Origin of the sequence: Streptomyces sp. NPDC050546, assembly GCF_044457425.1 — a bacterium.
Taxonomy (GTDB): Bacteria; Actinomycetota; Actinomycetes; order Streptomycetales; family Streptomycetaceae; genus Streptomyces.
In genome coordinates this window covers 337,974-450,160 of the sequence record NZ_JBITGX010000008.1, presented here as the reverse complement: position 1 = coordinate 450,160, position 112,187 = coordinate 337,974, and the positions used below count along the sequence as shown (strand labels likewise).

Sequence of the window (112,187 nt, the reverse complement as noted above, 5' to 3'; positions counted from 1 at the left end):
CGGACAGCAGTCGTTCCGCCTCCTCGGCGACCGTACGGCCGAGGCGGGCCAGCTCGTTGCCCTGGGAACCCGCGAGATGCGGGGTGACGAAGGCGCCGGGCAGGTCGTAGAGGGGCGAGTCGGCGGGGAGCGGCTCGGGGTCGGTGACGTCGAGGATGGCGGTGAGGCGCTCGGCGCGCAGTTCCGTCACGAGGGCGTCGTGGTCGACCAGCGCGCCGCGCGCGGTGTTGACGAGCACCGCGCCGTCCGGCATCAGGGCCAGCTCGCGGCGGCCGATCAGATGGTGGGTCTCGGGTGTCTCGGGGGCGTGGACGGTGACGATGTCGGAGGTGCGCAGGAGATCGTCCAGCGGCAGCAGGGGGACGCCCAGCGCGGCGGCCTCCGCCTCGTCGACGTACGGGTCGGTGAGGGCGGGCCGCAGATCGAAGGGGCGGAGCAGTTCGAGGACGCGGCGGCCGATGCGGGAGGCGCCGATCACGCCGACGCGACGGCCGTAGTTGCCGATGCCGGGGACGACGCCCCAGCCGGCGGAGGTGCGGGACGTGCGCATCCGGTCGCGCGCGGCGAGGACGTCCTTCCCGGCGAGCAGGATCATGGCGAGGGTGTACTCGGCGACCGGCAGCGCGTTGGCGACGGCGGCGGAGGAGACGGCGATGCCGCGCCCCCAGATCCCGGGGGTGGCGAAGGACTTCACCGAGCCGGCCGAGTGCAGTACGGCGCGCAGCCGGGGAGCCGCGTCGAGGACCGTCTCGTCGAGCCGGGGGCAGCCCCAGCCGGTCACCAGGATCTCGGTCCGGGCCAGTGCACCGAGCACGCGCGGGTCGGTGAAGTCCTGCGCCACCAGGGCGGGATCGATGTCCACGGACTCCCGCAGCCGCGCCAGCACCTCGGGCGGGAAGACCAGCGGCACGTTCTCCGCGGCCATGGCGAACAGTGCCTGGGGGCGCTGGCTCAAGGAGGTGACCTTCCGGCTCGGTGGCACACGGAGAGACGGAGCATGCAGAAACCGCTCTCTACAACCTCTCCACGGTAGGCCGAGCCGGGTGGCGGCGGCAACGGACACCGGGCCGGGGTAGGTTCCGGCAGGGGCTTGCCGTCCCCACAGCCTCGGGGAAGGACGACGTGGATGACCGGCACCGTGACCAACTGGGCGGGCAACATCACCTACGCGGCCAAGGAGCTGCACCGGCCGGGCTCGCTCACCGCGCTGCGCGCGCTGGTCGCGGACGGCGACCGGGTGCGGGTGCTGGGCAGCGGGCACTCGTTCAACGGGATCGCCGAGCCGGGCGCCGAGGGCGTCCTGCTGTCGCTGGCCGGTCTGCCACCCGAGGTGGACGTCGACACGGCGGCCCGTACGGTCCGCGTCGGCGGCGGGGTGCGCTACGCGGAGCTGGCCCGCCGGCTGCACGGGCAGGGTCTGGCGCTGCACAACATGGCGTCCCTGCCGCACATCTCGGTGGCCGGGTCGGTCGCGACCGGCACCCACGGCTCGGGGGTGCTCAACGGCCCGCTCTCGACGGTCGTGCGCGAGGTGGAACTGGTCACGGCGGACGGCTCGACGGTGACGATAGGACGGGACGAGGAGCGCTTCGGCGGGGCCGTCACATCGCTCGGCGCGCTCGGTGTCGTCACCGCGCTCACCCTCGACGTGGAGCCGGCCTTCGAGGTCGAGCAGCATGTGTTCACCGAACTGCCGCTGGAGGGGCTGGACTCGGGGACGTTCGAGACGGTGATGGCGACGGGGTACAGCGTCAGCCTGTTCACCGACTGGCGTGCGCCGGGCTTCCGGCAGGTGTGGCTGAAGCGGCGCACCGACCAGGCGCTGCCGGCCTTTCCCTGGGCGGCTCCCGCCACCGAGAAGATGCACCCGGTGCCGGGCATGCCCGCGGTGAACTGCACCGAGCAGTTCGGTACGCCGGGGCCGTGGCACGAGCGGCTGCCGCACTTCCGGGCGGAGTTCGTCCCGAGCAGCGGGGCGGAGCTTCAGTCGGAGTATCTGCTGCCGCGCGGGCACGCCGTGGAGATGCTGCGCGCGCTCGACGCGATCCGGGAGACGGTCGCCCCGGTGCTGCAGACCTGTGAGGTGCGTACGGTCGCCGGTGACGACCAGTGGCTGAGCCCGTCCCACGGCCGGGACACCGTCGCGGCGCACTTCACCTGGATCGAGGACACCGGGGCGGTGCTGCCGGTGGTGCGGCGGGTCGAGGAGGCGCTTGAGCCCTTCGGGGCACGGCCGCACTGGGGCAAGGTGTTCACGGTGCCCGCGTCCGTCCTGGGCGGGCTGTATCCACGGCTGGACGACTTCCGTGCGCTGACGCGGGAGCTGGACCCGGAGGGGAAGTTCGCCAACGCCTTCGTGCGGGACGTGCTCGCGGAGGCATAGACAGGCGGTCGGCGAGTCAGGTCGCGGCGCGCGGCCTGCCGCCCGGGACCGAGGTGCGGTCGGCCTCGGCCTGGACGAGCAGGGAGAGCAGTGACGCCACGGTCAGACCGGCCTCGGCGGGGTGGCGCAGCACCTTGCCCGGGTCGATCCGGTACGTGTTGGTGCGGCCCTCTTTGGTGTGGGAGAGATATCCGTCCTGCTCCAGGTCGGCGATGATCTTCTGCACAGCGCGTTCGGTGAGCCGGCAGTGGGCGGCGATGTCCCGGATACGGGCACTGTGATTGTCGGCGATGGCCGCCAGCACCCGGGCGTGGTTGGTGATGAACGTCCATCCGGTGTGGGGCTCGGGCACTCCATCCATGCCCCAACTCTAGCGACCAGGGGTTCACGCACTCAAAAACACGTACTTCATTTCATGTATCGGTTGACGTGTGTGGGGTAGAGAGGCAACGCTGTAAACACGGAGGCAGGGCGAACGGACAAGGGAGAACAGAGCCATGCCGGAGCCTGCGTACTCTGCGCGGCCTCACACGCGGGAGGGCGCCGCGTCCACGGCTGACGGCAACACGCCGGCGGCGATCCCGCCGTGCATGGCGACCATGGACGTCGCACCGGACGGCGACCGGATGCTGGTGACCCTGTGGGGGGAACTGGACCTGGGAAGCCGACGGCTCCTGCCGGATCTGTACGACATCCTGACGCTGTCGGGCAGCGGCATCGACCTGTGCCTGGACGCGGTCGGCTTCTGCGACTGCTCGGGCCTCAACGTGCTGCTGGATCTGCGCATGCGCGCCCTGGCCCTGGACAAGACGGTCGCCGTGCGCTCCAGTGGCCGCGCGGTCGAGCGGGTCCTCGACCTGACCGGCACCCGGGAGCTGCTGACGAACGCCGTCCCCCCGCCCGCCCGTGCCGTCTCCCCCCGGACCGACGCCGACCAGGACCTGCGGGCCGAAGTCGCCCAGTTGCGACAGGCGATGCAGACCCGGCCGACGATCGATCTGGCCCGCGGCATCCTGATGGCCTCCTTCGGGCTGAGCCCCGAGGCGGCCTGGAGCGTGCTGGTGCGGACCTCCCAGAACACCAACACCAAGCTGCGCCAGCTGGCCGAGGAACTGGTGAGCACCGCCCACGGAACCACCCTGCCGGAGCAGATGCGGCGGCAACTCGCGGCCGCGGTCGCGAGTGCGAGCCCCCCGAGCGCGGCGGCAGCCGGCCCCGCGAGCGGAACCGCCGGGCACGGGGACTGACACAGCCCTACCGCGACCCGTCGCGCCCGCCACCTCAGGCATCATGAACAGGCCATGGCCGGCCACCGCCGGTTCCACCAGGAGCGCACTTTATAAAGCCCCTTTCCAAACCCCTTGTCGAAAGTCCCGCCAGCCCATAGCCTTGCGCCGCGCCGGTGCCGACGTCGACCCCGGCCAGGGCAGGTCTGGGAAGGGATGGGGCACCCCGGTGAAGCGCACATCACGCGACATCCGCACCGCGAACCGCTACGAGGTGCTGCGCCAGATCATCGCGGAGTCACCCACCTCCCGGCAGGAGCTGGCGGCCGCGACCGGCCTCAGCCTCGCCACGGTGGCCACGCTCGTGGGCGAGCTGCTCGACCTCCGCATGATCACGGAGGTCGGCTTCGAGGACTCGGCCGGCGGCCGGCCCCGGGGCCTGGTCGCGGTCAACGCCTCGGGCGGCGCGCTGATCGGCGTCGACATCGCCGAGACCTATGTCCATGTCGAGCTGTTCGACCTGGGACTGAACGTCCTGGCCCGCGCCGAGGAGGACGTCCGGGCGAGTGAGAGCCTGCCCGAGCAGGTGGTCGGCCATGTGGCCACCGCCGTCGGCTCGGTGGTCACCCAGGCCGGCATCGAGGGCGCCCGGGTGCTCGGGGTCGGTGTGAGCGTGCCGGGGCAGGTGGACCGCGCCACCGGCATCTCGGAGTACGCGCCCAACTGGGACTGGCACGACGTACCGCTGCTCGACCTGCTCACGGAGCACATCGCCTACCCGCTCTACCTGGACAACCCGCTGCGCGCCAGCGCGGTCGCCGAGCTGTGGTTCGGGGCCGCGCGCGGGGCCGGGAACGCCGTGGTGGTCAACCTCGGGACCGGCGTGGGCGCCGGGCTCGTCCTGGGCGGCGGACTGCACCGCGGGGTGAGCAACAGCGCCGGCGAGTGGGGCCACACGACGATGGTGCTGGACGGGCGGCTGTGCCGCTGCGGCAACCACGGCTGTGTGGAGACGTACGTCGGCGCGCGCGGCATCATGCTGAACCTGCGGGAGATCGGCCCCGACAGCGCGCTGCTGCACGCGGACGACCAGACGGCGACCATCGACGCGCTGGCCCGCGGGATCGCGGCGGACGACCCGGTGGCACGCCGGGCCGTCCATGAGACCGCCCGCTATCTGGGCGCCGGCGTCGCGGACCTGGTGAACCTGTTCAACCCCGAGATCGTCGTGCTGAGCAGCTGGGTCGCCCGCACCCTGGGCGAACCTCTGCTGCACGAGGTGCGTGAGGCCGTGACCCGGCACGCGCTGCCGCGGCCACTGGCCGCCACCGAGATCGTCCTCTCCCCGATCCCCACCGACCCGGTGTGCCTGGGCGCGGCGACGTTCGCGCTGGAGGGCGCGCTGCAGGCCGTCGGGCAGAAGAACGGCAAACGCACCGCCCCCGTGAGGAGCCGAACCGCCGCCGCGCCACCCTCGTAGCGGCGGAAGCAACTCCTCCGCTCCCCCCGCATGTTCGAAATCGCGAACCGGACACAACGCTTCGAACAGACTTCGTCCAACCCCTTGCCGAAGCCTTAGCCGAAGCTCTAGCGTCCCGCACCGCACCTCTCTTTGAGCCATCTGGCGCGAGCCCCCGGGCCCGTGAGCCATCAGGCAGTGAGCCGAAGAGCCGCAGCCGTACTCGAGACAAGGACGTCAGCATGTCGGCATCGAGCAACATGAACTGGGACCGCCGCAACGTACTGCGGGCCGCGATGGGCCTGGCCGCCGCCGGCGGACTCGCCGCGTGCGGCAGCAACACCGGGCGGGGCGGTGGGTCCGGGTCGGGCACCAACCTGACGCAGATGTTCCACGCGTACGGTGAGGCAGGCACCGAGCAGGCCATCAAGAAGTACGCGAAGGCGTACAAGGACGCCAACGTGACCACGCAGTGGATCACCAGCGCGGACTTCGAGAGCAAGCTCTTCTCGGCCCTGCTCACCAAGAACGCGCCGGACCTCTTCGAGTTCCACCCGCAGATCCAGATGGTCAAGAGCGGCCAGGTGGCGGACCTGACCGACATCGTCGAGCCGGTCAAGGACGACTTCAACCCGGCCGACATCAAGTCGCACACGGTCGACGGGAAGATATACGGCGTCCGGATGATCGACGACCCGCAGTTCTTCTTCTACCGCAAGTCGATGCTGGAGAAGGCCAAGGTCGAGGTGCCGACCACCCTCGACGAACTGATGGAGGCCGCGGCCAAGCTGACCACCGGCAAGGTCAAGGGCCTGTACATGGGCAACGACCTGCACTCGGTCATCAGCCCGATGATCTGGTCGGCGGGAGCCGACACCCTCAACGAGAAGAACGAGATCGCCTACCACACGGACGGCGTCATCGAGGGCATCAAGAAGATGCGCAAGCTGTTCACCAGCGGCGATCTCCTCCTCGGCGCCCCGACCGAGTCCTGGGACCCGTCCTCGTTCAACCAGGGCCTGTGCGCCATCCAGTTCTGCGGCATGTGGGCGATGCCCGCGATCCAGGACGCGCTCGGCGACGACTGGGGCGTCTTCCCCTTCCCGAAGGTCGGGGACTCCGGCAAGCAGTCGGTCTACAACGGCGGCTGGTCGATGTTCGTCAACGCCAAGAGCAAGAACGTCGACGCGGCCAAGGAGTTCGTGAAGTGGCTGTGGATCGACCAGAAGCAGTACCAGGAGGACTGGGCCACCTCCTACGGCTTCCACATCCCGCCGCGCACCTCGCTCGCCAAGACGGCCGACAAGCTCAAGTCGGGCAACGCCGCTGAAGGCGTCAAGCTCTTCAACGAGTTCGGCCACTTCGACAACATCGGCTGGACCCAGGCCATGATCACCGCCCTGGAGGACGTCTTCGCCAACTCCGTCCGCAAGGACATGGACCCGGGGAAGGCTCTCGACAAGGCCGACGCAGCCGTCAACCGCGAGCTCAAGAAGCTGTTCGGATAGGTCGCGGGACGGAAACACGACATGTCGACGACCACCAAGCTCGACCTCGCGAGCCCCGCCCCGGCCAAGGCCTCCCCGGCCAAGCCGCGGCGGGGTCTGCGGGGCAGCCCCACCGTCAACTTCTGGCTCTTCACCGGGCCCTTCCTGATCGGCCTGGCGATCTTCGTCTACGCGCCGATCCTCTGGAGCCTGTGGCTCAGCTTCTTCGAGGCCCGCTTCACCGTCACGCCCGACAAGTTCGTCGGGTTCGACAACTACGTGTACATGCTGACGAACGACGACTTCGTCGGCTCGCTCGGCACCTTCACCGTCTTCGCCGCGTTCATCGTGCCCACCACCTGGGCGCTCTCCCTGAGCCTGGCCCTGCTGGTGAACCGGATGCGCTTCATGCGGGCGTTCTTCCGGTCGGTCTTCTTCCTGCCGACCGCGGTCAGCTATGTCGCCGCGTCGCTCATCTGGAAGATGTCCATCTTCAGCGGGGTCCGCTTCGGCCTGATGAACACGGTCCTCGGCTGGTTCGGCATCGAGAACATCGCCTGGCTGATCGACCCCAATCCGCCCTGGTACTGGCTGGTCATCGTGAGCGCCAGGCTGTGGCTGCAGTCCGGCTTCTACATGATCCTCTTCATCGCGGCCCTGCAGAACATCCCGGACGAGCTGTACGAGGCCGCCGCCATCGACGGCGCCAAGCCGGGCTGGCAGACCTTCTGGCACATCACCCTGCCCCAGCTGCGCGCCACGTCCACCGCGGTGATCCTGCTGCTGCTCGTCGCCGCCTACCAGGCCTTCGACGAGTTCTTCAACCTGCTGTCGAAGACCACCTGGGGCCGCCCGCCCCTCATGGAGCTGTACTACAAGGCCCTGGGCGAGAGCCAGGACTACGGCGCCGGCAGCGCGGGCGCGCTGATCCTGACCGTGCTGATCTGCGCCGTGACCCTGCTCCAGGGCAAGCTCATGGGCTTCGGAAGGGGGGACGAGTCCAAGTGACCACCACCATGCCCAAGGTGCGCAAGTCCGCGCCGGAATCGGACACGACCAGCCGGGCCAGGCGCGGCGGCGGAGTGATGAGCTCCACCGGCCTCTACGTCGCCACGGGTGTCGCCGCGTTCCTCTTCCTGATCCCGTTCTACATCCTCGTCCGCAACGCCCTCTCCACCGACGCCGAGATCACCGGAGAGAACTGGAAGTTCTTCCCCACGGACATCCAGTGGGGCAACATCGGCGAGCTCTTCACCGACGAGACGGTCCCCTTCGCCCAGTCCCTGTGGAACTCGGCGGTCGTGGCCACCCTGCACACCGTCGGTGTCCTGCTGGTGTGCTCCCTCGCGGGCTACGCCCTGGCCCGCATCCCGTACAAGCACGCCAACAAGGTCTTCTACGCCGTCCTGGGAACCCTGATGGTCCCCACCGCGGTCACCTTCGTGCCGAGCTTCGTGCTGGTCTCCTCGCTCGGCTGGGTGGACACCTACCGGGGTCTCATCATCCCGGGCCTGTTCAGCGGTTTCACCTGCTTCCTCTTCCGGCAGTACTTCCTGGGATTCCCCAAGGAGCTGGAGGAGGCGGCGCGCATGGACGGTCTGGGCTACTGGGGCGCCTACTGGCGTGTCGTCGTACCCAACTCGCTGAACTTCTTCGCGGCCATGGCGACCATCACCTTCATCGCGGGCTGGAACGCCTTCCTGTGGCCCCTGGTCATCGGGCAGGATCCGGGAGCGTGGACCGTGCAGGTCGCGCTGTCCAGCTACATGACCAACCAGACCGTCGTGTTCCACATGATCTTCATGGCCACGGCCGTATCCATCCTGCCCCTGGTGTTCGTCTTCCTCTTCCTCCAGCGCTGGCTGGTGCAGGGGATCGCCCAGACCGGCATCAAGGGCTGAGCTAGGAGACCGATGTCTTTCCGCACCACCGCCGACTATGTCGAGGACGTCTCCCCGGGCAGCGGGGCGCTCGCGCCCCGGGCCTGGTACGCGTCCTCGGACGCCGCGTCCCTGTCGCTGAACGGCAGCTGGCGCTTCCGCCTGGCGGCCACCGTCGACGCCGAGGACGACTCGTTCGCCGAGGAGGGCTACGACGCCGAGGGCTGGGCCGAGGTCACGGTCCCCGGGCACTGGGTCCTCCAGGGCGACGGGGCGTTCGGGTCCCCGATCTACACCAACCACCTCTACCCCTTCCCGGTGGACCCGCCGCACGTCCCGACCGAGAACCCGACCGGTGACCATCTGCGCGTCTTCGACCTGCCGTCGGACTGGCCGTCGGACGGCGGGGCGGTGCTGCGGTTCGACGGCGTCGAGTCCTGCGCCCGTCTCTGGCTGAACGGCACGGAGCTCGGCGAGTTCAAGGGCTCCCGGCTGCCGCACGAGTTCGCGGTGGGGCATCTGCTGAAGCCGGGCGGCAACGTCCTGGCGGTGCGGGTGCACCAGTGGTCGGCGGGCTCGTACCTGGAGGACCAGGACCAGTGGTGGCTGCCGGGCATCTTCCGTGACGTGACGTTGCTGCACCGCCCGGCGGGCAGCGTGGGCGACTTCTTCGTGCACGCGTCGTACGACCACACCACCGGCGAGGGCACCCTGCGCGTCGACTCCGACGTCGAAGGGCGGGTGACCGTCCCGGCGCTGGACATCGATGTCGCGACGGGTGACTCGGTGACGGTCGCGGTCGCGCCGTGGACCGCCGAGACGCCGAAGCTGTACGACGGTGTGCTGGCGACGGACGGCGAGCGCGTGCCGTTGCGGATCGGTTTCCGTACGGTCGTCCTGGAGGACGGCCTGATCAAGGTCAACGGGAAGGCCGTCCTCTTCAAGGGCGTCAACCGGCACGAGTGGCACCCGGAGCAGGGCCGCGCCCTCGACCTGGAGACCATGCGCGAGGACGTGCTGCTGATGAAGCGGCACAACCTCAACGCCGTGCGCACCTCGCACTACCCGCCGCACCCGGCCTTCCTGGACCTGTGCGACGAGTACGGCCTGTGGGTCATCGACGAGTGCGACCTGGAGACCCACGGCTTCACCGAGCAGGACTGGCGGGACAACCCGGTCGACGACGACCGCTGGACCCCGGCCCTGCTGGACCGCGCGGAGCGGATGGTCGAGCGGGACAAGAACCACCCGTCCATCGTGTTCTGGTCGCTGGGCAACGAGGCCGGCACCGGCCGCGGGCTCACCGCGATGGCCGAGTGGATCCACGACCGCGACCCCGAGCGCCTCGTGCACTACGAGGGCGACTGGAACTGCCGGGACACGGACGTGTACTCGCGGATGTACGCCTTCCACGACGAGGTCGACAAGATCGGGCAGCGGCTCGACGGCGGTACCGGCAAGCGCCGGGAACTCCCCTTCATCCAGTGCGAGTACGGGCACGCGATGGGCAACGGCCCGGGCGGACTGGCCGACTACCAGGAACTGTTCGAGAAGCACGAGCGGCTCCAGGGCGGGTTCATCTGGGAGTGGATCGACCACGGCGTCAAGCACGCCGAGCTGGGTTACGCGTACGGCGGTGACTTCGGCGAGGAGCTGCACGACGGCAACTTCGTCTGCGACGGGCTGGTCTTCCCGGACCGGACGCCGTCGCCGGGCCTGGTCGAGTACAAGAAGGTCATCGAGCCGGTCCGTATCGAGGGCGACGGCACCGACGGCACCGTGCGCATCACCAACAAGCAGGACTTCGCCGACCTGTCCGCGCTGGCCTTCGAGTGGTCCTGCCAGGTGGACGGCGAGACCGTCGAGTCGGGCCCGCTCGCGGTGCCGGTGCTCGTGCCGGGCGAGAGCGCCGAGGTGAAGCTGCCGGAGCCGCCCGCGGACGGCCGGGGCGGCGAACGCCAGTGGACGGTGCGGGCGCTGCTCGCCGAGGACACGGTCTGGGGTCCGAAGGACCATGTCGTGGCCTGGGGGCAGTTCGCCGTGGGGGCACGGCCGCTGCCGTCCTTCCCGGCGAGCGACCGGCCCGTGGCGGACACGGACCGGATCACCCTCGGCCCGGCCGAGTTCGACCCCCGTACCGGCGCCCTGCGTTCGATCGGCGGGGTGACGGTCGGCGCGGCACCGAAGCTGGACGTGTGGCGGGCGCCGACCGACAACGACGACGGCGCGGAATGGCAGACCGACACCCGCTACGGGATGCTGTGGCGCACGCTCGGCCTGCACCGGATGCGGCACCGTCTGGTCTCGGTCGAGGCCGGCGACGACGCGCTGACGGTCCGGACGCGGGTGGCGCCCGCGGCCCGCGAGGTCGGTCTGGACACGGTGTACCGCTGGACGTCCGACGGTGAGCGGCTGCGGCTGACCGTGTCCGTGACCCCGCAGGGCGACTGGACGGTGCCGCTGCCCCGGCTCGGGGTCCGCTTCGGGCTGCCGGAGGCCGACCGGGTGGAGTGGTTCGGCGGCGGTCCGGGCGAGGCGTACCCGGACACCACGACGGCGTCGATGGTGGGCCGCTGGCAGTCGACGGTGGACGGACTGCAGACGCCGTACGTCCGTCCGCAGGAGAACGGCGCCCGCGCCGACGTCCGCTGGGTGGAGCTCGGGGGGCTGCGGATCGAGGGCGACCCGGAGTTCTGGTTCACCGCCCGGCGCTGGACGACCGAGCAGCTCGAGGCGGCCCGGCACCGCACCGACCTCACGGCCGGCGACACGGTGTGGGTCAACCTCGACCACGGGCAGCACGGCATCGGCTCGCAGTCGTGCGGCCCGGGTCCGCTGCCGCGGTACTTCCTGAAGGCGGAGCCGGCGGAGTTCTCGTTCGTGTTCTCGACCACCGGGTGACTCGACCGCCGGGGCGAGAGGAACTCCAGGTAAGAAATCGTTTAATCGATTGACCAATTGATCGACATTCCGACAGTGTCGGGACGTCATCCGCGGCCGGTCGGCCCTCGAAGCCGACCGGCCGCACCTGTGTTCATCGCATGGAAGCAGGTGGGTCGATTGAGTGTCTCCATCGAGGTCCGCGGACTGTCCCGGACCTTCCACACCACCGTCCGCCGCCCCGGTGTCCTGGGCGCGGTCCGTTCACTGGTCAACCCCGAGCGGGTGGCCAAGCACGCCGTCTCCGACATCACCTTCGACGTGGCCCCGGGCGAACTCCTCGCCCTGCTCGGCCCGAACGGCGCCGGCAAGTCCACCACCATCAAGATGCTGACCGGCATCCTCACGCCCAGCTCCGGCGAGGCCCGGGTCGCGGGCGTCGTGCCGTACCGGGAGCGGGAGCGCAACGCCCGGAACGTCGGCGCGGTGTTCGGGCAGCGCACCCAGCTGTGGTGGGACCTGCCGGTGCGCGAGTCGTTCGCGATCCTGCGGGACATCTACGAGGTGCCGAAGGCCGAGCACGCCGCCCGGCTGGAGGAGTTCGACGAGATCCTGGACCTGTCGTCCTTCTGGGACACCCGGGTCCGCCATCTCTCCCTCGGCCAGCGGGTGCGCAGCGACCTGGCCGCCGCCCTGCTGCACGATCCGCCGGTGGTCTTCCTCGACGAGCCGACCATCGGCATGGACGTGGTGGTCAAGGAGCAGGTGCGGGAGTTCCTGCGCCACCAGGTGGAGCAGCGCGGCCGTACGGTCCTGCTGACCACGCACGACATGACGGAGGTCGAGCGGCTCGCCGAGCGGGTGGTGCTGGTCAACCACGGCCGGCTGGTCCTGGACGGCACCCTCGACGAGATCCGCCGGAAGTTCGGATCCACCTGGCAGGTGCGCGCCACGCTCGCGGACCCGCACGCCGAGGTCCTGCCGCCGCCCGGGATCACACTGCTGCGGCACAGCGGCGCGCAGGTCGTCTTCGGCCCCGACGGCGCGGACGCGCCCACCGTCCACCAGGCGCTCAAGGCGGTGATCGAGCGGTACGAGGTGACCGACATCGCCTTGGACGAGGCGGACTTGGAGGACGTGATGCGGGCCGCGTACGTGCATGCCGGGGAGGTCTGACATGGCCGTGCTGCACGCCTGGCGCGCCGCCCGCGTCACCCCGCTGGGCGAGCTGAACGCCCCGCCCCGGATGACGGCCGTCGCGCTGCGGCTGGCCGTGCAGGTGGTCCTGGTCTGGTCGCTGTGGCGCGGCCTGTACGCGGATTCCGGCACGACCGCCGGCCTGAGCCGCGACCAGGCGGTCACCTACGCCGTACTGGCCGTACTGGCCTCCCGGCTGCGGGAGCTGGACCAGTACGCGGGCCGGGACACGGTCCTCCAGCACATGCACTTCGGCACCATCGTCTACTGGTACCTGCGCCCGCTGCCGCCGCAGCGCTACTACGCCCTGCGGGCCGCGGGCGAGCAGCTGTACGGGCTCGCGTGGGCGCTGACCGGGTACGTGATCTGCCTGGCCGCCGGGCTCGTCGACCCGCCCCGCTCGGCCGCGGTGGCCGGGGTGTTCGTGCTCAGCATGCTGCTGGGCCAGTGGGTCCTGTACTACGTCATGCTCGTGCTCGACCAGTTGTGCTTCTGGACGATCCGCAACACCGCCGCGATGCTCATCCTGCTGTTCGCGCAGAACCTGCTGTCCGGCGTGTACGCGCCGCTGTGGTTCTTCCCTGACTGGTTCGTGACGATGAGCGCCTTCCTGCCCTTCCAGGCCACGCTGAGCGTGCCGCTGTCGCTGTACGTGGGCCGGATCCCGTTGTCCGACGCGGCCTTCCAGCTCTGCGTGCAGGCCGGGTGGGTCGTGGTGCTGGCGTTGTTCACCCGGCTGTTGTGGCGGCGGGCCGCCCGGCGCGTGATCTCGCAGGGAGGCTGAGATGTCGCTGAAGGCTCTGCGGATCGTGTGGCGTGTCACCGCGCTCAACTTCCGCGCGCAGATGGAGTACCGGACCGAGTTCCTGCTGATGATCGCGATCGGGGCAATCTGGCAGGTGTCGGTGATCGTGTTCGCCACGGTGCTGTTGTCCCGGTTCGCCGGGATGGGCGGCTGGGACAGCTCGGACGTGCTACTGATCCCGGCGACGCGCATGCTGGCGCACGGTCTGTTCGTGCTGTTCCTGGGGCGGATGCACTGGGCCGGCCGGCAGGTCCAGGAGGGGCGGATCGACATCTATCTGATGCGCCCGATGCCGGTGCACCGGCAGATCCAGCTGGCGTTCTTCCCCACCAACGCCATCGGGGACCTCACGGTGGCGGCGGGGCTGATGGTGGGCGCGCTGTCCCGCAGCGACCTGGACTGGACGGCGGGGCGGATCACGTATCTGATCGCGGCCGTGCTGGGCGGCATGCTCCTGGAGGCGGCCCTGTTCACGGTCGTGGCCGGCGCGTCCCTGCGCTTCCCGGCCGCCGACATGTGGGGCCGCTGGCTGGAGGAACTCCTCGGCACGTTCGGCAGCTACCCGCTGAACGTGCTGCCCAGGGCGGTGGGCGGCTTCCTGACCTACGGCCTACCGCTCGCGTTCGTCGCCTACTTCCCGGCGGCGGTCCTGACCGGCCACGGGCATACGACCGGTGTGCCCTACTGGCTGGCGGCGGCCTCACCGCTGCTCGGGCTGCTGGCGTATCTGGGGGCGCGGCTGCTGTGGCGGTGGAGTCTGCGGCACTACAGCGGCGTCAACGGCTGACGGTCCGGCCCGCCCCGCGCACGGGGGTGAACAGGGCGGCCGCGGCGAGCAGGACGCAGGTCGCTCCGGCGGCCAGCGCGACCGGCGTCGTGCCCTGTTCCTCGGCCGCCCAGGTCAGCACGGCGGCACCGATCGGTGCCGCCGCGTAGTGCAGGGTCCAGAACGCGGAGGTGACCCGGCCCAGGAGGTGTTCCGGGGTCACCTCCTGGCGGTACGACAGCGAGCAGGTGCCTCCCATGGCGGCACAGCCCAGGAAGGCGGCGCACAGGGCCGCGACCACGGGCACGTCACGGGCCCAGCCGAGACCGGCGAAGGCGAGCCCGCAGCCCGCGACCGAGCCGGTCCAGGTCAGCCCGAAGCCGAGGCGGCGGCGGAGCCTGGCCACGAGCAGGGCGCCGGCGATGGTGCCGAGCGCGCCGGCCGCCATGACGGTGCCGACCGTGCCGTCGTCCTGGCCGAGGTCGTGCTTGAGGTGGTAGATGACCAGGTCGTGGATCCCGAGGGTGAGGAAGCTGAAGACGAACAGCAGGACGGTGAGCGAGCGCAGCACGGGGTGGCCGTAGAGGAAGGCGATGCCGGTGCGCAGGTCCTGCCACAGTCCGGTGCGCTTGCCCGGCTGTTCGTCCGGGGCGCGCCTGCGGAACCGTACGAAGAACAGGAGCGCCGCCGACACCCCGAAGCTGGCCGCGTCCACGCCGACGGCCGCGGCCGGCCCGGACCAGGCGGCGACCAGTCCCGCGCACAGCGGACCGAGAACGCCCGCGGCAGCGGCGGTGGCGTTCAACCGGCCGTTGGCCTCGGTGAGTTGCCCGGTGCCGACCAGGCCGCGCACGACGGTGACGTAGCCGACCGCGAACAGCATGCCGACGGCCTCGCACAGCGGCAGCACCACGTACAGCAGCCAGATCTGCGGGCCGAACAGCCACACCAGGGGGATCACCCCGTACAGCCCCATGCGCACGAGGTCGCAGCCGATGAGCAGCCGGCGCCGGTCCACCCGGTCCACCACCGCTCCGGCGAACACCGCGGCCGCGACCGACGCCGCCCCGCCCACCGCGGTCAGCAGCCCCATCCGTGCGACCGAGCCCGTGGCCTCCAGGACCAGCAGGGGCAGGGCGATCAGGGCGAAGGAGTCGCCGAGGACGGAGAGGGTCTGCGCGGTCCAGAAGATCCCGAAGTCCCGTTGCCGCCACAGCGGCCGGGTGCCGCGTAAGCCGTCGTCGCCGACGTCCGAGGGCGTGCCGCCGCCGGGCTCGTCCTCACGCCGCGCCGCCTCGTGCGTCATGCGCCCTCCCCCGTCGCCGATGCACGGCCACCCTACGGCCGACCGCGACGACCGCGGGGTGCCGCACCCGCGAAACCGGCGTACACCGGGCTGTCCGACGGGACTCGATCCGCAGGCGCAGGAAGAAATCGGTTTCGGTGCGCGGTGCGGGCGCAGTACCGTCCGGACCGTGAGCGACACACTGGCGGCCTTCACCGCACGGGCGGCAGAGGATCCCGGAGTCGTGGGCCTGGTCCTCAGCGGCTCCCAGGTCCACGAGGGCATGCCGACCGGCCACTCCGACCACGACCTGCATGTCGTCGTCGGGGACGAGGCCGCTTCGCCCCTCGTCGAACTGGACGGGTTCCGCTCGGCCCACCTCGACCTCGTCGTCATCCCGCTGGCGGAGTTCCGGACCCGCGGCATGCCCGGCCGTCCCGACCACTTCGCGCGCTACTCCTATGTCCACGCGGAGGTACTGCTCGACCGGCTCGACGGGGACATCGCCCGGATCCTCGACGAGAAGCGGAGGCTGGGCGCCGAAGAGGCCCGGGCCGCGGTCGACGGCTGGCTCGACGCCTACGTCAACCAGACCTACCGCTCCTTGAAGAGCTACCGCGACGGCCACCCGGACATGGGCCATCTGGACGCCGCCGAGTCCGTGCCGTACGCCCTGGAGGTGCTCTTCGCGCTGCACCGCCGTGTCCGGCCCTACAACAAGTACCTGCGGTGGGAGCTGGAGCGGAGCCCGCTGGGCGACCGGCGGTGGGAGGCGGACCGGCTGCTGCCCGTCGTGGAGCGCCTGCTCACCGACGGCGACCCGGACACGCAGCGTGCGCTCTTCACCGGCATCGAGGGGGCGGCGCGGCGGGCCGGGCACGGCGGAGTGCTCGACTCCTGGAGGACGGACCTGGAGCTGCTGCGTCCCTCCTGACGCCGGGGCGTCTCCCACTGTTTTCCCGACTTCCCTTGCGTTCCACGGGTGTTGCCCACGAACCTGAGCACCGTTCATCTTCTTCCCTCCGCCCTCCCCGACCGGAGACACCCCCCATGAAGAGACTGATCGGCACCCTCATGGCCGCCGCCCTCGCGGTCACGGGCCTGGCCGCCACCGCCGCGACACCCGCCGTCGCCGCGGACTCCGGCTCCTTCAACGTCCTCACCTACAACGTCGCGGGCCTCCCCGAGGGCCTGAGCTCCGGTAATCCGGAGAAGAACACCCCGCTGATCTCCCCTCGGCTCGGGGCGTACGACATCGTCAATGTGCAGGAGGACTTCAACTACCACGCCGCCCTGTACGCGGGCGACGACCACGCCCACCGCACCGCCACCAGCGGCGGTGTCCCCTTCGGCGACGGCCTCAACACCCTCTCGGACCATCCCTTCGAGGACTTCCAGCGGGTGAAGTGGAACAAGTGCACCGGCACCAACTGCCTCACTCCCAAGGGCTTCTCGCTGGCCCGGGTCCGGCTCGCCGAGGGCGTCTTCCTGGACCTCTACAACGTGCACACCAACGCCGACGCCACCGAGGACGCGCTCGCCGCCCGCCGGGCCAACATCGAGCAGCTCTCCGACTTCATCCAGGCGAACTCCGCGGGCAACGCGGTGATCGTCATGGGCGACACGAACACCCGGTACACGCGCTCCGGCGACAACATCCGCACCCTGCTGAGCGAGAACGGCCTCACCGACGCGTGGGTCCAGCGGGTGAAGGGCGGTACGCCCCCGGCCCAGGGCAGCGACGCGCTCGTCTGCCCCACGACAGCGCCCACGAACGACTGCGAGGTCGTGGACAAGGTCCTCTACCGCGGCAGCAAGCTGCTCAGCCTGAACGCGACCCGCTACAGCAACGAGTGGGCGTCCTTCCTCGACCCGGCCGGCGCCAACCTCTCCGACCACTTCCCGCACGCGGTCGACTTCACCTACCGGCTCGACTCCGCCCTGCGCGCGAGCGACTTCTTCGGCGGTCCGCACGGCACGGCCTTCAACGACGCGGACGACCTGCCCGCGACCCCGGCTCCCCGCACGCTGACCCTGCGCGGCAGCGCCCGCCTGGACGCGGTGTCCCTGACCCACGACGGCGGTACGACGCTCGCCCACGGCGGCACGGGTGGCACGGCGACGTCCCTGACGCTGGCGGCCGGTGAGCACCTGACCTCGGTGAGGCTCACGCAGGGCCAGAAGGACGGCCGTACACGCCTGTTCTCGGCGGCGTTCACGACCGACAAGGGCCGCACCCTGTCGGCCGGTACGGCCGCCTCCGACGCGAAGACCTTCACGGCCCCCGCCGGACGGCAGATCGTGGGCTTCACGGGCCGCGCGGGAACCGAGGTCGACAAGCTGGGAGTGGTGTACGCGCCGATCCGCTGAGTCAGGCTCCCGGCGGGTTCAGGGCTGTCAGATCGGCGGGCAGCAGCTCCGGGTGGTAGGTCGCCAGGGCCGCGCCGCCGAGCCACCAGCCGCGGTGGACCAGGGCCCGGCACAGGCCCGGGTCCAGGCGGTCGAAGACGGTCGGGACGAGGGCCAGGTGCCGGCCGTCGAAGGCGGGGTGTTCGGCGAAGGCCGCGCGCCAGCGGCGCAGGGCGTCCGGGCCCTCGGCCGGGAAGTCGGTGGAGAGCTGGACGAGGACTCCCCGGCGGGCACCGTGCGGCAGTTCGCCGTCCGGTCCCGCCGCCCTCGCCTTCTCGAAACGGTCCACGACGGCCCGGGTCCGCAGCGTGGTGCTCTGCCGGTACAGCAGTGAGTTCGCCCGGGCCAGATCGCGGACGACGGGGACGCGCCCGTACACACCGGGGCGCAGCAGTCCTCCGGCGTTGAGGACGCACAGGAAGGTGTGGCGGTAGCGGTCCCCGTCGATGGCCTCCAGGCCGGTGTTGTCGTACGTACCGCCGTCGAGCAGCGCGGGCGGGTGGGTGGCGCACGGGAAGGGGCGCCGGTCGAGGACGACGGGTGGGAAGGCGCCGGGCACCGCCGCGGAGGCGGACACGGCCCGGCTCAGCCGCAGCCGTGTGCCGGCCGTGGGAGCCAGGCCGATGGTGTAGTCGCCGTACACGTCGCGTTCGAAGGTGAAGCGGGCGCCGGTGGTCTGGTTGGCCGCGTTGACGATCCAGCGCACCTGCGGATCCAGCCCCTCCAGTTCGGTCCTCTCGAAGAACCAGTCGTCCAGACGCCTGGCCAGCAGGTCCGTGCGGGTCGTGGGGCCGAGGGTCCGCCACAGGCCGCGCAGGAGGGCACGCTTGAGGGAGCGGGAGGAGACCCGGTCGACGAGCGGTGCGATGACGAGTTCGTCCACGGCACGCGCGGTGAAGCCCTCCTGCCGCAGGGCGGGCCAGGCCGTGGCCAGGCAGCCGTTGGCGACCGAACCGCCGGACACGGAGGAGGAGTAGCGCAGCCGGGCCAGCAGCCCGGTGTCGGCCAGCAGCCTGACGAAGCCCAGTGCGGAGAGGGTGGCGCGGAATCCCCCGCCGGACATCGCGAGCGCGACCGGGTGCGCGGTGGCGGGCGGTTCGGCCGGGCGGAGGGTGTCACCGCAGGGGCGGGCCACGAGGCCGGTGCCGAGGGCGGGCGAGTCGACCATCCATCCGGGAGCGGCGGCCGGCACGGTCTCGGCCGGGGGCGCGGGCGGGGCCGGGGCATGCCGGGCGGAGGTCATGGCCGGTCTCCGATCGTGACGACGAGCGCCTGCTCGGCGGGCGCCCGGACGTCCACGCCGAAGGCGCGGCCCTCGCTCAGCCGGGTCAGTTCCTCCTCGGCGAACGGGATGTGGTTGGTCAGGTGGACGACGTACTCGTCGTCCGGTGCCCGGGACTCGACGAGCCAGCGCAGGGTGTCCTCGTTCGGATGGTGGTGGCGGACACCGTCGGCGGAGACGACGTAGTGGTCGGCCCGCACCTGCTCGAAGAAGCCGGCTTCCACGTTGCGGTCGCTGCCGTGGTGCGGCAGTTTCAGCAGATCGACGTGGAGCGGTTCCGAGTCGTCGAGCAGGCCCAGTTCGCGCAGCCCGGTCAGCACGTGGTCGCCGCGGGCGTCGCCGGTGAGCAGCGCGGTGCGGCCGTGGTGGCGCAGCAGCAGGACGATGCTGGAGAGGTTCTGCACCGACGAGTCGGAGTACGCCGCCGTGATGACGTCGGGGTCGCCGCGCTGTTTCGCCTTGCGCCAGCGTTCCTCCAGTTCCTCCAGCGCCGCTTCGTCGGGCGCGACGACCGTGACGTCCAGGTCGCCGAGGGTGGTCTCGGCTCCTTCGGTGAGCGGCCCGCCGAACGGGGTGTTGCCGTCCAGGTGCAGTGCGCTTGCCGCGTTGCGGATGTCGCGGCCCTGCTGGTAGCTGGCGGCGACCGCCGCGTCGGTGGCGGCGCGTTCGACGAGCGGCCGGACGGAGGCGCTCAGCCCGGGTGCGCGCTTGTCGACGAGTTCCTCCACGGAGTTGAACCACAGGGCGTCCACCGCGTACGGCGGGGCGTCCCCGTCCTGCTGGGCCTGCCTCATGTCGCGGAAGAGCCGTACGAGCCCGCCGGCGTGGTCGTCGTCGACGTGGGAGAGGCAGACGACGTCGAGGTGCGGCGGGGCGTCGCCGCCCGTCCCGAGCTGCTGGAGCCGGCCGCGGAGCGAGGCCCGGTAGACACCGCCGGGACCGCCGTCGACGAGCATGACCCGTTCGTCGGGTGTGCCCCAGCGGACGAGGAAGCAGTCGCCGTGCTTGGCGTCGAGGAAATCGAAGGTATACATGTCAACCTGCCTGGCTGGTGGTTCGGCCCGTCAGACGGACTGCACGGCGCGCAGTACGTCGACGAGCCCATGGCCCTGGAAGTGGCGTTCGCGGGCGAGGTCGGTCGCGGTGGCGCAGAGGATCTCCTTCACGCGTTCCGGGCGGCCGAGCAGCTCCCGGTGGCGGGCGAGCAGCATGGCGGCGGCTCCGCTGACATGGGCCGCCGCCTGACTGGTCCCGTGCATGGCGGAGATGCCCTCGCCGGGGATGGGGCCGTCGATGTCCTCCCCGGGCGCCACCAGGTCGGGCTTGAGCCGCCCGTCGCCGGTGGGGCCCCGGCTGGAGAAGTAGCTGACGCCGTGGCGGTGCGGGTTGCTGCGGTGGGTGGAGCCGACGGTGATGACGGAGTCCGCGTTGCCGGGGTCCGAGATGCTGATGTCCCGGTAGTCGGCGCCCAGGGTGTGCGCGGTGCCGCCCGTGAACCCCGCGTTCCCGGCCGCGGTGACGACCACGACACCCGACCGGGTCAGGCGGTCGCACTCGACGCACACGGGTGTCCAGCCGGTGGAGTGGCTGGCGACGTCGTGCGGGACGGACAGGCTGATGTTGACCCCGGCGACGATGAACCGCCCGGCCTGCTCGTTGATGTGACGGATCGCCTGGAGCGCGGTGACGATGGAGAACTCGTCGCCGCCCCCTTCGTCGTCGAGGACCCGGAAGTCGTAGAGCCGGATGCGCGGGCAGATGCCGCGGAAGTCCAGCTCCGGCCACCAGCCGCCGATGATGCCGGCGATGTGGGTGCCGTGCTGGTCGCCGGGCGGTGGCCGGGCGGGCTGTCCCGGGGCCGGGGTGGTCTCGACGGACGGCAGGGCGGCCGCCCAGTTGACGAGGCCGCCCACGAGGACGTCGGCGGAGAGCTTCTCCCGTACGCCGGTGAAGTCGAAGGAGCGGGCGATGCGCGTCTCCAGCGGCTGCGGCGTCGGGCCGGTGGTGTCCCAGTCGTGGAAGGCGGGGTGCCGTGCGTCGATACCGCTGTCGACCACCGCCCATCCGATGGTGGCGGTGTCGACCGAGAAGACCTGCTCCGCCGCGTCGGCCTTGATCGTCCGCCGGGACCGTACGACAGCGCGGGTCGCCGGCCGGTTCGTCGTCACGGAGACGATCGGGTACTTCTGCCTGCGGTCGGCCACGCGCCCGACGGCGGTGTGCGGCCCGCGCACCGGGGTGGTGTCCACGACGACGTCGTCGAGCATGTCGACGAGTACGCCGGTCACCTCCTGTTCGCGGGTGTCGCTCCGGGCCAGGTCCGGCCGCGCGTTCTCCACGACGCGGTGCAGCAGCCGCAGGAGCCAGGTGAGATGGCGGCCGCGTTCCTGGCGGCGCTCCATGCTGTCGTGGATCTCGCTGGTGGCGGGGGTCCTGACGTGTCCGGCGAGGGCAGCCTCGACGCCGTCCGCGCCGCCGGTCCCGGCGAGTTCGTGGGCGACCCGCACCGCGCCGGCGAGGCTGGTCAACGGCAACAGGTCGCTGACGAGTTCCTTCAGGGTCAGCTGTGCGGCCACGAAGCTGCCGGCGGCGATCGGACGGCACTTCTCCATCAGCCCGCGGCTCTGGAAACGTTCCAGCACCCGCTCGACGCCGTACTCCTCACGGATCGCGAGGATCAGGTCCTGGCGTCCCGCCGAGGACGGCCGCGGCGGCTGGGCGAACGCCAGCCACACGTCGAAGTGGACGGGGCAGTAGGTGGCCCAGAGGACAGGTACGGGTCCCTCCCCATAGAACACCGCTGCGAGATCGGCTCGGTCCATGTGGATTCCCGGTGCGCTGTGCGTACGGCCCCGCGCGAGGCGGTGGGAGACGCGAGGGCGGCGCGAGGGCCTGATCTCATTTTCCGCCCTGGTCATGGGCACTGCAACCGCTGGGCGTCAGGCTACGATCACCGAGCGTCTGTGGGACCCGCACACCGACGCGGCATGACCGTCCCGGCCCTCTTCGAGAGGTAACCCCCAGAACCCCCATGCCCAGAGCCGGCCTCACCCCCGACCGCCTCGTCGCGGCCGCAGCCGACCTCGCCGACGAGGCCGGCTTCGAGCGTGTCACCCTGTCCGCCCTGGCGCGGCGCTTCGGCGTGAGGGACGCCAGCCTGTACACCCACGTCCGGAACCTCAAGGACCTCCATACCCGCATGGCGCTCCTCGCGGGCGGCGAGATGATCGACCGGATCGCGGCGGCGGTCGAGGGGCGGGAAGCCGGCCGGGACACCCTCGCCGCCTTCGCCGGTGCCTACCGGGCCTACGCCCTCGAACACCCCGGCCGGTACGCGGCGACCCAGATCCCCGTCGACCAGGAGCTCCTCGCCGACTCCCCCGCGATGCGCCGCACGGCCGACGTCACCTACGGCATGCTCCGCGCCTACGGCCTGGAGGAACCCGACCTCACCGACGCCGTGCGCCTGCTGCGCAGCACCTTCCACGGCTACTGCGCCCTGGAGTCCAACGGCGCCTTCGGGGCGCGCCGTGACGTACAGGCGTCCTGGGACCGGGCCATCGACGCCCTGCACGCCCTGCTTCTGACCTGGCCCCGCGAGGAGAGGACCCCCGATGCGTGACGCCGCCGGCTCGATAGCCGAGACCTACTCGCTCGGCACCGGCCCCTGGACGATGACGCCCGTCACCCGGGGCGCCCTGGGCCAGATCTGGAGACTCTCCGGGAACGGCTCCTCCTGGGCCGTGAAGGAGCTCCTCTTCGGCTGCGACGAAGCCCAGGTACGCCGCGAGGCGGCCTTACGGGACTCCGCGGAGCGCCTCGGCATCGCCTCGCCCCGGCTCCACCCCGACCGGCACGGCGCGCATGTCTCCCGCCTCGACACCCCGGGCGGCAGCTCCTGGGTGAAGCTGTACGACTGGGTCGACGGCACCCGGGCGGACGCCTCCGACCCGGACGTGCTGGACTGGTTCGGCCGGGCCATGGCGCTGCTGCACCAGGCCGGGGAGGGCGCCGTGGACACCCCGAGCGGCTGGTACGAGCGGTGTCCTGACGACGCCGAGTGGGACGACGTGCTCAAGAAGGTGCGGGACGCCCGCCTGCCCTGGTCGGACGAGCTCGGCGGCTTCATCGCCACGTCCGCGCCCCCGCTCGCGCACTGGGTCACCCCGTCCGCACCGCGCGGCCTCGTGACCTCGCACCTCGACCTCCAGCCGCAGAACGTCCTGGTCGGCGCGGACGGGCCGGTCCTCCTCGACTGGGACAACGCGGGGCCGGTCTCGGCGGAACGGGAGTTCGCCCGGGCCCTCTACATCTGGTCGGGCGGCAACGAGGTGGACATCGAATCCGCCCGGCGGCTGGCACGGGCCTACCGCGACGCCGGGGGTCCGGCCGTCATCACCGGCCCGGAGTCGTTCTCGATGCTCTTCGCCACGGCCCTCAACTACGTCCACGTACAGGCCGAGACGGCCGTCGATCCCACCGTGACCGATGCGCAACGCGCGTTCGCGGGCGACCAGGCCCTCGCCTTCCTGCGCGGTGTACCGGACCTGGCCGCCGTCGCCCTGCTGGTCGCCGCGCTCGACGGCTGGAGGGTGTCTCTCTGACCGGTTGGTCAGTTGATCGGATGTGCCTGTTCGGCAGCAGCCGACGACGCTGAGGGGACCGGTCAGGCGAGCCGGCCTGCGGCCGCAGCCAAGGCGGTGAGTACCCGGCGGGTCTTGTTCTCAGGGTGCTCGGAGAGGGGCACCCCGCGTTCCCGTACCGCCTCCTGGAGTTTCCGCTGCTTGCGCTCGGCCCGTGCCGTGAACGTCTCCCGGTCGTCCTCGTCCTTGGGTTTCACCCGGATCGAGACCTCCAGGAACTCCAGGCCGGTCACCGACCACACCTCCAGATCGGCCTTCAGGTCGTCGAGCGGGACGTCCTCGATCTTCGTCGACAGGACCGGCCCCAGCGCGACCAGCCCGTCGAGCGGGACGGAGGGCGCACAGGCATCCAGGAACTGCTTCTGCACCGCGTCCGTCGCCGCGCCGGCATCGGCTCCCCGCTCCACCGCGTCGCCAAGCGTCCCAGGAGGACAGTCGCGTACCAGAGCGGCCGCCAGCACGCGGCCGTTCTTCGACCAGTCCTCCTCGATCCGGTAGGTGAAGGGTCCCGCTTCGAAGGCGTCGGAGAACCGGCCGACCAGCTGCTCTTGCTCGCACGGACGCAGCTTGACCGTCAGATCCTCCGATGCGCCGCCCAGTCTGAAGCGCACGATCACGCCGTTGTCCAACAACGGGACCCGCCCCTCGGCGGCCCCTTGCCGGTCTTCGGCGAACCAGATCCGGCGCGATGTCAGCGCACCCCGCGAACTCCCGAGAGCCGACAGCGCACCGGGCACATCGCCCTCGACATTGACCTTGATCTCGGCTGGAAGCAAGCTCATGACATCGCTCCTGCACATGTTTCAGGGGGGTGCAATCCTCATGTTGTGGCGCCGGGTTTCAGTGTGAGTGCCCCCCTGCTGCCAGCTCGCCTTCCTCGAGGTAGAACTCCCGCCCCGTGACGAGCCGCAGGTCGCTTCCGGCCGGCCCCTCGCCGACGAAGCCCGCCGTGACCTGGTCGCCCTCTCGCAGTCTGCCGTCCGGGCCGTCGGGCCTCGCGGCGATCGCGAGAGCCGGCCCTTTCCGCAGCACTTCGTCGGTGAGCTCGGCACGCGAGGTACCGGGAGCCTGCCGCATCGCAACGACGTGGTCGAAGTCCGGGGGCACGGTGACGAGGTGCGCGAGGAATCGCTCGTCAGCCTTGCCGAAGGCCAGGTAGGTCAGGTCCGTTGGGCGGACGGCGTGGCGGTCGAACCGCCGGAAGTGAACGACGTGCCGTACGTCGACCGTCACCGGGTCCAGGATTTCCGTTCCGCCGCGTTCGAAGTGGCCGCGGAACAGGGTGCCGGTGAACGACGTGCGTGCGGGTTGCCCGTCTTCGCCGACGAGCTCGGTCAGGACGAAACGTTCGGGTCTCAGTGTGTACACGGCTGTCCCGGTCGTCCGCCGGTCGTCGACGTACACCTGCTGCGCGTCGCCCGCGTCGTTGGTGAAGGTGGCCTCGAGCAGGACCTGGAAGTCGTGAGGTCGCATGAACATGGGCAGGTGAGAGAGGTACGCCGTCTCCTCCCCGACCACCAGCATTCCGTGGGTGGCTTTGGGATCAGTGGCCGCCATGTTTCTCACCTCCGTTCGAAGCCCCCGCCTTCGGTCAAGGCAACTGGGCTTCTCGGGAACTGCCTTCAATTTTTTCACACCGTCCGAGAGGCCGCACGCGGCACCACGGGGAGCGGGAGCGGCTCCGTGTAGCCCATCGGGGCGGAATCGCACCGCCGGCAGAGCCAGCCGGACGTGAAGGAAACGCTCCGTACGGTAACCAGGCCTCCGGACACAAGAGGAGAAGGCATGGCGATCTGCATTCATCACATCACGCTGCGCCCCGAGGCGGACGAGAACGCGTTCGCTCGATTCGCCGCCGAAGAACTTCTTCCTGCTGCGCGAACGTTCACGGGCCGCAGGGCGGGGTTGCATGACGATCGCCATGTGATCGTCAAGGACCACACCGAAGAGCGAACCTACTTGTGGATCACCGAGTGGACCTTTCAAGGAAGCGAGAGCCCTAATTCCTTCACCGTGGCCGTCGGGCCACGACTGAAATCGAAGCTCGACGCCTTCGCTGTACATAGCTTCAAGCTCTACGCCGGCTTGGCGCGGTCCAGCCATGAATCCATCGTGACACCGACCCTCGATGTCCCCGACGATCTCACCGACCCCGAAGGCTGGCTCGGCGAAGACAACTGGAACGTCGTGTGAGCATTCCGCCTGACAGGCGCGGACCTGACGGTCGGTCTGGAAAGGAGCGGGGAGCGCGAATTGGCCGTCACTCGAGTTGTGTGAAGGTGCAAATTTGAGGCCGCTCCGCTCCAGCGAAACGCGATGTGGCGTCGACCCCGGAACGTGCAATGATGGGTATGTGAGGCAGCTCACACCATGATCCTGTGATGGGTGAAATGGTCACGGGCCCGTCGGTCCGCAGCGAGGAACAGACTCCCCCTGATTCAAGGAGTATCGCGATGACCAGCGAATTTCGACATCATTGCATAACCCCTCAATGCATAACCCCTCCGTATCTGCTCGAAAGATTGCTGAAAAGTGATGACGGCGAGGTCCGCCAGGCCGCGCTGAACACCATGCTCACCACTGCCCATCTGCGGGGCGAGCGAGCGGTCCGAGCAGCCTTCCCCGGTATCGCCACTCCCGGCAACGCTCGTAGGACGATCTACGACTGCCGGAACACCACGTCTCTGCCCTTCGCGGTTCTGGCGCGGTCCGAGGACGGGCCGGAGTCGATCGATGTCTCCGTCAACCGGGCATTCGACATGCTCGGCAAGACGCGGGACTTCTTCCAGCGGGTGTTCGCGCGGAACTCGATCGACGGTCACGGGATGCGCCTGGACGGATACGTCCACTACGGCTACGAGTTCGCCAACGCGTTCTGGGACGGGCGCCAGATGGTGTTCGGTGACGGGGACGGCCGCGTCTTCTCCGACCTCACGGGCTCCATCTCCGTGATCGCCCATGAACTGGGGCATGGGGTGACCGAGCACATCGCTGGGCTCGAGTATCACAAGCAGTCCGGAGCCCTGAACGAGTCCATGTCGGACGTGTTCGGGGCGATGGTCGAGCAGTGGACGCTGAGTCAGACGGCCGAGCAGGCGGACTGGCTGATCGGCCGTGAGGTCTTCACGCCACAGATCGAGGCCGACGCGCTGCGATCGATGAAGGCTCCCGGGCATGCGTGGAACGTCGAGAAGTTCGGCAAGGACCCCCAGCCGGACCACATGTCCAAGTACGTCAACATGCCGGACACCTACGAGGGAGACTGGGGTGGGGTGCACTACAACTCCGGCATTCCGAACAAGGCGTTCTACTTGGCGGCGGCGACCATCGGCGGACACTCGTGGGAGGCAGCCGGACTCATCTGGTACGAGGCTCTCAAGGCGTCCAACAGCGAGACACGGTTCCAGGAGTTCGCGGACACCACGTACCGGAAGGCCGGAGAGCTGTACGAGGCCGGCAGCGTTGAACAGATGGCCGTGCTCGGGGCGTGGCAGGAGGTCGGCATCTCGATCACCGGGGTCTCGGCCGGGCTCGCGAGGGCGCGCCGTCGCACAGCCGGCCAGAACGGGGAGGCGATCGCGGCGGTCAGGGCGCTGACGACCCAGGTACAGGAGCTGAGCCGGGACGTGGCCGCGCTCAAGGGACGTGTGACGGCCGGCGGTTGACGTCGAGGGGTCGGGCGGCCGACGCCATGTTCCTCTGTGTGAACAGCGCGGGCGGCGGATGGCTGAGAGGTGCCATGAAGGTCACTTTGGCGACGCACGGCGGGCTGGCGGCGCCGGTACTCGCCGGCCTCCCGCCGGACGTGGTGGACACCCACGCCCTGCCCGAGAGTGCTGCGGCCGAGTTGTCCCGGCTGGTGGCCGCGGCCGTTCCGGCGGCGGCTGCGGGAGACCCGGAGCCCCGCAGGCGCGCACCCGATGCCATGAGTTACTCGATCACGGTCGAGGAGGGCGGCCACTCGTCCGTTCTCGTCCAGTCGGACACGGACATGTCCCCGGAGTTCGCGGCGTTGCTGCGGTGGCTCAAGGGGCATGCCGGGCGGGAGTGAGAGAGGAGTCGAGGCACGCCGCCGGGCAGCCTCGCGTCGGTCGTCAGCGGTGCACCAGGACGTCGGGCGTGATGCCCTCGTAGCCCCGCAGCGCGCCCGGTTCCGGCTGGTTCTCGAACCCGGCCATGCGCGCGACCGAGTCGAGGCGGTTGACGGCCTCCCGCAGGTGCGCGGCCCCGCCCAGGGCCACGTACATTCCGACCTCGGGGTGGAGAAGGGTGGCGGCGACGTCGTTGTCCGTGCGGGACTGGGGGTAGTTCACCCATATGTCAGCGGTCGCTCTCGCCCCGACAGGAACCGTGCCCTGGGCCCACAGGAGTTCGACCTCGACGAGGTGACGGCCCGGTGCGGAGAAGGCGAATCCGTCCGAGTCCCAGTACACCCTGGCCTCGGCTCCCAGGTCGCTGTTCGCCTCCAGGGGCTTCAGCGCCACGTGGTCCGTGCGGATCACCATCGAGCGCAGTGTCTTCTGCCGGCCGTGGGGGTCGGTGATCCTGATGAACGCGTGCTGTGCCTCGATACCGAGGTCGGAGGGCACGGGGATGGGCAGGCGCGTCCGGTTGGACAGCGTCCACGAGAGGCACAGCGGTTCACCCAGGTCGATCTTGTCGTGGTCCACCTCCAGCTTCAGGTGGAGTTCGTCGGGGCTGAAGAAGAGCCGGTCCACGGAAGGGACGCTCGTGCTGTGCCCTGAGCCGAAGGTCAGCCCACCGGGGCGGACGGCCACGTCCGGCCAGTGGATCAGGTGGTGCCGGACGTGTTCGTTGAACGCCAGGACGATGTCCGTGGGGAAGACTCCGGGAGGGCCGCCCAGCACGTTCGCGACGCTGGGCGTCGTCGTCATGATGGAGTTGTCGGCACCGCCCTCCTGCTCCTGGTGGACCTGGTTGAAGCCATGCCCCAGTTCATGGCAGGCGCTCCGCAGGAACGCCCGCGACACGTCACGCTGCCGCTGGTCCGCCGCGGAACCGAAGAAGGGGGACTCGGCCGAGGGGTAGCCGTCGTCGCAGAAGCTGGCCACGCCCTCTCTCGGCACATCGACCGTGTCGTACATGACGCCACGGCCGCAGCCGATTCGCGCGGGTACGACGACGAGGTGCAACCGCCATTCCTTGTCGAGGTCGGTCGTCGGTTTGCGCACCGCCCGCATGAGCTGGTGCAGGTCGGCATGGCTCCAGCAGTTCGTACTGGTGACGCCGTCGGGCACGGGAATCTCGATCTGGTCGTACTCGACCGTCACGTCCCAGTTGGCGGAGGCGAACACGGTGCGGACGTCCTCCGTCCCGGTGCCGGACGCGTCGGGCGTCGGCTGGGGCGCGACCGCACCGGTCAGGGTGTCCACCTCCACCGTGGCACGCCGGAAGTGGGGAGAGATCCACCGCAGGGTGACGGTCGCCCGGGGCGTCCCCGCCTCCGTCAGGCTCCCCTCGAACGTGGGCCCGCCGAGGATCGGAGGGGTGGGCACGGGGTGCAGCACCATCGTGAACGTACGGCTGGGGCCGGCCGGGAACGTGCCGTTGAACGAGCCCGGCGAGGGCTGGGTGTAGCAGTACTCCTCGACGGTGAGTGTCACCAGGTGAGGTCCGGGCGGGAGCGGCGGACTCTGCCGGATCCCGGTCACCTTCAGATAGGAGTAGTACTTGTTCCTCGGATGGACGGGTATCTCGGGGCGTCCCAGCGCCGTGGGGTCGAGGCCGGCGAGGACCGCCGGTGAGTGGCCCGTCTCGGCCGCTCCCGCGTGCCCGTTGGCCTGCAGCGCAAGCGGGAGGTTGAGAAAGCGGTAGAGGTCCCCGCTCGCAGTGGTGCTGCTGCCTCTCCGCTCCACCCGCAGAGTTCCCGCATACGACACCAGCGCGGGCGTGGGGCGGATGGTCAGCTGGTAGCAGCCCTGCTTCAGGCCGACACCGGGGGCCGCGAACGGAGGGAAGGGAGTCGCCTCGGGATGGTTGTCATGGATCTCGGCGGTGGGCCGTTCCCGTACCGGCGTCCCTTCTCCTGAGCCCAGGTTCTCGCCCGTCTCGACGGGCTCCGCCAAGGGCAGCGCTCCCGTACCGGCGGCGAGGGGCGGCGGTGCGAACTCCATGCCGGACGGACGCGGGTGGTCCGAGGCGATCCTGTCGTACATGCTTGCTCCCTCGACTACGTCTTCGATCACGTATCTCTGTCGGTCAGCCGTCCGCCATCGTCCGGATGACCGTCGGCCGCAGCGCCTCGTACCGTTCTGGGAGTCCGGCGAGCAGCCAGCGTTCCAGCGTCCTCGCGGAGTCGGCGAGGACGCTGTCACCGGTGGCGACCAGACCACCGAAGATCCGGTAGGTCTGGTCGCCGTCCTCGACCACGAAGCCTCGGTAGCCCAGGCCGGGCGGCGTGGCCGCGGGGGCCGCCGCCGGTCCGAGACCGGCCATCAGCCGGTGGAAGGTCGTCCGCGCCTCGTCGTCCAGCCGCCAGCGCGGGTTGGGGCGGCCGCTGAACACGTCCAGCTCGACGATCACATCGGTCTCCGTGGCTCCGAGATCCCGTACGCGGGCAGCTCAGTTGATGACCACGGACCTGCCTGCGTAGAAGTAGCCGCAGAAGTCGGTGTAACCACCGCGGTCGCAGGTCTCGGGGTTGGTGATGAGCGCGCCGCGGTTGTCGTAGTTGCGGGCCGCGGTGCCTCCGGGCTTGTGCCCCCAGAAGTCACCCTTCTGCTCCCGGTACCAGTGGTAGTCCCAGCCGGGCCAGACGGCCAGGGCCATCAGCCGGCGCGGTTTCTCCGAGTCCGGCAGGCAGTGGTACCGGTGCACCAGCCCGTCGGCGAGGGCGGCCTTGGTGACGCTGGCGCAGGCCATGTTGCTGGTCTGGGCGCCGTGTGCCCGGCCGGGCTGGGCGAAGGTGTCGGTGCGGTGGTTGCGGGCGTAGTTGTAGCAGTTGTTGTGGGGCTGCACCTCCGGTCGGTTCCAGAAGTCCGGGTTGAACTGGCTCACCTCGTACCAGCAGGTCTCCTTGGCGTCCCGCTCCTGGGTGCTGGACCTCTCCGGGGGCTGCGGAGGAGCCTGCATGCCGCGGTTCCAGGCGGGCGGGTTCTCGAAGAAGGTGTCGAGCTGCTCCAGGACGAAGTCCCGGGTCTGCGTGTCGACCGGGGTCAGAGCGTGCTCGACCAGCGTGACATCGCCGTACTGGGGCATGTCGGCGATGAGGCGGCGGGCCAGCTCCCCGGACCTCGAGGGGTCGGCCGCCGCGATGGTGCCGAGCGCGAAGGTCTGCGGCAGCCGCTCGGGCCAGGCAGTCATGTCGTCGGACGCCGTGGTGACCACCACCTCCCGGTAGCCGAGACCGTCGTACCCGGCACCGGGCAGTCCGATCGTGTCGCCCGCCGCTCGGGCGACGGTTTCCAGCAGGGTTCCAGCGGCGTCCTCATCGGTGACGACCCAGGTGGGGTTGGGTCGGCCGGAGAAGATCTGGACGGTGACGCGAAGCATGACGCTTACCTCCGATGCGGGTGGCGATGCTGGGCCTGTATCGGCACAAACCGCCTCAGGCCCCTTGGTTCGAGTGTCATGCCGGGTGGTCTGGCTGACGCGCGGGGAGGACCGTCAGAGGTCCGTTCGGGTGTCGACGAGGGGGACGGAGAGATCGCCGCGATCCAAAGCCATGGCCGACGTCACCGAACGTGACGTCGACTCGGCGGCACGTCCACCGCCAGTCTCCGTAGCTGCTTCAACAGTCCTACGTTGAACGGAAATTCGCACAGCTCCCGAGACGTAGGAGCGCGAGGACGCCCCCCTGCGTGAACAGCCGTTGCCGCAGGGGCTGTTCAGACTGACCCGTCAAAGAGGCACGTCCTGGCGGGTCGGGGGCAGGGCCACCTCGCCGTACGACGGCGTCATGCCCTTCGGTGGCCGGCCCGCCCGGATGTCCGCCGCCGCCTCCAGCGCCGCGCCCAGCGCCCTCCGGTACAGCAGCGAGCCGAGGCTGATGCGGCGGACGCCGGCGTCGGCGAGGTGCGGGACGGCCGGGCCGCCGGGCGTGTAGAGGACGTTGAGGGGGACGTCCATGTGGCGCACCAGGGCGGCGATCCGCCGCAGGTCGGTGAGGCCGGGGACGAACACGCCGTCGGCGCCCGCCTGCCGGTAGGCGTCGAGGCGGGTGAGGGTGTCCGTGGTGTCACCGTCACCGAGCCAGTGGGTGTCCGTGCGGGCGTTGACGAAGAGGGCGGGTGCCGCCTTCTTGACCGCGGCGATCTTCGCCGCGTGCCGGGCTGCCGGTCCGAGGCCGTCCTCCAGGTTGATGCCGACCGCTCCCACGGCGTGCAGCTCGCGTGCGAACTCCGCCACCTCGTCCGGGTCGTCGCTGAAGCCGCCCTCCGCGTCGACCGACAGCTGGAACGGTTCGGACCCCAGGACGAATGCGAGCCGGAGCGTCTCCTCGCGGGTCGCCGCCACACCGTCGGGCAGTCCGGCGACCGCGGCGACGCCCAGGCTCGTCGTCGCGATCGCCCGGAAGCCCTGCCCGGCGAGGGCCCGGGCCGAGGCGTGGTCCCAGGCGTTGGGCAGCAGGAGGGGCTCGTCTTCGTGGTGGAGGTCGGCGAAGGCAGACATGGCGCCACGCTAGGCGCGGATCGCTTCGGCGCGGACCGAAGCATGGCCTCCGAGTGCCGTGGCAGCCTTCCCCGCCGCCACGGCCCTGAGGATCGCCCGTCTCAAGCCGTGACGTCCACGCCCGAGTCCGTCAGCCGGACCCGTGTCACGCCGCCGTCGCTCCAGCGGACCTCCAGTGCTCCGGCATCGTCCGCGCGTACGGAGACCGACTCCTCCAGCGGGGCGGGGTCCGGCTCGGCCGTCAGGCGGGCCAGGGCGACGAACAGGGTGGCGGTCTCGCCCACGACGCCCGTCAGGGAGTCCGTGAGTCCGATCGCCGGTACGAGTTCGGCCCGCAGACCCTCCCCCACCGGCCAGCCGGTCACCCGGACCGGCGTGCCGGGCTCCGCGCCCGTCACCAGATGTGCCCGGACCTCCACGGCCCCGCGCGCCAGCACGGCACTCGTCACCCGCGCCCCTGCGCCCGCCGTGTGCCGGGACGCCGCCCAGCCCTCGCCGACGCCCAGCGGTTCGATGCCGGTGCGGCTCGGGTCGTCGCCGACGATCACGCTGTTGTCGTACGACGGGGAGGTCGACGGGGACGGGGCCGTCACCGTCGAGTACGCCAGACGCGTGTAGTAGGGGTCGTAGCGGACGTCCTCGCTGCCGTGATTGTGGAGGCGGACCACACCGTCCGAACGGGTCGACTGGAGCAGCCAGTTGGGCGGGCCGACAGGAGTGACGGCGTCATCGCGCTCGGCCGGTCCGGGTTCCTCCGCCGCCGTCCACACCTCGTGGTCCGCCGGGAGGAGCAGGCCGAGGAAGCCCTTGCTCGCCCAGTACGGGGAGGCCGGGCCCGAGTAGCCCTGGAGGACGGAGGCGTCGGGGCCGTGCCAGCCCAGGGACAGCAGGCCCCTGTCGTCCACCGCGCCCCGGTCGAGGAAGTACCGCAGCGCTCCGGAGGCAAGGCGCCGGGTCTCCCCCGGCGACAGGGGCGTACGGGCGGTCAGCGCGCCCAGCCACAGGGGGGCCGTCGTCGCGAAGCGGTACGTCAGGGAACGCCCCTGGTGCATCGGGGCACCGTCGCCGCCGAACAGCCGGGCGTAGTCGGAGAGGTGGCGCGAGAGGCGGTCGCCGTAGAGGTCCAGCAGGCGCTCGTCCCCGTCCAGCCAGGCGTGCAGCACCGGGTAGAGGTGCATCGCCCAGCCGTTGTAGTAGTCGAACTTGCGGCCGTCGCCGTCGGTGTACCAGCCGTCGCCCAGGTACCACTGCTCGATGCGTTCCAGCCCGCGGTCGATCGCCGCGCGGGACGCGTCCGGCTCGTGGCCGACCTCGGCCAGGAAACCGCCCACCGTCACCGGGAACAGCTCCCAGTTGCAGGGCCATGCCTCGGCGGTGAGCGCGTCGCCGAGCCAGGCGGCCGTCCGCTGCCGTACGCCGTCGTCCAGCCGGTCCCACAGCTGCTCCCGCGTCAGACGCAGGGCGAGCGCGATCGACGCCGCCTCCACCAGGGGCTGGCCACGGTCCTCGATACGGGGCCAGACGCCCGAGACACCGGCGGCGAGGCCGGTGGCGTAGCGCTCCAGGGCCTTCTCGTCGCGGCGGAACGCGGCCAGCAGGAGGGTGCGGGCGTAGCCCTCCAGGCCGTCGGAGAGGCGGCCCGACCAGCTGGTCCGGTCGCCGGGCAGGTAGTAGAGCGCGCGGTCGTCGGTGGCGTAGGGCTCGACGGCGGTGAGTAGCGCGTCGGCCGCCGCCTCCCAGTGGGCGCGGGTGTAGCCGGTGAACGGAGACGTCGTGCCGTCGGCGGGAGGCAGGTGCATCGGTTCTCTTTCGTGCGCGGGTTCGTGCTCGGACGCTCGGATCGACCCCGACCGGCCGTACCCGACAGGTCGGACCTGGAGCGCCCCGGTTCCGGTCGGGGCGCCCCAGGGGCTCTATCCCACCCGCACCTTGCCCTTCGGCACCAGACGCCGGGTGACGAGTTCGTCGCGGACCAGGCCCGCGTAGGCCGTGGCACCGCGCACGGAGGTGTGCGTGTTGTCCCGCGCCTCGTTGTAGAGGTACAGCGCCTTCGAGCCCTCCACCCCCAGGGACTCCACGAGCGCCTTCGTCTTCGCGGTGAGGTCGATCAGCGGGACGTTCCGCTCGGCGGCGACGGATCGGGTGACCGCCGGGTGGTCGACACCGAGGCCGTTGACCAGGAGGGCGGTTCCGTTGTTCAGCGTGCCGTCCGGGTTGAACCAGCGTCGCACGACAGGAGTGACAAGGACCGGCTGTCCGCCCCGCTCGCGGACGCCCTCCACCAGGGTCTCCAGGTTGGCCCGGTAGGTGGCCTCGTCCGTGGTCTTGTCGTTGTGGGCGAGCTGGACCAGGACCAGATCGCCGGGGCGGATCAGGGGCCGTACGGTGGCCCACAGCTTCGGGTTCCCCAGATAGGAGACCGTACTCTCCCCGGAATCTGCGTAGTTGGCGACGGACAGGCCCTCGCGGAGGTACTGGGGAAGCTGCTGGCCCCAGCCGGAGTACGGGTCGCCGGGCTGGTCGCAGACGGTGGAGTCGCCGACGAGGAAGATCTGGCGGGTGTGCCGGGCCGGGGTGACCCTGATGTCGGCGAGGGCCGGGGCGGAACCGCCGATCCGCAGGTCGAGGCCGGGGGTGCCCTCGGGGCCGGTGGGCTCGCCCTCGGGGGTGCGGACGTTCACGGTGAAGCTGCGGGTGACGCGCTTGCCCGCCGGTGCGGCCGTCTCGGGGAGCAGGGTGCGGCGGGTCTCGCCGCTGACGCTGGTGGCGGACGCGGACTCTCCCCCGAGCAGGACCCGCACGTCGTACGTGCCCGGGGGGACATCGAAGTGGCAGGTGTCCGCGGCGCACTGTGCGAGGCCGGTGTGCGCCTGTGCGGGTACGGACGGCAACGCGCTCCCGAGGGCCACCGCCGCCACGACGGCGATGCTGAAACGTCTCACTCGGTGCTCCTCCCAGCGGACGACAAGACCTGGAGGTGGACCGTACCGCTCCGGACAAGCGCTTTCTAGACCCCGAACAGCATTCACGAGATGGACAACTTCACATGACCGAAAGCCCTTTCGCGAAATCGATTCAACTGTCACCCTCACTCCCACCCGAACTCCCCCCACCTCCCGAGGAGGCCCCCCATGTCCGGATCCGCGAACAGACCGGTCGGCCGCCGCGCCTTCGTCCTCGCCGCCGGCGCCGCCGCGGGCACGGCCCTCACCGGCACGGCACACGCCGCCGCCTTCGGCTACAGCGACGACGGCTCGAACTACGTCGTCGACACCGGCGCCCAGCTGGTCTTCAAGGTCAGCAAGTCCACCGGCGACCTGACCTCGCTGGTCTTCCGGGGCACGGAGTACCAGGGCTACGGCGGCATGAACTCGCACATCGAGTCCGGGCTCGGCGCCTCCACCGTCGGCATCAGGCAGTCCGGTTCGACGATCCTCGTCTCCGTCACGCACGGCACGCTGAAGCACTACTACGCGGCCCGCAGCGGCGAGAACAACATCTACCTGTGGACCGACAAGGCCGACACGTCCGTCTCCGCGACCCGGTACATCGTGCGTGTGAAGAAGGGCGCGTTCCTCAACGACGAGCCCGACTCGTACACCTACGCGCCGACCACCATCGAGGCCTCGGACGTCTTCAGGAAGTCCGACGGGCAGACCCGCTCGAAGCACTACTCCAAGCGGCGCGTCATGGACTACGACTACGTCGGCTGGTCGGCCGGCGGGGTCGGCCTGTGGGTCGTGCGCAGCAACCACGAGAAGGCCTCCGGCGGGCCCTTCTACCGCTCCCTGCTGCGCCACCAGAGCGCCGACGGCGGCGGCCTGTACGAGATCCTGTACTACGGCCAGAACCAGACCGAGGCCCAGCGGTTCGGCCTCCAGGGCCCGTACGTCATCGCCTTCACGGACGGCGGGGCACCCTCCTCGGCGCTGTTCCCCGGCACGCTGACCACGCCGTGGGCCGACGCGCTCGGCATCTCCGGGTATGTGCCGGCGAGCGGCCGGGGCAAGGTGGCGGGCGTCGGGATCTCGGGCCGGAACACGGCGTACCCGTACACCGTCGGGCTGGCCAACGCGGCCGCGCAGTACTGGGGTTCGGCGCGTTCCTCGGACGGCTGGTTCTCGATCGCGGGCGTGCTGCCGGGCACGTACACGCTGACCGTCTTCAAGGGCGAGCTGGCGGTGTACACGACGTCGGTGAGCGTGTCGGCGGGCGGGACGACCACCCTGAACACGATCGCCCTGCCGTCCTCCAACGATCCCGCGGGCGCGAGCGCGATCTGGCGGATCGGGGACTGGAACGGCACGCCGGGCGGGTTCAAGAACGCGGACCTGATGACGTACGCGCATCCGTCGGACGGAAGGGCCGCGTCCTGGACCGGGAACGTGGTGATCGGTGGCGGCGGGGAGACTGCCGCCTTCCCCTGCTACCTCTGGAAGGACGTCAACAGCGGCATCCTCGTGTACTTCAGGCTGACCGCCGCGCAGGCCGCCGCCGCGCACACCCTGCGCATCGGCGTGACGACGGCGTACGCGAACGGCCGCCCGCAGATCTCCGTGAACGACACCTGGACCTCGGCGATCCCCTCCCCGCCCACCCAGCCGAACACCCGGTCGCTGACCAACGGTTCCTACCGCGGCAACAACCACACGTTCACGTACAGCGTCCCGGCGTCCGCCTGGAAGACGGACACGAGTCAGTACAACGTGCTCAGGATCGACGTGGTGAGCGGGTCGGGGGCGACCGGTTTCCTCAGCGCGGGGACGGCGATCGACGCGATCGATCTGCTGGCCTAGGCACTCCGGGGCTTGTCATGTTCCGCGCGTCCACTGCTGGTTGGTTCCTCCGTTGCACGTGTACGTGATGAGCGCGGCGGAGTTGGCGGTGGACGCGCCGTTCACGTCCAGGCACTCGCCGGTGGCCCGCGACCTGACGTTCACGTAGGAGCCGGTGGTGGTCAGGGACCACTGCTGGCTCGTCGCCGAGGAGCAGTTCTCCTGCGTGACCGTGCTCGCGTTCTCCTGGACGCACAGGGAGCTGTTCCTGACCATGAGCTGGTAGTAGCCGCCGCCGACGGACTTGAACCAGTGCTTCTGGTTGGCACCGCCGTTGCAGTCGTACTGCTTGAGCTGGGCACCGGCCCAGAGCGACTGGCTCGTCACGTCCGCGCACTTGGAGGAGTGGCGGGCGATGAGGGTGTTGTAGGTGGCGCTGGTGCCGGAGACGGTCCCGGCGGCCGTGTCGAGGGTGACCTCCGGCGACCAGGACATGGACATCGTGGTCGAGTTGGAGAAGGTCAGCGGCAGCCAGACGTACCGCGAGTCGTTGACGGTCCCGCCGAAGGAGTTGCCCCAGCGGTCACCGAGGTAGAGGTACGAGGTGCCCGAGGTGCCCTGCACGGGCAGGACGAACGCGGTCTGCGAGCCGTAGGTCGTGGAGTCGCCGACGTTCTTCATGGCCGACCAGGGTCCGGCGATGTTCGTGGCCGTGGCGTACTGCTGCTGGTTGGGGTTCCAGCCCGTGGCGCCCGAGGTCAGCATGAAGTACACGCCGTTCCGCTTGAACAGGGCCGGGGCCTCGCGGTGGCCGCCGGGCCACGGGTTGGCGACCAGGCTCGCGATACCGGTGTAGTCGGCGGTCAGGCGGTAGATCTGGAGGTCGTAGTTCTCCCGCGCGGCGGAGATCATGTACCCGGCGCCGTCGGTGTCGACGAAGACCGTGATGTCCCGGGACATGTGCTGGCCGAGCGGCCGGAAGCTGCCCTTCCAGGTGTAGTTGCCGTCGACGGTGTCGGAGACGGCGACGGCGGCGCGGGCCTCGCTGTAGTCGGTGCCGTTCTCCTTGTGCATCCACATCACGAACTTGCCGGTGGACGCGTTGTACATGACCTTGGGCCGCTCGATGTTGGCGGTCGCGAGCTCCGGGTCGCTGGCCTCGGTCAGGACGTGGTTGCGGAACTCCCAGTTCTTCAGGTCGGTCGAGCGGTAGGCGTCGACGTACCGGAAGGTGTTGTCGGCGTTGCGGTGCTCGCCGAACCAGTAGTAGTAGGAGCCGACCTTGAGGACTCCGCCGCCGTGCGCGTGGACGGGGTTGCCCGAGGTGTCCTTGAACTGGGTGCCGTTGGTGATCGTCTGGGGCGCGGCGTGGGCGGGCCCGGCGGTGGCGAGGGCACCGAACAGCCCGAGGCACAGGGCGAGGAGGGCGGCGTACGCACGTCTCATCTCAGTCACCCGCCGTGGCCGTGTCGGCGACCGGGATGCCGAAGTCCGGGGTGCCGTCGGGCTTCCAGCCGAGCTTCTGGACGCGGGTGTGGCGGTTGGGGTCGTTCAGCGGGTCGCCGTTGATCTCCTTGTACTGGCGGGCGTGGTAGACGAGGACGTCGGTGCGGCCGTCCTCGGCGACCGTGAAGCAGTTGTGGCCGGGGCCGTACTGCTTGGTGGTGTCGTTGCTGGTGAAGACCGGGGTCGGCGACTTGGTCCAGCTGATGGGGTCCAGGAGGTGGCTGTCGGCGTCGGCGGTCAGCAGGCCCATGCAGTAGTTGAAGTCGGTGGCGCTGGCCGAGTACGTCATGAAGAGACGGCCGTTGCGCTTCAGCACGTAGGGACCCTCGTTGACCTTGAAACCGATGCGCTCCCAGTCGTACTCCGGGGTGGAGAGGCGCACCTGCGGGCCCTTCAGGGTCCAGGGGTTCGCCATCTCGGAGAGGAAGATGCCGGTGTTGTTGTCCATGCCGGGCTCGTGCTGCGCCCAGGCGAGGTAGCGGGAGCCCCGGTGGGTGAAGGTGGTGGCGTCGAGGGAGAAGGTCTCCCAGGCCGTCTTGACCTGGCCCTTCTCCACCCAGGTGCCCTTGAAGGGGTTGGGGTGGGAGTTCTCCAGCACCCAGATGCGGATGGCCCAGACGTCCTCTGCGGGCGCGGAGGCGAAGTAGATGTACCACTTGCCGCCGATGCGGTGCAGTTCGGGCGCCCAGATGTGCGCGCCCATGTTCCCGGTGGGGTGGGCGCGCCAGATGACGGACTCGGCGGCCGTGCCGAGGCCGTTCAGGGTGCGGGAGCGGCGCAGGATGATGCGGTCGTACTCGGGGGCGGTGGCGGTGAAGTAGTAGAAGCCGTCCTTGTGCCGGTGGATGTGCGGATCGGCCCGGTTGCGGACGAGCGGGTTCTCGAAGGGGGCCGGCTTGGGGTGCCTGGCCGGGGTGGCGGCCTGGGCCACGCCCGGGAGGGCGGGAACGGCGGCCAGGGCGCCGGCGGCTGCGGCACCCTTCAGCAGCAGTCTGCGGCTGGGGGATTCGGGCAGAGCGTGGTCGCGGTCGCGGCTCATGCGGGGGGCTGCCTCTCACTGGGGACACACGGCGTAGTCCGATGCGTCGTCCGACCTACCGATCGTCTGATATTTCGAACACCATCTGTCATTACGAACGCCGAAAAGGTAAGGGTGTGCCACCAGGAGGTCAACGGGTCTGACGGGACGAAGACGGCCGGGTCTCAGAAGGGGCGGCTGTACGGGTACTTGTCCACGCGGTCGTAGATGGCGCGCAGCCAGGGCTCACGGACGGCGGGCAACCGGGCCAGTGTGCGGAGGAGGATGCGCGGGTCGGGCCGGAACAGCGACCGGGGGCGCAGGGGCAGGGGATCGTCGCGCTCGACTCCGTCGGGCAGGCGACCGGTCGTGGGCGTGGGCAACCGCGCGGGCCGGCGCGCCAGGTGGAGCCAGACGCCGGCGGGCACGGGCACGGTGTGCGTGACGCCGGGCGGTGCCTGCCACACCTCGCCGGTGCGCGGGTGCCGGGGGGCGAGGACGATGTCGGGGTCGGCGTCGGGGACGGGCAGGCCCGGTCCGGCGAGGGCGGCCGTCTTCCTCGGTGAACGCGCCTGCGGGAGCAGCAGGTCGAGTGCTCGGCCCAGCGTCTCGGCCAGGAGGCCGTCGGGGACGCACACCGGTGTGCCCGCCGAGGCGGCCAGCAGGTGGGCGAGGGCCGCCCCGAGGGCCGCCTCCCACCGGGGATCCCACCAACCGCCCTGCTCGACGGGCGGGATGGCCTCGAACTCCCGGCCCAGCGCCGCCCAGTCCGCCGGGCGAGCGGGTGCGTCCGCGGTGAGGGGGTGAACGGCGTCCGGGTCGAGCCACACCGCCTGCCAGAGCGTGCAGTCGTCGACGCGTGTCGCGACGGCCTGTCCACACCGGGCGCAGGCCAGGTTGGGGCCGCTTCTCCCGTCCAGGCCCAGGCAGTAGCCCTCGCACCGCTCGGGGAGGAGAACGGTGCCGCGCATGTCGCCGGGCGCGACGACGACCGCGCCCGGCGACCCGAAGGACAGCGCGGGCACGGGCGCGAACACGCCCCGGGCCAAGGACTCCTGCGCCCCGATGTCACTCCACTGCCGCCAGGGCGGGCCGGAGGGTTCGGGTTCGACGGCGTAGGTGCCCGATTCCATCAGGGCGGGGAGCAGCTCATGGCCGTAGGCCTGATGGGCGTGGTCGGGCAGCGCCACCCGCGACACGGGCACGGTCAGCTCGGCGCCGCATCGCGTACACCCGAACACGGCCACACGGCCTCCCCCTTGCTTTCCCCCTGGTCAGGGGAGTATCGCGGCGCGGCTACGGGTCGCCAACCCATTTTCTGTTATCGGCACCCGCCACCCCCGTCTCCGGTGATGTGCGCAGCCTCACCACCCACACCACAGCAGCGGCCGTCGGCGTTCTCGCGGCGGTCGCGTCTCTGCTCGGCGCTCCCCCGGCGGCGGCCGACGGCCCCCGGGACGTCACGGCCGCCGTGCTCGACGGGCGGGACGTGACGCTCGCCGGGGACACGGTGGTCACCGTGCCGCCCGGGACGACGACCTACGACGGCGTTTTCCGGGGTGAGGGGACGCTCACGGTGCGGGGCAGCGGGACACTGGTCCTCACCAGGGACAGTGACTTCACGCTGTCCCGGTCCCGGCAGCGGCAGACCGTGCGGACGCTCGGCGGGAACCACCCGTATGTGACCGTGGCCCGCCCGGACCCGCCCGCGATCACCGTGGAGCGCGGGGCGACCCTCCAGTACGGCGACGGGGGCACGACCGGGCTCATCGGTCATTTCCCGTACGGCACACCCGCGTTCCGGCTCAACCAGGACAACATCCGGGTCGACGGCACCCTGCGGCTCGCCCTGAAGAGCGCCTACAACCTGGGCACCGTCAGCGGCTCAGGGCTGATCAGCCAGCCGCGCTTCCTCTGGGGCACCTGGGACCTGTCGGGGGCCCACTCCTTCTCCGGGGTGATCGACAACGGCACGCAGGCGAACGCCGGCCGGCCGGAGTACGCGACCTCGCTGCCGCGTGTGCGCAAGGTCCTCAACCAGGGCACCTGGACGGTCGACACCCCGCTGGGGCAGACCGTCACCATGGGCATGGACTTCTACCAGCGCGAGTACGGCAGCGACATCAACGTCCAGTCGCGGCCGGGCGGCACGGTCGTCCTGGCCGGGCAGTACAGCTGGTCGGACCGGGGCGGCGACACCGACCCCTCGCTCAGCGACCCCGCCCTGAACTGGACACCCGCCCGCAAGAACGTCAACAAGCGCGGCACCAACATCAAGGGCGCGAACGTCCGGTGGGGCGACGGCACCACGAACCGGATCTTCATGCCGGGCACCGCGGAGACCGTGTACATCAACCTCCTCGCGGCCCGGGAGCGTTCGAGGCTCACCTTCGACTACAACGGCCCCGTGACACTCGGCGCCCCCATCGGCGGCGGCCGGTTCCACGACACGCTCTCCGCTCCCGGCGCCGGCGACATCGTCATCGCGGGAACCCCCGGCAACGACGTCACCTTCGCGGCCGTCCAGTACTACGACGGCTCCACGACGGTGGAGAAGGGCGCGGTGCTGCGTCTGGGCAGCGGAAAGCGGGGCGGCGACGGCGGCCTGTACACGCGAGGCGCCCTCTACAAAGTCGTCAACGACGGCTCGCTCGTCCTGCGCAACACGGACAGGCCCCTCACGCTGTCCCGCGTCGGCGGCAGCGGCTCGCTCACGCAGTCGGGCGCGGCCACGACGACACTGACGGGCGGCGCGGTGACGTACACCGGGACGACCACGGTCTCCAGGGGCACGCTGGCCCTGCGCGACGGAGCCACGCTCGCCCGCAGCAGGGCGATCCGGGTCACCTCGGCCGGAGCCCGGCTGGACACCGGCGAGACGGGCCTGCACGTCTCGACCACCCTCACCGGCAAGGGCACGGTCACAGGCTCGGTCACCAATGAAGGCACCGTCACGACCGGCCTCACCGTCGACGGCCCCTACACGCAGGGCGCGAAAGGCTCCCTGCTCCTGCGGGACAAGCCGCTCAAGGTGACGGGCGCGGTACGGCTGTCCGGGGACCTCGACGTCTCGGCGGCCGGGAAGCGGCCCGCTCGTGTGATCCCCGTGCTCGACAACAAGGGCCGCGCCAAGCCCTCGGGAACCTTCACCGGCTTGGAGGAGGGCGCCCGCCTGAAGCTGGCCGGCACCACCTACCGCGTCAGCTACCGCGCCGGCGACGGCAACGACATCGCCCTGACAGCGGTCGCCGCCGCCCCTGGCCCGTCCCCCACCGCGTCCGGCTCGCCCGCGTCCGGCGCGGTGACCCCCCGCAGCGCCGGCGCGTCGGAGAACGTCGGCTTCGGCTGGTGGCCTTACGCGCTCGGCCTGGCCCTCGTGGTCAGCCTCGCCGTGCCGATGGCGGCGCGGCGCGGGCGGGGCCGGCCGGGCAGGGGGCGTCATGCGGGCCGCGCGCGGCGGTGAGGCTCACACCTCGGACTCGCCCCACGACGTGACGGCCGCCTCGTCGCCGACCGACACCGTGCCGGGCCGGAGTACCGCGTACTTCGTGCCGAAGGCGATGCCGCCCTGGGACGCCCGCCGGTAGGCGGCGAGGGTGCGCAGGGGCTCCGGGCCCGCCCTGGTTCCGGAGTGCTGGTCGACCAGGGTGACCGCGCAGCGGATGGCGAGTTTTGCGTAGCCCAGTTCGGTGTCGCCGACGCGGATGCGGTGGGCGCGGTCCTCGGTGTGGGGGTCGTCCCAGCCGTCGAGCACGAGGTTGGGGCGGAAGCGGTCCATGGGCAGCGGACGTGCACCGCGCTCGGTCAGTTTCCGGTCGAGCAGGTCGAGGGTGGAGCGGGAGATGACGTGCAGGGCGCAGCTGTCGGCGTATCCGGAGGTGCCCGGTGTCATGCCGTCGGTCACCCGGTCGTGCTCCGGCGGTACGCGCACGAGCCGGCTCCGGGCGCCGAGCACGTCCGAGAGCCAGGCGGCTGCCGCGTCGCCCTGGTCGATGCCCTGGAAGACGTCCCCGAACAGGTCGACCTTCTGCCGGGTGCCGGAGGTGTCCACGCTCAGGTGCAGGGCCTCCCATCCCGGTGCCCGGAGCGTGAGTCGCCCGCCGTCGGCGGTGACGGCCGGCCGGATGAGGGCCAGCCTGGGGTCCCGCCGCTGCGTCCGGTACACGCCCTCCTCGCTGACCACCATGAAGCTGCGGTCGTGTGCCAGTCCGGCGGGCGTCAGCAGCGCTTCCCGCACCGATGTCCCGGCACACCCCTTGAGGGGGTAGTACGTCAACTCGACCACGTGGGCCATGTTTCCCCTTCTGTATGCCGTCAGCGTCCGCTGGGCGCCTCGGGAAAGCCGAGTTGTGGAGCCAGTAGCCGGGCCTCGGCCGCCCAGTCGGCGAGGAACGCAAGGGTCAGGCCGCGTTCGCGGTAGCGGAGTGCGGCGGGGACGGTACCCGCGCCGCCGTAGCCGGGCTGCTCGTCGTCCGCCCGGGCCAGCATCAGCGCGGTGAGCCAGTCGTACTTCACGGCCGAGGCGCACACGCCGAGCCGTACGAGTCGTTCGTCGCCGTGCCAGCCGCTCTCGCGCAGGCCGTGCACATAGGCGTCGTAGGCCGCCTTCGCCAGGCCGGGGAGGTCGGCGGCGGGAACGAACAGGTCGAAGACGGAGTCGGGGAGGTAGTTGCCGAGGTCCTCGCCGAGCGCTCCGTCGCCGGCGAACGCCCAGTCGAAAAGGACGCTGTCGCGGCCGTCGGAGCGGACGTTGGCGGGCCACTGGTCGAGGTGGGAGAAGGCGCGGGGCAGGGACTCCATGACCGTGAGGAACCACTCGCGGTCGTGGTGGAGACGGACCATGTCCGCGCGCAGGCCCGCCGGGAAGTGCTCCCGGACCAGGGGGTGCCGCCAGGCCTCGTCGTCGTCGAGGAGGTCCTGGTTCGTCGTCCTCCCTGAGACGTAGTCGCGCAGGAAGTGCCGGGACAGCCACGGCTGGTCCTCCCCGGCTCCCACCGCGCCCTGCGCGGCGCCGAGCCGGTGGGCGTGCTCGATGTGCCGGGCGAGCGGCCAGGTCGTCGCGGGTGCGCCGGGTACGTCCTCCAGCCACAGCGCCACATCGCCGTCGGGGCGTTCGACGCAGGCCAGCAGCCGGGGCGCGCGGATGCCGTGCCGCTGCCAGACCTGGGCGAGCCCGGACCGGTAGACGTACGCCTCGCGGCGCCAGAAGTTCCAGTGGCGCGGGTCGTTCGACGCCGCCCAGGCGACGCTGGTCTCCTTCGTCCGCGTCAGCACCTTCAGAACGGCCGAGCGGTCGCCGCCCGTGACCCGCCACACTCCGGCCGTGACGCCGTTGTGCGGGTTGTGCGCGAGCGGCTCGAACACCGCCCTCCCGGCCGGGACTCCCAGGACCTCACGGACTTCGGCATCAGCGACAGCGAACTCGGGCATCCCCCGATGCTATGCCGAGGTCTCCGCCGGAGTGGTGTCCTTGCGTCCCCGCAGCCAGACGTACACCGGGATCCCGGCGAACAGGAACAGCACGCCCTGGTAGACGGCCGCGTATCCGGCGCCGGCGATCAGCCAGAAGGAGAAGCCGAAGGAGAGGGCCGCGACGATCAGGTCGCGAGTGAGGCCCGCGGGGCGGACGCGCTCGCGGGAGCCCCGGGCCAGCCAGTACAGCTGGGCCGCCGCCGACAGCAGATACGGCACGCAGCCGGTGAACGTGGTGATCAGGACGAGGACGCGGAAGGTGGTGTCCGGGCCTGCCGTGTAGTTGAGGGCGATGAGGAGCGAGCCGAGCACCGCGCAGGCCCACACGCCGAAGCCGGGGACACCGCCCTTGCCCAGCCGCGCGAACGGCGCCGGGAAGAGACCGTCACGGGCGGCGGCGTAGGGCATCTGCGCGGCCATGAGGATCCAGCCGTTGAGGCAGCCGGTGATCGAGGCGACGGCGACCAGGGCGATGGCGGTGCCGCCCCAGGAACTGCCGGTGATGGCGTTGACGGCGTCGGCGAACGGGGCGCCGGAGTCGACGAGCCGGTCGTGCGGGACGAGTCCGAAGACGGCGACCGTGCCGAGGATGTAGACGAGGGCGGAGGCCAGGGTGCCGAGGACGCTGGCCCGGCCGACCGTGCGCTCCGGGTCGCGGACCTCGCCCGCGCTGACGGCGGCCGACTCGACCCCGAGGAAGCTGTACAGCAGCAGCGCGGCGGAGGCGGCCAGCGCCCCCGAGACGCTCTGGCCGGAGGCGTTGAACGGACCGAAGTTGTCCGCGTCGACGAAGAACAGGCCGATCGTGGCGAGCAGGAGCAGCGGTACGAACTTCAGGATCGTCGAGACGACCTGCACCGTGCCGACCCACCGCGTGCCCGCGAAGTTCGCCGCGGCGGGCAGCCACAGCGCGGCCAGGGCGACGGCGGCCTGCAGGGCGTGGTTGCCGTGCAGGGGTATCAGGACCTCGACGTAGCCGACGACCGCGACGGCCAGGGCGGCGATGCTGACCCAGCACATCGTCCAGTACGACCAGGCCGACAGGAACCCGGCGAACTCGCCGAACGCGTCGCGCGGGTAGACGTAGAGGCCGCCGGTCACCGGGCTGCGCCGGGCCAGCTTGCCGAAGAGCAGCGCGAGCGCCACGGCCCCCACCGAGAGCACGACGAACGCGAGCAGGCTGATCGTGCCGTAGGGGGCGACGGTGGCGGGCAGGGCGAAGATGCCGCCGCCGATGATGTTGCCCATGACGAGGGCCGTGGCGGCGGCGAGGCCGAAGGTGCGGCGGGGAGCGGGGGCCGCCGCGGTGGCCGGCTCGGCGGGTTCGGCGGCCTCGGTGGGGCTGGGGACGGTCATCGGCGATCCTGTACAAGCGGAGGGGGAGGGTCCCGATCGTAACCGCCATCCCACATGGTGGTCGATCTGTTCATGTGCTGGACACATTCGGCTGGGGTCCACGGCCGGATCTCGATTACGGTCGTTCGTATGACGAGCACCATCACCCTCGCCGAAGCCCTCGCCGCCGGAACGGTCGTCCTCGACGGCGGCATGTCCAACCAGCTCGAATCGGCCGGGCACGACCTGAGCGACGAGCTGTGGTCGGCGCGGCTCCTCGCCGAACGGCCGGAGGCGATCACCGAGGCGCATCTGGCCTACTTCCGGGCGGGCGCTGACGTGGCGATCACCTCCAGCTACCAGGCCACGTTCGAGGGCTTCGGGAAGCGCGGGATCGGCCACGACCGGGCGGCCGAACTCATGGCGCTCAGCGTGGAGTCGGCGCGGGAGGCGGCCCGCCGGGCGCGCGTCTCCCGGCCGCTGTGGGTGGCCGCCTCGGCGGGGCCCTACGGTGCGATGCTCGCGGACGGCTCGGAGTACCGGGGCCGCTACGGGCTCACGGTCGACGAGCTGGAGCGCTTCCACCGCCCGCGCCTCGAGGTGCTGGCGGCGGCCCGCCCCGACGTCCTCGCGCTGGAGACCGTCCCCGACGCCGACGAGGCCGCGGCGCTGCTGCGGGCGGTGCGCGGGCTCGGGGTGCCGGCCTGGCTGACGTACTCCGTCGCCGGCGGCCGTACGCGTGCCGGGCAGCCGCTGGAGGAGGCCTTCGCGCTGGCCGCCGACGCGGACGAGGTCATCGCGGTCGGCGTGAACTGCTGCGCGCCCGAGGACGTGGACGCCGCCGCCTCGACCGCGGCCCGGGTCACCGGCAAGCCGGTCGTCGTCTACCCCAACAGCGGCGAGACCTGGGACGCCGAGGCCCGCGCCTGGACCGGACGCTCGAGGTTCACGGCCGGGCAGGTGACGGGCTGGCAGCAGGCCGGGGCCCGGCTGATCGGCGGCTGCTGCCGGGTGGGGCCGGAGGCGATCTCGGGGATCGCGGGGACGCTCGGGGCGGCGTAGTCCGGCAGTAGGCGCATGACTCTCCTCTCCCTCCCCCTCCGCTGCTAGCCTCCGTCCATGTCCATGGGAACCGGTTGCCATGGCGTTGCCGCAGCTCGCGAGGGGGCGGGTGCGGACCGGGGCCCGGGAGAGACGAGGCAGGCATGACGAGGAAGAGCGGCGACGCGAGCCGCAGCACCATCCGGGACGTGGCGCTGCGCGCGGGCGTCTCGGCGTCGACGGTGTCCCGGGTGCTGGGCGGCGTGTATCCGGTGAGCTCGGCGACGCGCGGGAGCGTGCTGCGGGCGGTCCGTGAGCTGGACTATGTGGCCGACGCGAGGGCGAAGGCGATCGCGGGCGTCGGCACACCCACCCTGGCCTTCGTGCTGGAGGACATCACCGGCCCGTCGTTCGCGCACATGGCCCACGGCGTGGAGCGCGAGGCGACCCGGCTCGGCCATCTCTGCCTGGTGTGCAGCACGGAGGGCGATGTCCGCCACGAGCTGGAGTTCGTCGAGATGATGCGCGCCCAGCGGGCCGCCGCGGTGATCCTGGTCGGCGGCAGCGCCGACACCCCCGAGTACCGCGAACGCACCCACCGCATGGCGGACTCCCTGGCCTCGGCCGGTTCCCGCCTGGTCCTGTGCGGCCGGCCACCGCTGGACCCCGGCGCCCCGGTGACGGTCATCGAGTACGACAACGAGGGCGGCGCCTACACCCTGGTCGCCCATGTACTCGCCCAGGGGCACCGCCGGGTGCTGTTCCTGGGCGGCCGGGCGGACCACACCACGGCCCTGGGCCGCGAACGCGGCTACCTCGCCGCCCACCGGGCCCGCGGTCTCACCCCCGACGAATCCCTCGTCCTGCACGGCGACTTCACCCGCGACGCGGGCCACCGCCTCATGCGGCAGGCGCTCGCGGACGACCTCGGCTTCACGGCCGTCGTGGCCGCCACCGACATGGTCGCCGCGGGCGCCCTCACCGCACTGCACGAGGCGGGCCTGTCCGTCCCCGGCGATGTCTCCCTCGCCGGGTACGACGACATCCCCTTCGCCCGCGATCTGCACCCCGCCCTGACGACGGTCCACGTCCCCTACGAGGAACTGGGCCGTCTCGCCGTCCGCACGGCCCTCGAACACACCCCGGGCGCCGCGGACGAGCACCTGCTGCTGGGCACGCACGTGGTGGTGCGGGATTCGGTGGGCCCGCCCCCGGCGCGGTGACCCGCTACGCCTGCGACGTCGGTGCGAGCGAGGAGGCGGGAGCCTGCGACGCCGGGACTCCGCGCCCGTGCTGGGAGTACGACAGGACGCCCGTGAGGACGATCCTGAGGACCTCGCGCAGTTCGATGTGGAGCGGCACACGCCCGCCCGGGTCCTGTGACCAGCGGTAGAGCAGGCCCAGATAGGAATCACGGAGGATGTTGCCGACCCTCATCGGATCGATGTCGAAGCTGACCTCCCCGCGCTGGCGGCCGGCTTCGATGATGTTGGCGAAGACCTGGCCCGCGTAGGGCTCCTCGAGGAGGGGCTGCCCGGCCTTCACCCAGGCCTGGAGCATGGCGGCGGTGATCTCGCGCTCGGACTCGTTGAACTCCGCCAGTGCCGCCATGCACCGCTCCAGATGCACCGTCACATCGTCGTTCCGGGACTTCATCGACTCTTCCATGGCCAGCTCCAGGCGCCGCTTCCGGGCCTCGGCCCAGGCGGTGACCAGGTCTTCCTTGCGCTGGAAGTAGTTGAAGAAGGTGCCCCGGGCCACGTCGGCGTGCTCGGCGATCTGGTCGATCGTGGTGCCGTCGTAGCCCTGCTCCGCGAAGAGGGTCAGGGCGGATGTGTAGATCCGGTCCCGCACCCGCTGCTTGCTGCGCTCTCTGCGCCCGAGGGGGCGGGCAGGTTCAGAGGCCATGTGCTTCCTCGCCTTCTCACGTCGTTGTGCGGGCTCCCCCTGGCCCCCAAAAATTATACCACGGTACATCTATGAGTCATGGTCTTCGTTTGGCCATGACATCAGGGCCCGGACGCCACGGAAGCGGCGATCACACCGATGGGTTCGCGGCCCAGCAGCCGGGTGGCGGGTATGTCGACACCCGCCGTGCGGTGCAGCCGCACCCTGAGCTCGGTCGCCAGCAGCGAGTCCAGTCCCAGGGTCCGCAGCGGCCTGCGGGGATCGAGCCGGGTCGCCGAGAGGCCGAGCACGGTGGCGGCCTGCTTCAGAACGTCGTCGGCGGCGAGGCCGGGCCCGGAGGCGGCGGTCTCGGGAGGGGCGGTCGAGGTCACGGGAGGGGCGGTCGTGGTCGCGGGAGCCGGCGCGGGGTCTTCCGCCGCCCGGGCCCCGGCGGGCACCTCGTGGGCGGAACCGGCCGCTCGCTCGCGCAGGCGTATGTCCCGGAACTCCGCGATCAGTTGGCCGTCCTCGGCCGTCAGCCACACATCGCAGCGGGCGTCGTCCGTACCGTCGCCGGGCGTGAAGCGGGCCACGCACCAGTGGTCCCGGCCGACCGCCTCCTCGTCACGGACCAGGACGCGGCCGAAGGACACCGGCACATAGCCGTCCGCTCTCACCCCTGCGCCCGTGGAGTGCGGCCACGCGGCGAGCATCGTCAGAAGCCCGGCCTCGAGTCCGGTCGCCCCCGCTCCGGCACGGCGCATGCGAGCCACCGATTCGCCGTCGGAACACCACAGTTGGGCCACGGTGCGCAGCGAGGCGTCGATGGTGTAGCCACGGCCCTGGGCGCGGCGGTAGAACTCGCCCGCCGGCACGTACGAGGTGCACCGCGTCAGACCGGCGTCCAGCAGCTCCCCGCCCCGCCGCTCCGCCGCCACGCTCCGGCCGGCCGCACGGAACCTGCCCGTCATGCACAGCTCGCCGTCCCGGGCGCCGTCCGGGGTGCGCGCCACGGTGACGGTGAAGACGAAGGTCCCCTCCTGCGCGGCGGGCGCCAGGCACACACGTACCGCGGCATCGCGCGCCCGCTCCAGTTCCAGGGGCCGGCTCCCGAACTCGACGTCCTCCAGCACGCCTTCACCGCAGGGCGCGACGGTGCCCGCCGCCCTCAGGACGGCCTTGAAGTAGACCACCGGCGGTACGACGGCCGCGCCGCCTCGCGTGCGGACGCTCTCCCCGAGGTCGTCCAGACCCAGCTCGCGCAGTTCGATCTCGCGTACGTGCTCGGCCGGCCCGGCGGGCGCCGCCGCGGGAGCCGGATCCTTCCTGAACTGCTCCTGGTCCCAGGCGTACGTCGGCAGCGGGACGTGGGGCGCGGTCCCCTGGAAGAAGCGGCCGAAGTCGACGCGGCCGCCGTGGGAGAAGAGCTGCCCCAGCGCCCGGACGATGTTCTCGCCGTCGTCCTGGTGACGCTTGAGGGTGGCCACGGCGGCCGGTGCGGCGCCCTGTTCCGCGAGGACCGCCGCGACGGACTGGACGAGCAGCGGGTGCGGGCCGACCTCCAGGAACACCGTCTCCTCCTTGGCGGCCGCCCGCACGGCCTCGACGAAGCGCACCCGCTCGCGCAGGTTGTCCACCCAGTAGGCGGCGTCCAGCTCGGGTCCGTCGACCGGCTCGCAGCGGGTGGTGGAGAACATCGCGGTACGGGCGGGCAGCGGGGTGAGGTGGGCGAGGGCGGCGGCCAGGTCGTCCCGCAGTTCCGTCATGTACGGGGAGTGGGACGCCACGTTGACCTTGACGTGCCGGCTCTGCACTCCTTCGGCCTCGAGGCGTTCGGCGATGCGCCGCAGAGCGCGGGCGTCGCCGGCGAGGACCGTGCCCCCGGGGGCGTTCTCCGCCGCGACGCACACCGCGTCGCCGTGGGGCGCCACGACGTCCGCCGCCGTCAGCGCGTCGAGTTCGACGGCGAGCATGGCGCCGCGCCCCGCCAGCCGCTGCATCAGGGAGCTGCGCCGGCAGATGACCGAGGCGGCGTCCCTGAGCGACAGCGCGCCGCAGACCTGGGCGGTGGCCACCTCGCCCATGCTGTGCCCGATACCGAGGCCGGGGTCGACCCCCTTGGCGCGCAGGAGCGCGGCCAGCGACACCTGCACGGCCCACAGCAGGGGTTGCACCACCGCGACGTCGTCGGGAAGGTCCCGCGGCGGCGGGTTCTCGCCGTCGCCGGTCAGCAGGCCGATGACCGACCACCCCAGCTCCTCCCGGACGGCGGCGTCGCATTCGGTCAGGGTGTGCCGGAACACAGGTTCGGAGGCGAGCAGGTGGCGCCCCATCCCGAGCCACTGCGAGCCCTGCCCGGGAAAGACGAAGGCGATCCGGCGGTCACCAGTGAAGCCGGCGTCGGCCGTCCCTCCGTCCGGGGTCTCCTCGCCCGCGGCCAGGGCGCGCAGAGCGGCGGCGAGTTCGTCATGGGTGCGGCCCACGGCCCACAGGCGGTGGGGGTGGGCGTCACGGCGCGTGGCGGCGGCGTGGCAGATGTCCCGCAGCGCGAAGGCGCGTCCCTCGGCGCCCTCCAGAAAGGCGGCGTGGCGTGCGGCGAGTTGCCCGAGGGCCGCCGGGGTGCGGGCACTGAGCACCAGCAACCGCGGCTCCTCGCCGGCCGGGGCGGCCGGTTCCGGTAGCGGCTCGTGGGCCGGTTCGGGCACGTACTCGCCGACGATCACATGGGCGTTGGTGCCGGAGAGGCCGAAGGAGCTGACGCCCATGACCGCGGCAGGGCCGCCGGGCACGAGCGGGGTGTTGCGCGCGACGAGTTCGAGGGGGGCAGCGCCCCCGGCCAGGACGGGGTGCGGTGTGCGCAGGTGCAGTGAAGCGGGGACGGTGCGGTGCCGGGCGATGAGCACGGTCTTGATCAGGCCCGCGATCCCGGCGGCGGCTTCGGCGTGCCCGATGTTGGTCTTGACGGAACCGATGAGCAGCGGACGGGACCGGGACCGGCCCTCGTCGCCCTCATCTCTCCCGTCCTCCTCGCCCTCCTCGTCCCTTGCGCTCAGCACCTGTGCCAGGGCGCGCAGTTCGACGTCGTCTCCGACCGGGGTGCCGGTGCCGTGCGCTTCCACGTAGTCGAGCTGGTCCGGGGTGATGCCGGCGCTGTGGCAGGCGGCGCGGATCATCTCGGTCTGTCCGGACACGGCGGGCTGGAGCAGCATTCCGCTGCCCTGGCCGTCGTTGGTGACGGCACTTCCCCGCAGTACGGCGAGGATCCGGTCACCGTCGCGCAGCGCGTCGGGCAGGCGCTTGAGCAGGACCGTCCCCACTCCTTCGCTACGTACGAAGCCGTCACCGGAGGCGTCGGCGAACTTGCAGCGCCCGTCGGGGGCGAGCATGCCGCCCTGGGAGTAGGTGACGGCGTCGGACGGTGACAGCACGGCGTTGACTCCCGCGGCGACGGCCATGTCGCTCTCTCCGGTGAGCAGGCTCTGCCGGGCGAGATGCACGGCCACCAGGGACGAGGAGCACGCGGTGTCGACCACCAGGCTGGGGCCCCGCAGGTCGAGGGCGAAGGAGAGACGTCCCGCGGTCATCGTCCGCAGCCTGCTGCCCGCCATGCCGTGCACGTCCTGGAATCCCCCGGACTCCGCCAGGTCTCCGTACTCGGCGGTCGCCTGCCCCACGAACACGCCGGTGCGGCTGCCCGCCAGCGAGGACGGGAGGATGTGCGCGTCCTCCAGCGCTTCCCAGACCACCTGGAGGAGGACCCGCTGCTGAGGGTCCATGGCCAGCGCCTCGCGCGGGGCGATGCCGAAGAAGGCGGCGTCGAAGCCGTACAGATCGTCGATGAACCCACCGTGCCGCGAGACGGTCGTGCCCGGTTCACCGGGCTGTGCGCGGTGGTACCGCCCGATGTCGAACCGGTCCTCCGGTACGGGCGTGACGGCGTCGGTGTTGGCTTCGAGCAGGTGCCGGAACTCACGCACCCCACGCGCTCCGGGAAATCTGCATCCCATCCCGACGATCGCGATCTCGGGCATGCCGCCTTGCTGCACCAGGTCCCCCCTAAGTGATGTGGTGTCAGGATCCAAAAGTACACCAGAGACCAAGTTTGACTTCCAGTCGACTCAGTGAACACCAGGAGACCATCGCGCTAAGGACGACTTTTGACCTGCTTAGCAAGGTTGGTGACCTGCCATTACCTTCAGTATGGAGCGATAGCGGCGAGCGCCACGAGTAGAAACATGAGCTACAGTCCATTGATAGACGGCTACACAGCATCCCTGGAGGAGGAGGACGGATGATCGCCAGAGTGCTGGGTCCCCTGCGCGTGACCATGAACGGCGTGTCGGTGGTCCCCACGGCGCTGAAGGCCAGGAAGCTCCTCGCCGTGCTCATCCTGAACCGGGGCCGCGTGGTGCAGCGGGCCGCCATCGAGCGTGAACTGTGGGGCCTCGACGTGCCCATGAGCGCCTCGACGGGCATCCAGAACTGCGTCATGCAGATCCGCAAGAGCATCGGCCGCGCCGTCGACGGCGGGCCCTCGGACCGTCTCCCCAAGGAGACGCTGATCACCGAGGCCACCGGTTACCGGCTCGAAGTCCCCGGCGAGCAGTTCGACATCGTCGGCTACCACCGGCTCGTCTCGCTGGCGGGAGAGGCGGAGGCCAGGGGTGACCTGTCGGGGGCCTCGGCCCAGCTGAACAACGCGCTGAAGCTGTGGCGGGACGCGCCCCTCGCCGATGTGCCGGCCGGGCCCGTGCTGCACCCGCACGTGCTTCGGCTGGAGGAGGACCGCAAGGCGGTGCTGAGCCAGCGCGTCGGCCTGGACCTGCGGTTGCGCCGCTACGCCGAGGTCATCGGCGAACTGCACGCCCTCGTGGCCCTCAATCCCTACGACGAGGTGCTGCACGAGTACCTGATGCTGGCGCTGTACCTCTCCGGCCGCCGCAACGACGCGCTGGCGGCCTATCAGGGCCTGCGTGCCGCGCTGACCGACGGGATCGGCCTGGAGCCCTCGCACCGGCTGCGCCGCCTCCAGCAGCAGATCCTGAACTGTGACGACGCGCTGGAGCACACCTTCCTGGACGACCGCTCACCCCACCTTGTCGGGGCGTAGCGGCCCCGCTCGGTGAACGGCCGTCAGGGTCGCCACGAGCTCTTCGAGCAGGACGCCCCGACCGTACGGGGTGAAGGGGAAGAAGTGCCCGCCCCCGGCGAGCCGGGCACGGAACGGGCCCGCTGTGAAGCGGGCCCACAGCGGCAGCACGCCCGGCGGGACGAGCGGGTCGTCCGTGCCGGCCAGCGCGGTCAACGGCACGGTGAGCCGGAGGGGCTCCACGGCGCGCAGCGCGTCCCGCGCGAGCGCGAGGTCATGGGCCAGGACCTGCCGCGCCGGGCTGAGCGACGCGTCGCGCAGGGCGTCGGCGGGCAGCCGGTGGGTCGCGAGGATCTCCGCCAACTCGGCCGCGGACCCCGGCTGTTCCGGGCGCGGCCGGCTTCCGGCGCCCGGTTGGGAACAGCTCACGACCAGGCCGTCGCAGCGCCCGCCGCCCGCATGGGCGACGGCGAGCGCCAGCAGCCCGCCCAGACTGTGCCCGTAGAAGACGGTGGGGGCGGGGGCCAGGTCGCGCAGTCCGCGGCCGATGCCCGACACGGCGGCGGTCACGGTCGTAGCGGGTGCGAGGCCCGCGCGCCGCTCCCGCCCGGGCAGCGTGACGCCCACCACCTCCACCGTGTCCGGCAGTCCGGCCAGGACGCTCGAGTAGCGCTGCGGGCCCGCGCCGGCGTGCGGGAAGACCACGACTCGGCTGCCGCGCCGTGCCGAGGGGCGCAGCACCTGCGTCCAGTCGTCGGAGTGGGGAAGCATGCTCATTCCTTGGTGGGGAGGCGCGGCGGTCGGGCACGGACGCGCGCTCTCCGGGCCGGGAGCGTGCTCCCGGCCCGGAGAGCCCGGCCCGCCGTGGGACTCAGGCCGCTGTGATGACGAGCGCGGCGTTGTGGCCGCCGAAGCCCAGCGAGGTGCTGACGGCGACGTCCACCGGCGTGCTGCGGGGTGCGCCGCTGACCACGTCCAGCTCGATGGCGGGGTCCGGGTTCTTCAGGTTCGCCGTCGGCGGCACCGTGCCGTGCTGCACGGCCAGCACCGTGTACGCCGCCTCGATGGCGCCCGCGGCCGCCAGCGCGTGGCCGGTGACCCCCTTGGTCGACGTGACCAGGGGCGCGTCGCCCAGGACACGGCGCAGCATCCGGCCCTCGACGAGGTCGTTCATCGCGGTGGCGGTGCCGTGCGCGTTGACGTGACGGACGTCCGAGGGGGCGGCCCCGGCGTCCGCCAGGGCGGCGCGCAGGGCTCGCTCGATGCCCTCCCCGTCGGGGTGCGGGGCGGTGGCGTGGTGCGCGTCGGAGGAGGATCCGTAACCGCTGACGAGGGCGCGGACATTCGCGCCCCGGGCGCGGGCGTCCGCCTCCCGTTCCAGGACGAGCACGCCGGCCGCCTCGGCGGCCACGAAGCCGTCCCGTTCCGCGTCGAACGGCTTGCCCGCGTGCTCGGGCGCGTCCCCCGACTTGGACAGGGCGCCCATCTTGCACAGCCCGGCCATCACCGTGGGGGTCAGCGCGGACTCGCTGGCGCCCGCGAGCACGATGTCGCAGACGCCGGAGCGCAGCAGGTCACGTGCGATGCCGATGGCGGTCGCGCCGGACGCGCACGCGGTGGCGGTGACCAGACTCGGCCCCCGGGCACCGCAGTCGATCGCCACATATCCGGCGACCATGTTCGGCATGTACTTCGTCACCAGGAGGGGCGAGACCTTCTCGGGCCCGCGCTCGCGCAGCGTCTCGTGCTGCTCCGCGAAGGTGGCGGGGCCGCCGAGCGAGTTGCCGAGCACCACCCCGACCCGGGCGCCGTCCCAGGTCGTGGAGTCCCATCCGGCGTCGGCGACGGCCATCCGGGAGGCCACGAGGGCGAGTTGGACGAAGCGCTCCAGCTGCCAGCCGGCGAAGCCGCCCAGCAGTTCACCGGCGTCGAAGCCCGGTACCCGGCAGGAGAAGTCCACCGACAGCTCGCCGAGTGCGGGGTCGCGGGTGGCGCAGGAACGTCCTGACAGCACCCGCTCCCAGTTCTCGGCCACGCCGATCCCGGCCGGGGTCACCAGGCCCAGACCGGTGACGGCGACGGCGTTCGTACGACCGTCCGCCATCAGACCGCCGCTCCCTTGGCCGACAGGAGCTGGACCAGGTCGTCCAGGGTGTGCTCCTCGGTGAGTTCACCGTCCGCTATCTCCACGCCGAACTCCTTGTCCAGGACGAGGCCGAGCTCGATCAGGACCAGGGAGTCGAAGGACAGCTTGCCGAGGGTCACCTCGGACGCGATGATCTCGGGCTTGACCTTGAACTGGTCGGAGAGAAGGACCGAGACCCGCTCCGCGATCGCCTGCATGGTTTTCTCCTTGTGATGCGATGAGTTGATGAAGGGTGAGAGGTGGCAGCAGCCGTGATGCCGGGGGGTCAGGCCGCGGTGATGTCGGGCCAGACGAGGGCCACCGACCCCCAGGTGAGTCCCCCGCCGAATCCGCCGAGCACGACGCGCTGCCCGGGACGCAGTTCGCCGTCGGCCGACGCGTCGGCGAGGACGAGCGGGATCGAGGCGGCGACGGTGTTGCCGACCCGCTCGATGTTGGCGGGGAACCGTTCGAGCGGCAGGCCGACGCGTTCGGCGACCGCCGCCAGGATGCGCGCGTTGGCCTGGTGGAGGACGACCTTGTCGATGTCCTCGACGGCCCAGCCCGCGGCCTCGGCCGTCGTGGTCACGGAGGCCGCCATGCGGCGCACGGCCTCCCCGAAGACCGGGCGGCCCTCCATGGTGAAGTAGGCGGCCTCCGCCGGGGCCGGCAGGCCGGTGGACCGCTGCCGTGAACCGCCGGCCGCGACCTGGATGAGGTCGCTCTGGCCGCCGTCGCTGCCGAGGTGGAGCCCCTTCAGCGCACCCGGCTCGTCCGCCCGACCGGCGCGCAGGTACACCGCACCGGCGCCGTCCCCGAAGATGGCCCGGGTCGTACGGTCGGCCGGGTTGAGGATGGTGGAGAACGTGTCCGCCCCGATGACCAGGACGGAGCGCGCGAAGCCCGCCTGGAGGAAACCGGCCGCCGTCCCCAGGGCGTAGACGAAGCCCGTGCACACGGCGGCGATGTCGAACGCGCCGACGCCGCCGAGCCCCAGCCGGTCGGCGACCTCGGGCGCGGTGGCCGGACAGGGGCGGTCCGGAGTGCTGGTGGCGACCACGACGATGTCGGCCCGCTCCTCGCCCGCGGACTTCAGGGCCCTGCGGCCGGCCTCGACGGCGAGGTCCCCGGTCGATCCGCCCGGTTCGATGACATGGCGCCGGCGGATCCCGGTGCGGCTGCTGATCCACTCGTCCGAGGTGTCCAGCTGCCGGGCGAGGTCGTCGTTGGTGACCACGGTGGGCGGGACCCAGCTTCCCAGGCCGGCGACGACCGCCGCCCGGTCCGGGCCGGTCATCCGGCGTCCCCGGCGGCGCGGGACGTCCTCGAGGTGCTGCTGTCAGCCACAGCCGTTGTCGCTGTCGTAGCCGTCACTGCGTTGTTCCTCCTGGCTGGTGTCGTGGTGCACCGATGCGCTCCGGCGCCTCTCGGAGGTCTCACTGTGGCAACGCGTCCTCCGCTTTCCCTCACCACCGGCCCACGCAGGGCACATGTGCCGCTCACGTCGGCCGTGAGCGGCACATGAGTGGTGCGTAAGTACGCGTTGCCAGCATGGAACGCGTCCGGCGGCGGCCTGCCCCGCGGTGCAGGCGCAAAGCGCTCCGGACACCCCTTCACACGACCCGGCTCACGACCGCGCACGAGGAGAACTGAGTGCAGCAACGCAGGATAGGAACCGACGGTCCGGTGGTCTCCGCGATCGGTCTCGGCTGCATGGGGATGTCGGAGTTCTACGGCCCGACCGACGAGGCCGAGTCCCTGGCGACCCTTCAGGCGGCCCTGGACAGCGGGGTCACGCTGCTCGACACCGCCGACATGTACGGCAAGGGCCACAACGAGCGCCTGGTGGGCCGGGCCGTCGCGGGCCGCCGCGACCAGGTGGTCCTCGCGACCAAGTTCGGCATCCGGCGCGACGACAGCGACCCGCGGCAGGGCCGGAACATCGACTCGGGTCCGGAGTACTGCCGGCAGGCCGTCGACGCCTCGCTCCAGCGGCTGGGCGTCGACCACATCGACCTCTACTACCTGCACCGCAAGAGCCCCGACATCCCCATCGAGGAGACCGTCGGGGCCATGGCGGAGCTGGTGCGGGCCGGCAAGGTCAAGCACCTGGGGCTGTCCGAGGTGACCGCGGAGACCCTGCGCCGGGCGCACGCCGTCCACCCCATCGCGGCTCTGCAGACCGAGTACTCGCTGTGGACCCGCGAGGTGGAGCAGGAGGTCCTGCCGGTGGCCCGGGAGCTGGGCACCTCACTGGTGGCGTACTCGCCGATCGGGCGGGGCTTCCTGACCGGAGCGATCAGCCGGCCCGAGGACCTCGACCCCACCGACTTCCGGCACTCGCACCCCCGCTTCCAGCAGGAACACCTGGCGCGCAACATCCGGATGGTCGAGCGGCTCCGCGAGCTCGCCGAGAGCTACGGCTGCAGCCCCGTCCAGCTGGCGCTGGCCTGGCTGCTGGCGCAGGGCGACGACATCGTCCCCATCCCGGGCACGCGCCGGACCCGCTATCTGCACGAGAACGTCGCCGCCGCCGAACTGCGCCTCACCGACGAGCAACTGGCCGCCGTGTCGGCCGCGGTGCCGCACGACGTCGTCTCCGGCGAGCGCTACGACCCCGCGGGCATGGCGACCGTCGGCCACTGACGGCCGGCCTCCCCGGCCCCGTTTTTCCCCGCCCCTTCTCACGTAACGAGGAATCCCATGGCAGACAAGCTCAAGCAGCTCAAGCTGGCCGCCGTCAACATCGACGGTGTCCTGCTGAACGACACGTTCAGCCCCGTCATCCACAACTTCATCGTCAGCCGTGGCGGCGAGTACACCGCCGACGTCGAGCGCAGCATCTTCTCCCAGCCGCAGCTGGTGGGCGGCCAGGGCATGGCGAACGCCGCACGCGTGCCGTGGACCGCGCAGGAGGCGATCGACGTCTACTTCAAGGAGCGGGAGGAGTACACCCGCGAGCACCCGGTCGAGCTGCTCGACGGCGCGATCGAGCTGCTGCGGCGGCTGCGCGGGCTGGGCCTGAAGACGGTCAGCTACGGCGGCCTCGCCAAGTCGCACTTCGACCACTTCCTGGGCGAGCACGCCGACCTCTTCGACGAGCCCGGCTACGTCTGCACCAACGACTTCCGCCCCGGTCTGCGCGAGATCACCACCGAGGTCTTCGGCCTGAAGTACGACGAGGTGCTGTTCATCGACGACGTGGCCCGGGTGGCGGAGGTCGCCAAGGCCCTCGACATCCCCTTCATCGGCCACCCCAGCTCCTTCGAGCACAGCTTCCAGCCGCAGCTGATGCGCGAGACCGGTGCCCGGCACATCGTCGACTCGCTGCACTCCATCGACGAGGAGCTGCTGCGCACCCTCGACGCCGAGGCCGCCGCGCACTCCGTCTGGCGCGACTGAGCCGACGCGCCGTCCCGTGTGCCGGACCGGCCGCCACCCGGCCCGTCCGGCACCGCCGGCGCCCCCTCCCCGCCCCGCGCGGTCCCGGCCACTCCGGCCGCGCCTCCCTTCACCCACCCAGGAGTTACGCCTTGGACCGCGCCGCTTCCCCGCAGACCGTGCTGCTGGACTTCGACGGAGTGCTGAGCCTGAACGCGTCGAGCCTGCTGCTGCTCGCCCTGCACGAGGGCATCAACCGCCACACCGAGCTGCCGATCGAGGCGACGGTCACGCAGTTCAAGGCCATCAGCACCTTTCCCCAGCGGGAGAGCCTGCGGGTGCTGTTCGCGGGCCTCGGTATCGAGCAGCACCTGAACGCCGAGATCGACGCGCTCAGGTCGCTGACCTCCGTCCAGGGCACGCCGCTGGCCCTCGGCGAGGGCGTGGAGGCGTTCTGCGCGCAGCAGCGGGAGCGGGGCGTGCGGTTGCGGGTGTTCTCCACGATGGACCGCACCACCGCGCGTCGCTCGCTGCTCGACGGCCTGTTCGGGCCCGAGGACTACGTGGCGCTCGACCACGCCTCCAAGGCCGACCCGGACACCTACGCGGCGCTGCTCGCGTCCGAGGGCGAGGTGGATCCGGGGCAGTGGCTGCTGGTGGACGACTCCCCGCTCGCCCTGCGCGCGGCCAAGATCGCGGGGCTGCGCACGGTGCTGATGCGCGGCGCCGTCTTCTCGGACGACGACGGGTCGGCGTTCGGGTCCTTCATCGACGCGCGGGTGAGCACGTTCGCGGAACTCGGCGCTCTGCTCACCGCCCAGGATGCCTCGCCGGCCTCCCGGCTCTGACAAACTCCCCCCTCCCCCGATAGGTTCCGATGTCCCAGTCACCTGTTGATTCCGAGCTGTCACCCCCCAGGACCGTCCCCGCGGAGACCGCCCCCGGGGCGGCGAGCGCCGTCGGCCCCACGCGGGTGCTGGTAGCCATCGCTCTCGCCGCCGTGATGCTGCCCATCTCCGTCACAGGGCCGGGCGTCGCCCTCGCCGACATGTCCGGCGCGCTGCACGCCTCGGCCGCCTCCACCCAGTGGGTGCTGAACGCCTACAACGTGGCGTTCACCGCCTTCATGCTCGCGGCCGGTTCCGCGGCCGACCTCTTCGGGCGCCGCCGCCTGTTCCTGAGCGGCACGACCGTCTTCGCGCTGGCCTCGCTCGTCGCGGGGACCGCCCCCACCATCCTGCTCGTGGACCTGGCGCGCTTCGTTCAGGGCATGGGCGCGGCAGCGGTGCTGACCAGCGGTTCCGCGCTGCTCGCCCACACGTTCAGCGGGGCTGCCCGGGCCAGGGCCTTCGGCATCTTCGGCGCCTCGATCGGCTTCGGCCTGGCGATGGGGCCGTTCGTGTCCGGCCTGCTGGTGGGCGTGGCGTCCTGGCACGCCGTCTTCCTGGTCAACGTTCTGCTCGGTGCGGTCGTGCTCGTCCTGGCCCGGCCGCTGCCCGAGTCGAGGAACCCGGGTGCGCGGCGCATCGACCTGCCCGGTGTGCTGACCTTCACCCTGGCCCTCATGCTGCTCGCCCTCGGTTTCGTCGAGGGGCCCTCGCAGGGGTGGGGCGGGCTCGTCACCCTCGGTTCCTTCGCGGGTGCGGCGCTGTTCCTCGCCCTGTTCGTCGTGGTCGAACTGCGCGTCGCCGAGCCGATGTTCGACCTGAGCCTGCTGCGGCGCCCCACGTTCGTCGCCATCATCTGGCAGCCGGTCAGCATCGTCTTCGCGTTCGCGGCGCTGCTGGTCTACCTGCCGCCCTACTTCCAGGGCGCGGGCGGCGCGGGGTCGACGATGTCCGGTGCGATGCTGCTGCCGCTGACGCTGCCGGTCTTCGTCCTGCCGCTGTTCACCGGCACCCTGGTGCGGCTGCTGTCGGTGCGGATGCTGCTCGCCGTAGGTCCGGCGGTGCTGGCCGTCGCACTGCTGCTGATGACGTTCACCGACCCGGTGTCGTCCCGCACAGGGCTGTACGCGGCGCTGCTGCTGGCGGGCATCGGCATCGGTCTCGCCTTCGGCGTCATGGACAACGCGGCGGTCAGCGTGGTGCCGGCCGAGCGCAGCGGTATGGCGTCGGGCATGTTCAACACCCTCCGGGTCGCCGGCGAGACGATCGGCGTCGCGTGTGTGGGCGGGCTGCTGCTCACCTCGACCCGTCAGCAGCTGTCCGCGGACGGCGGACCGGCGGCCGGTGGCGCGATGGCCGACGACGTGGTCCAGGGCCGTCTGGGTTCCGTGCGGGAGAGCGGCGGGCAGGAGCTGGTGGACCGGGCGGTACAGGGGCTCCAGCACGGGTGGAGCGTCGTCTACGTGGTGCTGGCCTGCGTGGCCCTCGCCGGTGCGGTCGCCATCTTCACCATGGTCCGTGACCGTGACCTGGACCAGTCCTCCTCGGCCCAGGACGTGTGAACCCCTCCGAAAAGGCGGTCCGGACCCCGCGGGGTCCGGACCGCCTTTTCGCTGTCACCGTCCCGCGCCGCCGCGTTCCAGCGTGAAGGCCGCCCGGGCGACGCTGCGCCCGCCCTGCTCGAACGTCACGGGGATCGACACGGCCCCGGCAGCGGCGTCCCCGGGCCCGTGGCCGTCGGCGACCACCGTGAGGGGCTCGTCGAGTTCCGCGTAGGCGTCGAAGGACGCCTCGAGGCCGGTGACCGACCACGACGAGGCCGGGGCCCCGAAGAGCTCCTCGGCGGTCAGCAGGGCCGCCTGCCGTCCCGCCTCCATCAGCACCATGCCGGGCACATGGTCCTGGGCGTGGTCGAACAGGCTGGGGTGCCCGCCGGCCACCAGCAGCCGTGCCCGCACCTGTCGGCCGTCGGTGACCGGGTCGAGCAGCACCACGTTCTCCGGCCGCTCCCGGCCCACACGCCCGGGCTCCACGAGGCCCTCCGTGGCCGGCCGGCGGTAGGACTCGGACGTCGGGGTGGAGCCGCCGTCCCGGCGGCCGCGGAGCATCCCGTACACGCTGTCGGCGACGTACTTCACCCGCATGGACACCTCGCCCACGGGCCGCCCGGACACGGTGATCGCCATGCGGTAGCGCAGACCGCGCAGCGAGCCGCCGACCCACTGGGCGTCGTGCGTCGTGGCCGCGACCGTCACCTCGGCCGGCCCGTGGGCCGGCTGGAGCGCGGCCAGGCCCGGCAGTTCCATCGACCACTGCTGGAGCACGAACTTGGTGCCGTCCGGCGCCCCGAAGTGGGCGTGCACCGCGTGGGTCTCGGCCTGGCGGCAGCACTCCAGCAGGAACAGCGGATCGACCGCGCCCCAGGTCGTGTGGTCGGTGTAGTAGGCGTGGGACGGCGGCAGTTGCGCCCCGGCCACGAAATGGCTGTCGTCGACCGCCGTGCTGTCGGTCAGGAACACCTCCGACAGCGCCCGCCGGTGTACGAGCGCCTTCGCCACGGTGTGCTCGAACGTGAGCGCACGCAGCGCGGTCCCGACACCGTCCGTCTCGGCCATCACGGTCACGCGAATCCCCTTTTCCCAGACTGTCCTTGACGACGGCCCACGCTCCCAGCGGCGGCTCACGCCCACCTCACGCACTCGTCACGCCACGCGGAAGCGCCTCCCCCTGGAGGCCCGGGAGGAGCCCGGCCTGCTGGGCGGTGTGACGCTTCTCAGTGCCGGCGGAGTGCGCCGGAGCGACGGATCCGCCGTACGGCCGACCGCAGTTCGGTACCGCGTGTGGGCGAACCGTCGGCAGGGACCGATGCGAGGGTGGATTCCTCGGGAGTGACGGCGTCGCTCGCCCAGAGGGCGAGTTCACGGTCCCGGGGGCCGTACGCCGTGTAGGCCACGCCGTCCTCGGCATCCGGTGCGCGGTCTCCGAAGACGCGCACCGGATGGGCCGCCTCCCAGCGTTCCCAGCCCGGGTCGCCGTCCGTGGCGAAGCGCGCCCACGCGGAGTGCATCGCGTCGGCCAGTTCCCGCGGCGCGCCCTCACCGGCCAGTTTCCGGGACTCGGGGGCCTCCCCGGTGTCGAAGACGAAGCCGAGCTCCAGCGCGTGGCAGGCGCCGAGGTCGGGGAGGTTCGAGGGCCAGGCGAACTCGTAGACGTACGAGGGTTCCGTCCGGGCGTCGGCCAGGTGGTGCAGGGGGATGCGCAGGAGGTGGTCGGTGACGAGCTGGCCGACGATGTCCGCCGTGCTCGCCTCGGGGTGCAGGGCGCGGTAGCCGCGCGGGACCTCGCTGCCGCAGTGACAGCGGGCCATGGCACCGGCCAGGGCGACGGCCCCGAGGCGGTCGAGGCGTTCCAGGAGGCCGCCCGGGACGAGCCACAGCCGGTACTCGTCCCGGGTCCAGCCCATCAGCAGCTCGACCCCGGGGGCCGCGCCGCCCTCGGTGAGGGCTTCCAGGGGGTCGCACGGGACGGTGTCGCCGTCGATGACGATCCCGAAGGCGGGGCCGCCGACCACCGGGCTGCTCAGCTTGCCCGTCTCGGCCTGGGTGCTCAGCAGCAGGTCGCGGTCGACGGCGGCGAAGGCCTCGGCGGTGGCGGGGATCTTCAGCCGGGAGGCCATCCGGCGCACCATCCGCCGTACCTTGGCCCGCTCGGACGCCTCGGGCGGCCCGCTCTGCAGGACAGCCCGCCGGACCAGCCCCTGTGTCTGCGGGGCGGCCACGAGGGCTCCGATGCTGATCGCCCCGGCGGACTGGCCTGCGAGGGTGATGCGGCCGGGGTCGCCGCCGAAGGCCTCGATGGCCTCGTACACCCAGGTCAGGGCGGCGATCTGGTCACGCAGGCCGGGGTTCGGTGGCGTGTCCGGGAACAGTCCGTAGCCCTCGACGCCCAGTCGGTAGTTGACCGATACACAGACGACGCCGTCTCGGGCGAAGGCATGGCCGTCGTAGACGGGTACGGCGGAGGAACCCCTGGTCAGGGCGCCGCCGTGCAGCCAGACGAGGACCGGGAGGCGGGCTCCGGGGGCCGGCTCAGGGGTCCAGACGTTGAGGTTGAGGCAGTCGTCGCCGGGCACGACAGGGTCGGACAGATAGTGGGCGAAGACGCTGGAGTACGGGGGCTTCGGCGGGGTGGGGCCGAAGGCGCCGGCGTCCAGGACGCCGTCCCAGGGCGGAAGGGGGACGGGCGGGCGGAAGCGCCGGGGGCCGAAGGGCGGCGCCGCGTAGGGGATGCCGCGGAAGACCGCCACTCCCCGCTCGTACCTGCCGCGTACGGCCCCGTACGGGCTCCTGACCACGGGATCCGTCTGGTCTGCCGTCATGCGCCCACCAGCCCTTCGCCGCGCTCGTGCACCGGTATCACCAGAGCACCACATCGCTCACCGGTATTCCGGTGCACGAGCCGGCTTGACGGCTATTTGGCGTACATCAGGGTGCCGAACCCGAGCTGGTCGTAGCCGCCGCTGTCGCTGCCGTAGTCACCCCCTCCGCCCTCGGGGGCGACGGCGAAGCACATCTGGGAGATGTACCTGTCGTCGAGGAGCAGGCGCCGGCCGTAGTGGTAGTGGAGCATCGCCCATACGGGGCGGACCTGGCCGCGCGACCCGGCGCCGGGCACGGTCTGTGACTGCGGGGAGCAGTTCTGGCCGCTGCCCCAGTTGTAGGTGGTGAAGGGTACGTCCATGTTCAGGTTGTACTTGGCGACGTACTGGGCGGCCTTCATGAAGCGGCGGCCGTCGTACGAGTAGAGGTCCTCGCCCTGGTTCCAGGCCATCTCGCAGATCGCGCCCATCTGGCCCATGCCCATGACGGTGTGGCCCTGGTCGCGGCCGGACTCCTGCCACTGGCCGAGGTCGTAGCCCTCGACGTTGCCGTACAGGAACGGGACGGCGTTCTTGATGGAGCCGTTTCCGGCGCCGTTCTTGAAGTAGCCGACGGCCTGGTCGTACTTGGCGCCGTCGTTGTTGAGGATGCCGATGGCCAGCACGGAGGCCATGTTGCACAGGTCCCAGTTGGCCCAGTAGTTGGTGATGCAGGCGTCGTTGTGGCCGGTCAGGAACTGGTTGTTGAGCGGGTAGAAGACCTTGACCATCATCTCCTGGAAGGCGGCGAGGTCGAACGCGCCGTAGTCCCGCATGAGTTCGGCCGCGTTGGCGAACTGCCAGCCGTAGAGGCCCGCGGCGAGGAACCGGTCGGCGTTTCCGGTGACCGTCGTCAGGGTCGTCGCCCAGGCGTTGAGGATCCGCGCGGCGCACTGGGCGTTGGCCTCGGTGCCGCCGACCCTCCAGCGCAGCGCGTTCTGGTAGGCGGCCGCGATGTCGTTGTAGAGGAGTCCGTAGTTCTGTCCGGTGCCGCCGCGGATGATCGTGGCGGTGGCGCGGTTGGTCCAGGTCGACTGGGAGTGGGAGTTGGCGACGAGCTTGTTCCAGCCGGACAGCCAGGGGTCGGTGCCCGCGGCGACCCTGACCTTGGCGCGGTTGATGTCGCCGGCGTTGTGGAGCATGCCGGGGTGGGTGAAGGTGCCGGGGGCGGCGTCCGCCGTGGTGGCGGTGGCGCCGAGGGCGAGGGCCGCGGTGAGGCCGCCGGCGGTCTTGAGCAGACCGCGGCGGCTCACCTGGCCGCCCTCGTGGTGCTGGTGGGGGGAAGTGCGGCTCATGTGGGGGTTCTCCCATCGGTGGAGTGCTACATGGGGGTGATGCTCACCTCGTCGAACTCCGTGGTGCTGCGGGCCAGGGGGTCGCGGGAGCAGACCACGAGGCCCACGTGGTAGGGCGCATCACCAAACCCGGGGAGGTCTCCCTCGGCGAGGGGGGTGAAGGTGACGCCGCCGTCGGTCGAGGCTGATGCGGTGAAGTGCGTCCCGGTGCGCCTCAGCCGCAGCAGGCAGGGGGCGGTGACCGCCGCGTTGCCCGTGAAGGTGGACTTTCCGGCGACGGTGGGGCGCAGCATCAGCTGGGCGCTCGTGCCGCCGGTCACGATCGCCCCGGCCGCCTGGTCGAACGGCGACAGGGACTTGGCCATCAGCAGGCCGACCCGGTCGCCAACGGCTCCGGTGCGGGAGACCAGGCGGACGGTGATCTCGCAGTCACCGCTGACGGGCCGTCGTACGAACTGGCCCGTCATGCCCTGGTTGTTGACGGTGAGGTCGGTTCCGGCGCCCCGCACCACGAAGGTCCCGTCCTCGTGGGCGGTGGAGCCGGGGGTCCGGACGGCGACCACTCCGAGGGTGCCGTAGGCGCGGTCGTCGAGGACGACATCGCCCAGGTCGCCGTGGGTCCAGGGCGCGGGCGGCGGGGTGCCGACCGTGAGGGTGAGGGTGCCGGTGGTGTCTCCGGCGGCGTTGCCCGCGCTGGTGGTGACGGTGAACTCGCCGCTCCGGGTGGGGGTTCCGGAGATCAGGCCGGTGCGCCGGTCGACGCGCAGGCCGTCGGGCAGTCCCTTCGCGGCGAACCGGGCCGGCTCGTGCGAGGCGCGCAGCAGGTGCCGGAAGGGAACGCCCTTGTTCGCGAACGCGGTTGCGGATGAGGTGAGTCGAGGAGCTGACGGCGTCGGCATCGTGGCCTTCGCCGGGTCGGAGAGGGGTCCGCGCCCGGAGCTGTTGGTCTTCGCGACGGCGTAGTGGTACGTCGTGCCGGGCTTGCCGGTGGCGTCGGCGTACCGGACGCGGGTGCCGAAGCCGACGGGGCCGATACCGGTCGCGATCGTCCCGAACGGGCCCTTGGCGGAGGTGGAGCGCAGCACCTGGTAGCGGGCCGAGAGGTCCGGGTCGGTCCAGGCCAGCTCGACCGCGTCGGCGCCCGCGGCGGCCCGCAGGTCACCGGCGGCACGGGCCGGGCGCGGCACGGACCAGACGCCACCGCCCGTACGGGAGGTGATGCTGACGTTGTCGAAGGCGCCGGTACCGGTCTCGGCGTACTCCTCGTCGACACCGAGGCAGGAGGTGAGGGTCAGACCGACGTGGACCGTGTTCCCCAACCGGACCTCGCTGGAGCCCACTTCGGTCCAGTGGACGCCGTCCGGGGAGATGGCGCCGGTGCAGCGGTCGCCCCGGCGGGTCACACGGACCCAGTACGGCATGCGCAGCCGGTAGCCGTCGCCCGCGCCCTCGACGTACGGGGCCTCGAGCGGGGTCGCCGACTCGGGCAGCTCGCCGAGGGAGGAGATCGGGAAGGCGGCGCTCGTGGTGATCGCCTGCTGCTGGGACGGCGGCACGGGCGTACTGCCGGTGCCCTTGATCCCGGCCCCCGCCTTCGGCCGTACGCTCCACACACCGCTCCAGGTGTGCAGCGGCAGGCCCTGGATCAGCATGGCGGCGTGGGCCGCGTCCGCGTCCAGGCCGGCCCGTACGGTGACGCCGATCCTGGAGTACTGGGAGCTGAGCGGCCACACGATCCGCGCGGTGATGGTGCCGTCGCCGCGCAGCGGCAGATGGGCCAGGCGGTGGCTGTCGGCGGTGCCGGAGGCCTCCAGCACGAACCGCTCGCCGTCGAAGAACGCCGAGCCGGGGATCCTGACTTCGCCGATGTCCCGGGTGGACCAGGGGGTGGGGAGGCCGGGTACCGCGGACGCCCAGGCAGAACGGCCGCTCTGTCCTCGGGAGTTGACGGCGATCACCGTGTAGTACGAGGTGCGCCCCGGGCGGGCGCGGCGGTCGGTGTACGCCGGCTTGCCGACACCGGTGGCGATCTTCTCGTACGGCCCGTCGACGCTGCTCGCCCGCAGGACCGTGTACGACTCCGCCCACGCCGAGGGCAGCCAGGCCACGGTGACGGACCTGTCGTCGCCGGCCGCCGTGACACCGGCCGGGGCGGTGGGCACGGACGGGGCCGGGGCCTTCGTACCGGCGAAGGTGAGGGTGCCCCAGCCGGGCAGGTCGTCGTTGCTGCCCTCGACCACGCGGGCGCCGTCGGTGCCCCGGAAGACGGCCGCCTCGGTGTACGGGGTGCCGAGGCCGCGGACACCGGCGTAGTGCGCGTAGGCCATCTCGTAGATCGGCGGCAGGGTGCCCCGTCCGACGGCCGACACCGACGTCTTGACGTACTTGCCGGTGCGGTCCAGGTCGGGGACGAACGGGACGTCGCCGCCGAGGTTGTAGCGGGCGGCGTACTCGGTGTTCCTCAGCAGGCGGTTGTCGTCGAAGGCGTACAGGTCGACGCCCTGGTTCCAGGCGACCTGCGCGGCGTCGGCGAGCAGGCCGACGGCGAGTTGCTCGTGGCCCTGGTCGCGGCCGGACTCCTGGCCCTGTCCCGCGTCGGTGACGATGCGGTGCGGGACACTGCCGTTGCCCGCGCCGGCGGCGGCGAAGCGCAGGGCGTCCTCGAAGAGGGTCGGCTCCTCGCAGAACACGCCGATGGCCAGGATGGACTGGACGGAGGTGAGGTCCCAGTTGCCGTTGGCGTAGAGCATGTAGCCGGAGATCGCGGGATACCAGACGCGCAGGAGCGACTCCTCGCAGCGGGCGATGTCCTCCTTCGCCCAGCCGTCGTAGCCGCTGTGCCGGAGCAGTTCGGCCGCGTTGACGAACTTGAAGGCCTGGAGACCGGCGCCCAGGGGCCCGTCCGCTCCGGTGACGGCGGTGAGGGACGCCGACCAGGAGTTGAGGATGTCCCGGGCCTTGTCGGCGTAGGCGCGCTCGCCCATGAGGCACCACATCAGCGCGGTCTGGTAGGCGGCGGCCGAGTCGGCGACGGCCTGGTTCTGGAAGTTGGTGGGGCCCCGGCCCCAGGAGGTGATCTGGCCGGTGTTCTGGACGGTGTACGTCGACTTGGAGCGCGCGTGGGCGGAAAAGGCGAGGTAACCGTCGTAGATCGGAGTTTCCTTCGCGGCGACCGCCGCCCTCATCCGGGCCAGGTCGGCGGCGCTGTGCAGCAGTCCGGGGTGCGTGAACGCCCGGGGGCGGGCCGTGGCGGCCCGGGCGGTGCCGGGCGCGAGCAGTCCGCTCGCCCCGGACACCAGCAGCAGGGCGGCGGCACCGCTCAGAAAGCCCCGGCGGCTTGGTGCGATCGGTGCGATCGGTCTCAGGGGGCTGGTGCTCATGATGCGGCGGCCGCCTCGGCGGTGGTGAGGAACTTCAGGTTCAGCACGTGCTCGTTGGCGTGCATCGGGACGATGTCGGTGGTGAGGTACCAGCCCGGCTTCTTCATCGAGTCGGCGATGACCGTGCCGTTGACGACGAGGTTCTCGAACGTGACGTCCTTGATGGCGTGCTTGGCGTCGTAGCCGAGCAGCAGGCAGGTGGCGAGCGGCTTGCCCGTGTACGAGAGGTCCTTGACGTAGACGTTCTGGATGCCGCGGCCGACCGAGGTGTTGTACTTCGTGTTGTACATGACCCGCATATGGATGAGCTGGCCCCAGCGGAAGTCCTCGACGCGGACGTTGTCGACCTTCACGTTCCTGATCAGGTTGCTGTCGCCGGGGTTGAGGGCGATACAGCCCTGGTAGCCCATCTGGGGCTCCCGGTGGTCGCAGATGTCGAGGTTCTTGAAGGTGAGGTTCTTCAGCACCTCGGGGTTGTCGGTGTTGCCGTGCGTGCCGACGTTGATGGGGTGCGCGACGTCCGCCCACAGGGTGGAGTTGCGGACGGTGATGTCGCTCGTGTCGCCGTAGTACTCCCAGCGGTGGGTGTAGATGGCGATGCAGTCGTCGGAGTTGCGCATGAAGACGCCGTCGATGACGACGTTGCTGCTGGAGAAGACGTCGATGCCGTCGCCCCAGCCCTTGGAGCTGAAGGAGCCGAGGCCCTTGACGGTGACGCCGGTGGCCTCGCCCATCTTGACGGCATAGCCGTTCGGGTTGAGCACCGTGACCGCGCCGACGGAGATGTTCCTCGCGTTCTCGATCAGGACACCGCCGTCGACGGTCCCGGCGAGGACACCGCGCCCGGCGAGCCCGGCGTGCTCGACGCCGCGGAAGAGGACGGTCGCCTTCAGGACGGCGCCGCCGTCGAGGTAGACGGTCTTGCCGGAGGGAACCTTCAGATAGCCGTCGGCGGTGGTGTGGACGCCGGGACCGTAGTAGAGGACGTTCGGGTCGTCCTGCGCGGGGATCTTCTTCTCGACGGCGCGGGCGAAGAGGTGGAGGACGTCGAAGATGTCGTCGTTGATCTGGACGACGATGTTGCGCGGCCTGTCGAGTGTGAACCGCAGGGTGTCGCCGCCCACTTCGGGCTTGATGCCGTAGGAGTCCGGTCTGACCCGGACCTTGGTGGTGCCGCCCTTGAGGTAGGTGACCTCGACCTCGACGGAGCCCTGGAAGTCGAAGTACGCCAGCGACGAGCTGTAGATCTTGCTCGACCCCGTGGTCGGGTTGATCTCCCCCAGCTGGGGCCGCCAGATGTCCAGCGTCTGCCACTCGCCGTCGGGGGCAGTACGGACCCGCACCTTGAAGCTGGTGTTGGTCGGCATGGCGGACGGGCGGGGGTAGGTCACCAGCTTCGGTGCGACGGCGGTGCCGTCGGCCCTGGCGGTCGTGGCCGTGAGGTGGGTGAGCCCGGCGGCGAGGACGGTGGCACCGGCCGTCTGGAGGGCGCCTCGGCGGGACAGGGACGGGGTCATGGTGAGCTCCTTGGCGGTACGAGGACGAGAGCCGGCCGGGGTCACTTCAGGCCGGTGGTGGACATGCCGGCGACGAAGCCGCGCTGGGCGATGAGGAAGATCAGCAGGATCGGCACGACGTACATCACGGAGGCGGCGGCCTGGAGGTTGGCGACGGGCGTCCCGGCCGAGGTGACATAAGTGGTCATGACGGCCACGGCCAGCGTCGACCTGTCGGTGGACAGCAGCAGTTGCGGGGCGATGTAGTCGCCCCAGGACCAGGTGAAGGCGATGACGAAGCTCGCGGAGAGCACCGGCCAGGACTGCGGTAGGAAGATCCGCCAGAAGATGGTGCCGTAGCCGCAGCCGTCGACGATCGCGGCCTCCTCCAGCTCGCGGGGCAGCCCGGCGAAGAACTGCCGGAAGAGGAAGACCAGATAGGGGGCGGCGGCCAGTCCCCAGAACACCCACGGCCAGTACGTGTCGACCATGCCGAGCTTCGCGAAGATCAGATAGGTCGGCAGCAGGGTGATCATCTGGGGCAGCATCATCGAGCCGATCAGGATGCCGAACAGCGTCTTCTTGCCGGGGGCGTCCAGGCGGGCGAAGCCGAAGCCGACCCAGGCCGAGCTGAGCGTGACGAGCGTGGCGTAGATCAGGGCGATGACCAGGGAGTTGCGGGCGTAGCCGAGGAAGTCGATCAGGTTGAAGGCGTCCGCGAAGTTGTGCCACTGGACGTGGGTGGGCAGCCAGTGCACGGGCGAGGCGGCCAGCTCCGCCGGGGTCTTCAGGCCGGAGAGGATCAGCCAGCCGAAGGGGCCGATGAACAGCCCGGTGAGGGCGACGAGGACCGTGTACAGGACGAGGCGGCTGACGCGCACCCGGGGCGCGGAGTTCGGGGGCAGGCTGGTGGCGGTCACTTCTTCGCCTCCGGGTCGACGTTGTAGAACACGACTCCGGACGTGAACTTGAAGATGAGTCCGGTCACGATCAGGATCAGGACGAAGAGCACCCACAGCAGTGCGGAGGCGTAGCCGTAGCGGCCGAGCGCGAAGTACTGCGAGAACACATGCATCATGTAGAGGTAGTTGGACTGCGGCAGCGCGGTGACGCCGGCGGTCGTGCCGTCCGGGGAGAGCAGCAGCGGCATGATGGTCTGCACCGAGGCGATCACGCCGGTCACCGTCTGGAAGAGCAGGACCGGCGACAGCAGCGGCACGGTGATGCTGCGGAAGGTCCGCCAGGCGCTCGCCCCGTCGATGCGGGCGGCCTCGTGCAGCTCGCGGGGCACGTCCTGGAGCCCCGCCAGCGAGATGATCATGACGTTTCCGGCGGCCCACAGCACGCTCATCAGCAGCACGTAGCGGGCGTAGGGGTCGGCGAGCCAGCCGAGGGCGTCGAAGCCGAAGAGGGTGATGACGCCGTTGGCGGCACCGGAGTTCTGGTCGAAGAGCGCCTTGAAGGTGAGGCCCACGCCGACCGGGGGCACCACGGCCGGCAGATAGAGCAGGGTGCGGAACAGTCCGCGTGCCTTGATCGGCCGGTTGACCAGGACGGCGAGCCCCAGCCCGGCGATGATCGACAGCGGCACCGAGGTGAGGGCGAACAGGCCTGTGCGGCCCAGGGAGTTCCAGGTCTGCGGGTCGGAGAACAGCTCGGTGTAGTTGCCGAGGCCGACGTAGCGCCAGTGCGGTGAGATGCCGTCGTAGGTGGTGAAGCTCAGCCACAGCGCGTACGCCATCGGCACGATCGTCAGCAGCAGGAAACCGGTGATCCAGGGCGAGGTGAACAGGTAGAAGGCGCGGTGCCTGCGCGCGGTCATGGAGACCCGGGGCCGCCGGGCCGGTGCCGTGCGGTCGGTGCGCGCGACCGGGCCGGTGCTGCCCGTGACGGGTATCTGGTCGACCGTCATCCCACCTGCTCCTTACCGCGCTTGAGCTGCTCGTTCATGACCGAGTTCAGCCGGCCCGCCAGGGCGTCGACGGACATGTGGCCGTTCATCGCGGCCGGGGCCTCCTGGTTGAACAGGGCGTAGAGGGAGTCCGCCGTGGCGTAGGGCGTGTAGGCGATCACGGAGAAGTGCTTCAGTTCGGCGTTCTGCACCTTCAGCACCCGCTTCTGGTAGTCCTCCTGGGCGGGCATCAGCGGGCGCAGGGACTTCAGGGTGGGGATGCCCCAGCCGCCGGCGGCGCGGGCCTTGGCCGGTCCCTCGCCGAAGAACCACTCGAAGACCCGCCAGGCGGCGTCCTTGTTCTTCGCCTTCTTCGGCATCCACAGACCGGTGCCCGCCTGGCAGGGGCTGACCCGCTGCCCTCCCGCGAAGACCGGGGCCGGTGCGAGGCGGGCGTGCGGCGCCAGCTTCCTGTCGGAGTTGATCAGTCCGCCGAGCCAGTAGCCGGAGTTCGACATGGCCATGCGGTTGGCCTGGAAGGTGGGCCCGTCCCAGGTGTTGGGGTCGGGCTGGACGATGCTGGGGCCGACCCTGGCCCTGCCGTACTCGACGTACCAGTTCAGCGCCTTGCGGGCCTCGGGGGTGGTGAAGTCGACGCGGGAGAAGTCGTCGGTGAAGAGGCTGCCGCCGGCCGCCGCTGTGAGGCTCGCCAGCAGGTTGGGCGTGGACACGCCGTTGTAGCTGCCGCCGAAGACGGTCGTCTGGCCGCTCTTGCGCCGCGTCAGCCGCTCGGCGTTCTCCAGCCACTCCTCGAAGGTGACCGGCTGGGTCTCCGGCGGGTGAGCGACACCCGCCTCGTCGAAGAGGGCCGTGTTGTACCAGAACATGGAGTCCTGGGAGAAGTCCTTCGCCATGCCGTAGCGGGGGCCCTTGCCCTGGGTACGGCCGTCGTAGCGCCAGAGGTCGTTGACGGGGTCCAGGTCGTCGACCTTGAGGACATGGCTCCTGGCGAAATAGGGGCCCAGGTCCTCCATGACGTCCCGTGCCGCGAAGTAGGGCGCGTCCGTGGCGCCCACGCCGCGTACCAGGTCGGGCGGGGCGCCGTTGGTCATCATGCCGATGAGCTTGGTGATGTCGTAGCGGACCGTGACGATCTTGACGCCGATGTCCTTCTGGGCCTGCTTGACCAGCTCCGGGGAGAGGTCGTCGGGCTTGACCATCAGCGTGACCGTCTCGCCGCCGCCGCTGACGCCGCTGGAGACCTGCATCGCGCAGCCGCTCAGACTCGCCGCGCCGGTCGCGGCGCCCGCTGCCGAGACGGCGAGGAATCGGCGGCGGCTCAGGGAAGCACCAGCATGTGGGTGCATGAACGCACCACCTCCTTGCGGTTCCGGTGGCTTGGCAACCGGTTGTTGTGCGTGGGGCAGAGCTTCTTCCGGACGGCATGGCGCGTCAAGAGCCTTGACGAATTTTCGAAAAGACTGTGTAACCTCGGCGTCATCAGCCTGAGGACGGGTCAGACCTGTTTTCGGCCGAAGCGATCAAGCCATCGAAGAGTGCCCCCGACCGGCATGACCAGGGACGTCTCCGCGCTCGACTCGGCAACAACTGTGGAACCGGTTGTCGACGGGATCGCCCGGACACCGAGATCTCGACAGCGGCCACACAGGCTCCGCCCTCCCCCACCGAAACCTCAGTAATCGATTTCTACGACTATGTCTTCTGCCGAGCCACCCCGGCGGGATCCCTCGGGTCCGATCCGCCCGGTCACACCCGGCCCGGCTCCCTCACCCCACCGACCTCGCCCTCTCGCGTCGCGCCACGACCTGCGCTCATCACGGGCGTTGCGCCGAACCGGCACCTCCCGCCGAGATCCCCGCCCAGCCGATTGACCGCCGCTTCCCGGCGGATCTACGGTAGAAGACGCTTTCTGAAACAGTTTCCGTCCTCCGCCCTCTGCTCCAGGAGAGTCATGCCCAGCCCTCAGCTGCCGCGGACCGTGTTCGCGATGGACCCGGTGCACCTCCCGCTGCTCTTCCCTCCGCCGCTGATGGAGCGACTGAGGCGCACGGCCGACATCGACCCCGGGTTGGTGGTGCGGGACTTCGCCGATCCGGCCGCGGCCGGTGCCCTGGCCTCGGCCGAGGTGCTGATCACCGGCTGGGGCTGCCCGCACCTGGACGCCGGTGTCCTCGCGGCGGTCCCGAAGCTCGACGCCGTGCTGCACGCGGCCGGCTCCGTCCGCTCCCTGGTCGGCGAGGCCCTGTGGGAACGCGGGGTCACCGTCTCCAGCGCGGTGACGGGCAACGCCCTGCCCGTGGCGGAGTACACGCTCGCGATGATCCTGCTGGTGGGCAAGGACGCCTTCGACCACCGCGAGCACTTCCGCAGCACCCATGCCTACCCGGGCCCCGCGGAGACCGCCGCGACCGGCAACCTCGGGCGCCGCGTCGGGGTGGTCGGCGCGTCCCGGGTGGGCCGCCGGCTGCTGGAGCTGCTGCGGCCGTTCGACCTCACCGTCCTGCTGCACGACCCGTATGTGAGCCCGGCCGAGGCCGCCGCGCTGGGTGCCGAGTCACTGTCCCTGGAGGACCTGCTCGGACGCAGCGACATCGTGAGCCTGCACGCGCCCGACATCCCCGAGACCCACCACATGCTCGACCGCGACCGGCTCGCCCTGGTGCGGGACGGGGGCGTGCTCATCAACACCGCCCGCGGTGCGCTGGTCGACCACGAGGCGCTCACCGGTGAGCTGCTCTCGGGCCGGCTCAGCGCGGTCCTCGACGTCACCGACCCGGAGCCACTGCCCGCCGGCTCGCCGCTGTACCACCTGCCCAACGTGTTCCTCACCCCGCACATCGCGGGCTCACTGGGCAACGAACTGGAGCGGCTCGGCCGCATCGTGGTGGAGGAACTGGAGCGCCTGGCGGCGGGCGCGCCACCGGTCCACGAGGTGCGGCGGTCGGATCTGGCACGGGTGGCGTGACGCCGTGGCGGGCGGGCGGTCCGGACTCACGGCAGGGGCGGGAGCGGCCTGTCTCCCCGGCGGACAGGCCATGACAGGCGGGCCGTTCGGCGACGCGGCAGAGATCCCGCGGGCGATCGGGCCGGGCGGCGGCGGTCGGGCGGCCGGGTGCCGGGAAAGGGGCTCGACGTCGGCCGGCGAAGCGGCCTCAGTCCGGGGACGGCCTTGTCACTCCCAGGTCCTCACGCATCGCGGTGCGCAGCCTGGACAGGTCCTGCCAGCCCTGCCTGATCGGTTCCCGCACGCCCTCGATGTCGTCGCCCTCGCGTGTGGTGCCACGGGTCAGGCGAGCCAGGACGCCGTACACGGAGTTCAGGTCGCTGTCGACCCGCTTCACCTCTGTCAGCACGCTGTCCGGCACGATCATCTGGGCCTCGGCGTGCCGGCGACGGTAGTCCACGCGGGCCGCCTCGACCGTGGCCAGCGACTCCTGCGGGTCGTACCCGATGCGCAGGACGTGGGAGTGGTCGTTGAGGGTCGCCAGATAGTGGCGGGCGGCGGCGTTGAACTCCGTGTACGCCGCTCGGCGGGTCTCCCGGCCCGACTCCGCGAGCTGGGCGGCGATCTCGGCGCGGCGCGTTCCTTCGAGCCGTTCCCACTCCTCGCGGCGGGACGCGTCCCCGCGGCGCTGGGTCAGCCACGCCGACCCCAGCGTGCCGCCCACGCCCACCATCGCCGCGAGCAGGCCCGCCACCGCCGAGTCCATCGCGCCTCCCCCGTGTCGCCGGCGCTTCCGTACCGCCGCTAGGGGGCTTCTGATGGATCTCCGTGGAAGAAGGAGCGGCGTTCGGTGCGTGCTCTCGGCGTGCCGGGCGGAAGGCCTCTATGGGGGTCCCCCCGCTCGAGCGAAGCCGAGAGTGGGGGAGGAGCTACTAGGCCTTTTGTCCGGTGCGGCGAGAGTGCGTGCCGGGCGTCGCGACGCCGCGGAGATCCATCAGAAGCCCCCCTAAGTGTGCCTGCCGGAGGGACGCCGCCACAGACCGCGTCACGGCCCGGTGGCCGACGCTGTGAGAGCGCGGCGCGGCTCGTCGCCGCACGACGGGCGATTCCTGCACATGTCATGCCGGGCAGGCTCGTTCGACCGCTGTCCACAGGCCCTCCGGCCCTGGAGTAACGATGGGATACGGTTTCCGCACGACGCGGGCACGACCGCCGCGGTCGGCGCGGCCGGGCCCGCCGCCGGCCGGACGGCGACAGTCCGGGCCACTACCGCGAAGGAGCCGCAAGGGTGAGTCAGCGCAAGGCGACGAGTGACGCCGGCCGGGCGACCATCCGCGACGTCGCGGAGCGCGCGGGCGTCTCCGTGGCCAGCGTCTCGCGGGTGCTGTCGGGCAACTACCCGGTGTCGGAGGAGCTGCGCCGCCGGGTGATGAAGGTGGTCCGGGACCTGGACTACGTCACCAACGCCCACGCCCGCTCCCTCGCCGGCGGCGGCACACCGACGGTGGCGATCCTCATCAACAACATCACCGGCGCCGCGTTCGCGCACGTCGCGAAGGGCGTCGAGGGCGCCGCCACACTGCGCGGCTGGCTCTCCCTGGTCGGCACGACCGGCGACGACCCGGAGCGCGAGCTGGCCCTGGTGAACATGATGCGGCAGCAGGGCGTGGCCGCCGTGATCCTGCTCGGCGGCGCCTACGACTACGACGAGTACCAGCTGCGCATGGCCCGCTTCGCCCGCTCCCTGGACGCGGCCGGCTCGCATCTGGTCCTGGTGGGCAGGCCTCCGCTGGAGGGCGACGTCCCGGCGACGACCGTCGACTACGACAACGAGGGCGGCGCCTACGCGATGGCCAGCCATCTGCTGTCGGCCGGCCACCGACGCGTCCTCGTCCTGCCGGGCCACGCGGAACTGACCACCGCCCAGGGCAGGTTGAAGGGAGCACAGCGGGCCTTCGAGGCGTACGGCGTGCCCTTCGACCCGGGCATGGTCCGGCACGGGCCGTACGACTACGAGCACGGCTACGAGGCGGTCGAGGCGGCCCTGCGCGACACGCCGGACTTCACCGCGGTGCTCGCCGGCACGGACGTGGTCGCCGCGGGCGCCGCGCAGGCCCTGCGCGCGGCGGGCCTTCGGGTACCGGAGGACGTCTCGATCGTCGGCTACGACGACATCCCGCTCGCCTCCCAGCTCACGCCCCAACTGACCACCGTGCACGTGCCGTACGAGGAGATGGGCCGGGTCGCGCTGCGCGCGGTGGCCGACCGGCGCGAGGGCGGGGCGGGCCGCCGCAAGAGCGCCGACGGCGACCATCTGGTGCTGGGTACGCATGTCGTGGTCCGCAACTCGGTGCGGCCGCCGGCGACACGCGTCTGACGACGAAGCTTCGTTACGTAACCGTTTTCCAGAGACTTTACGGCCCCGCGCGGATCCCGGCGGCGCGCCCGCCGCGCCACGGACCGGTACCTCTGGAAACGCCTTGACCTGTGCGTATGCCGTGCCGGACGCGGGGCCTCGCCATACGGCCCGCGTCCACCCGCCGGACGATCCGCCGTAACAAATTGCCGCGCACCTCTTGCTCTGAGCGGATCCGTCCGCCTACCGTCCCAGCAACCGCTTACTACAGCTTCTGCTTGGCCGACCCCCCGCAACCGCGAGCCGACGGTTTTCCGGCCGCCGTTCCCGGCCGGCACCACCGAGCCGCCGCCGTCCTCTCGTTCTGAGAACGTCCTATTCCGAAGGATCACGGTCAGATGAACTTCACCAGCCCCCGGAGAAGGTTCGCCTCCGCCGCTGTCGCGGGCATCGCGCTGACAGGTCTGCTCTCCGCCTGCGGCGGATCCGGCTCGGGCGACGACGCCGCGTCGAAGTCCGGTCCGGTCACCCTCCCCTTCTGGGGCTGGGCCAACGGCCAGGAGGCGGTCGTCAAGGCGTTCAACGCCTCGCACAAGGACATCCGGCTGAAGTACACGAAGGTCACCGACCAGCTGACCATGCAGAAGCAGCTGACGAACGCGGTGAAGGCCGGCAACGCCCCCTGTCTGGTGCAGAACACCGCCGAGTACGTGACCAGCTGGGTGTCGCAGGACGCGCTCGCCGACATCACCCAGTATGTCGAGGGCGACAAGGACGAGTTCAACACGGGCGCCTGGGCGAGCGCGCAGGTGCAGGGCAAGCTCTACGGCGTCCCCACCAGCTCGGCACCCCAGTTCACGATCTACCGCACCGACATCTTCGAGAAGTACGGTCTGAAGCCCCCGGCCACCTGGGACGACTTCATCGCCGCCGGCAAGGTGCTGAAGAAGCACGGCATCAAGATCACCAACTACGCCGGTGAGGACCCGAGCACCCTGGAGGTGCTCGCGATGCAGGCCGGGGCGCACTGGTACGCGATCGACGGCAACGCCTGGAAGGTGGACTTCCAGGACGAGGGCACCCTCAAGGCCGCGAAGGTGATCCAGGAGATCATCGACAACGACCTGAACGCCAAGCTGTCCTTCGCCGACTACGCGGCCGTGCAGCGCAGTTACGACACCGGCGCCACCGCGACCCGGCAGATCTCCACCTGGCAGATGGCCGGCATGGTGCAGAACTTCACCAAGTCCTTCGGCGACTGGGCCCTGGCCCCCTGGCCGACGTACCAGGGCGAGGCGGCAAGGACGCCTGCCGGTACGAACCTGACCGGCAGCGTCACCCTGGTGACCAAGCAGTGCGAGAACCAGGAGCAGGCGGCGAAGGTGGCGCTGTGGATGTCCACGAACCAGGACGCCGTCAAGACGATGGCGAGCCCGGAGACCGGCAACGGCGTGATGCCGGCGCTGAAGGACAGCGGTTCCTACGTCGGTGAGTCGATCTCGCGGAAGCTGCTCGGCAAGAACTACGAGCCGGCGCAGAAGGTCGTCACGGACAGCCTGGGCACGGTCACCACCGACTGGACCTACGGGCCGAACTGGACCGCGATGTTCACCGAGCTCCAGGCGGGCTGGGCCAAGGTCGTCAACAAGCAGGAGAAGGTCACCGACCTGCTCGCGCACATGCAGGAGTGGACGGTCAAGGACCTGAAGTCCCGCGGTATCAGCGTCAAGGGCTGAGGCATCGATGACTCGCTCCCTGCGCTGGAAGGGCGCCGCGTTCACGGTGCCCTTCCAGCTCGGCTTCGTCTTCCTCTATCTGCTCCCGATCGGCTACGCCGTCCACGAGTCGCTGTTCACGGAGAAGCAGTCCGGGCTCGGCCTCGGCGGCGCGACGACGGAGTTCGTCGGGCTCGACAACTACACGCAGGGCCTGAGCGACTCGGCGTTCATGAACTCCATCCTGCGGGTGGTGCTCTTCGCCTGTGTCCAGATCCCGTTCATGCTGCTGGTCAGCCTGCTGCTGGCGCTGTTCCTGGACGCGCTGACCTCCAGGGCGGCGAGCCGGTTCCGGATCCTGCTGCTGGTGCCGTACATGATCCCCGGCGTGGTCGCGGCGATCGTGTGGGTCAACCTCTACAGCCCGGACGTCGGTCCGCTCACCCCGATCGGCAAGGCCCTCGGCCTCGACTGGAACTTCTTCGCGCCGTCGATGGTGTGGCCGTCCATCGGCAACCTGCTGACCTGGCACGGCATCGGCTACAACATGGTGATCATCTACTCGGCGCTGCAGGGCGTGCCGCGCGAGCTGTTCGAGGCGGCCCGGCTCGACGGTGCCTCCGAACTGCGGATCGCGCGCAGCATCAAGATCCCGTTCGTGCGCGGGGCGCTGGTCCTGACGGGGCTGCTGTCGATCATCCAGATGCTGCAGATCTTCAATGAGCCGGCACTGTTCCGGAACATCACGCCGCAGACGGTCAGCGACAGCTTCACCCCGATCATGATCATCTACAACCAGGCGTTCAACGCGGGCAACTACAACTACGCGGCCGCGCTGTCCGTGCTGCTCGCCCTGATCCTGGGCGTGGCCTCCTTCCTCTTCTACCGGCTCACCTCGAAGGAGGCCGACTGATGACGCTGACCGAGCAGACCGCCACCGAGCGGCCCGAGGTCCGGGGTGTGCGGCGCCTGTCCCGTCCGGATCCGGCCTCGCGCGGGCGGGGCGGCCAGCGCTTCCTCCTCGTAGGGCTGGTCCTGGCGAGCGTGTACAGCCTGTTCCCGGTGTACTGGCTGATCGTCGCAGCGACCAAGGACCGCACGGCGCTGTACCAGAGCAACGGACTGTGGTTCTCGGGCTGGCATCTGTGGGACAACCTGCACCAGGTGTTCACGTACCAGGACGGCATCTTCCTGCGGTGGACGGCCAACTCGTTGCTCTACGCCGGTGCCGGCTCGCTCGGCGGCACGCTGATCGCCCTCGCGACCGGTTACGGACTGGCCCGCTTCGACTTCCCGGGCCGCAACGCGATCTTCGCCTGTGTCGTGGGCTCGTTCCTGATCCCGATCGCGCTGCTCACGCTCCCGCTGTATCTGCTGTTCTCGGCGATCGGCATGGTGGACACCCCGTGGGCAATGCTGATCCCCTGCCTGATCAACCCGTTCAGCGTGTATCTGGCCAAGGTGTACACCGAGGCCACGATCCCCTACGAGCTGCTGGAGGCGGCCCGGATCGACGGCGCCGGCGAGCTGAGGATCTTCTTCAGCATCGTGCTGCGGATGATGACGACGGGCGGCGCGACGGTCTTCCTGCTGGCCTTCGTGAACACCTGGAACGCCTTCTTCCTGCCGCTGACCGTGCTGCGCGGCAAGGAGAACTGGACGCTCAACCTCGGCCTCTACAACTGGACCGGCACGCGTCTTGAGTCCGGCATCGACCTGACCGGTCTGGTGCTGACCGGCGCGCTGCTGTCCATCGTGCCGATGGCGATCATGATGGTCGCGATGCGCCGCTACTGGCGGACGGGCGTGACGCTCGGCGCCCTCAAGTAGCCCTTCTCTCCCGGCTCCTGGGGGCCGCAGGTGACCCCGATTCCCTGCGGCCCGCAGGTGCCCACCCCGACCCGGAGCCCTCACGTGACCGTCCTGCGCAACCCCGTCCTGCGAGGCTTCGCCCCCGACCCCTCACTGGTCCGGGTCGGCGACTGGTACTACGTGGCGACCAGCTCCTTCGAGTGGTTCCCGACGATCCCGGTCCACCGCTCCCGGGACCTGGCCCACTGGGAGTACGCGGGGCATGTCGAGGGCGCGGCTCCAGGGGGCTCGCTGGCCGGGGTGCCCGACTCGGGCGGCATCTGGGCTCCGTCGCTGAGCTGGGACGGGGAGCGGTTCTGGGTGACGTACACCGTCGTACGGTCGGTCGGCACGCCGTACTTCGATCTCGACACGTACGTCTCGACGGCCACCGAGGTCGGCGGCGAGTGGAGCGCCCCGCGCCGGGTGGCGAGCCATGGCTTCGATCCGGCGCTGTTCCACGAGGACGGCCGGCTGTGGCTGCTGAACCTGCAGAACGACCACCGGCCGGGAGGGCGGCGGTTCGCGGGGATCGTCGTCACGGAGCTGGACCGGGACACGCTGACACCCCACGGGGAGACGTGTCTGCTGCTCCAGCACGACCGGCTGGTCGAGGGGCCGAAGCTGCTGCGGCGCGACGGCTGGTACTACCTGGTGCTCGCGGAGGGCGGCACGGGCTGGGAGCACGGGGTGCGGGTGGCCCGCAGCCGGGAGCTGACCGGGCCGTACGCACTCGACGACCGGCCGCTGCTGACGACGCGGGACGACGAGAGCGTGCCGTTGCAGAAGGCCGGGCACGGCGAGCTGGTCGAGACGGCGGACGGGCAGTGGCTGCTCAGTCATCTGACGGCCCGTCCGCTGCACACGCGGGAGGGCCGTCGCTGCACGCTCGGCCGGGAGACCGCGATCCAGGCGGTGACCTGGGACGCGGAGGGCTGGCCGCGGCTGCGGCAGGGCGGCTGGCACCCGGCGGTGGACGTCGAGGTGCCGACCCGGCCGCAACCACTCTCCTCCCGGCCGCACCCGCTGCCGGCCCCTCCGGTGCCCGTGCCTCCCGCCGCCCCTCCCGAGGGCTTGTCCTGGCCGTGGAGCACCCTGCGCGAGGCGCCGGACCCGTCCTGGACCGACACCACGGCGCGGCCGGGCTGGATCCGGCTGCGCGGCCGGCACGGCCCCGAGTCCCGCTGGGCGACCAGCCTGCTGGCCCAGCGCGTCACCGAGCACCGCGCCGAGGCCGAAGTCACCGTCGAGGCACGGCCGGTGACCTTCGCCCAGGCCGCGGGGCTGCTGCTCCGGTACGACGCCGAGGCGTATCTCAGCCTGGACCTGACCTGGGCGGAGCCCGAGGGCGAACCGCAGCGTGGGCAGCAGTGGGGCGGGGGTGGCCGTACGGTGCTCAGCCTTGTGGAGCGGGATGAAGCCGGTGCGCGACAGGTCGCGGTGGTGGACGTGCCGGTGGCGGGTCCGGTGACGTTGGGCGTGACGGTCGAGGGTGCCGACGCCCGCTTCTGGTACGTACGGGGCGGGGTGCGTACGGCGGTCGGACCGGCCCTGGACTTCAGCCGGCTGTCCGACGACCACGGCTCCCGGCTGCGGTTCACCGGTGCGATGGCGGGCATCCACGCCCGGGACCTCGTCGACGCGGCGTTCACGGCGGACTTCACCGGGTTCCGGCTGACCTGCGTGTCCGACTGAGGGCGTCGGCGCGTTCGGGGTTTCGACCAGCGATGCTCGATCCTGCTCGGAACTGCTTTCTATCGAGCACATATTGACATGTAGCTGCCGAAGCCCCCAGAGTCATGCCCCGAAAGTCCCGACAGTGCCCCGGCAGTGATGCGAGCCACCCCACCGAGGAGTGTTGCCGTCATGTCCAGAACACCCGCTGTCTCACGCCGACTTCTCCTGGGCGGAGCCGTCGCCACCGGTGCGCTCGCGACCGGGATGACCGCGGCGGCCCCGGCCACGGCCGCCACGACCGGGCAGGCGCCCCGCCGCCGCCCCGGGCAGAAGTCGATGATCGGCGTGCCGTTCGAGGCCCGCAGAACCGTCCGGGTCGGGGTCATCGGACTGGGCAACCGTGGCGGTGGCATGGTCGAGGGCTGGGCTGCCGTGCCCGGCTGCACCGTGACCGCCGTCTGCGACATCCGGGCCGACCGGGCGCGCCGCGCCGCCGACCGGCTGGTGGGCAAGGGCGAGCCCCGCCCCGCCGAGTACGGCGGTTCAGCCGAGGCCTACGCCCGGATGCTCCGGCGCGACGACATCGACCTGGTGTACGTCGCCACGCCCTGGGAGTTCCACTACGAGCACGGCAGAGCCGCCCTGCTGAGCGGCAGGCACGCGGTCGTGGAACTCCCCGTCGCGACGGAACTGCGCCAACTCTGGGACCTGGTCGACACCTCAGAGCGCACCCGCAGGCATCTGCTCCTCGCCGAGAACTGCTCGTACGGCCGCAACGAACTGGCCATGCTGCGGATGGCGCACGCCGGCGTGTTCGGCGACATCACCAACGGCCACGGCGGCTACCTCCACGACCTGCGTGAACTCCTGTTCTCCGACACCTACTACACCGACTCCTGGCGGCGCCTGTGGCACACGCGCAGTACCGCCTCCCTCTACCCCATGCACGGGCTGGCCCCGATCGCGGCGGCCATGGACATCAACCGCGGCGACCGGATGGCCACACTCGCCGCCAGCGCGACGGCCCCGAAGGGGCTCGCCGACTACCGCGAGCGCTTCGTCCCCCGGGACCACCCGTCCTGGAAGGAGACGTACATCAACGGCGACCTGGTCACCTGCCTGATCGAGACCGAGAAGGGCAGGGTCATCCGGGCCGAGCACGACGTGAGTTCACCCCGGCCGTACAGCAGGATCAACACCCTCGCCGGCAGCCGCGGGATCGTCGAGGACTACGCCGGGCCCGCCCCGACCGGCGCGCGCGTCTACCTGGAACCGGACCACGGCGGCCACACCTGGCGCGACTTCGCCGACTACCGCAAGGAGTACGACCACTGGCTGTGGCGCAAGGTCGGTGACGACGCCGCGAACAACGGCGGTCACGGCGGTATGGACTACGTCCTGCAGTGGCGCACCGTCCAGCTGATGCGCGCGGGACTGGTGCCCGACATCGATGTGTACGACTCGGCCGCCTGGTGCGCGGCGGTCCCGCTGAGCGCCGCGTCCCTGGCAAGGAACGGCCGCCCGGTCGAGATCCCGGACTTCACCCGCGGCGCCTGGGCCGGCAAGAGGCCCGGGCTGGACTCCAGCCCCACGGACATGCCGCCCGCCCGCTGACACGAGCGGCCGCTCAGCCCGCCCCGCCGTCGAGCAGCCAGTTGTAGCGCAGCCGCAGCGCCCGCTCGGTGCTGGCCGCCACGGTGACGAGCCCGACCACGGCGTTGGCCGCCGCCGACAGATCGATCGGCGAGACGAAGGTCCCGACGTACTGGGCGAGGCCCTCCGGATCCCGGGTGATCTGTTCGGCGAGTTGCAGGATCAGAAGAGCCAGGCCGATGCCGAGCACGGTCAGCGAGAGGAAACCGATCCCGTTGCTCAGTGCGGGGTGCGATCGGTCGAGGCGCGCGCGGCGCCCCTCGGCTGAGGCGGGGTCCGGGACCAGCGGGAACTCCGCCCCCTCGACGGTGACGTAGTGGCAGCGCTTCAGCCCGAAGTTGCTCGCCCGCACTTCGACGGTGCCGCCCGGGACGGGGAAGACGGCGGGGACTCTGGACACGGCGTGATGCCTGCCGTCGAGGTACAGATGGGCCTTGACATAGCCGTCCGACCGATTCTGATGCCTGACGTCGACGGCGTAGTCCGTCTGCCGGCCGCCGTCGTTCATCAGCCGAAGATGGAACAGTGCGCGGGTGAGCATCTGCCACCAGCGGAAACGCTTCAACGGTCGTCCGTCCCCGGGCTTGACCCGCTGCACGGCACGGCGATGCCGCCACTCCTTGAACATGGCTCCACTCCCGTTACTTGCCCGGCTCCGCCGCGCAGGCGAGGTCCCGTGACGGGCGCTGCCCGGTGGTCAGGAACTCCGTCACCGCGTCGTTCGCGCAGGTGTTGAGGCCGAACGGATAGACACCGTGCCCGCCCTGGTCCGCCGTCACCATCGTGGCCCGCTTCCCGAACGCCTTCCGCAGTGCCTGGGCGCGGGCCAGCGGTGTCCCCGGGTCGCGCTCGTTCTGCACCATGAGCACGTTCGACGGGCCCCGGTCACCGATCTTCACCGGCTTCTCGATCGGCTTCGGCCAGAACGCGCACGGTCCGATGTTGGCCGCGGACCCGCCCATCATCGGGTACTTCTCCCGGTCGACCGCGACCATCCGCTGGTACTCCTCGATCGTCTCCGGCCAGCGCGCATCGCCGCAGATCACATTGAAGCGGGCGGACATGAGGTTCTCCAGGTTCGCTATCGCCGGCGGGGTGTTGGGCGGCAGCGGCTGATCCTTGTCGAGCGCCTGCCACATCTCGGCCACCGAGGTCATGCCCGCGTCGGAGTAGAGGAGGTCGAAGGTGACCCCGCGGAACAGCGTCGCGTCGATGCCCCGGACCGGCTTCTCCTCCAACCGCTTCGCGAGCTCGAAGAACTTCGCTTTCACCTGCTCCGGTGTGGTGCCCAGACCGTACTCGGGGCGCGCGGCCGCGAACGCCGCGAAGTCCGGGAACCGGTCCTCCAGTCCACGGGCGAGCGACCGCATGGCCGTGACGTCGTAGCCGCCGGGGCCCAGGTTGCTGTCGAGCACGATCCGGTCGCCGCGCTCCGGGAACAGCGTCGTGTACACCGAACCGAGGTAGGTGCCGTAGGACCCACCGAGGTACGAGACCTTCGGCTCGCCCAGTGCCTCCCGGATGCGATCCATGTCGCGGGCGGCGTTCGCGGTGGTGGTGTGCGGCAGCATCGAGGCCGTCTTCGAGGTGGCGCACTGCTTGGCGATGGTCCGCGCCTTCTTCGCCTGCCGCGTGACATCGGCCGCGGTGTGCGCGTACGGCGGCAAGTTGCCGCGGCTCTGCTGTTCCTCCGTCAGGTGGCAGGTCACCGGCGTACTGCGGCCGGTGCCGCGCGGGTCGAAGCCGATCACGTCGTAGGAGTCCAGCACCTTCCGCGGCAGCTTCGAGGCGGCGAGGGCGACCGGGTAGCCGAGCCCCGAGATGCCGGGGCCGCCCGGATTGGTCAGCAGTACGCCGCGGCGCTGCGAGGGTTTCTCGCTCGCCAGCCGCGAGATCGCGATCTCTATCCGCCGGCCGTCGGGATCGCGGTAGTCCAGCGGGACCTCGAGCGTCGCGCACTCGAGCCGGGACGACGCGGCCTTCTCCGAGCACGGGCCCCACCGCACGGTGTCCGGCGCGGCCGCCACCGACACTCCCGGAGAGACGGTCGCCGCCACCGCGGTGGCGGCGAGGGCGAGGGATAAGGCGCGGTTCATCTGGTGTCCTCCTGAGGCGCTCGGGGGCGCCGGAACGGGTGGGTCGGGGACGGCCCCTCGGCGCCGCCGGTCTTTCCTGCGACCCAGTGTTCTGCCGGTGCCGCCGCGTCGGCAGTGAGACTTGTCATCACTGAACGTGACAGACGTCATCACCGCGGCCCGCTCTGCCTGTCGGCGAGCCCTGCCGGCGCCAGCGCGCGCCCGGGGTGTCGTCGACCGGCTTTCGGTCATGTGTCTACCCGCCGTCCTGCCGCAGACCTAGAGTAGGAAGCGCTTTCTGCCCGGTCGAGAGGTGGGTTCCCGATGGTCCGTACGGCGAGTGCGAGCGTGGCGGCAGGTCCGACGCTGGCGGTCGTGGCCCGTGAGGCGGGGGTGTCGGTGCCGACCGCGTCCAAGGTGGTCAACGGCCGGGAGGACGTGGCGCCCGAGACCCGCCGCCGGGTCACCGAGGCGCTCGACCGGCTCGGCTATGTGCGCAGACCCCGGTTCGACGCGGCGAAGGCGCCCCGGCTGGTCGACCTGGTCGTGCACTCGCTGGAGAGCTCCTGGTCGGGCGCGGTGCTGCACGGGGCGGAGGAGGCGGCGCACGACGCGGGCCTGGAGGTCGTGGTGTCGGCCGCGCTGACCCGCTCCCGGGTCGGGCGCCCGGAGCGCGGCTGGCTGGACAAACTGGTCGCCCGGGGCTCCTCCGGGGTCCTGTTCAACCTGGCCGAGCTGAGCGACTCGCAGTACGCCTGGCTGGAGCAGCACCGCATCCCGTTCGTGATGATCGACCCGGTCCAGGAGCCGCCGGAGGGTGTGGTCTCGGTGGGGGCGGCGAACTGGCAGGGCGGTCTGACGGCCACCGAGCATCTGCTGTCCCTGGGGCATGAGCGCGTCGCCGTCGTCGCCGGCGACCGGCGCACGATGTGCAGCAGTGCCCGGGTCGCCGGCTACCGCTCGGCGCTCGTGTCGGCCGGGGTCCGGCACCGCGCCGAGTACGTACGGCACGCCGGTTTCGACGAGGGCCAGGCCCGCCGCCGCATGCTGGAACTGCTCGACCTGCCCGAGCCCCCGACGGCCGTCTTCGTCTGCTCGGACCGGATGGCGCTGGGGGTGTACCAGGCCCTGGCCGAGCGGGGGTTGAAGGTCCCGCACGACGTCAGCGTGGTGGGCTTCGACGACCTGCCCGAGGCCCGCTGGGCCTCCCCGGCCCTGACCACGGTCCGCCAGCCGCTGTCGGAGATGGCCGCGACGGCGCTGCGCGCACTGCTGCGCGTGATGGACGGGCACCGCCCGGAGAGCACGCGGACGGAGTTGTCGACACGGTTGGTGGAACGGGCGAGTACGGCGGCGCCGCGGGCGTAGGGCGTTCGTCACGCGCGTGCGCCGACGGCGCCCCTGTCCGGAACTCGCCCAGACACATGGCGAGTTGGCGAGGACGCTCAGGGCCGTCACCGGTTGGGCGGCGGCCGCAGTGCGCGACAGGACCGACTCGTCATGATCCGCGATGCACGCACGATCACCAGCCGGCCGCGCAGGCGGAGCTCGCCTGCGACCGGCTGAGGTCGGCGTGGTGGCGGTACGCGCTGCTGCCCGGGGGATCGGCTGACGCCACCCGCCTTCGAGGTACCCGGCGCACCGTCCGGCCGGCGGTCGCTCGGCCGACGTTCTCACACCCCCTGGACGCGCCGCGCGCCCGTCGCAGCGGGGAACTGGTCCGGACGGGCCGGCGTCGAACGATGCGGTGGGGAGGGGCCGTTGCCCGGGGGTGGGGTGGCGGCGGGCAGTTGGGGGACGACCATGACACGCTGGCAGCCGCTTCCGGACGCACTGCCGAGGGAGGCACGGCATCTGGTCGAGCAACTGCGGGCCCTGAAGGACCGCACGGGTCTGAGCCTGGCCGAGCTGGCGCGGCGGACGGCGTACAGCAAGTCGTCGTGGCAGCGGTATCTCAGCGGGGCCAAGCAGCCGCCGAGGGGCGCGGTGCAGGCGCTGTGCCGGGTGGCCGGGGCGGACCAGGCGCGGCTGCTGGCGGTGTGGGAGCTGGCCGATCCGACATGGCCGCGCGGTGCGTTGGGGCCGGCGGTGGGCGTCGCGGCGCCGCCGCCCGCTGCCGACTATCGGCGGTGGCGGGCGGCGGCGCTGGTCTCCTTCGCGGTCATCGTCGTACTGCTGGCGGGGCTGCTGTGGGCGCTGCCGCCGTGGAGCGGGTGACCTCGGGGTCACCCGCTCGTCCGGGCACTCAGCCGACGATGCGGTAGTGCGCGTTCTTCCAGGGCCCGACGTTCTTGAGCTTCACCTGGTACTTGCCTCCCACGCGCTTGAAGTTGACGTTCCGCGCGTCGCCCTTGTACTGGACGATGTTGCCCGGGAGGCTCTGCAACCGGGTCTGGGCGAAGTCCCAGCTCTCGCTGACGACGGTGCCGTCGGTCTCGGGGAGGTTGTGCCGGCTCTGCCACCACTGCGTGGCCGACTCGGTCTCCGGTCCGAACGAGCCGTCGATCTGGCTCTTCTTGAAGGGCCGCCACTCTCCCTCGTCGTCCTCCCACAGGGCGCCGTCCGCCCACAGGACGGTCTCCCACAGGGCGATGGCGTTGCCCCTCGCGTAGGCCTCGACGCCGAGGTTCTCCTCGTCCTCCCAGTCGTTGGTGACGGCACCGCCGCCGTCGATGCCGAAGTAGGGAGCGGCGTTCGCGGCCGGTGCCAGGGCGATCCCGGTGGCCCCGCCCCCCAGCAACACGGCCGTCGCCATCGCCATGGCCCGATTGCGCATCCTCATGCGGTGTTCCTTTCCGAACCGCCGTCCCCCGCGGGTCTCCCCCTGGGGCGGCTCGTCTCGTCTGGCACCGCACAGCCTCACGTCCTGCCCCCGGACAGGGCGAGCCTTCCCGGCGTTCAGGGACCACCCAGGGACGACTCGGGCGCGGGGCGGCGGCGTCCCGGCGGAGCGTGGGACGCCCGGGGTCTCCCTGGGCCGGGCTGGGCCGGAAGGCGCCCGCTCTCCCTCCGCCGTCCGCGAGGACTCCGAGCGTGCGGTGACCACCCACCCGGACCCCGTGCTGCTGCCCACCGGGTTCGGCCTGGCATGGGGCCCGACGGCCCCCGGCCGTCGGACATCGACGAGGACGGCCCCATGAAGCTGCACCCGACGATGGACGAGGACGGCACCATCCACGACGAGTCGGAGCCGACGGACTAGGAACCTTCCATCAGCCGCTTCAGGCCGGTGAGGTCGGCGGACACCGCTTCCGCGTCGCGGCGGAACTCCTCGTCGCTCATCCCGGGCCGCCGGCGCAGTGTGAACACCAGCTCGCAGCCGGGGCCGTCGGCGATCACCCGCATCGGGTTGTGCACGGTCTGCCCCGAGGGCAGGGTGACGTCGTGGTCGAGCACGCCGAACTCGTTCCTGGGCGTGAACACGACCACGACCCGCCCCATGGGCGACTCCCCCACCCACTGGCCGTCCACCCGCTCGATGGAGCGCGCCAGTCCGGGTGCCCACCCGGGGGCGTTGAGGGGGTCGCAGACGTAGTCGTACACCTCCTGGGCGGGGCGGTCGATCGGGATGCCGAGGTGCCGGGATCGCTGTGTCGTGGTCGTCATGGCGGCGACGTTACGGGGCGGCCGGGAAGTGGTCTTGAACGGATCGGACACGGGTGCGGGTGGGGGTGGGGGTGCCCGGTGTCCGTTTCCTTCAAGACCGGCCGCCCCGGGCCTGCCTACGGTGGCGCCATGACCGCACGATTCGATGCCATCGGCCTGGTCGTCTCCGACATGGCCGCCTCCGTCACCTTCTACCGCCGGCTCGGGTTCGCCTTCCCGGAAGGCGCCGAGAGCCAGCCGCACGCCGAGGCCGGACTGCCCGGCGGGCTCCGACTGATGTTCGACACCGAGGAGACGGTCCGCTCCTTCCTCCCCGAGTGGGAGCCGCCCGCAGGCGGGGGCCGGGCCTCGCTGGCCCTGCGCTGCGACGGGCCGGCGGAAGTGGACACCCTCTACGAGGAGCTGGTGGGCTCCGGGTACCACGGCGAGCTCAAGCCCTGGGACGCCTTCTGGGGGCAGCGGTACGCCGTCGTGCTCGACCCGGACGGCAACGGGGTGGACCTGTTCGCCCCGCTAGCCGCGTCCGGCGAGTAGCTCGCCCAGCGGCAGGCCAGCCAACTCCCTGACGTCCCGGGACAGATGGGCCTGGTCGGCGTATCCGGCCCGGGCGGCCGTGTCCGCGAAGGGCACCCCGGCCCGGGCCAGTGCGAGGGCGCGGCGCAGCCGCAGGATGCGCGCCAGGGTCTTGGGGCCGTAGCCGAACGCGGCCAGCGAACGGCGGTGCAACTGGCGTGCCCCCAGGCCGAGTTCGTCGGCGGTCACGGCGACCGGGCGGCCCGTGTCGAGGGCCGTGACGACCTGCCGCAGCACCGGGTCCGGGGGTTGGGCACCGGCCGCCTGCCGCAGCGCCACCTCCTCCAGGCCGCTCGCCGGGTCGGGGGCCGCGTTCACGAGGCCGGCCAGGCGGCGCACCCGCGAGGCCGGCCACAGGTCCGCCAGCTCGACCCGGCGGTCACGCAGCTCGTGCGCCGGTACGCCCAGGAGCGCGGGAGCCGTACCCGGGTAGAAGCGGACCCCGGCCCAGGCACCGGCCGCACCGCCCGTGAGGTACGCGTGGGTGTCGGGCCCGGCGACCAGCAGCCGCTCTTCGTGCCACAGCAGGTCCATGCACCCGTCGGGCAGCACCCGGCCCACCCCGTCCCGGTCCGGGGTGTTGGTCCACACGACCGCTCCCGCCAGCCGTGACGCCCACTCCACGTACACGTGTGCCAGGCTACGCCGCCCCTGCCCGGTCACGCCGCCCGCGCCCGGTACTCCACCGGGCTGACGCCGTACACCCGCTTGAAGGCCGTCGACAGGGCGAACGCGCTGCCGTAGCCGACCCGGCGGGCCACCGCGTCGAGGGTGTCGTCGGAGTCGCGCAGCCGGTCGGCGGCGAGGGCGAGGCGCCAGCCGGTGAGGTAGGTCATCGGAGGTTCGCCCACCAGGCCGGTGAAGCGGCGGGCCAGCGCGGCGCGGGACACACCCGCCTTGGCCGCGAGGGAGGCGACGGTCCACGGGTGGGCCGGATCGTCCTGGAGCAGGCGCAGGACACCACCGACGACGGGGTCGGCGAGCGCCCGGTACCAGGCGGGGGCCGCCGCCTCCGGGCGGGCGAACCAGGCCCGCAGTGCGGCGATGACCAGCAGGTCGAGCAGCCGGTCCAGGACGACCTCCTGGCCCGGCTCGTCCCGGACGATCTCCTCGGCGACGTACGGCGTGAGCGGGCAGGCCCACACGTCGGACGGGAGGGTGAGCAGCGGCGGCAGGGCGTCCAGCAGCCGTCCGCTGACCTCGCCCTTCATCGGGTACGTGCCGATCAGCAGCACGGTGGCCCCGTCCAGCCGGTCGCCCCAGGTGCGGACGCCCAGGTCCATGGAGCCGTTGAGGGGCCGTCCGTCGGGGTAGCGGCACTCCTGGTCCGGCAGGATCAGCGCCTGCGGGGCCGTACCGGGGTCGTCGGCGCAGGTGTACGGGTCCGGGCCGCGGGCGATGGCGAGGTCCCCGGCCCGCAGCAGGGCCCGCTCGCCCCGGTCGGGCACGACCCAGGCCTCGCCGCGCACGACGAGCATCACGGTGAGCGGGGCCCGGTCCTCCACCCGGACCGCCCACGGGGGGTCGAAACACGCCCTGATCATGAACGCGCCCCGGGCGCGGGGGCCGTCCAGTAGCCCGGCGACTGCGTCCATGGGGCCAGCTTAGGGGGCTTCTGATGGATCTCCGCGGAAGAAGGAGCGGCGTTCGGTGCGTGCTCTCGGCGTGCCGGGCGGAAGGCCTCGTAGCGGAGCTACTAGGCCTTTCGTCCGGTGCGGCGAGAGTGCGTGCCGGGCGTCGCGACGCCGCGGAGATCCATCAGAAGCCCCCTTAGACGCGGGCGTATGGGAATGAGCCGTTCGGCGATGGTTCCGTGCCGCGCACGGCAGTTGACTCGACGGTATGACGAACACGAAACGGAACACGCGGAGCACGACGGTGGTGGTGACGGGCGCCTCCGGGCGTACGGGGAGCCGGGTGGCGCGGGCCGCGGAGGCCGCGGGGCTCACGGTACGGGCCGCGTCCCGGGCGACCGGTTTCGACTGGTGGGACCGCTCGACCTGGGCGGCGACCCTGCGCGGCGCCGACGCGGCCTATATCGCCCACCCGACGGACGTGGGCGCGCCGGGTGCCGCCGAAGCGGTCGGGGCGCTGGCGCGCGAGGCGGTCGGGCTCGGGGTGCGGCGGCTGGTGCTGCTGTCCGCGCGCGGCGAGGACCAGGCCCTGCCGACCGAGGAGGCGCTGCACGCCTCGGGCGCCGACTGGACGGTCGTTCGGGCCGCGTGGTTCGCGCAGAACTTCAGCGAGGGCCCGCTGGTGGCGGAGCTGCGGGAACGCGGTGAGCTGGTGTTCCCGGCCGACGAGGTGCGGGAGCCGTTCCTCGACGTGCGGGACATCGCCGACGTGGTGGTGACCGCGCTGACGGACGGCGAGCGCTACGTGGGCCGGACGCTCACCCTGTCCGGGGCGCGGCTGCTGACCTTCGGGGAGGCCGTCGCGGAGATCGCCGAGGCGACGGGGCGGCCGCTGACGTACCGGGCCGTCTCCACCCGGGACTACGGCGAGGCCATGGTCGGCTTCGGTCTGCCGCCGGAGGAGGTCGCGGCGATGACCGGCATCTTCGACACCCTCCTCGACGGCCGCAACGCGCACCTCGAGGACGGCGTGCGCGAGGTCCTGGGCCGCGCGCCCCGGGGCTTCGCCGAGTTCGTGCGGGAGGAGGCGGCGGCCGGGACCTGGAAGGCCTGAGACCGCCGGCCGTCACTTCTCCTCGGGCGGCTGCCGCTCCCCGTTGGCCGGCGTGTGCTTCACCTGCGTGTGCTTCACATGGGTGCTCTTCACATGCGTGCGCAGGCGGGCCGAGACGTCCTCCGGGGGGAGGAAACGGGACCAGCGTTCCGGGAACTCGGAGGGCATGTCGGGGTCGGCCTCCCCCGCGGCGGCGGCGCGGGCCACGTACTCGGCGACCTGCGCCTGCCGCAGCCGCTCGTTGGCCTCGCGGGCCGCGGCCGTGGCGGCGGCCGGCCAGACCCGGTCGATGGCGGCGTTGACGGCGGCCCCGACCAGCACGGCGAACGCGGACACACCGATCCACAGCAGCACGGCGACGGGCGCGGCCAGGGAGCCGTAGATCGTGGGGCCCTCGACCGTGCTGGTCAGGTAGATCCGCAGCAGGAAGCTGCCGAGCACCCACATGCCGAGGGCGAAGAGCGCGCCGGGCACGTCCTCGATCCACGGGGAGCGGACGGGGACGGACACGTGGTACAGCGTCGTGAGGAAGGCGATCGACAGCAGGATCACCACGGGCCAGTACAGGACCTGCACGACCGTCGTCGACCACGGCACGATCCGCACCACCGCGTCCGGTCCGGCCACCATCAGCGGCAGCGCGACGGAGCCGACCAGCAGGGCGACGATGAACAGCGCGAAGGCCAGCAGACGGGTCGGGACGATGCCGCGGACGCCGTCGAGGCCGTACATCACGGTGATGGTGTCGATGAAGACGTTCACCGCACGGGAGCCGGACCACAGGGCGAACAGGAAGCCGATGGAGATGACGTCGGGCCGGCCGCCCTTCATCACGTCGTGCAGGATCGGCTCCGCGATCTCCCGCACCCCCTGGTCGGACAGCACCGTGCGGGATGCCTCCAGGATGTTGGCCTGGAGGCTCTCGATGGTGCCGGCGCCGGTCCAGGCGTCGACGTAGCCGAGCAGGCCGATCATGCTGAGCAGCAGCGGCGGCACCGACAGCAGTGTGAAGAACGCGGCCTCGGCGGCCAGGCCCAGGATGCGGTACTCGATGCAGGAGTTGACGGTGTCCTTGAGCAGCAGCCAGGCGGTCCTGCGCTTGGAGACGTTCCGGTAGAGGGCACGCGCCCGGTGGAGGCGCCCGGAGGGGGTGTCGGGGGTTTCACTTGCTGGCTGCACCCCCTAACGGTATCCGTCGCGCCCGACCGCACTCACCCGGTAGGTTCGCAGCATGGCTGGCAGCACCCACACCGTGAGCAACCAGGTCCCGCCGCTGGTCGGGTACGACGTCTTCACGGCCGACCGGGCCCTCACGGCCGCGGTCGAACGGCATCTGGATCCGGATCTGCTCGACGAGGTGCTCGGCGAGCTGTCGGCGCTCGGGCAGGCCTCCGGCTCGGCCCAGGTGCAGGAGTGGGGGAAGCACGCCAACGAGAATCCGCCGCGGCTGCGCACGCACGACCGGTACGGCGAGCGGATCGACGAGGTCGAGTTCCATCCGTCCTGGCACCGGCTGCTCGGCAAGGGCGTCTCGGCCGGTCTGACGGCGGCCTGGGGGCGGCCGGGCGGGCATGTCCGGCGGGCCGCGGCCTTCCTCGTGTGGACGCAGGTCGAGGCCGGCAACGGCTGCCCCCTGTCGATGACGCACGCGGCGGTGCCCGCCCTGCGCACGGACCCCGAGCTGGCCGCCGAGTGGGAGCCGCGGCTGACGTCCATGGTCTACGACCGTGAGCTGCGGCCCGCCCGTCTCAAGGCCGGCGCGCTGTTCGGGATGGGCATGACGGAGAAGCAGGGCGGCAGCGACGTCCGGGCGAACACCACCTCCGCGCGGCCGCTCGCCGAGGACGGGACGTACGAACTGACCGGGCACAAGTGGTTCTGCTCGGCGCCGATGTCCGACGGCTTCCTGGTGCTGGCGCAGGCTCCGGGCGGGCTGACCTGCTTCCTGGTACCGCGCGTGCTGGAGGACGGGACGCGCAACGTGTTCCTGGTCCAGCGGCTGAAGGACAAGCTCGGCAACCGGTCGAACGCTTCCGCCGAGGTCGAGTTCGACGGGACCTGGGCCCGCCGGGTCGGCGAGGAGGGACACGGGGTGCGCACCATCATCGGGATGGTCGCCGCGACCCGGCTCGACTGTGTGCTGGGCTCGGCGGGGCTGATGCGGCAGGCCGTGGCGCAGGCGGTGCACCACTGCGCCCACCGGGAGGCGTTCGGCGGGAAGCTCGTCGACAAGCCGCTGATGCGCAACGTCCTCGCCGATCTCGCCCTGGAGTCGGAGGCCGCGACGACCCTGGCGCTGCGGCTCGCGGCCGCCTACGACGACGGCGGCGAGCAGGAGCGGGCGCTGCTGCGGATCGCGGTACCGGCCGCCAAGTACTGGGTGACCAAGCGGTGCCCGCCGGTGGCGGTGGAGGCGGCGGAGTGCCTGGGCGGCAACGGCTACGTCGAGGAGTCCGGAATGCCCCGGCTGGTGCGGGAGTCGCCGCTCAACTCGGTCTGGGAGGGCGCGGGCAATGTCCAGGCCCTCGATGTACTGCGTGCGTTGCAGCGGGAGCCGGGCGCGCTGGACGCGTATCTGCGGGAGGTCGGGCAGGCGCGCGGCGCCGATCACCGTCTCGACGGGGCCATCAAGAACCTGCTGACCGAACTGGCCGATCTGGAGGGCGTGGAGGGGCGGGCGCGCCGGCTGGCGGAGCGGCTCGCGCTGGTGCTCCAGGGGTCGCTGCTCGTCCGCTTCGCGCCGCCGCAGGTGGCCGACGCGTTTTGCGCTGCTCGGCTGGGCGGCGACGGGGGCGCGGCCTTCGGGACGCTGCCGCACACACTGAACCTGGCGGCGGTCGTGGAGCGGGCGCGTCCGGTCTCCTGACCGGGTGTTCTGATCCGCTTGCGCGGGAGCGGGGGTGGTGCTGCGCCGACACGGCACCACCCCCGCCGCACTGGCCCGTTCGAGCCATCGAACGCCGCTCGGGACGGCGCTGCTCAATTTTCAGCCACGGCCGGGCCGTCCACCAGGGTTGCGAGGGGTTGCAACTTGATGCCGACTGCGTGCGGACTGCGCGCGTCCGTCAGGGGCAGACGGCACTATGAGACGGACAGTCAGAATTGGCTCCGGGGGGACACGCCGATGGACGTCACGCAGCTCGCCGCCGTGAACGCCACGCGGGCGGCCCGGGTACTCGACGAGGTCCGCTCCGCCCGGCTCTCCGGGCAGCCCGCCCCCGTGGCGCCGCGGCCGGTGATCGAGCAGTCCTGGGAGCGGATGCTGCGCGGCGGCGTCGACCCGGACCACGACTTCCGGACGGGGCTGCTGCCCCTCGAGGAGGTGCGGCGGCGGCGCGAGACCTCGGCGCTGCGCCATGTGCTGCCGGTGCTGCGGGAGGGGCTGCTGGCGGTCGCCGACATCGCCCACCACATCATGGTGGTCGCCGACGAGGAGGGCCGGGTGCTGTGGCGCGAGGGCAGCGCGCCGGTGCTGCGCAAGGCCGACGGGCTCGGGTTCGAACTCGGCGCGGACTGGCGCGAGGACGTCGTCGGCACGAACGGTCTGGGCACTCCGGCGGTGGTGCGCCGGCCCGTCCAGGTGTTCGCCGCGGAGCACTTCGTGCGCTCCCAGGCCGGCTGGACCTGTGCCGGCGCTCCCCTGACGGATCCGCGGGACGGCCGGCTGCTGGGGGTGGTGGACGTGAGTGGGCCGCTGGAGACGATGCATCCGGCCACGCTCGCCTGGGTCGACTCGGTGGCCAAGCTCGCCGAGGCGCGGCTGCGGGAGATGCACGTGGAGGCGCTGGAGCGGCTGCGCGCGGTGGCGGCGCCGGTGCTGGCCCGGCTCGGCGGGCGGGCCCTGGTGGTCGACGCGGACGGCTGGACCGCCGCGGTGAGCGGGATGCCGTACACGCGGCGGGTCGCCCTGCCGAAGTCGCTGTCGGCGGGCCCGCGGTGGCTGCCGGTGCTCGGGCGGTGCTCGGTGGAGCCGCTGGCCGGGGGCTGGCTGGTGCGGGCGGCCGCCGGCGAACCGGGGCCGGACGGGGCGACCAGGATCGTGCTGGACCTCAGACAGGCGCGCAGATGGTCGGTGGAGGTGTCCGGGGGCGCCGGTTCCTGGGCCCGCGAACTGAGTCCCCGGCATGCCGAGTTGCTGTACCTTCTCGCGGTCCACCGCACCGGCCGCAGCGCCTCGGGCCTGGCCGGTGACGTGTTCGGCGACCCGGCCCGGACGGTGACGGTGCGTGCCGAGCTGTCCCGGGTGCGGCGGTATCTGGGGGCGTTACTGGAGCACCGGCCGTACCGGTTCGCCGAGGACGCCGAGGTGGAGATGCTGCTCCCGGACGACCCGCGCGATCTGCTGCCGTACTCGACGGCCCCGGCGGTGTGCGGGCTCCGTACGTCCGCACCGGCCCCCTGAGCGTCACCGGGCGTGCCGAGAGGGACACACGTCCCTCCCCCTGAGGTACATCTTTCGCATATTTGCGGGGTCTTCGTCCGCCACCCCGCTCACCTGCCGTAGCATCCCTCTACGGGCCATCCCCCCTGCTCCTCCGTCAACGTACGGATCATCAGGCGCAGTTGACCCGCCTCGGGAGGACGGTATGAAGCATCGCGGCAGGCACCGGCGGCGCAGACGGGGCAGGGCGGTACGGGCGACGCTGGCCGGGACGGCCCTCGCGCTCACCGCCGCCGCCACCCTGATCAGCGCTTCGCAGGCCGAGGTCACCGACGCCCCGGGGACGCTGAAGCCGCTCAGCGCCTCGGCCGAGGCCGGGCGGCTGCCGCTGGCCGAGCACCGGGTGCCGGGGCAGTGGCTCGACCGGCTCTCCTCGGAGATGGGCCGCCCCGTCGGTGTCGGCACGGTGCTGGAGAGCGCCGACCGCCCGCTGCGGGACGCGGCCGGCTGTTCGACCGACGAGAAGCACGCCCTGCCGGTCGAACCGGCGGCCACGCGCGCGTACTGCTTCGGCGCCGCCGACACCCGGGGCTGGCGCCCGGGCGCGGTCACCACCTCGGGGGACGCGGACGACGACGGCCGCTGGGGCGAGAACCGTGTGATCCTCTCCGGATGGACCAACGGCGCCGAGGGCGGCTCCATGGACGGTCCGGCGCCCGAGCAGGGTCTGGCCAAGGTCGCCTTCGTCGACGCGAACGACCCGGACCGGCTCCGTTACACCTGGGCCCTGCTGGCCGTCCCGGTGGACGGCGGGCACGACTACCGGGGGCTGGTCTCGCCGCTGTCCGGCATGGTCTGGTACCAGGACAAGCTGCTGGTGACGACCCGCGAGGGCGACCGGGACGCGCTGTACGTGTACGACATGGACCGCATCCAGCGCGCCACCGTCGAGTCCGACGCGGTCGGCCGGGTGCGCGGCGGCTGGGCGGCGCACGGCTACCGGTACGTGCTGCCGGCCGTCGGCTCGTACACCCTGCCCGGCGGTGACGAGCCGCGCCCGGCCACGGTGTCCCTGGACCGCAGCACCTCCCCCGACAGTCTGGTCGCGAGCGAGTGGGTGCCCGCGGACGGCGACCGGCGCACCCGGCTGTGGCGCTACTCGCTGAGCCGGGACCCGGCCCGGCCCGGCCTGCTCACCACCGACTCCTCCGGGCACGCGGACCCGGTCGAGGCGTACGAGACGAAGACGACCGACGTGCGGGGCGTGCTGGCGTACCGCTCGGGCTGGTACCTCGACCGCGCGGCGGGCTCACCGGGCGGGCACGGGACGCTGTGGCGCCAGGACACGGACAGCGCCCGGGCGACGGAGTGCGGGACGGACGAGACCCGCCACTGCTGGAGCGCCCGGTCGGGCTCCCTGTCCTACTGGGAGGAGACCGGCGAGGTCTGGTCCCAGTCCGACCGCATGCTGTTCGCACTGCCCCTGTCCTCGGTCGACCGGGCCCTCGACTAGGGCGCGGCCGGCGGGGTGCCGCCCATGGTCACGGCGCCGGGGGTTCGACAGGTCGTCATACCTGATGATTTCCTGACCCTCATGCCGACCATCGCCGTGACCACCTGGTCCCTGGAGCAGACCGCCCCGACCGACCTGCTGCCGGCCGTCGCGCCGGAGGGGGACGTCCGGGTCGTCCGCTCCGAGGTGCCCTCGCCCGAGTTCAGCCGGTTCCTGTACGCGTCGGTGGGCGGCGACATCCGCTGGACCGACCGGCTGAGCTGGTCGTACGCCCGCTGGCAGGAGCACCTGGAGCGGCCCGGTGTGGAGACGTGGGTGGCCTACGACCGGGGCACGCCCGCCGGGTTCGTGGAGCTGGAGGCGCAGGACGACGCGGTCGTGGAGATCGTCTACTTCGGGCTGCTGCCCGGCTTCCGGGGCCGGCGCATCGGCGGGCACCTGCTGTCGTACGGCACGGCCCGGGCCTGGGACCTCGCCGACCGCTGGGCGGGACTGACGCCGACGAAGCGGGTCTGGCTGCACACGTGCAGCAAGGACGGCGAGCACGCGATGGACAACTACCGGCGCCGTGGGTTCCAGCTGTTCGACACCAAGGTCGAGGAGGAGGCGGACGTCGCCGCTCCGGGGCCGTGGCCTGGGGCGTTCCCCGTCTGACCTGGTCGGACACCCCGGGGCGACCCAATGTGACCAAGGACACCCATGTCTTGAATTTCGAGACACGAGTGTCCGAATCTTGGACGAAGCTGGACTGTGTCCAGATCGCCGTGACACGCTTCCGTCATGTCTGGAACTGGAATTGCCTTGGTGAGTCGGCGGCACGTCGACCTCGGCCGCATGTCCAGCGCCATCTGTCCGGCGCACTGAGAGTACTCAGTCAGCGCCCGACATCCCCCTTTCTGCCTCACTTCTGCGCAATGACGCGCACGTATGCCCATGCGCCCGCGCGCGCAGGTCAGAGCCGCTTTCCCGCCTGTCCCGAAGGACGTATCAACCATGGCCGCCACCCCGCAGAAGCCTGCCGCCGCGACTCCCCGCCGCAAGGTGAGCCGTCACCGCGGTGAGGGTCAGTGGGCCGTGGGACACCACACCCCGCTCAACGGCAACGAGCAGTTCAAGAAGGACGACGACGGTCTCAATGTGCGGACACGCATTGAGACGATCTACTCCAAGCGGGGCTTCGACTCGATCGACCCGAACGACCTGCGCGGCCGGATGCGCTGGTGGGGCCTGTACACCCAGCGCCGCCCCGGGATCGACGGCGGCAAGACCGCGATCCTGGAGCCGGAGGAGCTGGACGACGAGTACTTCATGCTGCGCGTCCGCATCGACGGCGGGGCACTGACCACGCGGCAGCTGCGGGTCATCGGTGAGATCTCGCAGGAGTTCGCGCGCGGCACCGCCGACATCACGGACCGGCAGAACGTCCAGTACCACTGGATCCGGATCGAGGACGTGCCCGAGATCTGGAACCGGCTGGAGGGCGTGGGCCTGTCGACGGTCACCGCCTGCGGCGACACCCCGCGCGTGATGATCGGCTCGCCCGTCGCGGGTATCGCCGAGGACGAGATCATCGACGCCACCCCCGCGCTGGAGGAGATGAAGCGCCGCGTCCTCAACAACCCGGCGTACTCGAACCTCCCCCGCAAGTTCAAGACGGCGATCTCGGGTTCGCCGGTGCTGGACGTGGTGCACGAGATCAACGACGTCGCGTTCGTCGGCGTCCGGCACCCCGAGCACGGCCCGGGCTTCGACGTGTGGGTCGGCGGCGGCCTGTCCACCAACCCCAAGCTGGGCGTGCGCCTGGGCACCTGGGTGTCGATCGACGACGTCCCGGACGTCTACGAGGGCGTCATCTCGATCTTCCGCGACTACGGCTACCGCCGGCTGCGCAACCGCGCCCGGCTGAAGTTCCTCGTCGCCGACTGGGGCGCGGAGAAGTTCCGCCAGGTGCTGGAGGACGAGTACCTGAAGCGCAAGCTGGTCGACGGGCCGGCCCCCGAGCAGCCGTCCCAGCTGTGGCGCGACCACATCGGCGTGCACCGGCAGAACGACGGCCGCTTCTACGTCGGCTTCGCCCCGCGCGTGGGACGGGTCGACGGCGCGACCATCACGAAGATCGCAGACCTCGCGGAGGCCCACGGCTCGGGCCGGGTGCGCACCACCGTCGAGCAGAAGATGATCGTCCTCGACGTCCCGGAGGACAAGGTCGAGTCGCTGGTCGAGGGCCTGGAGGCGCTCGACCTCACCGCCCGGCCGTCCTCGTTCCGGCGCGGCACCATGGCCTGCACCGGCATCGAGTTCTGCAAGCTCGCCATCGTCGAGACCAAGCAGCGCGGCTCGCAGCTGATCGACGAGCTGGAGCGCCGTCTGCCGGACTTCGACGAGCCGCTCACCATCAACCTCAACGGCTGCCCGAACGCCTGCGCCCGTATCCAGGTCGCGGACATCGGTCTCAAGGGCCAGCTGGTCGTCAACAGCCAGGGCGAGCAGGTCGAGGGCTACCAGGTGCACCTCGGCGGCGCGCTGGGCCTGGAGGCGGGCTTCGGCCGCAAGGTGCGAGGCCTCAAGGTCACCTCCGACGAGCTGCCCGACTACATCGAGCGCGTCCTGAAGCGGTTCGAGGCGGAGCGCGAGGCCGGCGAGCGGTTCGCCGCCTGGGCGGCCCGGGCCGACGAGGAGGCCCTCTCATGAGCGAGCGCGCCGCCCCCTTCTACTGCCCCTACTGCGGTGACGAGGACCTGCGGCCCAGCGAGGAGGGGCACGGGGCGTGGGAATGCGCGGCGTGCAGCCGAGCCTTTCAGCTGAAGTTCCTCGGGCTGCTCGCCCAGGGACTGAAGCGATCCGACTCCGGAGGGGCAGAGATATGACGACCACTCAGGAAGAGCGCAGCACCGAGGAACTGAAGGCGCTCGCCGAGCAGGCGGGCCGCGACCTGGAGGACGCCTCCGCGCTGGAGATCCTCCAGTGGGCCGCCGAGACGTTCGGCAAGCGCTTCTGCGTGACCTCCTCGATGGAGGACGCGGTGGTCGCCCACCTCGCCTCCCGCGCGATGCCCGGCGTCGACGTGGTCTTCCTCGACACCGGCTACCACTTCGAGGAGACGATCGGCACCCGCGACGCGGTCGACGCCGTGATGGACGTCAACGTCATCACGCTCACGCCGCGCCTGACGGTCGCCGAGCAGGACGCCGAGTACGGCCCGAAGCTGCACGACCGCAATCCCGACCTGTGCTGCGCGATGCGCAAGGTGCAGCCGCTGGAGGAGGGCCTGAAGGACTACCGGGCCTGGGCGACCGGGCTGCGCCGCAACGAGTCCCCGACCCGGGCGAACACCCCGGTGGTCGGCTGGGACGAGAAGCGGCAGAAGGTCAAGATCTCCCCGATCGCCCGCTGGACCCAGGACGACGTGGACGCCTACGTCACCGAGCACGGCGTCCTGACCAACCCGCTGCTGATGGACGGCTACCCCTCCGTCGGCTGCGCCCCCTGCACCCGCCGGGTGCTGGAGGGCGAGGACGCACGCGCCGGCCGCTGGGCGGGCCGCAGCAAGACCGAGTGCGGGCTGCACGGATGACGACGACGATTCAGGAGACCGACGTGACGACCGGAGCCACCGTCTGGCTCACGGGTCTGCCGAGTGCCGGCAAGACCACCATCGCCCACGAACTGGCCGGCCGGCTGCGCGCCGAGGGCCGGCGCGTCGAGGTGCTCGACGGCGACGAGATCCGCGAGTTCCTCTCGGCGGGCCTCGGCTTCAGCCGCGAGGACCGGCACACCAACGTGCAGCGGATCGGCTTCGTCGCCGAACTGCTCGCCCGCAACGGCGTGCTCGCCCTCGTCCCGGTCATCGCGCCCTACCAGGACAGCCGTGAGGCGGTGCGCAAGCGGCACCAGGCGAACGGGACGGCGTACGCGGAGATCCACGTGGCGACGCCGGTCGAGGTGTGCAGCGAGCGCGATGTGAAGGGCCTGTACGCCAAGCAGGCGGCGGGCGAGCTCACGGGCCTCACCGGGGTCGACGACCCGTACGAGGCGCCCGAGTCGCCCGATCTGCGCATCGAGTCGCAGAACCAGACCGTGCAGGAGTCCGCGGCGTCCGTGCACGCCCTGCTCACCGAAAGGGGACTGGCATGACGTCCGCCGCCACCGTTTCCGAGGAGACCGACAGCCCCTACGCGCTGTCCCACCTCGACGCCCTCGAGTCCGAGGCGGTGCACATCTTCCGCGAGGTGGCGGGCGAGTTCGAGCGGCCGGTGATCCTCTTCTCCGGCGGCAAGGACTCCATCGTCATGCTGCACCTGGCGCTGAAGGCCTTCCGGCCGGCGTCGGTGCCCTTCTCGCTGCTGCACGTCGACACCGGGCACAACTTCCCCGAGGTCCTCGACTACCGGGACCGTACGGTCGAGCGGCACGGGCTGCGGCTGCACGTCGCCTCCGTGCAGGACTACATCGACCGCGGCGTGCTCAAGGAGCGCCCGGACGGCACCCGCAACCCGCTGCAGACGCTGCCGCTGACCGAGAAGATCCAGGCGGAGAAGTTCGACGCCGTCTTCGGCGGCGGACGCCGCGACGAGGAGAAGGCCCGCGCCAAGGAGCGGGTGTTCTCCCTGCGGGACGAGTTCTCCCAGTGGGACCCGCGCCGGCAGCGCCCGGAGCTGTGGAACCTGTACAACGGCCGGCACGCCCCCGGCGAGCACGTGCGCGTGTTCCCGCTGTCCAACTGGACCGAGCTGGACGTGTGGCAGTACATCGCCCGCGAGGGCATCGAGCTGCCGCAGATCTACTACGCCCACGAGCGTGAGGTGTTCGCCCGCAGCGGCATGTGGCTGACCGCCGGCGAATGGGGCGGCCCCAAGGACGGCGAGACGGTCGAGAAGCGGCTGGTGCGCTACCGCACCGTCGGTGACATGTCCTGCACCGGCGCCGTCGACTCCGAGGCCGACACCATCGAGAAGGTGATCGTCGAGATCGCCGCGTCCCGGCTCACCGAGCGCGGCGCCACCCGCGCCGACGACAAGATGTCCGAAGCCGCGATGGAAGACCGCAAGCGCGAGGGGTACTTCTAGAGATGAGCACCATCACCACCGAGGAACTCTCGGAGACCACCCTGCTGCGGTTCGCCACCGCCGGTTCGGTCGACGACGGCAAGTCCACCCTGGTGGGCCGGCTGCTGCACGACTCCAAGTCGGTCCTCACCGACCAGCTGGAGGCCGTGGAGCGCGCTTCGGCGAGCCGGGGCCAGGAGGCGCCGGACCTCGCGCTGCTGACGGACGGTCTGCGGGCCGAGCGGGAGCAGGGCATCACCATCGACGTGGCGTACCGCTACTTCGCCACGCCCCTGCGGCGGTTCATCCTCGCCGACACCCCCGGCCATGTGCAGTACACGCGGAACATGGTCACCGGCGCCTCGACGGCCGAGCTGACGGTCATCCTGGTCGACGCGCGCAACGGCGTCGTCGAGCAGACCCGCCGGCACGCCGCCCTCGCCGCCCTGCTGCGCGTCCCGCACGTGGTCCTCGCGGTCAACAAGATGGACCTCGTCGCCTACGAGGAGAAGGTGTTCGCCGCCATCGCCGAGGAGTTCACGGCGTACGCGACCGAGCTGGGCGTCCCCGAGGTCACCGCGATCCCGATCTCGGCGCTCGTCGGCGACAACGTGGTGGAGCCCTCCGCGAACATGGACTGGTACGGCGGCCCGACGGTGCTGGAGCACCTGGAGACGGTGCCGGTCAGCCACGACCTGAGCCACTGCCACGCCCGGCTGCCCGTGCAGTACGTGATCCGGCCGCAGAACTCCGACCACCCGGACTACCGGGGCTACGCCGGCCAGATCGCGGCCGGTTCCTTCCACGTCGGCGAGCAGGTCACCGTGCTGCCCTCGGGCCGTACCTCGAAGGTCGCCGGCATCGACCTGCTGGGCGAGCCGGTCGACGTCGCGTGGACCACGCAGTCGGTGACCCTCCTGCTGGAGGACGACATCGACATCTCGCGCGGCGACCTGATCGTGCCCACCAAGGACGCGCCCGCGACCACGCAGGACATCGAGGCGACCGTCTGCCATGTCGCGGACGCCGCGCTGACCGTCGGCCACCGGGTGCTGCTCAAGCACGGTACCCGCACGGTCAAGGCGATCGTCAAGGACATCCCGTCCCGTCTCACGCTCGACGACCTGTCCCTGCACCCGCACCCGGGACAGCTCGTCGCCAACGACATCGGCCGGGTGAAGATCCGTACCGCCGAGCCGCTGCCGGTCGACTCCTACTCCGACTCGCGCCGCACCGGCTCGTTCATCCTGATCGACCCGAACGACGGACAGACCCTCACCGCCGGTATGGTCGGCGAGTCCTTCGCCGCCCCGGAGCCCGTCAAGGACGAGGCCGAGGACGACGGGTGGGACTTCTGACATGACCTCTCCCGACTTCTACTCCACGTTCGCGAAGGAGGGCGGCCGCGTCGGCAGCGGTGCTCTCGGCAGCGGGCAGGGCGGAGTGGCGCGATGTGTGCGCTGACGTACGCGCACTGCCCGCGCGCCCTCACCCCCCACCGCCGTAGACGAAAACCTGCCGACCTCCCGGCCACGACCTGAGAGACCGTGACCGCCGGGCCTCCGAGAGGAACACCTCCCGTGCCTGCATCATCCGCTCTACGCCGATCCCTCGCGGTCATAGCCGCGCTCCCGCTGCTCACACTGGCCGCCTGCGGCTACGGCTCCCAGGCCAAGGACGACGGGGGCGCCAAGGTCGCCGCCGGGGCGAAGAAGATCGACGGTCTCGACAGCGTCAAGATCGGCTACTTCGGCAACCTGACGCACGGGACCGCTCTGGTCGGGATGCAGAAGGGCTTCTTCCAGAAGGCCCTCGGCGCCACCGAGGCCGACCCCGCGATCTTCAACGCCGGCCCCTCCGAGATCGAGGCGCTCAACTCCGGCTCCATCGACATCGGCTGGATCGGCCCCTCCCCGGCGATCAACGGCTACACCAAGTCCGCTGGGAAGAACCTGCGCATCATCGGCGGTTCGGCGTCCGGCGGAGTGAAGCTGGTGGTCAACCCGGACAAGATCAAGTCCCTGAAGGACGTCAAGGGCAAGCGGATCGCCACCCCACAGCTCGGCAACACGCAGGACGTGGCGTTCCTCAACTGGGCGGCCGAGCAGGGCTGGAAGGTCGACCCGCAGAGCGGCAAGGGTGACGTCACGGTCGTCCGCAGTGACAACAAGGTCACCCCGGACGCCTACAAGTCCGGGTCCGTCGACGGCGCCTGGGTACCGGAGCCGACCGCGTCGAAGCTGGTCGCCGAGGGCGGCAAGGTGCTGCTCGACGAGGCGTCACTGTGGCCCGACAAGAAGTTCGTGATCACGAACATCATCGTGCGGCAGGAGTTCCTCAAGGAGCACCCGAAGGTCGTCGAGGCCGTGCTCAAGGGCTCGGTCGAGACCAACAAGTGGATCAACGCCAACCCGGACGCGGCGAAGGCGGCGGCGAACAAGCAGCTGGAGGAGGACTCCGGCAAGGCGCTGCCCGCCGAGGTGCTGGACCCGGCGTGGAAGTCCATCCAGTTCACCGACGACCCGCTGGCCTCCACCCTCAACACCGAGGCCGAGCACGCCGTGAAGGCGGGGCTGCTGCAGAAGCCGGACCTGAACGGCATCTACGACCTCGCGCCGCTGAACAAGGTCCTCAAGGCCGAGGGCGCGCCCACGGTCGACGACGCCGGTCTCGGCGCCAAGTAGCCCGCATCCCGAAGAGTTCCCAGGAGGTGACGACCATGGCCACCACCCTCGCCAAGGCCGCCGACGGCACCGAGTCGGCCACGCACGCCGCCCGGATCGAACACGTCTCGAAGTCGTTCGCGGGCCCCGCCGGGCAGCAGCTCGTCCTGGACGACATCACCCTCGATGTCGCGCCCGGCGAGTTCGTCACCCTCCTGGGTGCCTCGGGCTGCGGCAAGTCCACGCTGCTCAACCTGGTGGCGGGCCTGGACCGGCCCACCGTCGGCGAGATCACCACGGACGGCCGCCCGGCGCTGATGTTCCAGGAGCACGCGCTGTTCCCGTGGCTGACCGCGGGCAAGAACATCGAACTCGCCCTGAAGCTGCGGGGCATCGCGAAGGCCGAGCGCCGCGAGCGTGCCGAGGAACTGCTGGAACTCGTCCGGCTGAAGGGCGCGTACGGCAAGCGGGTGCACGAGCTGTCGGGCGGTATGCGCCAGCGTGTCGCGCTGGCCCGCGCGCTCGCGCAGGAGAGCAAGCTGCTGCTGATGGACGAGCCGTTCGCGGCGCTCGACGCCATCACGCGGGACGTGCTGCACGACGAGCTGACCCGCATCTGGCGCGAGACGCAGCTGTCCGTCCTGTTCGTCACGCACAACGTGCGCGAGGCGGTCCGGCTCGCGCAGCGCGTGGTGCTGCTGTCCTCCCGTCCGGGCAAGATCGCCCGTGAGTGGACGGTGGACATCCCGCACCCGCGCCGTATCGAGGACACCCAGGTGGCGGAGCTGTCCGTCGAGATCACCGAAGAACTGCGTGGGGAGATCCGCCGTCATGGCCAGCACTGATTCGACGACCGTCGCCAAGGACGGCAGCGATCTCGCCGGTCTGGAGGCGGGCCTCGACGCGCTGGAGTCGAAGCAGGCGTACCGCACTCCGTTCCGGCAGACCTTCGTCGAGAAGATCCTGCCGCCCGTCATCGCCGTCGCGCTGGTGCTGGCGGTCTGGCAGGCCCTCGTCTCGTTCAAGGTCGTCGCCGACCCGACCAAGCTGCCCGCGCCGTCCGCCGTGTGGGACGTCGTCCACACGGCGTGGCTCCAGGGCGAGCTGCTCGGCTACATCTGGACCAGCGTCTCGCGCGGTCTGCTCGGCTTCTGCTTCGCCCTGCTGATCGGCACGCCGCTGGGCCTGCTGGTGGCCCGGGTGAAGTTCGTCCGCGCCGCCCTCGGCCCGATCCTGTCGGGCCTGCAGTCCCTGCCGTCGGTCGCCTGGGTTCCGCCCGCGGTGATCTGGCTGGGCCTGAACAACTCGATGATGTACGCGGTGATCCTGCTCGGCGCGGTCCCGTCGATCGCCAACGGCCTCGTCTCCGGTGTCGACCAGGTGCCGCCGCTGTTCCTGCGCGCGGGCCGCACGCTCGGCGCCACGGGTGTGAAGGGCACCTGGCACATCGTCCTGCCCGCCGCGCTGCCCGGCTATGTGGCCGGTCTGAAGCAGGGCTGGGCGTTCTCCTGGCGCTCCCTGATGGCCGCGGAGATCATCGCGTCCTTCCCCGACCTCGGCGTGGGTCTCGGCCAGTTGCTGGAGAACGGCCGCAACGCCAGCGACATGGCCATGGTGTTCGAGGCCATCCTGCTCATCCTGATCGTCGGTATCGCCATCGACCTGCTCATCTTCAGCCCGCTGGAGCGGTGGGTGCTGCGCAACCGCGGCCTGCTGGTGAAGAGCTGAAAGCCCATGATCAACAAGCCTGTTCTCCTCGTCATCGCCCACGGCAGCCGCGACCCGCGGCACGCCGCGACCGTGCACGCCCTGGTACGGCGGATCCGCGCCCTGCGCCCCGACCTGCGCGTGGAGACAGGCTTCCTGGACTTCAACGTGCCCTCGGTGCAGGGGGTACTGGAGTCCCTGGCGGTCCAGGGCGTCCGTGACGTCGTGGCCCTCCCCCTCCTGCTGACCCGGGCGTTCCACGCCAAGGCGGACATCCCGGCGGTCCTCGCGGACGCTCCCCCGCAGCTCCGCGTCCACCAGGCGGAGGTCCTGGGCCCGTCCCCGCTGCTGTCGGCAGCGCTGGAACGGCGTCTGTACGAGGCGGGCCTCACCCCCGCCGACAAGTCCTCGACCGGGGTCGTCCTGGCCTCGGCGGGGTCCACCGACCCGGAGGCGATCGCAGTGATCGCAGAAATCGCGCGGGAGTGGCGGCACACCGGCTGGTGCGCCGTGCGGCCTGCGTTCGCCTCCGCATCTCTCCCGCGCACGGAGGACGCCGTCCGCGAACTCCGCGCACTCGGCTGCTCCCGGGTGGCCGTCGCCCCCTACGTCCTCGCCCCCGGCCGCCTCCCGGACCGCATCGCCCGGGGCGCGGCGGAGGCGGACGTCCTGGCCGATGTACTGGGCCCGGCGCCCGAGGTGGCGCGGGTGGTGCTGGAGCGGTACGAGGCGGCCCGGGTGCCGATGCCGGCGGCCGTGAGCGCCTGACAGCGCGATGCCGTCAGCGGTGTGACGGCAGCAGGGTGCCCAGCGGCCCCAGGTCCAGGTTGAGATCCTCCACGCGCAGGTCGTAGCGCGCGCAGAGTTCCCGCATGCGGTCGTCGAGGAGCATCAGGGTCAGGCCGACGCGTTCCTCCTGTTCCTCTGTGAGGTCGCCGACATCGACGCGGTGGAGGGCCTGGCGTTCCATGAGCTGGCGGAGGAGTTCGACGACGGTCAGGACGAGTTTGACCAGGTCGCGTTCGACGGTGTCGGGGTCGGCGGTCAGACGGCGGGTGGCCGGGGGCATGGTTCCTCGCTGATCTGGGAGAGTGCCGACGCGGCCACGGGGGCGATGACCGCGCGCAGGTCGATGCGGACCAGGTCGACGTCCGCGATGGACAGGACGAGGTCGCCGGTGACGACGACCCCGCCCTGGAGGAGCCGGTCGAGGAGGTCGATGAGGGCGACCGGGCGGTCGGCGTAGGGGGTGACGGTCACGCGGCGGGCTCCGACTGCGGTTCCGGCTGGAGGGCGAAGGAGTAGGGCGCCCAGGGGCCGGTCACCTCCACGCGGAGGCCGGGGACGCCTTCGGCGGCCGCGAGTACGCCGGTGCGGAAGGCGTCGACGCGGTCGGCGCGGACGAGATAGGCGTCGTTGCCGACGTTGGTGCCCGGGCCGGGGCCCGCGAGGCTGCCGCGTTGCGGACTGTGCGCCACGCGGTCGACGGCGAGGGCTCGGGCCGTCTCGGTGAGATGCGCGGTGGCGTGGGCGACCGTGCGCCAGGCCTCCTCGTTGCGGCGTTGTCTGCGGCGGCGGATCGACAGATAGGCGCGGCCCGCTCCGAGTCCGGTGGGCTGTTCCCGTGCGGCGTCGGTGTCCACGTCGGGCGGGGTGATGTCGGGCGTGGCGTAGATCTTGACGCCGAGTTCCACATGGCCGGTGAGGCGCTCCAGCAGGGACAGGAAGTAGTCGCGGCGGGTGTCCAGGGCCTGCCGGGCGCTGTCCTCGTCGTGGTAGACGGTGGCCAGGCGCAGGGGCAGTACGGCGGCGCCGCAGCCGACCAGGGCGGCCACCACGGCGTGGTGGGAGCGGACCGTGGACTCCAGCCAGTCCAGGTCGTCGAGGTGGGCCTTGAGGGGCGCCTCGGCGTAGTCGGCGGCCGGGACGTGGCCGACGGCGAAGGCGAGCCGGTGCGTGCCGGCCGCCGGAGCGACCAGGTGGACCGGCTCTCCGGCGACCCCGCGCAGCTGCGTCACCGCGGCGGTGGCCTCGGGGGTGGGGCGCAGGACGGCATACGTGTACACGAGGTCGGGTTCGGTCATGGCTCCGGGCTCCTCTCGGCCGCTTTGAGTGCGGCGATCTCGGCACGCAGTCGTTCGTTCTCGTCGGCGAGGGACCGCTCGGGGCGGGCGGCCCGGGAGGAGAGGGAGGGGTCGTGTTCCCACCAGTCGATGCCCATCTCCTTCGCCTTGTCGACGGAGGCGACGAGCAGGCGCAGCTTGATGGTGAGCAGTTCGATGTCGAGCAGGTTGATCCGGATGTCGCCGGCGATGACCACGCCCTTGTCGAGGACCCGTTCGAGGATGTCGGCGAGGTTGGCGGTCTGGCCGCCGGGCCCCTGGTCGTAGG

General features: G+C 71.3%; 99 protein-coding genes (2 of these 99 cut by a window edge). 53 read left to right on the top strand and 46 right to left on the bottom strand.

What is annotated here, in order from left to right; all coding sequences use genetic code 11:
* A protein-coding gene (locus ACIBK5_RS22470; RefSeq protein ID WP_399021693.1) for a hydroxyacid dehydrogenase crosses the window boundary here: on the bottom strand, positions 1–955 show its 5' portion. Its footprint begins 53 nt before the window's first position; only the first 955 of its 1,008 coding nucleotides appear in the window; the start codon lies at positions 953–955; its stop codon lies beyond the left edge, outside the window.
* 171 nt (positions 956–1,126) lie between these two features.
* Between ACIBK5_RS22470 and ACIBK5_RS22465 the strand changes: the two genes are divergently transcribed.
* Entirely contained in the window at positions 1,127–2,383 is a 1,257-nt protein-coding gene (locus tag ACIBK5_RS22465; RefSeq protein WP_399021691.1) for a D-arabinono-1,4-lactone oxidase, read from the top strand.
* Between the two features lie 16 nt (positions 2,384–2,399).
* Here the strand turns inward: ACIBK5_RS22465 and ACIBK5_RS22460 are convergent, their stop codons facing one another.
* Complete coding sequence (locus tag ACIBK5_RS22460; protein ID WP_399021689.1) at positions 2,400–2,744, bottom strand: helix-turn-helix transcriptional regulator; 345 nt, start codon at positions 2,742–2,744, stop codon at positions 2,400–2,402.
* 229 nt (positions 2,745–2,973) lie between these two features.
* Here ACIBK5_RS22460 and ACIBK5_RS22455 point away from each other — a divergent pair, with 229 nt between their 5' ends.
* The 9 genes from ACIBK5_RS22455 (at position 2,974) to ACIBK5_RS22415 (ending at position 14,104) form a co-directional block, all read left to right on the top strand.
* The gene (locus ACIBK5_RS22455) at positions 2,974–3,630 is read left to right on the top strand and encodes an ANTAR domain-containing protein (RefSeq protein WP_399021687.1); all 657 of its coding nucleotides are present in this window, start codon (positions 2,974–2,976) and stop codon (positions 3,628–3,630) included.
* 208 nt (positions 3,631–3,838) lie between these two features.
* On the top strand, positions 3,839–5,089 hold the full coding sequence (locus ACIBK5_RS22450) for an ROK family transcriptional regulator (protein WP_382496400.1): 1,251 nt from the start codon (positions 3,839–3,841) through the stop codon (positions 5,087–5,089).
* Positions 5,090–5,310: 221 nt separating this feature from the next.
* Positions 5,311–6,576 (top strand): ABC transporter substrate-binding protein, encoded by a 1,266-nt coding sequence (locus ACIBK5_RS22445; protein WP_399021684.1) that lies wholly within the window; start codon positions 5,311–5,313, stop codon positions 6,574–6,576.
* 21 nt (positions 6,577–6,597) lie between these two features.
* Positions 6,598–7,563 (top strand): carbohydrate ABC transporter permease, encoded by a 966-nt coding sequence (locus tag ACIBK5_RS22440; protein ID WP_399021682.1) that lies wholly within the window; start codon positions 6,598–6,600, stop codon positions 7,561–7,563.
* Positions 7,560–8,456, top strand: a complete 897-nt coding sequence (locus tag ACIBK5_RS22435; protein WP_399021680.1) for a carbohydrate ABC transporter permease — start codon at positions 7,560–7,562, stop codon at positions 8,454–8,456. Before ACIBK5_RS22440 ends, ACIBK5_RS22435 begins: the two co-directional genes overlap by 4 nt.
* 12 nt (positions 8,457–8,468) lie before the next feature.
* Entirely contained in the window at positions 8,469–11,336 is a 2,868-nt protein-coding gene (locus ACIBK5_RS22430) for a glycoside hydrolase family 2 TIM barrel-domain containing protein (RefSeq protein ID WP_399021678.1), read from the top strand.
* 159 nt (positions 11,337–11,495) lie between these two features.
* Complete coding sequence (locus tag ACIBK5_RS22425; RefSeq protein ID WP_399021676.1) at positions 11,496–12,491, top strand: ATP-binding cassette domain-containing protein; 996 nt, start codon at positions 11,496–11,498, stop codon at positions 12,489–12,491.
* A gap of 1 nt (position 12,492) precedes the next feature.
* On the top strand, positions 12,493–13,296 hold the full coding sequence (locus ACIBK5_RS22420; protein WP_399021674.1) for an ABC-2 family transporter protein: 804 nt from the start codon (positions 12,493–12,495) through the stop codon (positions 13,294–13,296).
* A gap of 1 nt (position 13,297) precedes the next feature.
* Positions 13,298–14,104, top strand: a complete 807-nt coding sequence (locus tag ACIBK5_RS22415) for an ABC transporter permease (protein WP_399021672.1) — start codon at positions 13,298–13,300, stop codon at positions 14,102–14,104.
* Here the strand turns inward: ACIBK5_RS22415 and ACIBK5_RS22410 are convergent.
* Positions 14,094–15,389 carry an MFS transporter gene (locus tag ACIBK5_RS22410; protein WP_399021670.1) on the bottom strand — a complete coding sequence of 432 codons (1,296 nt, stop codon included), beginning with the start codon at positions 15,387–15,389 and terminating at the stop codon, positions 14,094–14,096. The genes ACIBK5_RS22415 and ACIBK5_RS22410 overlap by 11 nt on opposite strands.
* Positions 15,390–15,558: 169 nt before the next feature.
* Between ACIBK5_RS22410 and ACIBK5_RS22405 the strand changes: the two genes are divergently transcribed.
* Both ACIBK5_RS22405 and ACIBK5_RS22400 read left to right on the top strand, forming a co-directional pair.
* Positions 15,559–16,302, top strand: a complete 744-nt coding sequence (locus ACIBK5_RS22405; protein ID WP_399021669.1) for a hypothetical protein — start codon at positions 15,559–15,561, stop codon at positions 16,300–16,302.
* A 116-nt stretch (positions 16,303–16,418) separates the two neighbouring features.
* Complete coding sequence (locus ACIBK5_RS22400) at positions 16,419–17,738, top strand: jacalin-like lectin (RefSeq protein ID WP_399021667.1); 1,320 nt, start codon at positions 16,419–16,421, stop codon at positions 17,736–17,738.
* 1 nt (position 17,739) lies between these two features.
* Here ACIBK5_RS22400 and ACIBK5_RS22395 read toward each other — a convergent pair whose 3' ends face one another.
* Genes ACIBK5_RS22395 through ACIBK5_RS22385 form a run of 3 tightly spaced genes read right to left on the bottom strand, consistent with a single transcriptional unit; the run spans position 17,740 to position 21,881 of the window.
* A complete protein-coding gene (locus ACIBK5_RS22395) occupies positions 17,740–19,020 on the bottom strand; it encodes a patatin-like phospholipase family protein (protein ID WP_399021665.1) in 1,281 nt (426 codons plus the stop codon).
* On the bottom strand, positions 19,017–20,093 hold the full coding sequence (locus ACIBK5_RS22390; protein WP_399021663.1) for a ComEC/Rec2 family competence protein: 1,077 nt from the start codon (positions 20,091–20,093) through the stop codon (positions 19,017–19,019). The genes ACIBK5_RS22395 and ACIBK5_RS22390 overlap by 4 nt, the downstream gene beginning before the upstream one ends.
* Positions 20,094–20,123: 30 nt before the next feature.
* The gene (locus ACIBK5_RS22385) at positions 20,124–21,881 is read right to left on the bottom strand and encodes a S8 family serine peptidase (protein ID WP_399021661.1); all 1,758 of its coding nucleotides are present in this window, start codon (positions 21,879–21,881) and stop codon (positions 20,124–20,126) included.
* 209 nt (positions 21,882–22,090) lie between these two features.
* On the opposite strand from ACIBK5_RS22385, the gene ACIBK5_RS22380 reads away from it, so the two are divergent.
* Both ACIBK5_RS22380 and ACIBK5_RS22375 read left to right on the top strand, forming a co-directional pair.
* Positions 22,091–22,681 carry a TetR/AcrR family transcriptional regulator gene (locus ACIBK5_RS22380; protein ID WP_399021658.1) on the top strand — a complete coding sequence of 197 codons (591 nt, stop codon included), beginning with the start codon at positions 22,091–22,093 and terminating at the stop codon, positions 22,679–22,681.
* Entirely contained in the window at positions 22,674–23,663 is a 990-nt protein-coding gene (locus tag ACIBK5_RS22375; RefSeq protein ID WP_399021656.1) for a phosphotransferase enzyme family protein, read from the top strand. Before ACIBK5_RS22380 ends, ACIBK5_RS22375 begins: the two co-directional genes overlap by 8 nt.
* Positions 23,664–23,725: 62 nt before the next feature.
* On the opposite strand, the gene ACIBK5_RS22370 is transcribed toward ACIBK5_RS22375, so the two are convergent.
* Both ACIBK5_RS22370 and ACIBK5_RS22365 read right to left on the bottom strand, forming a co-directional pair.
* Positions 23,726–24,484, bottom strand: coding sequence for a hypothetical protein (locus ACIBK5_RS22370; protein WP_399021655.1), 759 nt, complete (start codon positions 24,482–24,484; stop codon positions 23,726–23,728).
* A 58-nt stretch (positions 24,485–24,542) separates the two neighbouring features.
* The gene (locus tag ACIBK5_RS22365) at positions 24,543–25,259 is read right to left on the bottom strand and encodes a hypothetical protein (RefSeq protein ID WP_399021653.1); all 717 of its coding nucleotides are present in this window, start codon (positions 25,257–25,259) and stop codon (positions 24,543–24,545) included.
* 228 nt (positions 25,260–25,487) lie between these two features.
* Here ACIBK5_RS22365 and ACIBK5_RS22360 point away from each other — a divergent pair, with 228 nt between their 5' ends.
* The 3 genes from ACIBK5_RS22360 (at position 25,488) to ACIBK5_RS22350 (ending at position 27,753) form a co-directional block, all read left to right on the top strand.
* Positions 25,488–25,895, top strand: a complete 408-nt coding sequence (locus ACIBK5_RS22360) for a hypothetical protein (RefSeq protein WP_399021651.1) — start codon at positions 25,488–25,490, stop codon at positions 25,893–25,895.
* Between the two features lie 260 nt (positions 25,896–26,155).
* Positions 26,156–27,367, top strand: a complete 1,212-nt coding sequence (locus tag ACIBK5_RS22355) for a M4 family metallopeptidase (protein ID WP_399021649.1) — start codon at positions 26,156–26,158, stop codon at positions 27,365–27,367.
* Positions 27,368–27,441: 74 nt separating this feature from the next.
* On the top strand, positions 27,442–27,753 hold the full coding sequence (locus tag ACIBK5_RS22350) for a protealysin inhibitor emfourin (RefSeq protein WP_399021647.1): 312 nt from the start codon (positions 27,442–27,444) through the stop codon (positions 27,751–27,753).
* Between the two features lie 43 nt (positions 27,754–27,796).
* On the opposite strand, the gene ACIBK5_RS22345 is transcribed toward ACIBK5_RS22350, so the two are convergent.
* From ACIBK5_RS22345 to ACIBK5_RS22320, 6 genes are all read right to left on the bottom strand, one after another.
* Complete coding sequence (locus ACIBK5_RS22345) at positions 27,797–29,878, bottom strand: hypothetical protein (RefSeq protein ID WP_399021645.1); 2,082 nt, start codon at positions 29,876–29,878, stop codon at positions 27,797–27,799.
* Between the two features lie 43 nt (positions 29,879–29,921).
* On the bottom strand, positions 29,922–30,245 hold the full coding sequence (locus tag ACIBK5_RS22340; protein ID WP_399021643.1) for a hypothetical protein: 324 nt from the start codon (positions 30,243–30,245) through the stop codon (positions 29,922–29,924).
* Positions 30,246–30,284: 39 nt separating this feature from the next.
* Positions 30,285–31,214 (bottom strand): hypothetical protein, encoded by a 930-nt coding sequence (locus ACIBK5_RS22335; protein WP_399021641.1) that lies wholly within the window; start codon positions 31,212–31,214, stop codon positions 30,285–30,287.
* 348 nt (positions 31,215–31,562) lie between these two features.
* Positions 31,563–32,333 carry an isocitrate lyase/phosphoenolpyruvate mutase family protein gene (locus ACIBK5_RS22330; protein WP_399021639.1) on the bottom strand — a complete coding sequence of 257 codons (771 nt, stop codon included), beginning with the start codon at positions 32,331–32,333 and terminating at the stop codon, positions 31,563–31,565.
* 101 nt (positions 32,334–32,434) lie between these two features.
* Entirely contained in the window at positions 32,435–34,132 is a 1,698-nt protein-coding gene (locus ACIBK5_RS22325) for a DUF2264 domain-containing protein (RefSeq protein ID WP_399021637.1), read from the bottom strand.
* A gap of 114 nt (positions 34,133–34,246) precedes the next feature.
* Entirely contained in the window at positions 34,247–35,275 is a 1,029-nt protein-coding gene (locus tag ACIBK5_RS22320) for a rhamnogalacturonan acetylesterase (RefSeq protein ID WP_399021635.1), read from the bottom strand.
* A gap of 189 nt (positions 35,276–35,464) precedes the next feature.
* On the opposite strand from ACIBK5_RS22320, the gene ACIBK5_RS22315 reads away from it, so the two are divergent.
* Positions 35,465–37,129 (top strand): rhamnogalacturonan lyase B N-terminal domain-containing protein, encoded by a 1,665-nt coding sequence (locus ACIBK5_RS22315; protein ID WP_399021633.1) that lies wholly within the window; start codon positions 35,465–35,467, stop codon positions 37,127–37,129.
* 15 nt (positions 37,130–37,144) lie between these two features.
* On the opposite strand, the gene ACIBK5_RS22310 is transcribed toward ACIBK5_RS22315, so the two are convergent.
* The 3 genes from ACIBK5_RS22310 to ACIBK5_RS22300 all read right to left on the bottom strand — a co-directional run bounded on the left by ACIBK5_RS22310 (position 37,145) and on the right by ACIBK5_RS22300 (position 40,879).
* Complete coding sequence (locus ACIBK5_RS22310; RefSeq protein ID WP_399021631.1) at positions 37,145–38,554, bottom strand: family 43 glycosylhydrolase; 1,410 nt, start codon at positions 38,552–38,554, stop codon at positions 37,145–37,147.
* A 1-nt stretch (position 38,555) separates the two neighbouring features.
* Positions 38,556–39,653 (bottom strand): family 43 glycosylhydrolase, encoded by a 1,098-nt coding sequence (locus tag ACIBK5_RS22305; RefSeq protein WP_399021629.1) that lies wholly within the window; start codon positions 39,651–39,653, stop codon positions 38,556–38,558.
* Positions 39,654–39,817: 164 nt separating this feature from the next.
* A complete protein-coding gene (locus ACIBK5_RS22300; RefSeq protein WP_399021627.1) occupies positions 39,818–40,879 on the bottom strand; it encodes a hypothetical protein in 1,062 nt (353 codons plus the stop codon).
* Between the two features lie 107 nt (positions 40,880–40,986).
* On the opposite strand from ACIBK5_RS22300, the gene ACIBK5_RS22295 reads away from it, so the two are divergent.
* Complete coding sequence (locus ACIBK5_RS22295; protein ID WP_399021625.1) at positions 40,987–43,095, top strand: autotransporter; 2,109 nt, start codon at positions 40,987–40,989, stop codon at positions 43,093–43,095.
* Positions 43,096–43,098: 3 nt separating this feature from the next.
* Here ACIBK5_RS22295 and ACIBK5_RS22290 read toward each other — a convergent pair whose 3' ends face one another.
* The 3 genes from ACIBK5_RS22290 to ACIBK5_RS22280 are packed head-to-tail and all read right to left on the bottom strand — an operon-like array spanning position 43,099 to position 46,460.
* Positions 43,099–43,926, bottom strand: a complete 828-nt coding sequence (locus ACIBK5_RS22290) for an MOSC domain-containing protein (protein ID WP_399021623.1) — start codon at positions 43,924–43,926, stop codon at positions 43,099–43,101.
* A 20-nt stretch (positions 43,927–43,946) separates the two neighbouring features.
* Positions 43,947–45,062 carry an aminoglycoside phosphotransferase gene (locus ACIBK5_RS22285; protein ID WP_399021621.1) on the bottom strand — a complete coding sequence of 372 codons (1,116 nt, stop codon included), beginning with the start codon at positions 45,060–45,062 and terminating at the stop codon, positions 43,947–43,949.
* Positions 45,063–45,071: 9 nt separating this feature from the next.
* A complete protein-coding gene (locus ACIBK5_RS22280; RefSeq protein WP_399021619.1) occupies positions 45,072–46,460 on the bottom strand; it encodes an amino acid permease in 1,389 nt (462 codons plus the stop codon).
* 129 nt (positions 46,461–46,589) lie between these two features.
* Here ACIBK5_RS22280 and mmuM point away from each other — a divergent pair, with 129 nt between their 5' ends.
* Positions 46,590–47,501 (top strand): homocysteine S-methyltransferase, encoded by a 912-nt coding sequence (gene mmuM, locus ACIBK5_RS22275; RefSeq protein WP_399021617.1) that lies wholly within the window; start codon positions 46,590–46,592, stop codon positions 47,499–47,501.
* A gap of 143 nt (positions 47,502–47,644) precedes the next feature.
* Positions 47,645–48,703 (top strand): LacI family DNA-binding transcriptional regulator, encoded by a 1,059-nt coding sequence (locus ACIBK5_RS22270; protein ID WP_399021615.1) that lies wholly within the window; start codon positions 47,645–47,647, stop codon positions 48,701–48,703.
* A gap of 4 nt (positions 48,704–48,707) precedes the next feature.
* On the opposite strand, the gene ACIBK5_RS22265 is transcribed toward ACIBK5_RS22270, so the two are convergent.
* Together ACIBK5_RS22265 and ACIBK5_RS22260 are read right to left on the bottom strand one after the other, a co-directional pair.
* Positions 48,708–49,388, bottom strand: a complete 681-nt coding sequence (locus tag ACIBK5_RS22265; RefSeq protein ID WP_399021613.1) for a TetR/AcrR family transcriptional regulator — start codon at positions 49,386–49,388, stop codon at positions 48,708–48,710.
* A gap of 101 nt (positions 49,389–49,489) precedes the next feature.
* The gene (locus tag ACIBK5_RS22260) at positions 49,490–53,398 is read right to left on the bottom strand and encodes a type I polyketide synthase (RefSeq protein WP_399021612.1); all 3,909 of its coding nucleotides are present in this window, start codon (positions 53,396–53,398) and stop codon (positions 49,490–49,492) included.
* Between the two features lie 260 nt (positions 53,399–53,658).
* On the opposite strand from ACIBK5_RS22260, the gene ACIBK5_RS22255 reads away from it, so the two are divergent.
* Positions 53,659–54,477: a BTAD domain-containing putative transcriptional regulator gene (locus tag ACIBK5_RS22255; protein WP_399021611.1), complete on the top strand. Its 819-nt coding sequence runs from the start codon at positions 53,659–53,661 to the stop codon at positions 54,475–54,477.
* Here ACIBK5_RS22255 and ACIBK5_RS22250 read toward each other — a convergent pair.
* From ACIBK5_RS22250 to ACIBK5_RS22235, 4 genes are all read right to left on the bottom strand, one after another.
* Positions 54,454–55,227, bottom strand: coding sequence for a thioesterase II family protein (locus tag ACIBK5_RS22250; RefSeq protein ID WP_399021610.1), 774 nt, complete (start codon positions 55,225–55,227; stop codon positions 54,454–54,456). The two genes, ACIBK5_RS22255 and ACIBK5_RS22250, sit on opposite strands and share 24 nt — an antisense overlap.
* Before the next feature lie 100 nt (positions 55,228–55,327).
* Positions 55,328–56,560: a beta-ketoacyl-[acyl-carrier-protein] synthase family protein gene (locus tag ACIBK5_RS22245; RefSeq protein WP_399021609.1), complete on the bottom strand. Its 1,233-nt coding sequence runs from the start codon at positions 56,558–56,560 to the stop codon at positions 55,328–55,330.
* The gene (locus tag ACIBK5_RS22240) at positions 56,560–56,799 is read right to left on the bottom strand and encodes an acyl carrier protein (protein WP_020272690.1); all 240 of its coding nucleotides are present in this window, start codon (positions 56,797–56,799) and stop codon (positions 56,560–56,562) included. Before ACIBK5_RS22240 ends, ACIBK5_RS22245 begins: the two co-directional genes overlap by 1 nt.
* Before the next feature lie 68 nt (positions 56,800–56,867).
* Entirely contained in the window at positions 56,868–57,878 is a 1,011-nt protein-coding gene (locus ACIBK5_RS22235; RefSeq protein WP_399021608.1) for a beta-ketoacyl-ACP synthase III, read from the bottom strand.
* Between the two features lie 356 nt (positions 57,879–58,234).
* Here ACIBK5_RS22235 and ACIBK5_RS22230 point away from each other — a divergent pair, with 356 nt between their 5' ends.
* The 4 genes from ACIBK5_RS22230 to ACIBK5_RS22215 all read left to right on the top strand — a co-directional run bounded on the left by ACIBK5_RS22230 (position 58,235) and on the right by ACIBK5_RS22215 (position 62,411).
* Entirely contained in the window at positions 58,235–59,227 is a 993-nt protein-coding gene (locus ACIBK5_RS22230) for an aldo/keto reductase (RefSeq protein WP_399021607.1), read from the top strand.
* 57 nt (positions 59,228–59,284) lie between these two features.
* On the top strand, positions 59,285–59,983 hold the full coding sequence (locus ACIBK5_RS22225; protein ID WP_399021606.1) for an HAD family phosphatase: 699 nt from the start codon (positions 59,285–59,287) through the stop codon (positions 59,981–59,983).
* 131 nt (positions 59,984–60,114) lie between these two features.
* On the top strand, positions 60,115–60,810 hold the full coding sequence (locus ACIBK5_RS22220; RefSeq protein ID WP_399021605.1) for an HAD family hydrolase: 696 nt from the start codon (positions 60,115–60,117) through the stop codon (positions 60,808–60,810).
* Between the two features lie 29 nt (positions 60,811–60,839).
* Complete coding sequence (locus ACIBK5_RS22215) at positions 60,840–62,411, top strand: MFS transporter (RefSeq protein ID WP_399021604.1); 1,572 nt, start codon at positions 60,840–60,842, stop codon at positions 62,409–62,411.
* Positions 62,412–62,465: 54 nt separating this feature from the next.
* Here the strand turns inward: ACIBK5_RS22215 and ACIBK5_RS22210 are convergent, their stop codons facing one another.
* The 8 genes from ACIBK5_RS22210 to ACIBK5_RS22175 all read right to left on the bottom strand — a co-directional run bounded on the left by ACIBK5_RS22210 (position 62,466) and on the right by ACIBK5_RS22175 (position 74,695).
* On the bottom strand, positions 62,466–63,464 hold the full coding sequence (locus tag ACIBK5_RS22210) for a ScbA/BarX family gamma-butyrolactone biosynthesis protein (RefSeq protein WP_399021756.1): 999 nt from the start codon (positions 63,462–63,464) through the stop codon (positions 62,466–62,468).
* Between the two features lie 158 nt (positions 63,465–63,622).
* Entirely contained in the window at positions 63,623–65,227 is a 1,605-nt protein-coding gene (locus ACIBK5_RS22205) for a carboxylesterase/lipase family protein (RefSeq protein WP_399021603.1), read from the bottom strand.
* Between the two features lie 92 nt (positions 65,228–65,319).
* The gene (locus ACIBK5_RS22200) at positions 65,320–66,561 is read right to left on the bottom strand and encodes an alginate lyase family protein (protein WP_399021602.1); all 1,242 of its coding nucleotides are present in this window, start codon (positions 66,559–66,561) and stop codon (positions 65,320–65,322) included.
* Between the two features lie 26 nt (positions 66,562–66,587).
* Positions 66,588–69,941 carry an alginate lyase family protein gene (locus ACIBK5_RS22195; RefSeq protein ID WP_399021601.1) on the bottom strand — a complete coding sequence of 1,118 codons (3,354 nt, stop codon included), beginning with the start codon at positions 69,939–69,941 and terminating at the stop codon, positions 66,588–66,590.
* Positions 69,938–71,458, bottom strand: coding sequence for a glycosyl hydrolase family 28 protein (locus ACIBK5_RS22190; RefSeq protein WP_399021600.1), 1,521 nt, complete (start codon positions 71,456–71,458; stop codon positions 69,938–69,940). Before ACIBK5_RS22190 ends, ACIBK5_RS22195 begins: the two co-directional genes overlap by 4 nt.
* Before the next feature lie 41 nt (positions 71,459–71,499).
* Positions 71,500–72,357: a carbohydrate ABC transporter permease gene (locus ACIBK5_RS22185; RefSeq protein WP_399021599.1), complete on the bottom strand. Its 858-nt coding sequence runs from the start codon at positions 72,355–72,357 to the stop codon at positions 71,500–71,502.
* Positions 72,354–73,349 (bottom strand): carbohydrate ABC transporter permease, encoded by a 996-nt coding sequence (locus tag ACIBK5_RS22180; protein WP_399021598.1) that lies wholly within the window; start codon positions 73,347–73,349, stop codon positions 72,354–72,356. Before ACIBK5_RS22180 ends, ACIBK5_RS22185 begins: the two co-directional genes overlap by 4 nt.
* Complete coding sequence (locus ACIBK5_RS22175) at positions 73,346–74,695, bottom strand: extracellular solute-binding protein (RefSeq protein WP_399021597.1); 1,350 nt, start codon at positions 74,693–74,695, stop codon at positions 73,346–73,348. Before ACIBK5_RS22175 ends, ACIBK5_RS22180 begins: the two co-directional genes overlap by 4 nt.
* A 605-nt stretch (positions 74,696–75,300) precedes the next feature.
* Between ACIBK5_RS22175 and ACIBK5_RS22170 the strand changes: the two genes are divergently transcribed.
* On the top strand, positions 75,301–76,314 hold the full coding sequence (locus tag ACIBK5_RS22170) for a hydroxyacid dehydrogenase (RefSeq protein WP_399021596.1): 1,014 nt from the start codon (positions 75,301–75,303) through the stop codon (positions 76,312–76,314).
* Between the two features lie 187 nt (positions 76,315–76,501).
* Here ACIBK5_RS22170 and ACIBK5_RS22165 read toward each other — a convergent pair whose 3' ends face one another.
* On the bottom strand, positions 76,502–77,059 hold the full coding sequence (locus ACIBK5_RS22165) for a hypothetical protein (protein ID WP_399021595.1): 558 nt from the start codon (positions 77,057–77,059) through the stop codon (positions 76,502–76,504).
* 522 nt (positions 77,060–77,581) lie between these two features.
* Between ACIBK5_RS22165 and ACIBK5_RS22160 the strand changes: the two genes are divergently transcribed.
* The 6 genes from ACIBK5_RS22160 to ACIBK5_RS22135 all read left to right on the top strand — a co-directional run bounded on the left by ACIBK5_RS22160 (position 77,582) and on the right by ACIBK5_RS22135 (position 85,506).
* Positions 77,582–78,670 carry a LacI family DNA-binding transcriptional regulator gene (locus ACIBK5_RS22160; RefSeq protein ID WP_399021594.1) on the top strand — a complete coding sequence of 363 codons (1,089 nt, stop codon included), beginning with the start codon at positions 77,582–77,584 and terminating at the stop codon, positions 78,668–78,670.
* 377 nt (positions 78,671–79,047) lie between these two features.
* Positions 79,048–80,385 (top strand): ABC transporter substrate-binding protein, encoded by a 1,338-nt coding sequence (locus ACIBK5_RS22155; RefSeq protein ID WP_399021593.1) that lies wholly within the window; start codon positions 79,048–79,050, stop codon positions 80,383–80,385.
* A gap of 7 nt (positions 80,386–80,392) precedes the next feature.
* Positions 80,393–81,277, top strand: a complete 885-nt coding sequence (locus tag ACIBK5_RS22150; protein ID WP_399021592.1) for a carbohydrate ABC transporter permease — start codon at positions 80,393–80,395, stop codon at positions 81,275–81,277.
* Positions 81,277–82,194, top strand: coding sequence for a carbohydrate ABC transporter permease (locus tag ACIBK5_RS22145; RefSeq protein WP_399021591.1), 918 nt, complete (start codon positions 81,277–81,279; stop codon positions 82,192–82,194). The genes ACIBK5_RS22150 and ACIBK5_RS22145 overlap by 1 nt, the downstream gene beginning before the upstream one ends.
* 84 nt (positions 82,195–82,278) lie before the next feature.
* Positions 82,279–83,910: a glycoside hydrolase family 43 protein gene (locus ACIBK5_RS22140; RefSeq protein WP_399021590.1), complete on the top strand. Its 1,632-nt coding sequence runs from the start codon at positions 82,279–82,281 to the stop codon at positions 83,908–83,910.
* Between the two features lie 171 nt (positions 83,911–84,081).
* Positions 84,082–85,506: a Gfo/Idh/MocA family protein gene (locus ACIBK5_RS22135; protein WP_399021589.1), complete on the top strand. Its 1,425-nt coding sequence runs from the start codon at positions 84,082–84,084 to the stop codon at positions 85,504–85,506.
* Positions 85,507–85,519: 13 nt separating this feature from the next.
* Here the strand turns inward: ACIBK5_RS22135 and ACIBK5_RS22130 are convergent, their stop codons facing one another.
* On the bottom strand, positions 85,520–86,173 hold the full coding sequence (locus tag ACIBK5_RS22130) for a hypothetical protein (RefSeq protein WP_399021588.1): 654 nt from the start codon (positions 86,171–86,173) through the stop codon (positions 85,520–85,522).
* 13 nt (positions 86,174–86,186) lie between these two features.
* Positions 86,187–87,641 carry an alpha/beta hydrolase gene (locus ACIBK5_RS22125; protein ID WP_399021587.1) on the bottom strand — a complete coding sequence of 485 codons (1,455 nt, stop codon included), beginning with the start codon at positions 87,639–87,641 and terminating at the stop codon, positions 86,187–86,189.
* A 303-nt stretch (positions 87,642–87,944) separates the two neighbouring features.
* On the opposite strand from ACIBK5_RS22125, the gene ACIBK5_RS22120 reads away from it, so the two are divergent.
* A complete protein-coding gene (locus ACIBK5_RS22120; RefSeq protein ID WP_399021586.1) occupies positions 87,945–88,988 on the top strand; it encodes a LacI family DNA-binding transcriptional regulator in 1,044 nt (347 codons plus the stop codon).
* A gap of 435 nt (positions 88,989–89,423) precedes the next feature.
* Positions 89,424–89,837 carry a helix-turn-helix domain-containing protein gene (locus tag ACIBK5_RS22115; protein WP_399021585.1) on the top strand — a complete coding sequence of 138 codons (414 nt, stop codon included), beginning with the start codon at positions 89,424–89,426 and terminating at the stop codon, positions 89,835–89,837.
* A gap of 28 nt (positions 89,838–89,865) precedes the next feature.
* Here the strand turns inward: ACIBK5_RS22115 and ACIBK5_RS22110 are convergent, their stop codons facing one another.
* Positions 89,866–90,402: a peptidoglycan-binding protein gene (locus ACIBK5_RS22110; RefSeq protein WP_399021584.1), complete on the bottom strand. Its 537-nt coding sequence runs from the start codon at positions 90,400–90,402 to the stop codon at positions 89,866–89,868.
* On the opposite strand from ACIBK5_RS22110, the gene ACIBK5_RS22105 reads away from it, so the two are divergent.
* Entirely contained in the window at positions 90,380–90,760 is a 381-nt protein-coding gene (locus tag ACIBK5_RS22105) for a DUF5954 family protein (protein ID WP_399021583.1), read from the top strand. The two genes, ACIBK5_RS22110 and ACIBK5_RS22105, sit on opposite strands and share 23 nt — an antisense overlap.
* 58 nt (positions 90,761–90,818) lie before the next feature.
* On the opposite strand, the gene ACIBK5_RS22100 is transcribed toward ACIBK5_RS22105, so the two are convergent.
* Positions 90,819–91,226 carry an SRPBCC family protein gene (locus ACIBK5_RS22100; protein ID WP_399021582.1) on the bottom strand — a complete coding sequence of 136 codons (408 nt, stop codon included), beginning with the start codon at positions 91,224–91,226 and terminating at the stop codon, positions 90,819–90,821.
* 129 nt (positions 91,227–91,355) lie between these two features.
* Here ACIBK5_RS22100 and ACIBK5_RS22095 point away from each other — a divergent pair, with 129 nt between their 5' ends.
* Positions 91,356–91,760: a VOC family protein gene (locus ACIBK5_RS22095; RefSeq protein ID WP_399021581.1), complete on the top strand. Its 405-nt coding sequence runs from the start codon at positions 91,356–91,358 to the stop codon at positions 91,758–91,760.
* Here ACIBK5_RS22095 and ACIBK5_RS22090 read toward each other — a convergent pair.
* Together ACIBK5_RS22090 and ACIBK5_RS22085 are read right to left on the bottom strand one after the other, a co-directional pair.
* Entirely contained in the window at positions 91,740–92,429 is a 690-nt protein-coding gene (locus tag ACIBK5_RS22090; protein WP_399021580.1) for a helix-turn-helix domain-containing protein, read from the bottom strand. The two genes, ACIBK5_RS22095 and ACIBK5_RS22090, sit on opposite strands and share 21 nt — an antisense overlap.
* A 29-nt stretch (positions 92,430–92,458) precedes the next feature.
* On the bottom strand, positions 92,459–93,394 hold the full coding sequence (locus tag ACIBK5_RS22085) for an AraC family transcriptional regulator (protein ID WP_399021579.1): 936 nt from the start codon (positions 93,392–93,394) through the stop codon (positions 92,459–92,461).
* Between the two features lie 247 nt (positions 93,395–93,641).
* Between ACIBK5_RS22085 and ACIBK5_RS22080 the strand changes: the two genes are divergently transcribed.
* The gene (locus tag ACIBK5_RS22080) at positions 93,642–94,487 is read left to right on the top strand and encodes an NmrA family NAD(P)-binding protein (RefSeq protein ID WP_399021578.1); all 846 of its coding nucleotides are present in this window, start codon (positions 93,642–93,644) and stop codon (positions 94,485–94,487) included.
* 12 nt (positions 94,488–94,499) lie between these two features.
* Here ACIBK5_RS22080 and ACIBK5_RS22075 read toward each other — a convergent pair whose 3' ends face one another.
* Positions 94,500–95,666 (bottom strand): YihY/virulence factor BrkB family protein, encoded by a 1,167-nt coding sequence (locus ACIBK5_RS22075; RefSeq protein ID WP_399021577.1) that lies wholly within the window; start codon positions 95,664–95,666, stop codon positions 94,500–94,502.
* A gap of 52 nt (positions 95,667–95,718) precedes the next feature.
* On the opposite strand from ACIBK5_RS22075, the gene ACIBK5_RS22070 reads away from it, so the two are divergent.
* The 15 genes from ACIBK5_RS22070 (at position 95,719) to ACIBK5_RS22000 (ending at position 110,564) form a co-directional block, all read left to right on the top strand.
* The gene (locus ACIBK5_RS22070; protein WP_399021576.1) at positions 95,719–97,353 is read left to right on the top strand and encodes an acyl-CoA dehydrogenase family protein; all 1,635 of its coding nucleotides are present in this window, start codon (positions 95,719–95,721) and stop codon (positions 97,351–97,353) included.
* A 258-nt stretch (positions 97,354–97,611) separates the two neighbouring features.
* Positions 97,612–98,889: a GAF domain-containing protein gene (locus ACIBK5_RS22065; RefSeq protein WP_399021575.1), complete on the top strand. Its 1,278-nt coding sequence runs from the start codon at positions 97,612–97,614 to the stop codon at positions 98,887–98,889.
* 184 nt (positions 98,890–99,073) lie between these two features.
* Positions 99,074–100,381 (top strand): hypothetical protein, encoded by a 1,308-nt coding sequence (locus tag ACIBK5_RS22060; RefSeq protein ID WP_399021574.1) that lies wholly within the window; start codon positions 99,074–99,076, stop codon positions 100,379–100,381.
* An 81-nt stretch (positions 100,382–100,462) separates the two neighbouring features.
* A complete protein-coding gene (locus ACIBK5_RS22055) occupies positions 100,463–101,035 on the top strand; it encodes a GNAT family N-acetyltransferase (RefSeq protein ID WP_399021573.1) in 573 nt (190 codons plus the stop codon).
* A gap of 126 nt (positions 101,036–101,161) precedes the next feature.
* Positions 101,162–101,245: a putative leader peptide gene (locus ACIBK5_RS22050; RefSeq protein ID WP_311241247.1), complete on the top strand. Its 84-nt coding sequence runs from the start codon at positions 101,162–101,164 to the stop codon at positions 101,243–101,245.
* Between the two features lie 129 nt (positions 101,246–101,374).
* The gene (locus ACIBK5_RS22045; RefSeq protein ID WP_399021572.1) at positions 101,375–103,072 is read left to right on the top strand and encodes a nitrite/sulfite reductase; all 1,698 of its coding nucleotides are present in this window, start codon (positions 101,375–101,377) and stop codon (positions 103,070–103,072) included.
* The gene (locus tag ACIBK5_RS22040; protein WP_399021571.1) at positions 103,069–103,248 is read left to right on the top strand and encodes a hypothetical protein; all 180 of its coding nucleotides are present in this window, start codon (positions 103,069–103,071) and stop codon (positions 103,246–103,248) included. The genes ACIBK5_RS22045 and ACIBK5_RS22040 overlap by 4 nt, the downstream gene beginning before the upstream one ends.
* A complete protein-coding gene (locus ACIBK5_RS22035; protein ID WP_399021570.1) occupies positions 103,245–103,955 on the top strand; it encodes a phosphoadenylyl-sulfate reductase in 711 nt (236 codons plus the stop codon). Before ACIBK5_RS22040 ends, ACIBK5_RS22035 begins: the two co-directional genes overlap by 4 nt.
* A gap of 23 nt (positions 103,956–103,978) precedes the next feature.
* On the top strand, positions 103,979–104,515 hold the full coding sequence (cysC, locus tag ACIBK5_RS22030) for an adenylyl-sulfate kinase (protein ID WP_399021754.1): 537 nt from the start codon (positions 103,979–103,981) through the stop codon (positions 104,513–104,515).
* Positions 104,512–105,447, top strand: coding sequence for a sulfate adenylyltransferase subunit CysD (gene cysD / locus ACIBK5_RS22025; RefSeq protein WP_399021569.1), 936 nt, complete (start codon positions 104,512–104,514; stop codon positions 105,445–105,447). The genes cysC and cysD overlap by 4 nt, the downstream gene beginning before the upstream one ends.
* A 2-nt stretch (positions 105,448–105,449) precedes the next feature.
* Positions 105,450–106,784, top strand: a complete 1,335-nt coding sequence (locus ACIBK5_RS22020) for a sulfate adenylyltransferase subunit 1 (RefSeq protein WP_399021568.1) — start codon at positions 105,450–105,452, stop codon at positions 106,782–106,784.
* A gap of 222 nt (positions 106,785–107,006) precedes the next feature.
* Entirely contained in the window at positions 107,007–108,110 is a 1,104-nt protein-coding gene (locus ACIBK5_RS22015) for an ABC transporter substrate-binding protein (protein ID WP_399021567.1), read from the top strand.
* Positions 108,111–108,145: 35 nt separating this feature from the next.
* Complete coding sequence (locus ACIBK5_RS22010; protein WP_382496253.1) at positions 108,146–108,934, top strand: ABC transporter ATP-binding protein; 789 nt, start codon at positions 108,146–108,148, stop codon at positions 108,932–108,934.
* Positions 108,921–109,817, top strand: coding sequence for an ABC transporter permease (locus ACIBK5_RS22005; protein ID WP_399021566.1), 897 nt, complete (start codon positions 108,921–108,923; stop codon positions 109,815–109,817). The genes ACIBK5_RS22010 and ACIBK5_RS22005 overlap by 14 nt, the downstream gene beginning before the upstream one ends.
* 6 nt (positions 109,818–109,823) lie before the next feature.
* The gene (locus ACIBK5_RS22000) at positions 109,824–110,564 is read left to right on the top strand and encodes a sirohydrochlorin chelatase (RefSeq protein ID WP_399021565.1); all 741 of its coding nucleotides are present in this window, start codon (positions 109,824–109,826) and stop codon (positions 110,562–110,564) included.
* 13 nt (positions 110,565–110,577) lie between these two features.
* Here ACIBK5_RS22000 and ACIBK5_RS21995 read toward each other — a convergent pair whose 3' ends face one another.
* The 4 genes in view from ACIBK5_RS21995 to ACIBK5_RS21980 are tightly spaced (each overlapping or abutting the next) and all read right to left on the bottom strand, a layout consistent with a single transcriptional unit that may run on beyond the window.
* A complete protein-coding gene (locus tag ACIBK5_RS21995) occupies positions 110,578–110,865 on the bottom strand; it encodes a gas vesicle protein K (RefSeq protein WP_399021564.1) in 288 nt (95 codons plus the stop codon).
* The gene (locus ACIBK5_RS21990; RefSeq protein ID WP_399021563.1) at positions 110,841–111,056 is read right to left on the bottom strand and encodes a gas vesicle protein; all 216 of its coding nucleotides are present in this window, start codon (positions 111,054–111,056) and stop codon (positions 110,841–110,843) included. Before ACIBK5_RS21990 ends, ACIBK5_RS21995 begins: the two co-directional genes overlap by 25 nt.
* Positions 111,053–111,880 carry a GvpL/GvpF family gas vesicle protein gene (locus tag ACIBK5_RS21985; protein ID WP_399021562.1) on the bottom strand — a complete coding sequence of 276 codons (828 nt, stop codon included), beginning with the start codon at positions 111,878–111,880 and terminating at the stop codon, positions 111,053–111,055. Before ACIBK5_RS21985 ends, ACIBK5_RS21990 begins: the two co-directional genes overlap by 4 nt.
* Positions 111,877–112,187, bottom strand: the 3' portion of a protein-coding gene (locus ACIBK5_RS21980) for a gas vesicle protein (protein ID WP_399021561.1). 52 nt of this gene lie beyond the right edge of the window; the window shows 311 of its 363 coding nt (coding positions 53–363); its start codon lies beyond the right edge, outside the window; it ends in the stop codon at positions 111,877–111,879. Before ACIBK5_RS21980 ends, ACIBK5_RS21985 begins: the two co-directional genes overlap by 4 nt.

What these genes read in the sequence shown, in the direction of transcription:
- ACIBK5_RS22110 (WP_399021584.1), bottom strand. Translation starts at nt 90,402, where the DNA reads ATGAGGATGCGCAATCGGGCCATGGCGATGGCGACGGCCGTGTTGCTG.
- ACIBK5_RS22415 (WP_399021672.1), top strand. Translation starts at nt 13,298, where the DNA reads ATGTCGCTGAAGGCTCTGCGGATCGTGTGGCGTGTCACCGCGCTCAAC.
- mmuM (WP_399021617.1), top strand. Translation starts at nt 46,590, where the DNA reads ATGACGAGCACCATCACCCTCGCCGAAGCCCTCGCCGCCGGAACGGTC.
- ACIBK5_RS22325 (WP_399021637.1), bottom strand. Translation starts at nt 34,132, where the DNA reads ATGCACCTGCCTCCCGCCGACGGCACGACGTCTCCGTTCACCGGCTAC.
- ACIBK5_RS22200 (WP_399021602.1), bottom strand. Translation starts at nt 66,561, where the DNA reads ATGAGCCGCACTTCCCCCCACCAGCACCACGAGGGCGGCCAGGTGAGC.
- ACIBK5_RS22100 (WP_399021582.1), bottom strand. Translation starts at nt 91,226, where the DNA reads ATGACGACCACGACACAGCGATCCCGGCACCTCGGCATCCCGATCGAC.
- ACIBK5_RS22380 (WP_399021658.1), top strand. Translation starts at nt 22,091, where the DNA reads ATGCCCAGAGCCGGCCTCACCCCCGACCGCCTCGTCGCGGCCGCAGCC.
- ACIBK5_RS22270 (WP_399021615.1), top strand. Translation starts at nt 47,645, where the DNA reads ATGACGAGGAAGAGCGGCGACGCGAGCCGCAGCACCATCCGGGACGTG.
- ACIBK5_RS22105 (WP_399021583.1), top strand. Translation starts at nt 90,380, where the DNA reads ATGGCCCGATTGCGCATCCTCATGCGGTGTTCCTTTCCGAACCGCCGT.
- ACIBK5_RS22445 (WP_399021684.1), top strand. Translation starts at nt 5,311, where the DNA reads ATGTCGGCATCGAGCAACATGAACTGGGACCGCCGCAACGTACTGCGG.
- ACIBK5_RS22460 (WP_399021689.1), bottom strand. Translation starts at nt 2,744, where the DNA reads ATGGATGGAGTGCCCGAGCCCCACACCGGATGGACGTTCATCACCAAC.
- ACIBK5_RS22125 (WP_399021587.1), bottom strand. Translation starts at nt 87,641, where the DNA reads ATGAACCGCGCCTTATCCCTCGCCCTCGCCGCCACCGCGGTGGCGGCG.
- ACIBK5_RS22465 (WP_399021691.1), top strand. Translation starts at nt 1,127, where the DNA reads ATGACCGGCACCGTGACCAACTGGGCGGGCAACATCACCTACGCGGCC.
- ACIBK5_RS22280 (WP_399021619.1), bottom strand. Translation starts at nt 46,460, where the DNA reads ATGACCGTCCCCAGCCCCACCGAGGCCGCCGAACCCGCCGAGCCGGCC.
- ACIBK5_RS21985 (WP_399021562.1), bottom strand. Translation starts at nt 111,880, where the DNA reads ATGACCGAACCCGACCTCGTGTACACGTATGCCGTCCTGCGCCCCACC.
- ACIBK5_RS22170 (WP_399021596.1), top strand. Translation starts at nt 75,301, where the DNA reads ATGCCCAGCCCTCAGCTGCCGCGGACCGTGTTCGCGATGGACCCGGTG.
- ACIBK5_RS22005 (WP_399021566.1), top strand. Translation starts at nt 108,921, where the DNA reads ATGGCCAGCACTGATTCGACGACCGTCGCCAAGGACGGCAGCGATCTC.
- ACIBK5_RS22045 (WP_399021572.1), top strand. Translation starts at nt 101,375, where the DNA reads ATGGCCGCCACCCCGCAGAAGCCTGCCGCCGCGACTCCCCGCCGCAAG.
- ACIBK5_RS22145 (WP_399021591.1), top strand. Translation starts at nt 81,277, where the DNA reads ATGACGCTGACCGAGCAGACCGCCACCGAGCGGCCCGAGGTCCGGGGT.
- ACIBK5_RS22420 (WP_399021674.1), top strand. Translation starts at nt 12,493, where the DNA reads ATGGCCGTGCTGCACGCCTGGCGCGCCGCCCGCGTCACCCCGCTGGGC.
- ACIBK5_RS22345 (WP_399021645.1), bottom strand. Translation starts at nt 29,878, where the DNA reads ATGTACGACAGGATCGCCTCGGACCACCCGCGTCCGTCCGGCATGGAG.
- ACIBK5_RS22355 (WP_399021649.1), top strand. Translation starts at nt 26,156, where the DNA reads ATGACCAGCGAATTTCGACATCATTGCATAACCCCTCAATGCATAACC.
- ACIBK5_RS22155 (WP_399021593.1), top strand. Translation starts at nt 79,048, where the DNA reads ATGAACTTCACCAGCCCCCGGAGAAGGTTCGCCTCCGCCGCTGTCGCG.
- ACIBK5_RS22065 (WP_399021575.1), top strand. Translation starts at nt 97,612, where the DNA reads ATGGACGTCACGCAGCTCGCCGCCGTGAACGCCACGCGGGCGGCCCGG.
- ACIBK5_RS22070 (WP_399021576.1), top strand. Translation starts at nt 95,719, where the DNA reads ATGGCTGGCAGCACCCACACCGTGAGCAACCAGGTCCCGCCGCTGGTC.
- ACIBK5_RS22390 (WP_399021663.1), bottom strand. Translation starts at nt 20,093, where the DNA reads ATGTATACCTTCGATTTCCTCGACGCCAAGCACGGCGACTGCTTCCTC.
- ACIBK5_RS22020 (WP_399021568.1), top strand. Translation starts at nt 105,450, where the DNA reads ATGAGCACCATCACCACCGAGGAACTCTCGGAGACCACCCTGCTGCGG.
- ACIBK5_RS22455 (WP_399021687.1), top strand. Translation starts at nt 2,974, where the DNA reads ATGGCGACCATGGACGTCGCACCGGACGGCGACCGGATGCTGGTGACC.
- ACIBK5_RS22165 (WP_399021595.1), bottom strand. Translation starts at nt 77,059, where the DNA reads ATGGACTCGGCGGTGGCGGGCCTGCTCGCGGCGATGGTGGGCGTGGGC.
- ACIBK5_RS22360 (WP_399021651.1), top strand. Translation starts at nt 25,488, where the DNA reads ATGGCGATCTGCATTCATCACATCACGCTGCGCCCCGAGGCGGACGAG.
- ACIBK5_RS22040 (WP_399021571.1), top strand. Translation starts at nt 103,069, where the DNA reads ATGAGCGAGCGCGCCGCCCCCTTCTACTGCCCCTACTGCGGTGACGAG.
- ACIBK5_RS22095 (WP_399021581.1), top strand. Translation starts at nt 91,356, where the DNA reads ATGACCGCACGATTCGATGCCATCGGCCTGGTCGTCTCCGACATGGCC.
- ACIBK5_RS22190 (WP_399021600.1), bottom strand. Translation starts at nt 71,458, where the DNA reads ATGACCCCGTCCCTGTCCCGCCGAGGCGCCCTCCAGACGGCCGGTGCC.
- ACIBK5_RS22050 (WP_311241247.1), top strand. Translation starts at nt 101,162, where the DNA reads ATGTCTGGAACTGGAATTGCCTTGGTGAGTCGGCGGCACGTCGACCTC.
- ACIBK5_RS22235 (WP_399021608.1), bottom strand. Translation starts at nt 57,878, where the DNA reads ATGACCGGCCCGGACCGGGCGGCGGTCGTCGCCGGCCTGGGAAGCTGG.
- ACIBK5_RS22035 (WP_399021570.1), top strand. Translation starts at nt 103,245, where the DNA reads ATGACGACCACTCAGGAAGAGCGCAGCACCGAGGAACTGAAGGCGCTC.
- ACIBK5_RS22305 (WP_399021629.1), bottom strand. Translation starts at nt 39,653, where the DNA reads ATGAGCCGCGACCGCGACCACGCTCTGCCCGAATCCCCCAGCCGCAGA.
- ACIBK5_RS22180 (WP_399021598.1), bottom strand. Translation starts at nt 73,349, where the DNA reads ATGACGGTCGACCAGATACCCGTCACGGGCAGCACCGGCCCGGTCGCG.
- ACIBK5_RS22285 (WP_399021621.1), bottom strand. Translation starts at nt 45,062, where the DNA reads ATGCCCGAGTTCGCTGTCGCTGATGCCGAAGTCCGTGAGGTCCTGGGA.
- ACIBK5_RS22080 (WP_399021578.1), top strand. Translation starts at nt 93,642, where the DNA reads ATGACGAACACGAAACGGAACACGCGGAGCACGACGGTGGTGGTGACG.
- ACIBK5_RS22430 (WP_399021678.1), top strand. Translation starts at nt 8,469, where the DNA reads ATGTCTTTCCGCACCACCGCCGACTATGTCGAGGACGTCTCCCCGGGC.
- ACIBK5_RS22350 (WP_399021647.1), top strand. Translation starts at nt 27,442, where the DNA reads ATGAAGGTCACTTTGGCGACGCACGGCGGGCTGGCGGCGCCGGTACTC.
- ACIBK5_RS22130 (WP_399021588.1), bottom strand. Translation starts at nt 86,173, where the DNA reads ATGTTCAAGGAGTGGCGGCATCGCCGTGCCGTGCAGCGGGTCAAGCCC.
- ACIBK5_RS22115 (WP_399021585.1), top strand. Translation starts at nt 89,424, where the DNA reads ATGACACGCTGGCAGCCGCTTCCGGACGCACTGCCGAGGGAGGCACGG.
- ACIBK5_RS22205 (WP_399021603.1), bottom strand. Translation starts at nt 65,227, where the DNA reads ATGACGGCAGACCAGACGGATCCCGTGGTCAGGAGCCCGTACGGGGCC.
- ACIBK5_RS22225 (WP_399021606.1), top strand. Translation starts at nt 59,285, where the DNA reads ATGGCAGACAAGCTCAAGCAGCTCAAGCTGGCCGCCGTCAACATCGAC.
- ACIBK5_RS22240 (WP_020272690.1), bottom strand. Translation starts at nt 56,799, where the DNA reads ATGCAGGCGATCGCGGAGCGGGTCTCGGTCCTTCTCTCCGACCAGTTC.
- ACIBK5_RS22195 (WP_399021601.1), bottom strand. Translation starts at nt 69,941, where the DNA reads ATGAGCACCAGCCCCCTGAGACCGATCGCACCGATCGCACCAAGCCGC.
- ACIBK5_RS22010 (WP_382496253.1), top strand. Translation starts at nt 108,146, where the DNA reads ATGGCCACCACCCTCGCCAAGGCCGCCGACGGCACCGAGTCGGCCACG.
- cysD (WP_399021569.1), top strand. Translation starts at nt 104,512, where the DNA reads ATGACGTCCGCCGCCACCGTTTCCGAGGAGACCGACAGCCCCTACGCG.
- ACIBK5_RS21995 (WP_399021564.1), bottom strand. Translation starts at nt 110,865, where the DNA reads ATGCCCCCGGCCACCCGCCGTCTGACCGCCGACCCCGACACCGTCGAA.
- ACIBK5_RS22085 (WP_399021579.1), bottom strand. Translation starts at nt 93,394, where the DNA reads ATGGACGCAGTCGCCGGGCTACTGGACGGCCCCCGCGCCCGGGGCGCG.
- ACIBK5_RS22375 (WP_399021656.1), top strand. Translation starts at nt 22,674, where the DNA reads ATGCGTGACGCCGCCGGCTCGATAGCCGAGACCTACTCGCTCGGCACC.
- ACIBK5_RS22385 (WP_399021661.1), bottom strand. Translation starts at nt 21,881, where the DNA reads ATGGACCGAGCCGATCTCGCAGCGGTGTTCTATGGGGAGGGACCCGTA.
- ACIBK5_RS22215 (WP_399021604.1), top strand. Translation starts at nt 60,840, where the DNA reads ATGTCCCAGTCACCTGTTGATTCCGAGCTGTCACCCCCCAGGACCGTC.
- ACIBK5_RS22410 (WP_399021670.1), bottom strand. Translation starts at nt 15,389, where the DNA reads ATGACGCACGAGGCGGCGCGGCGTGAGGACGAGCCCGGCGGCGGCACG.
- ACIBK5_RS22255 (WP_399021611.1), top strand. Translation starts at nt 53,659, where the DNA reads ATGATCGCCAGAGTGCTGGGTCCCCTGCGCGTGACCATGAACGGCGTG.
- ACIBK5_RS22365 (WP_399021653.1), bottom strand. Translation starts at nt 25,259, where the DNA reads ATGGCGGCCACTGATCCCAAAGCCACCCACGGAATGCTGGTGGTCGGG.
- ACIBK5_RS22260 (WP_399021612.1), bottom strand. Translation starts at nt 53,398, where the DNA reads ATGCCCGAGATCGCGATCGTCGGGATGGGATGCAGATTTCCCGGAGCG.
- ACIBK5_RS22395 (WP_399021665.1), bottom strand. Translation starts at nt 19,020, where the DNA reads ATGACCTCCGCCCGGCATGCCCCGGCCCCGCCCGCGCCCCCGGCCGAG.
- ACIBK5_RS22210 (WP_399021756.1), bottom strand. Translation starts at nt 63,464, where the DNA reads ATGGCCGAGACGGACGGTGTCGGGACCGCGCTGCGTGCGCTCACGTTC.
- ACIBK5_RS22055 (WP_399021573.1), top strand. Translation starts at nt 100,463, where the DNA reads ATGCCGACCATCGCCGTGACCACCTGGTCCCTGGAGCAGACCGCCCCG.
- ACIBK5_RS22175 (WP_399021597.1), bottom strand. Translation starts at nt 74,695, where the DNA reads ATGCACCCACATGCTGGTGCTTCCCTGAGCCGCCGCCGATTCCTCGCC.
- ACIBK5_RS22060 (WP_399021574.1), top strand. Translation starts at nt 99,074, where the DNA reads ATGAAGCATCGCGGCAGGCACCGGCGGCGCAGACGGGGCAGGGCGGTA.
- ACIBK5_RS22335 (WP_399021641.1), bottom strand. Translation starts at nt 31,214, where the DNA reads ATGCTTCGCGTCACCGTCCAGATCTTCTCCGGCCGACCCAACCCCACC.
- ACIBK5_RS22245 (WP_399021609.1), bottom strand. Translation starts at nt 56,560, where the DNA reads ATGGCGGACGGTCGTACGAACGCCGTCGCCGTCACCGGTCTGGGCCTG.
- ACIBK5_RS22250 (WP_399021610.1), bottom strand. Translation starts at nt 55,227, where the DNA reads ATGCTTCCCCACTCCGACGACTGGACGCAGGTGCTGCGCCCCTCGGCA.
- ACIBK5_RS22310 (WP_399021631.1), bottom strand. Translation starts at nt 38,554, where the DNA reads ATGAGACGTGCGTACGCCGCCCTCCTCGCCCTGTGCCTCGGGCTGTTC.
- ACIBK5_RS22370 (WP_399021655.1), bottom strand. Translation starts at nt 24,484, where the DNA reads ATGAGCTTGCTTCCAGCCGAGATCAAGGTCAATGTCGAGGGCGATGTG.
- ACIBK5_RS22315 (WP_399021633.1), top strand. Translation starts at nt 35,465, where the DNA reads ATGTCCGGATCCGCGAACAGACCGGTCGGCCGCCGCGCCTTCGTCCTC.
- ACIBK5_RS22120 (WP_399021586.1), top strand. Translation starts at nt 87,945, where the DNA reads ATGGTCCGTACGGCGAGTGCGAGCGTGGCGGCAGGTCCGACGCTGGCG.
- ACIBK5_RS22150 (WP_399021592.1), top strand. Translation starts at nt 80,393, where the DNA reads ATGACTCGCTCCCTGCGCTGGAAGGGCGCCGCGTTCACGGTGCCCTTC.
- ACIBK5_RS22000 (WP_399021565.1), top strand. Translation starts at nt 109,824, where the DNA reads ATGATCAACAAGCCTGTTCTCCTCGTCATCGCCCACGGCAGCCGCGAC.
- ACIBK5_RS22400 (WP_399021667.1), top strand. Translation starts at nt 16,419, where the DNA reads ATGAAGAGACTGATCGGCACCCTCATGGCCGCCGCCCTCGCGGTCACG.
- ACIBK5_RS22440 (WP_399021682.1), top strand. Translation starts at nt 6,598, where the DNA reads ATGTCGACGACCACCAAGCTCGACCTCGCGAGCCCCGCCCCGGCCAAG.
- ACIBK5_RS22330 (WP_399021639.1), bottom strand. Translation starts at nt 32,333, where the DNA reads ATGTCTGCCTTCGCCGACCTCCACCACGAAGACGAGCCCCTCCTGCTG.
- ACIBK5_RS22290 (WP_399021623.1), bottom strand. Translation starts at nt 43,926, where the DNA reads ATGGCCCACGTGGTCGAGTTGACGTACTACCCCCTCAAGGGGTGTGCC.
- ACIBK5_RS22265 (WP_399021613.1), bottom strand. Translation starts at nt 49,388, where the DNA reads ATGGCCTCTGAACCTGCCCGCCCCCTCGGGCGCAGAGAGCGCAGCAAG.
- ACIBK5_RS22135 (WP_399021589.1), top strand. Translation starts at nt 84,082, where the DNA reads ATGTCCAGAACACCCGCTGTCTCACGCCGACTTCTCCTGGGCGGAGCC.